The sequence below is a fragment of the Thermomonospora sp. CIF 1 genome (genome assembly GCF_001896795.1).
GTDB classification, from domain to species: Bacteria; Actinomycetota; Actinomycetes; order Streptosporangiales; family Streptosporangiaceae; genus Thermomonospora; species Thermomonospora curvata.
This window is the reverse complement of sequence record NZ_MOYN02000015.1, coordinates 1-114092: the sequence shown is the minus strand read 5'-3', so window position 1 is coordinate 114092 and position 114092 is coordinate 1. Positions and strand designations below refer to the sequence as shown.

Sequence of the window (114092 nt, the reverse complement as noted above, 5' to 3'; positions counted from 1 at the left end):
AAGTTCCAGGAGGCCGGGCTGACCGCCAACATGCAGATCTTCACCCCGCCGTGGCAGACCGCGCTCAAGCGGGACACCTTCGCCACCGTGCCGTGCCCGGCCTGGATGCTGGGCGGCCTGGAGGAGTTCTCCGGTGACTACGGCAAGGGCAAGTGGGACGTGGCCGGGGTGCCCGGCGGCGGCGGTTACTGGGGCGGCTCCTGGCTGGCGGTGCCCAAGCAGACCAAGCACCCCAAGGAGGCCGCCGAGCTGGCCAAGTTCCTGACCAGCCCGGAGGGCCAGCTGGCCGCCTTCAAGGACAAGAACACCTTCCCGTCCTCGCCCAAGCTCTACAGCGACCCGGCCGTCACCGAGGCCAAGAGCGAGTACTTCAACAACGCCCCGATCGGCAAGATCTTCAGTGAGGCCGCCTCCCAGGTGCGGCCGGTCTACCTCGGCCCCAAGAACGAGGACGTCCGGCAGAACGTGGAGAACGTCCTGGTGGCCGTCGCCGAAGGCAAGATCAAGCCCGATGAGGCCTGGAGCAAGGCGGTGGAGGAGGCCCGCAAGGCCGCCCGGTAAGGGCGCCCTCCGGTCCGCGCGGCCCTCGACCAGGCCGGCCGCGCGGACCCGCCTGCTGTCCCGACCGCTCCCCCGCCCGGTCCCCACGAAGGGCCGGGCCGGGGAGCCGGGGCGGCGCCGGGCCGGCCCCCACCCCCGGGCCCGGCGCCGTCCCCCGCCACACCCTCGAAAGGACGACCCATGGGTCTGGACGTGCGCCCGACGCCCACCCGGCGCCGGGCGAAGGCCGAAACCAAGCCCTCGACGGATCCGCCGCCGCGGCGCGGCCTGCGCGCCCGGCTGTCGCGGCTGGACATCAAGGTCTCGCCCTACCTGCTCATCTCCCCCTTCTATGTGGTGTTCGCCGTCTTCGGCGTCTTCCCGCTGCTGTTCACGCTGTGGATGTCGCTGCGGGACCGGGAACTGGCCAGCGGCAAGGACGAGTACGTCGGGCTGCGCAACTACGCCGATCTGCTGGGCGATGCGGACTTTCTGAACGCGGTGGTCAACACCGTCGCCATGTTCTTCATCGCCACCGTGCCGCAGCTGCTGCTGGCGCTGCTGCTGGCCAACGCGCTCAACCGGCGGCTGCGGGCCAGCACGCTGTTCCGGGTCGGGGCGCTGGCCCCGCTCATCACCTCCACGGTCGCGGTCGCGGTGGTCTTCACCCAGCTGTTCGACACCGACTACGGGCTGGTCAACTGGCTGCTGGGGCTGGTGGGCATCGACCCGATCGCCTGGCAGTCGGACCGCTGGTGGTCGTGGGTGGCCATCTCCGCCATGGTCGACTGGCGGTGGACCGGCTACAACGCGCTGATCTACCTGGCGGCCATGCAGGCCATCCCCCGCGACCTGTATGAGGCCGCGGCCATCGACGGGGCCTCCCGGCGCCAGCAGTTCTGGCAGATCACCGTGCCGATGCTGCGGCCGACGATCCTGTTCACGGTGATCGTGTCCACCATCGGCGGGCTGCAGCTGTTCACCGAGCCGGTGCTGTTCGACAACGGGCGCATGGACGGCGGCTCCACCCACCAGTTCCAGACGGTGGCCATGTACATGTACGACTCGGCCTTCTACAGCGACGACTACGGCTACGGCGCCGCCGTGGCCTGGATGATCTTCCTGCTGATCATCGCCTTCTCGTTGCTGAACTTCATGTTCATCCGGCGCATGGGAGGCGTGAAATGACCCTGGTGGCAGGCCCGGACCTGGGCGGACGGCCGGGGGGCGCCACGCGGCGCGGCGGGCGGCTGCGCGGGCTGTGGGAGGCCAGCCCGCTGACCTACATCACGCTGATCGTGGCGCTGGTGCTGTCGGTCTTCCCGATCTACTGGATGATCATCGTGGCCACCCGGGGCAACGACATCGTCGGCGACGTGCCGCCGCCGATGCTGCCGGGCGGCGAGCTGGGCGACAACCTGCGGGACGTGTTCGCCGCCCAGGAGGCCAACTTCGCCAAGGGCCTGATCAACTCGGCCATCGTGGCCTCCTCGGTGACGTTCTCCACCGTCCTGTTCGCCTCCATGGCCGGCTTCGCCTTCGCCAAGCTGCGCTTTCGCGGCAAGAACGCGCTGCTGCTGACGGTGATCGCCACCATGATGATCCCGGTGCAGATGGGGATCATCCCCCTTTACATCATGATGGGCTGGTTCGGCTGGCAGGGGGAGATCCAGGCGGTCATCCTGCCGTTCCTGGTCACCGGGTTCGGCGTGTTCATGATGCGCCAGTACGCCCAGCAGGCGGTGCCCGACGAGCTGATCGAGGCCGCCCGGGTGGACGGCTGCTCCACCTTCCGCATCTACTGGAGCGTGGTGCTGCCGGCGCTGCGCCCGGCGGCCGGGGTGCTGGCGCTGCTGACGTTCATGCAGACCTGGAACGAGTTCATGTGGCCGCTGGCGGTGCTCAGCCCCGACAACCCCACCGTGCAGCTGTCGATCCGGCAGCTCAACGCCGCCTACTTCCAGGACTACACCCTGATCTTCACCGGGACCGCGGTGGCCACCGTCCCCCTGCTCATCGTTTTCGTCATCTTCAGCCGCCAGATCATCAGCGGAATCATGGAAGGCGCGGTCAAGGCGTGACAGCTTTCAGTGCAGACCAGCAGACCCACCAGCAGGCCGCCGACCATACGGCAGAGCCGTTCCCGCAGGACTTCCGGTGGGGCGTGGCGACCTCCGCCTACCAGATCGAAGGCGCCACCGCCGAGGACGGCCGCGGCCGCTCCATCTGGGACACCTTCTGCGACACCCCCGGCGCGGTGCTCGGCGGGGACACCGCGGCCGAGGCCGTCGACCACTACCACCGCTACCGCGAGGACGTGGCGCTGATGGCGGAGCTGGGCGTCAACGCCTACCGGTTCTCGCTGTCGTGGCCGCGCATCCAGCCCACCGGGACCGGCCCGGCCGAACAGCGCGGGCTGGACTTCTACCGGCGGCTGGTCGATGCGCTGCTGGAGGCCGGGATCGAACCGTGGGTCACCCTCTACCACTGGGACCTGCCCCAGGCCCTGGAGGACCGGGGCGGCTGGCCCGAGCGCGACACCGCGCTGCGGTTCGCCGAGTTCGCCGCGCTGGCGCACCAGGCGCTCGGCGACCGGGTGAAGAACTGGCTGACGATCAACGAGCCGTGGTGCGCGGCCTATCTGGGGTACGCCTCCGGCGAGCACGCCCCTGGCCGCCGGGAGCCCGCCGCCGCCCTGGAGGCCGCGCACCACCTGCTGCTCGGGCACGGCCTGGCCCTGGAGGCGATGCGGGGACAGCGCGGCGACACCCGCATCGGCCCGGCGGTCAACCTGTATGCGGTCTCCCCGGCCGGCGACGCCCCCGAGGACATCGACGCCGCACGCCGCATCGACGGCCTGCAGAACCGCTTCTTCCTGGACGCGCTGCTGCTGGGCCGCTACCCGGAGGACCTGCTGGCCGACCTGGCGCCCTTCGACTTCGAACGCTGCGTGCACGACGGCGACCTGAAGACCATCGCCGGGCGCAACGACCTGCTGGGGATCAACTACTACACCCGGCACACGGTGTCGGGCCGTCCCGGCGAGGCGTCCCAGGCGGCCTCCTCCCCGTTCTCGTCGGTGTCGCCGTGGGTGGGCTCAGAGCACGTGCGCTTCCTGGGCCGGGGCCGGCCGGTGACCGGCATGGGCTGGGAGATCGACCCCGAAGGGCTGCGCGAGGTGCTCGACCAGGTGCACCGCGGCTACCCGCCGGTGCCGATCTACATCACCGAGAACGGCGCCGGCTATGAGGACGCGCCCGGGCCGGATGGCACGGTACAAGACACCGAGCGGATCGCCTACCTGGAGGCCCACCTGCGGGTCTGCCGGCAGGCCATCGCCGACGGGATTCCGCTGAAGGGTTACTTCACCTGGTCCCTGATGGACAATTTCGAATGGGCGTGGGGGTACTCTCGGCGCTTCGGGCTGGTCTACGTCGACTACGCCACGCAACGCCGCCTGCCCAAGGCGAGCGCCGCCTGGTACTCCCGGGTGATCCGGCGCGGCGGACTGCCGGATCGGCACTGACCGTCGTCACATGGTGAAGGGGCCGAAAGACGGTGATGGGTCGATGGGAGTGAGGCGCCCCTCGGCGAAGGGGCGCCCCACCCTGGAGGAAGTGGCCGCGCTGGCCGGGGTCGGCCGCGGCACGGTGTCCCGGGTCATCAACGGCTCGCCCAAGGTCAGCCCGCAGGCCCGGCAGGCGGTGCTGGCCGCGATCGAGCAGCTGGGGTACGTGCCCAACCGGGCCGCCCGGACGCTGGTGACCCGGCGCACCGACACCGTGGCGCTGGTGCTGTCGGAAGGCGAACAGCGATTGTTCGAAGAGCCGTACTTCGCCGACATCATCCGCGGCATCAGCTCCGCGCTGAACGAGACCGGCCTGCAGCTGATGTTCACCCTGGCGCAGACGCCCCGCGACCACCAGCGGCTGGAGCAGTACCTGACCGGCCACCACGTGGACGGGGTCATGCTGATCTCGCTGCACGGGGAGGACCCGCTGCCGGGCAAGCTGGAACGCCACGGCGTCCCCACGGTGCTGGGCGGCCGCCCGGTGGGCACCGGCGCCGGCCGGATCAGCTATGTGGACGCCGACAACGAGGGCGGGGCCCGCCGGGCGGTGGAGTACCTGGTCGGGCGGGGCCGCCGGCGGATCGCCACCATCGCCGGCCCCCAGGACATGGGGGTGGGCATCGACCGGCTCAACGGGTACCGGGCCGCGCTGGGCGGGCTGCCGGAGCTGGTCGCCGTCGCCGACTTCAGCGAGGCCGCCGGCCGGACGGCCATGCGCGAGCTGCTGGAACGCGACCCGCAGCTGGATGCGGTGTTCGTGGCCTCCGACAACATGGCGATCGGGGCGCTGCGCACGCTGCGGGAGGCCGGGCGGCGGGTTCCCGACGACGTGGCGGTGATCGGGTTCGAGGACTCGGTGGTGGCCCGGCGCGCCGACCCGCCGCTGACCTCCGTGCACCAGCCCACCGAGCGGATGGGCCGGGAGATGGTGCGGCTGCTGGTCGCCCAGATCAAAGGCGAGCGGCCCGAGCCCGCCGCCGTGGTCGTGGACACTCACCTGGTGGTCCGCGACTCGGCGTGAGCCCGGGCCGCCCGGCCCGCCGGGGCCGCCGTCAGCAGCGGCGGCCCCGGTTGATGCAGTTGACCGCAAAGCGCATCAGCCTGGCGGGCATCACGTTGGCGAAGTCGGCGTGGTCGGTGATCGGGGCGTGCAGCTGCTCGGGGAAGCTGTCGAGCGCGAACACCTTGCCGCGCCGGATCTGGGCGCGCCGCACGTTGCCGAAGTTGTAAGTCAACGTGATCCGCAGCTGGGGCACCGCCCGCGTGCCGGCCGGGCAGGCGCCCGAGGCGTCGGGGAAGACGATGTGGGTGCGGTGATTGGCGCTGTCGGTGTTGCGCCCGTCCCAGCAGCTGGGGAAGTCCAAGATCCGCACCAGGCGGCTGCCGCGCGGGCACAAGGGGTATTTGTCGGTCACGATCCGGTCGGTGAAACCGGTGCAGGTCCACTGGGCCCGGGCGTTGGCGGTGCCGTTGGTGGCGGCCTTGGCGTCCCCGGTGATGACGCGCAAGAACCTTGGCATCGCGGTGACCTTGCTGCGCGGGTTGCCGCGGAACTGCAGCGACACCGAAGAGGGCACCACGATCCGGCCGATGTTGCCATCGGCGGCGCTCTGGTCGTTCTGGTTGCGGTCGGCGTCGCTGCGCAGCCGCATCACCGGCCAAAAGTAGGTGGACTTGTCGCCGCGGGCGCAGGTGGTGCCGGCGGCCGCCAGGCTCTCATTGGTGGAGAACCCGTCGGTGGACAGGTTGCCCACATAGTCGTGGGTGTGGTGGGCGCCGTTGACCACCCCGGGCGCGACGATGAAATTGTCGGAGTTGTAGTGGCCGTTGCGGTTGCGTCCGCACCGGGAGGTGAACGTGCCGCGCGAGCCGCCGCGCCTGAAGCGCACCTTGCGGACGTTGCGCGGCACCTTGCGGATGTCGACGAAATCGGACTCCACCGGCCGCAGTTCGGGCCCGCCGGGTCCGGTCTGCGGAGGTGAGGTGCTCGCCTGCGGCGCGGGGGCGGTGGCCTGCGGGGAGGCGGTGCCGGCAAGGGTGCACTCGGCCAGGGCCTCCAGGCCGGCCGGGCGCTGGGCCACCCGGCCGATGGCGATGGCGATCCGCTCGATGGCGGCGGTCCGCTTGGCCTTCAGCGGGCCCAGGATGGCGTTCTGCACGAAGTTCGGGCCGCCCTGACCCTGCGAGGAGGCCAGCCGGGCGTTGGCCTCCCGGATCTGCTTGTCGAGCTGGGCGAGGTTCTGCTCGACCTCGGCCCGCGCCCGCGCGGGGATCTCCGGGAGCCGGTCCGCCACGGAGGGACAGACGATGGTCGGCGCGGCGGCGGCCGCCGCGCTTCCCGGTGGCACCGCCAGGGCCGCCACGAGCAGGCCGGTGCCCGCCACAACGCCGGCGCGCCGGATCCGGTGCATCCGCCGGGGATCTCGCATGCGATGCTCCTCTGTGGTTTTCCGCGGTCGTGAGGAACACCCGGCTCTCTCCCGCAGTACGCGGCGCCGGCGCGGCGGGGTTCAACGGCGCCGCGGAACCGGCCCGGTTTATCTGTCGCTCAGCAGAAGTTCAACGCCGTCTTAAGAGGACCTCCCCGGCCCTTTCCCCGGTCTTACCGTGGGCCGTGGTTGTGACAGGGAGCGCGGCCGGTCCGTGCGGGATACACCCGGCTCTCACTCTTGCCGTACGGACCGGCCCGCCCTCCCGTTCAACCCCGCCCCGGTCCGGACGCCGGCAACCGGTGCGACTTGCCGGACATGCACCGCGTGGCCTGTTACGCTCACGCCAGCAGGTGTAGATCGGTGGCGAAGGCGGTGGCGGTATTGCCGCAGCGAGGCGGAGAGCGCTCGTCTTGACCCCACAGGGTTCCCGGGACGAGACCGCCCGAGTGGAGTTCCATCACTTCTTCCAGCAGCACCACCGTGAGCTCGCCCGGCTGGCCTACCTGCTGCTCGGCGACCCGGACGCCGCCGACGACCTGGCCGCCGACGCGCTGGTGGCCGCCTGGCGCAGATGGGATCAGGTCCGTGACGCCGACCATCCGCTGGCCTATGTGCGACGGATCGTGGTGAACATGTGCAACAGCCGGCTGCGCGACCTGATCCGCGAGCGCGGCAGGCTGTCGGCGCTGGGCTCGGTCTCCTTCGACCGCGGCACCGAGGGGCCGGACGTCCCGGCGGTGCTGGACGTGCGGGACGCGCTGCGGCGGCTGCCCGCCCGCAAACGCGCCTGCCTGGTACTGCGGTACGCCTTCGACCTGTCGGAGCAGGAGACCGCGCGGGTGCTGGGGGTGTCGGTCGGCACGGTCAAAAGCCAGACCTCCAAGGCGGCGGCGGAGCTGGAGCGGCTGCTGCGGCGGGGGTCGGGGTCGGCGGCCAATGTCCTGTCCGGTTACCGTGCCGGTGTCATGCGAGCCCAGGACCGGCCCGGGAGGGGGGCGTGATGCTCGGGCGGCGTGAGCGGCGCACCGAGGAGTCCCTGGCCCGGCTGCGCCGGCGGCTGCGCGCCGAGGCGGAGCGGCACCAGCCCGACACCGAGCGCATCTGGGCCAAGGTGCAGGCCGCCATGGAACAGCCCGCCGACCCGGCCGCAGCGGAGCCGAGGACCGCCGATCCCCACCGGCGTCCCCTCCGGCCGCGCGGCCGCACCGCCCTGCGGGTGGCGGCCGCGGCGCTGTCCACGATCGCGGTGGTGGGGGCCGTCTCGCTGGCGGTCCTGGTGTTCCCCGGCCGAAGCGGCGGCCCGGCGGTGACGACCGGTGATCACCACAGCGGCGATTCCGCCGCTCCCACGCGCCCGCCGGCGTCGCCGAAGCCCGCCCCGGCCTCCCCCGCCCTGCCGCGGACCGGGGAAACGGTGGGCGGTGCGGTCTCCGCCGTCCCGGCCTCCCCGCGCCGGCCCTCCCGCACCCCCGGCAAAAGGCAAGGCGGCGGCGCACCGGTGACCGTGTCCGCCGCCCCCGCCCGCGGCAGCGGCCGGCACTGGGCGCGCAACGAACTGCGGCTGACGGTGCACCGCCCGCTCAGCGCCCTGGCCGTCACCATCCGCATCACCCGAGGCCGGCACACCTTCCCGGGGGACGCTTGGACCTCGCTGCCGGGCTCGGACGTGCACAAGGACATCGACTTCACCCGCGAGGCCCTGGTGTACCGCTTCGTCCTGCGGCCGGGACGGACGGTGGCGCCGGGCGGCTACCTCATCGCGGCCGACTACCGGCCCGGCGGCCGCCACGCCCCGGGCGGGGACGCCTTCACGGTGCAGGCCACGGCGGCGGGCGGCGGCCCGGCCGTCACCATCGACGGGCGTTTCTGACTTCTTCAGGATTTTTTCGGATCGGCGGCAACCTTTCGCGGCCCGGGAGCGACCAGAGGGCATGGGGTGAAAGCCGCACCGGGCAGACTCCGCCACCTTCCCGGTGTCCCCCCGGCCTGTCCGTCCGCGGCCCCTGGGCGGACAGGCCTTCTCCTCCCCCCTTGCCCGCCCCGCCCCCCGGGGGCGGGCAAGGCCCCTTTTCTCTCCGCCGGGGCCGGCAGGCCAGGGCGTTCGCCCGGGATCGAACCGAGGACCTCCAGAGCCACAATCTGGCGTGCAGACCACCACACCACGAACGCCGCGTCTTCGGCAGGATTCGAACCTGCGATCTCCTGGTCCGCACCCAGGCGTGTTATCCCCTACACCACGAAGACTCGTCCATTCGGCCGCCGAAGTGACGGGTGCAGGAATCGAACCTGCCCCAGCGGCTCATGAGACCGCGCGGCACACCAGTGCCCACCCGTCTGAAAGTCCGGAACACCCGTCTGGAAGTCCGGAAAATGCGCGGAGGGTGTGAGGATCGAACTCACGCAGGGGTATCCCTGACGACGGCTTAGCAAGCCGCTGCCTTACCACTCGGCCAACCCTCCAAAGCAGCGACCGCCCTGCCGGACCTGGTCCGCGGGCGGCTCACCTGGGAGGATGCGCGTCACCTCCGGCGGTGGCCCCCTCGGCCGGGCATGCTGCGGACGCTGTGCATTCGATGCCGATGAACGCGCATCATCGCACTTCTCCTTCCGTCCGCGCGCCGGTTCTTCACCGCCGACAACGCCCACTGTGCCGGATCCATTCCCCGGGAGGCAACGCATTTACCGCAAGAGCGGGGCATAGACTCCCCCGCATGGACGCCGCGCAGTTGTTGCTGTTCGCCGGGATCGTGCAGCTGGGGGTGATGTCCCCCGGGCCCGACTTTGCGATCACCGTCCGTAACACGGTGATATCCGGACGGCGGATGGGCATGGTGACCGCGCTGGGCATCGCGACCGGGATCGTGGTGTGGTCGCTGGGCGCGGCGCTGGGGGTGGCGGCGCTGCTGGCCGCCTCGGCGCGGGCCTACCTGGTGGTCAAGCTGATCGGCGCGGCCTACCTGCTGTTCCTGGGAGTGAAGGCGGTGCGGTCGGCGCTGCGCGGGGAGTACACCGCGGCTGTGGGCGGCGGCGGTGAGCGCACCGCGCCGAGGCTGGGGACCGGTTTCCGGCAGGGCCTGTTGTGCAATGTGCTCAACCCCAAGGTGGCGGCCTTCTACATGGCGTTGATCCCGCAGTTCCTGCCGCCCGCGCCGCAAGTGGTCGACGTCCTGGCATTGTCGGCGATCTCGGTGACGCTGACCGGGGTGTGGTTCGTGCTGGTGGCCGCCGTGGTGGGCGCGTTGCGACGGGTGCTGGAGCGCCCGGCGGTCCGCCGGCGCATCGACGCCGTCACCGGATTCGTGCTGATGGGGCTGGGGTTCAAACTGGCGTCCAGCTGAAAATGGGCGCGCCCGCGTCCCAGACCCGCAGCAGTCATCCGTCCGGGGCCGGAACGCCGTTATGGGTGAAGATTGCTCTATCGCCGCAGACGGTCGCAAACAGTGCCGCCGAGTGCTTGAATCTGCGACCATGTGGGATGCGTCACCATCTTCCCGGCCATGGCTGCGGGAGTACCCCTCCGGAATGCCGGCGGAGGTCGACGTTCCCCCCGTGCCCGTCCCCCATCTGCTCGATGAGACGGCGGCGCGGCTGCCCCGGCGCACCGCCTACATCTTCTACGGCCGGCGGCTCGCCTACCGGCAGGTCCGGAACCTGGTCGACCGGTTCGCCGCCGGGCTGCAGACGCTGGGGGTGCGGCCGGGCGACCGGGTGTCTTTGGTGCTGCCCAACTGCCCGCAGATGGCCATCGTGTTCTTTGCGGTGCTGCGGCTGGGGGCGGTGGCGGTGCCGCACAACCCGCTGTACACCGCCGAGGAGATGGGTCGTCAGCTCGCCGACTGCGGCTCCCGGGTGGCCGTGGTCCTGGACCGCTCCTACGCCACGGTGCGTTCGGTCCGCCACAGCGTGCCGCTGGAGCACGTGGTCGTCACCTCCCTGACGGAGTACCTGCCGTGGCCGCAGCGGCTGGCGCTGCGGCTGCCCCTGGCGAGCATGCGGCGCAAACGGGCCGCCCTCACCGCCGAGGTCCCGCCCGACCCGGGCGTGATCGGGTTCGGGGAGCTGTTGCGCCGCAGCCGGCAGCCGGCCCGGCAGACGTGGCTGGTCCCCGACCGGCACCCGGCCGCCATCCAGTACACCGGCGGCACCGAGGGCCGTCCCAAGGGAGTGACGCTCACCCACCGCAACCTGGTCGCCAACGCCTACCAGAAGCAGACCTGGGACTTGGAGAGCCGGGACGGGCGGGAGGTGACGCTGGCGGTCCTGCCGCTGTTCCACTCGTTCGGGATGACCGCCTGCCTGATCGCGCCGGTGGTGCGGGCCGAGACGGTGGTGCTGCTGCCGCGCTACGACGCCGGCCAGGTGATCCGGGCGCTGCGCCGGTACCGGCCGACGATCTTCCCCGGGGTGCCCACGCTGTATGAACAGGTGCTCGACACCCCGGGGGTGGAGCGGCGGGATCTGGCGTCGGTGCGGCTGTGGCTGTCGGGGGCCAGTTCGCTGACCGCCCGGACCATCGAACGTTTCCACCGGATGGGATTGAGAGGGCTGGTCCAGGCCTACGGGCTGACCGAGGCGTCCCCGGCGGTCTCCTCCAACCCCGGTGACGGGCGGGCCCGCAACGAGACGGTGGGGCTGCCGCTGCCGAGCACCGACGTGGTGATCGTGGACGTCGACGACCCCACCCGGGTGCTGCCGCCGGGGCGCCCCGGGGAGGTGGTGGTGCGCGGCCCGCAGGTGTTCGCCGGGTACTGGAACCGGCCGGAGGAGACCGCCCGGGTGCTGTCGAACGGCTGGCTGCGCACCGGCGACATCGGAGTGATGAGCCCCGATGGGTTCCTGACGATCCTGGACCGCAAACAGGACCTGATCAAGGTCAGCGGGTTCAGCGTGTACCCCTCGGAAGTGGAGGAGGTGCTGTACCGGCACCCGGCGGTGATCGAGTGCGCGGTGGTCGGGGTGCCCGATGAGCGGCGCGGCGAGAAGGTGGTGGCCTGCGTGGTGGAGCACCCGGCCTACCCGTTCTCGGCCGACGAGCTGCGGCGGCACTGCGAGAAGTACCTGTCGCACTACAAGGTGCCGGAGGAGTTCCTGCCGCGGTCCGCGCTGCCCCGGTCGGGCATCGGCAAGGTGATGCGCCGGGTGCTGCGCGAAGAATGCCTGCTGGAGGTCACGCATTAGCCGGCCGGCCGCGGCGCGTATGCTTCCGCGCGTGCTGGACTCCGCAACCCCCCTGCTGGCCGAGCTGGTCGCGATCGGCCGGGCCGCGCCCGGCGGCTCGGCGGACGCCGAGCCGGTGACGCTGTATGACCGGCACGGCGTGCTGGTGGTCCGGGTGGGCGATGCGGTGGTCAAGGCCCACCAGGCCGACCGGGACGGCGGGCCGCGCCTGGCCGCGCGGATGGCCGCGGCCGAGCGCCTGCCCCACCTGCTGCTGCCGCCGGCCGGCCCGCCGCGCCGGGTGCACGGACGGGTGGTGACCGTGTGGCCGTACGGGGAGCCGGTGAGCCCGGACGACCCGCCCTGGGAGGAGAGCGGCCGGCTGCTGGCCCGGCTGCACCTGACGGAGCCGCCCGCCACCACCCCGCCGCTGCCGCGCTGGGAGCGGCCGGCCCGCCTGGCCCGGGCGGTGACCGGCCTGGACGGCGGCGGCGCCGCGGAGCGGGTGATCTTGCGGGCCCATGCGAGCCTGCCGGGCTGGGCGCGCGGCGAGGAGACGCCCCCGCCCCCGGAGCGAAGCGCGCTGATCCACGGCGACTGGCATCTGGGGCAGCTGGTGCGGGCCGCCGACGGGCGGTGGCGGCTGATCGACGTGGAGGATCTGAGCATCGGCGACCCGGTCTGGGACCTGGCGCGGCCGGCGGCGCTGGTGTCCGCCGGGGTGCTGCCGGGCGCGGACTGGGCGCGCCTGCTGGCCGGTTACACCGGCGCCGGAGGGCCGGCGATGCCCCCTGATGGGGACCTGTGGCGCGTGCTGGACGTTCCGGCGCGAATTTTGGCGATCCAAATCGCCGCCACCTGCGTCAAATCCGCGCGGGCCGAAGGACGCCCGCTCGACGGGTTCGAAACCGCGCTCGTCGACACCTGTAGCAGGATCTTCGCCACGGGGAGGTCCCCGGGACGGTGATTTGGCCCTATCGTGGTCGCGTTCCGGGCTTCCGGCGAGGGAAGGATGTAAGGCCATGCAGTGCCCCAAGTGCCGCGGCACGATGCGGACGTACGACCGCAACGGAGTGCAGATCGAGCAGTGTGACATGTGCCGGGGGATCTTCCTCGACTACGGCGAGCTGGAGGCTCTGATCCGCATGCAGCAGACCTACATGCAGGCTCCGCCGCCTCCGCCGGCCGCCGCTCCCGCCCCCGGCTGGGGCCAGCCGCAGGTGCATCACCACCACCACGGGACGCCGCACTACCGGCACCGCAGCCTCTTCCACATGCTGTTCTCCACCTGAGCAGGCAGGTGACAGGCGGCGCCCGGCGCGAGGGAACGCGCCGGGCGCCGCCCGCATTCGGGGCGTCCTCAGCCCGCCAGGGTGCGGTTCACCAGCTCGCGGGCCTCGTCCTGAACCAGGGCCAGGTGGTCGGGGCCGCGGAAGGACTCGGCGTAGATCTTGTAGACGTCCTCGGTGCCGGACGGCCGGGCGGCGAACCAGGCGTGCTCGGTGCAGACCTTGACGCCGCCGATCGGGGCGCCGTTGCCGGGCGCCTCGGTCAGCACGGCGGTGATCGGGTCCCCGGCCAGCGTGTCGGCGGTGATCTGCGCCGCCGACAGCTTCTTGAGCACCTCCTTCTGCTCGCGGGTGGCGGGCGCGTCCAGGCGGGCGTAGGCGGGGTCGCCGTGCCGTTCGGTCAGCGCCGCATAGCGGCGGCTGGGCGACTGCCCGGTGACGGCGATGATCTCGGCGGCCAGCAGCGCCAGGATGATGCCGTCCTTGTCGGTGGTCCACACCGTCCCGTCGCGGCGCAGGAAGGAGGCCCCCGCGCTCTCCTCGCCGCCGAAGCCCAGGCTGCCCTCCAGCAGGCCCGGCACGAACCATTTGAAGCCGACCGGCACCTCCAGCAGCGGCCGGCCCAGCGCCGCCGCCACCCGGTCGATCATGCCGCTGCTGACCAGCGTCTTGCCCACCCCGGCCGCCTCCGGCCAGTCCCGCCGGTGGGTGAACAGGTGCTCGATGGCCACGGCCAGGAAGTGGTTGGGGTTCATCAGCCCGCCGTCGGGGGTGACGATGCCGTGCCGGTCGGCGTCGGCGTCGTTGCCGGTGGCCACATCGAAGGCGGTGCGGTTCTCGATCAGCGAGGCCATCGCGTGCGGGGAGGAGCAGTCCATGCGGATCTTGCCGTCCCAGTCCAGCGTCATGAACCGCCAGGTGGGGTCGGTGTGGGGGTTGACGACGGTCAGCTCCAGCCCGTACCGGTCGGCGATCTCCCCCCAGTAGGCGACGGACGCGCCGCCCAGCGGGTCGGCGCCGATGCGCACCCCGGCCGCGCGGATCGCCTCCAGCTCGATGACGTGCGGCAGTTCTTCCACATAGCGGCCCAGGAAGTCGTAGCGGCCGGTGGTCTCGGCCGCCAGCGCCCGCTCATACGGGATGCGCCGGACCTCCTTGAGCCCGCCGGCGATGATCGCGTTGGCCCGGTCCTGGATCCAGGAGGTGGCCTCGGTGCCGGCCGGGCCGCCGCTGGGCGGGTTGTACTTGAAGCCGCCGTCGGAGGGCGGGTTGTGGGAGGGGGTGACCACCACCCCGTCGGCCAGGCCGCTGCGGCGGCCGCGGTTGTGCGCCAAGATGGCGCGTGAGATCGCCGGGGTGGGGGTGTAGCCGCCGCGTTCGTCGATGAGCACCCGCACCCCGTTGGCGGCGAAGACCTCCAGCGCGGTGGCCTGGGCGGGCTGGGAGAGGGCGTGGGTGTCGGCGCCCAGGAACAGCGGCCCGTCCACGCCCTGGGCGGCGCGGTACTCGCAGATGGCCTGGCTGGTGGCCAGGATGTGGTCCTCGTTGAAGGAGGAGTTCAGCGCCGACCCGCGGTGCCCGGAGGTCCCGAAGGACACCCGCTGGGCGGGCTCGCCGGGGTCGGGGTGCAGCGTGTAGTAGGCGGTCACCAGGCGCGCCACGTCCACCAGGTCCTCCGGCCGGGCCGGTCGCCCCGCGCGCTCGTGCACCATGACGATCTCCCTCCCGCGGGACGGCCGATGCCGCCGGCCGGCCCGCAATGTTCCTCACCCCATTCGGGCCCGGCTCCAGGCTAGAGGCGAGGGTCCACCGGCTCTGATTCCAGGGCCAGCACCGCGAAAACCGCCTGGTGGACGCGCCACAGCGGCTCGCCGTCCACCAGGCGCCGCAGGGCCTCTGCGCCGAGGGCGTATTCCCGCATGGCCAGTGACCGCTTGCGGCCCAGGCGGCGGTCGCGCAGCCGTTCCAGATTTTCTTCCGCGGTGTAGTCGGGGCCGTAGATGATCCGCAGGTACTCCCGGCCCCGGCATTTGAGGCCGGGTTGCACCTTGCGGTCGCCGTCCGGTGCGCCGAGCGGCTTGACGACCATGCCCTCGCCGCCGGATTCGGTCAGTTCCCGCCACCAGGCGGTGGCCGCGGCGACCGACTCCGGCGAGTCCAGTTCGACGGTGCGGTGGGCGGTGGCGGTCAGCAGGCCGGTGGGGTCGGCGGCGGCCAGGCGCTCGGCGATCGCCAGGTGCCACAGGTGGTCGCGGGCGGTGGCGTGGACGGCGCCCTCCCCCGCCAGCACCTGGAAGGGCGCCAGTGTCACGCCGTTCAGCCCGTCCACCGGGCGGCAGTAGCGGGCGTAGGCGTCGCGGAACAACTCGGCGGCCTCGGCGCGGCGGCGGGTGCGTTCCCGCAGCCCGGCCACCTCCAGGCCGCGGGCGGCGGCCCGGTCGAGCACGGACAGCGCGGCCGGGAGCGCGGCGCGGGCGGCCGCCCCGGCGGCCGCGTACTGGGTGCGGATCAGTTCTGTGGCCTTGACCGACCAGGGCATCAGCTCGCAGTCCAGCACCAGCCAGGAGGTGTCCAGTTCCCGCCACAGGCCCGCCGCGCCGACCGCCTCGCGCAGCCGGGCCAGCAGTTCCTCGGTGCGGGCGGTCCGGCGGAAGAAGGCCCGGCCGGTGCGGGTGTAGACGGCGCCGCTGGTGCCGTCGGCGACGCCGAAGCGGGCGGCGGCCGTCTCGGCGTCCCGGCAGAGCACGACCACGGCCCGCGAGCCCATGTGCTTTTCTTCGCACACCACCCGTTCCAGTCCGGCCTTGCGGTACTCGGCGAACGCCTCCGCGGGGTGCTCCAGGTGATCCGGCAGCGCCGAGGTCGCCACCGGCGCCATGGTCGGCGGCAGGTACACCAGCCAGCGCGGGTCGATGGCGAACCGGCTCATCACCTCCAGGGCGGCCAGCGCGTTCTCCTCACGCACCGTCACCCGGCCCAGCAGGCGGGTCTGCACCCCGGACAGGTCGCACACGTCCTCGATCTTCAGCACGTCGCTTTCGCGGCGGGCGCCGGCCCGCGGCGCGGCGTCCCCGCCTTCCAGCGGGCGGGCCGGCTCGTACCAGACCCGCCGGGCGGGCGTGGACACCAGCTCCCGCTCCGGGTAGCGCAGCGCGGTGAGCCTGCCGCCGAACACGCAGCCGGTGTCCAGGCAGATGGTGTTGTTGATCCACTCCGGCTCCGGGACGGGGGTGTGGCCGTAGACGACCATGGCCTTGCCGCGGTAGTCGTTCGCCCACGGGTAGCGCACCGGCAGGCCGTACTCGTCGGTCTCGCCGGTGGTCTCCCCGTACAGCGCGAACGCGCGGACCCGGCCGGAGGCGCGGCCGTGGTAGGCCTCCTTGAGCCCGGCGTGGGCGACCACCAGCCGTCCGCCGTCCAGGACGTAGTGGCTGATCAGGCCGTCCATGAACGCCAGCGCCCGGTCGCGGAAGTCCTCCGGTTCGGCCTGCAGCTGCCGCAGGGATTCGGCCAGCCCGTGAGCGACCTTGACGCGGCGGCCCTTGAGCGCCCGCACCAGCTTGTCCTCGTGGTTGCCGGCCACGCACAGCGCGGTGCCGGCGGCGACCATGCCCATCACCAGCCGCAGCACCCCGGGGGTGTCGGGGCCGCGGTCGACCAGGTCGCCGACGAACACGGCGGTGCGCCCGGCCGGGTGGCGGGCGCCGCAGGCGCGGCCGGATGCATCCCGCTGGATCTCATATCCCAGCTCGGTGAGCAGGTCCTCCAGTTCGGCGCGGCAGCCGTGGACGTCGCCGACGATGTCGAAGGGGCCGGTCAGCTCGCGTTTGTCGCTCCAGGCCTTCTCGTAGGCGATGGTGACCGCGTCGATCTCCGCCACGCCCTTGAGCACATGGCAGTGGCGGAACTCCCGGCGCAGGCCGCCCATGCCTTCTTTGAGCTCCCGCATCTGGCGGGCCACCACGCGGTCGGGCAGGTCGCGGTCGGTGCGGGCGGCGTTGCGTTCCCGCGCCACCCGCTCGGGCACGTCCAGCACGATCGCCACCGGCAGCACGTCGTGCTCCTTGGCGATCTGGACGAGCCGCCGGCGGGCGTGCGGCTGGACGTTGGTGGCGTCCACCACGGTCAGCAGGCCCCGCCGCAGCCGTTTGTGCACGATGTAGTGCAGCAGGTCGAAGGCGTCGGCGGTGGCCGACTGGTCGTTTTCATCGTCACTGACCACCGCGCGGCAGTGGTCGGAGGAGACGATCTGGGTGGGTTTGAAGTGCCTGCGGGCGAAGTGCGACTTGCCCGAGCCGGACACCCCGACCAGCACCACCAGGGCCATCTCCGGGATCGTGATCCGGCGGGTCAACGGGTGAACACCCCCATCTGGGTCGGCGGGCCGAGCTCGAGGTCGTCCTCGCCCACCGGCAGGAAGCGGACGCGGTAGCCGTAGGCGTCGGCGACCCGGTGCGCCCAGGCGCGGAACTCCTTGCGGGTCCATTCGAAGCGGTGGTCCGGGTGGCGCATGGCGCCCGGCGCCAGGCCCTCGTAGCGGACGTTGTATTCGGCGTTGGGGGTGGTCACCACGATCAGCCGGGGCGCGGCGTCACCGAAGACCACCCGTTCCACGGCGGGCAGCCGGGGCGGGTCGATGTGCTCGATGACCTCCATCAGCACGGCCGCGTCGTGGCCGCCGAACCGCCCGTCGGCGTAGGTGAGGGCGCCTTGGAAGACCTCCCAGCGGCGCTCGCGGCCCACCGCCGCCCGCTCGGCGTTGCGGCGGGCCATGGCGAGTGCGCGGTGGGAGACGTCGACGCCGGTCACGCGGGTGAAGAACGGGTCGGCCAGCAGGCGGGTCAGCAGCCTGCCCGCCCCGCAGCCCAGGTCGATGACACGGGGCGCGTCGTGGTCGCGCAGCACCTGCAGCACGGCGCGGATGCGCTGTTCGGCCAGCGGCGCCGCGGCGGGGAGGCCGCCGTCCTCTTCGCAGGCGGCCGGCGGGGCCTGCGGTTCCTCGTCGATGGGGTCGCGGTCGAGGGCGTCTTCCGGGGCGTCATCGGCCTGGGCCAGCCGGCCCAGGGCGCTGCGCACCAGGCCGCGCCGGTTGGCCAGGTAGCGGCGGACGATGAGGGCCCGCTCCGGGTGGGAGGCCAGCCAGCCCTCCCCCGCCCGGATCAGTTTGTCCACCTCCTCGGGCGCCACCCAGTAGTGCTTGGCCTGGTCGAGCACCGGCAGCAGCACATACAGCTGGTTGAGGGCGTCGGCCAGGCGCAGTGTGCCGCGCAGGGTCAGCGTCAGGTACGGGGAGTCGCCCCATTCGGGGAAGGCCGGGTCCAGCGGCACCGGGGTCGCCTCGACCCGCCAGCCCAGCGGTTCGAGCAGCCGCCCGGCCAGGCCGGGGCCGCCGCGGCAGGGCAGCGCGGGCAGGGTGATCTCCAGCGGGATCGCCGTGGCGGCCAGCTGGGGGCGGGCGTCGCAGCGGCCGCGCAGCGCGGTGCGGAAGACCGCGGCCATGGCCGTGGCCAGCAGGGAGGAGGCCGCATACGGGCGGTCGTTGACGTACTGGCCGAGGGAGAAGTCGGGGGCGTCCTTGCCCTTGGTGCGTGCCAGCCTGATCGGATCGACCTCCAGCAGCAGCGCGGCGGTGCAGCGTTCGCAGGTCGCCTCGGGGTAGAACACGTGGGCCGTGCCGAACGCCTGGTCGAAGGTCTGCACCTTGTCGGGATGCTTGTGCAGCAGGAATCCCAGATCGGTCGCCGGGGTGGCCGTGGTGGTGATCGTCAGCAGCACGGGTTTCAGTCTTCCGGACCGAAACCGCCCGCGACAGCCATTTTCACGGCCCCGTTCCGGCGGGTCCCGGCGGTGTCCGGAACCGGCCGGGGGCCTCGTGACAGCCTGGCCGCCCCGGAGGCGGGCGGCGCCGTAAATTCCGGTGGCCTGCGGGTAGCGGCGGCGATCACAATCGGTCCCGACATGAACAGACATTCACGCCGGGCGATCGCCGCCGAGACCGTCGAGATCCTCGAACGCGGCCGCTACACCGCCCCCTCCGGGCGGGTCGTGCCGATCGCCGATCACGTGGCGCAGACCGTCCGGGGCACCCGGCTGTACCGGCCGGAGGAGCTGGCGGTGCTGCTGGAGGGGCTCGGCGCCGCTTCCGACGGCGCGCCGACCCGTATCGAGGTGACCGAGGAGACCACGCTCGCCGCCGCGCGCCGGCTGACCGGAGCGGCCGGCGACCAGGTGGCCTGCCTGAACTTCGCCTCGGCCGAGCACCCCGGCGGCGGTTTCCTCAGCGGCGCGCACGCCCAGGAGGAAGGGCTGGCCAGGTCGTCGGGCCTGTACGCCTCGCTGCGCGCCGTGCCGCAGTTCTACGCCTTCCACCACAGGCAGCGCGACCCGCTCTACAGCGACCACCTGATCTACTCGCCGGGGGTTCCGGTCTTCCGCGACGACGCCGGGCGTCTGCTGGAGGAGCCGTACCGGGTGGCGTTCCTCACCTCGCCCGCGCCCAACCGCCGCGCGATCGGCGACCTGCGGACGGTGGAGGAGATCGGGCGGGTGCTGCGCGGGCGGGCCGCCAAGGTGCTGGCCGCGGCCCGCCACCACGGCCACCGGCGGCTGGTGCTGGGCGCCTGGGGCTGCGGGGTGTTCGGCAACGACCCGGCCCAGGTCGCCGAGACGTTCGCCGGCCTGCTGCTGGACGGCGGCCCGTTCGCCGGCCGCTTCGCGCACGTGGTCTTCGCGGTCTGGGACACCGCCCCGGGCGCGCCCCGCCACGCGGCCTTCGCCCGCAGGTTCGGCTCCCTTTAGGGGAGTGGGCCGCAGGCCGTCGCTTCGCCCGCCGCGGGGACGGCCCCGGGACCGTCCCCGCGGCGCACCGCCGACCGTGCGGCTTACAGCTTGGCGAGCACCTCGCCGGCCAGCAGCTCCAGGTGGTCCAGGTCGGACAGGTCCAGCACCTGCAGGTAGACGCACTCGGTGCCGAACTCGGCGAAGCGGCCGAGCTTGTCGAGCACCTCGCCGGGGGTGCCGGCCAGGCCGTTCTCGCGCAGCTCATCGACCTCGCGGCCGATGGCCTGGGCGCGCCGGGCGACCTCGGCCTCGTTCCGGCCGCAGCAGATCACCTGGGCCGCCGAGTACACCATCGGCTCGGTGCGGCCGGCCTGCTCGCAGGCCGCGCGGACCCGCTCGAAGGCCTGCCGGGTCTCCTCCGGCCGGTTGAACGGCACGTTGTACTCGTGGGCGAAGCGCGCCGCCAGGCGGGGGGTGCGCTTGGCGCCGACCCCGCCGATGAGCACCGGCGGGCCGCCGGGCTGGACGGGCTTGGGCAGCGCCGGAGAGTCCACCAGCCGGTAGTGGGCGCCCTCGAAGGAGTAGGTCTGCCCAGGCGGGGTGCGCCACAGCCCGGTGATGATCTCCAGCTGCTCCTCCAGCCGTTCGAACCGCTCGCGCAGGCTGGGGAAGGGGATGCCGTAGGCGGTGTGCTCGGCGGTGTACCAGCCGGTGCCGATGCCGAACTCGACCCGGCCGCCGCTCATCTGGTCCACCTGCGCCACCGAGATCGCCAGCGGCCCGGGGTGGCGGAAGGTGGCGGCGGTCATCAGCGTGCCGAGCCGGATGCGGCTGGTTTCGCGGGCCAACGCGGCCAGGGTGATCCAGGCGTCGGTGGGTCCGGGCTCTCCGGACACATCGCCCATCTTCAGGTAGTGGTCGGAGCGGAAGAAGGCGTCGAAGCCCAGATCCTCGGCCGCCTTGGCGACCCGCAGCAGCGTGTCGTAGCTGGCCCCCTGCTGGGGCTCGGTGAAGATCCGCAGTCGCATCCGTCCATATTGCTGCGAAAGAGCGGCTGCTGAAAAACGCACCGGCGGACGCCGGTACGCCCTTCCCTTTACCGTGCCCAGACGGGCGCCGAGACCGGGCGGCGGGCGGGTTCCCGGGAGGCGGCGGGGCGGCGGGACGGTCCGTGGCCGCCGGCGCCGAGACCAAAGTTATTTACATGTGGTAGCCATTTGATTACCTAATGCGGTGCGAGGTGGGAGTGGGCCGGTCTTCACTTTGGCCTATGACGACTCGCAACCGCGCCCGCCTGTCCTACAAGCTCCGCTACGCCGCTTCCAACCCCCGGCTGGTCCTCCCCTATGCGCGCCGCCTGGCCCGTGACACGTGGCTGCGCCTGCGCACCAGGGATCATGTGAGCTACTACCGGGCGGTGATGCGTTCCGACACCGCCCGCAACCCCGACGGCGCGGTCGGCACCCCCACCCATGAGCGGTGGCTGGCGCTGGGGCAGATGCAGTTCGACTACCTGGCCGACCACGGGCTGCGCCCGCAGGATCGGATGCTGGAGATCGGCTGCGGCAATCTGCGGGCCGGCTGGCGCTTCATTCAGTACCTGGAGACCGGCAACTACTACGGGGTCGACATCTCCCCCGACATCCTGTTCTCCGCCCAGGACACCATCATCCGCTACGAGCTGCAGCACAAGCTTCCGCACCTGACCCCGGTGCAGGACCTGCGGCTGGACTTCCTGCCGTCGGGTCACTTCACGGTGATCCACGCCCACAGCGTGTTCTCCCACAGCCCGATCGAGGTGATCGACGAGTGCCTGGCCCATGTCGGCCGGCTGCTGGCGCCCGGCGGTTTCTTCGACTTCACCTACAACGAGACCGAGGGCGAAGAGCACCACGTGCTGCGGGAGGACTTCTACTACCGCAGGCAGACGCTGATCGACCTCGCCGAGTCCTACGGGCTGGTGGCCCGGCCGATGGACGACTGGCGCAAGACCGGCCACAAGCAGTCCAAGATCCGCATCACGCTTCCCGCGGGCGGCGAGGCCGAGCCGCGGGGGTAGGCGGCCGTCAGTCGGCTCCCGGCCGCTCCTCGGTCAGCCCGCCCGCCAGCCGGGCGGCGCGGTGCAGCAGCCTGGCCTGCGTCTCCAGCTGGTCGATGATCCGGCGCTGCTGGTCGCGGATGTCGTGCAGCACCAGCGCGACGCCCACCGCGAACGAAACGAGCGCGCCGGCCAGCGCGGCCGCCAGCGCGATGGGGACGGCATCGGCCCCGCCCGCCGCCGCGGCCGCCCCGCCCGCAACCGCGGCGACCAGGGAAACTCCCGCCAGGTGACGGCGCCGCGGCAACGATCCGGTGGAGCGCATGCGGGCACCTCCTTTGCGGACGAGGGCGTTGACGAGCGGCGATACTGAAAGTCCTCCTCCTTGTCAAAGACTGTAACTATCAGTCAGATCCGGCAACGTTCCGTTGTGCAAACTCTGACCTGCGGGTTAGCCGCGCATGACCCGGAGTGACGGCGGATCGTCAAGGCGGTCACTCGGAACGGCCCGGGGGAGGGTCGGAGGGGGGCCTGCCGGCCTCCCCGTAGAGAGCGCGCAGAAAGGCCAGCGCCATCCGGCGGCGCTCGCCGGAGTCGGCCCGCAGGTCGGCGAAGTAGGCCTCCAGCTCCCGCAACTCGCGCACGACGGTGTCCAGATCGGGCTCGGCCGCCTCCTCCGGGATCACCGAGGGCTCCTGTCCCTCGCCGATCCGCACCAGGTCGCCGGGACGCCAGCGCAGCGCGGCCTCGATCGCCCCCCGGGTGCGCGCCTGCGGCCAGCGGCCACCGGACTCCAGGTTGTAGATCGTCTTCACGGTCACTCCGGCGCGCTCGGCGAGCTGCTCTTGCGTCAGTCCGAGCGAGCCGCGCCGGGCGACCACGTACTTGGCGACGCGTTCCCGATCAACCTGCCCAGCCATGTGATCAGCATGCCGGAACAAGTCAGGAACATCTAGTAAATGAGCTTGAAAGCTTTTCTTCCCCTCCGGTGCGTTCCCACCGGTCTCCCCGTCCTCATCAACCCCAGAGGGATCGACGAAGATTTCTGGTTATTTCTGGTTAAGTTGGCAATACTTACCGGTAACCGACGGTCAAGCCCTCCTTCCCGGGACCGTCGGCATGCGGGACGACAGGGGGTCACCATGAACGGACAAGCCGTCGAACTGGCGATATCCGAACTGCGCCGCGGCCTCGAAGTGGGCATGGCCAACGTCGAGGGGCAGCTCGCACTGCTGCAGCACCTGCACGACCACCAGGCCCGCCGGGTGGACGAGCACGCCAGGCTGCTGAATGAGCTCAACGAACGGCTCAGCGCGGCCGAACGCGACCAGGTCACCCGAGCCCAGCTGGACGCCCGGTTCCGCCATACGATCGCCCTGCTGAGCCTGCTGGTGACCGCCGCCTCGGTGGTGGTGACCGCCGCCATGGCCCTGGTGGACTGACCGGGCCTTCGGATCAACCGGGAACCAAGGTCGCCAACAGCTCCACGTGGTGGGTCATGGGGAAGGCGTCGAAGGCGCGCAGCGACTGCAGCCGCCACCCGCGCTCCCCGAAGTAGGCCAGGTCGCGGGCCAGCGTGGCGGTGTCGCAGGAGACATAGGCGATCTTGCGTCCGGCCAGTTCGGCGATGCGCTCCACCACCCGGCGGCCGGCCCCGATGCGCGGCGGGTCCAGCACCACCACATCGGCCCGCACCCCCTCCTCGCGGGCGCCGCCGGGGCGGGAGCGGCCGAACTCCAGCTCGGCGATGACCTCCTCGACCCGGCCCCGCTCGATCGAGACATGCGGCAAATCCCGCAGGTTGAACCGGGCGTCCCGGACCGCCTGGGGGTCGGCCTCGACCCCGACCACCAGGCCCTCGGGCCCCACCCGCTCGCCCAGCACCCCGGCGAACAGCCCCACCCCGCAGTACAGATCCAGCGCGATCTCGCCCGGCCGGGGTTCCAGCGCGGCCAGCACCGCGTCGGCCAGCGTCTGGGCCGCCCCCGGGTGGACCTGCCAGAACCCGCTGCCGCTGACCTGCCACAGCCTTCCCGCCGCCACCTCCCGCACATACGGGACGCGGCCGCCCGGCGTCTGGCGGCCGCGCAGCAGCCGCACCGGGACGTCCAGCCGGGGCACCTTCGCCGAGTGCCGGCCGCCGCGGGAGCGGGCCGCCCGCTCGCGCAGCGCCACCACCCGGTCGCCGGTGCCGGCCGACACGACGCCCTCCACGCCCGCCGCGCCCGGCCAGCGTTTGCGCTCGATGCCGATCGCCTCCACCCCGGGGTGGGCGATCAGGCACTCGTCGATCGGCTCGATCTGGTGGGAGCGGTGCCGGCGCAGCCCCACCACCCCGTCGTCGCGGACGGCGAACTGCACGCGCGTCCGCCAGCCCAGGCCGTCTCCGCGCCCGGCCGCGCCGTCCCGGCCTGTGTGCGGGTCGGGGACCTCTTCGACCACCACGGCGCGCTCGATCCCGGCCAGGCGGGCCAGCTGCTCGGAGATCACCTCGGCCTTGAGCCGGCGCTGGGCGGGCAGCGCCACGTGCTGCCAGTCGCAGCCGCCGCAGCGGCCGGGACCGGCGAACGGGCAGGGCGGGTCCACCCGGTCCGGGGAGGCCCGCAGGATCTCCACCGCATCGGCGCGCAGGAACTTGCGGGTGCGCTCGGTCACCTTGGCCTTGACCCGCTCCCCGGGCAGGGTGTGCCGGACGAACACCACCCGTCCCTCGTGGCGGGCCACGCACCAGCCGCCGTTGGCCACCGCCTCGATGTCGAGTTCGAGAACGTCCGGGACCGCAGAGTCGAGGCGGAGATCAGTCACGTCCCGACACGATACCGCCACCGGCGCGGGTGCGATCCGCCTCCGGGGTTCCCGCGTACGGGCGGCGCACCCCGCCGGAGGCGGCCCGCTCGCGGCGTTTGCGCAGCCGGTCGGAGGAGGCCAGCTGCCAGGGCACGCTGGTGACCATCACCCCGGGCACGAACAGCAGCCGGGTCTTCATGCGCAGCGCGCTCTGGTTGTGCAGCAGGTTCTCCCACCAGTGGCCGACCACGTACTCGGGCACGAACACCGTCACCACATCGCGGGGACTGCGCCGCCGCACCTTGCGCACGTAATCCAGCACCGGCCGGGTGACCTCCCGGTAGGGGGAGTCCAGGATCTTCAGCGGCACCGGCAGGTCCAGCGCCTCCCACTCCTCGCGCAGCCTGGCGACCTCGGCCGGATCGACCGCCACGGTGACCGCCTCCAGGGTGGAGGGGCGGGTGGCCCGCGCATAGGCCAGCGCCCGCAGCGTCGGCTTGTGCAGCTTGGACACCAGCACGATGGCGTGGTTGCGGGCCGGCAGCGCCACGTCCTCCCCGGTGGGCGCCAGCTCCCGGGCCACCGTGTCGTAGTGCCGCCGGATGCCCTTCATCAGCGCGAACAGCGCCGGTATGGCGATGCACACGATCCAGGCGCCGTGGGTGAACTTGGTGATCAGCACGATCACCAGCACGACGCCGGTGACCGTGCCGCCCACGGCGTTGATCATCCGGCTGCGGTGCATGCGGGCGCGCTCGCGCAGGTCGGTCTCGGTGCGCAGCAGCCGGTTCCAGTGCCGGACCATGCCGATCTGGCCGAGGGTGAAGGAGACGAACACCCCGACGATGTAAAGCTGGATCAGCTTGGTCACCTCGGCCCGGAAGGCGTAGACCAGCAGCGCGGCCATCGCGGCCAGGGTGAGGATGCCGTTGCTGAAGGCCAGCCGGTCGCCGCGGGTGTGCAGCTGGCGGGGCATGTAGCCGTCGCGGGCCAGGATCGACCCCAGCACGGGGAAGCCGTTGTAGGCGGTGTTGGCCGCCAGGAACAGGATCAGCGCGGTGACGACGGCGATGTACAGGAACGGCACCGAGCCGTGGCCGAACACCGCCGCGGCGACCTGAGCGAGGACCGGCTCCTGGACGTAGTCCTCCCCCACCGGGCGGCCGTCGCGCAGCAGGTCCTCGGCGGGATGCTCGGCCACCCGCACCTGCGAGGCCAGCGCCAGCGCGATCACCCCGCCGAACATGGTGATCGCGATCAGCCCCATCATCAGCAGCGTGGTGGCGGCGTTGCGGCTCTTGGGCTTGCGGAAGGCCGGCACGCCGTTGCTGATGGCCTCCACCCCGGTCAGTGCCGCACAGCCGGAGGAGAAGGCCCGCAGCAGCAAAAACAGCATCGCAAGGCCGGCCAGCTCGGTCTGCTCGGCCCTGATCTCCAGATCGGCGGTGGGGGCGCGCAGCTCGTCCCCGGCGACCTGCAGCCGGAACAGCCCGACGGCGATCATCCCCAGCACGCCAGCCACGAAGGCGTAGGTGGGCAGGGCGAACAGGGTGCCGGCCTCGCGGACCCCGCGCAGGTTCATCACGGTGAGCAGGGCGATGATGATCAGCGCCGCGGCGACCTTGTGCTCGGTGATGAAGGGGAAGGCCGAGCCGACGTTCTCCACCCCGGAGGAGACCGACACCGCCACCGTCAGCACGTAGTCCACCAGCAGCGCGCTGGCCACCGTCAGCCCCGCGGTGGAGCCCAGATTGGTCTTGGCGACCTCATAGTCGCCGCCGCCGCTGGGATAGGCGCGCACGTTCTGCCGGTAGGAGGCGACGACCACGGCCATCAGCGCCGCGATGGCCAGCGCGACCCAGGGGCCGTAGGCGTAAAAGGACGCGCCCGCCAGCGCCAGCATCATCAGCAGTTCCTGCGGCGCGTAGGCCACCGAGGACAGCGGGTCGCTGGCGAAGATCGGCAACGCGATGCGTTTGGGGAGCAGTTCCTCGCGCAGCTGCGCACTGCGCAGCGCCCGTCCCACCAGGACCCGCTTGACCAGGTCCGGAACCTTCGACACGAGTGCAGAGTCTAGTCCCTGGCGAGCGCCGCCCGGTCGGCCCGCCGGCGCGGCGCCGTTGGCTGCCGGGCGGCGGGGCGGGGTATGACTGTGTGCGCCTGATGTGTAGGTTTCAACCCGTCGGGATCGGCGAAGAAGTGTGATCTTGACGGTGCCGGGAGAGGACGGCCGTGCATATCGTGATCATGGGGTGCGGGCGGGTCGGCTCGACGCTCGCTCACATCCTGGAGGACAAGGGCCATTCGGTGGCGATCATCGACCAGAGCCCGGAGGCGTTCCGCCGGCTGCGCGGCGGGTTCCGGGGCCGCCGGGTGACCGGGGTCGGGTTCGACCGGGACGTCCTGCAGGAGGCCGGCATCGAGCACGCCTCCGCGTTCGTGGCCGTCAGCAGCGGCGACAACTCCAACATCATCTCCGCGCGGGTGGCCCGGGAGACCTTCGGCGTGGAGAACGTGGTGGCGCGCATCTACGACCCCCGGCGGGCCGAGGTCTACCAGCGGCTGGGCATCCCCACGGTGGCGACCGTGCGGTGGACCGCCGACCAGATCCTGCGGCGGCTGCTGCCGGACGGGGCGATGCCGCTGTGGCGCGACCCCAACGGCGAGGTCATCTTGGCCGAGCTGGGCATCGACCCCTCCTGGGTGGGCACCAAGGTGACCACTTTCGAGGAGGCGGTGCGCACCCGGGTGGCCTTCCTGTCCCGCATGGGGGAGTCGATCGTGCCGGACGCCGAGACGGTGATCCAGGACGGCGACATCGTGCACGTGATGGCACGGTCCGATGACCTCGAACGGCTCAGCAAGGCGGCGGCACGGCGTCCGGAAGGAGACTTCAGATGAGGGTGGCGATCGCCGGAGCGGGGGCGGTGGGCCGCTCGATCGCCCAGGAGCTGCTGGCCAACGGCCACGAGGTGCTGCTGATCGACAAGGACCCCAAGGCCATCAAGGTGGAGATGGTGCCGCGCGCCGAGTGGCTGCTGGCCGACGCCTGCGAGATCGCCTCGCTGGACGACGCGGCGCTGGAGCGCTGCCAGGTGGTGGTGGCCTCCTCCGGGGACGACAAGGTCAATCTGGTGGTGTCGCTGCTGGCCAAGACCGAGTACGGGGTGCCCCGGGTGGTGGCCCGCATCAACCACCCCAAGAACGAGTGGCTGTTCAACGAGTCGTGGGGGGTGGATGTGGCGGTGTCCACCCCGCGGCTGCTGTCGGCCCTGGTGGAGGAGGCGGTCAGCGTCGGGGACCTGGTCCGCCTGATGACCTTCCGGCAGGGGGAGGCCAACTTGGTGGAGCTGACGCTGCCGGAGGACGCCCCGCTGGGCGGCCGCCGGGTCGGCTCGGTGACCTGGCCGCGCGACACCGCGCTGGTGGCGATCCTGCGGGAGGGCCGGGTGCTGGTGCCGGCGCCCGACGACACCCTGGAGCCGGGCGATGAACTGCTGTTCGTGGCCGGGCAGGACGTGGAGGACGAGCTGGCCGAGCTGCTGTCGTCCCGCTGAGGGCCCCGGCCGCCGCAGGCGGGCGGCCGGGGCCGGCTCACACCAGTTCTGAAAAGCGCTCCACCTTGGCGATGGGCCCGGCGACGATGATCACATCGCCGTACTGCAGCACGGTGTCGGGCGTGGCGTAGGTGAACTCCTCCCCTTCGCTCTTGACCGACACCACGGTCACCCCGTACTTGCGGCGCAGCCCGGTCTCCCCCAGCGGCCGGCCCACCAGCTCCCGGGGCGGGCGGGTCTTGACCAGCGCGAAGTTCTCGTCCACCGCCACATAGTCGAGCATCCGGCCGCTGACCATGTGGGCCACGCGCTCGCCCATGTCGTGCTCGGGCAGCACCACATGGGTGGCGCCGATGCGCTCCAGGATCCGGCCGTGCTGGCGGCTGATGGCCTTGGCCCAGATGTCCTCGACCTCCAGCTCCACCAGCAGCGAGGTGGTCAGGATGCTGGCCTCGATGTCGCTGCCGATGGCCACCACGGCCCGGTAGAACTCCGGCACCCCCAGCTGCCGCAGCGCCTCGATGTCGGTGGAGTCGGCGGTGGCGATCTGGGTGATCTGCCCGGCCAGCGCCTGCACCACCTTGGGCCGGTTGTCGATGGCCAGCACCTCGGTGCCCAGCCGGACCAGTTCCAGCGCCAGCGAGCTGCCGAACCGGCCCAGCCCGATCACCACCACGGGATCGTTTCCTCTGTCAGCCAACGATGGGTCGCTCCTCTGGAAGTTCATAGCGCCGGGTGCGTTCGCGCAGCGCCAGCGCCGAGAAGACGGTCAGCGGGCCGACCCGGCCCACGAACATCAGCGCCACCAGCAGCAGCTGCCCGCCCGGCGGCAGGTGGGGGGTGATGCCGGTGCTCAGGCCCACCGTGCCGAACGCCGAGACCACCTCCAGCAGCACCCGGTCCAGCGCATAGGGCACCAGGGACAGCAGGACGAAGGTGCCCAGTGCGACCAGTCCCACGCTCAGCAGCGCGATGGTCAGCGCCTGCCGCTGCACCGGGCCGGCCAGCCGGCGGTGCCCGACGTTGACCCGGTCCTCCCCGCGCAGCTCGGCCCACATCACAAAGGCCAGCAGCCCGAAGGTGGTGACCTTGATGCCGCCGCCGGTGCCGGCGCTGCCGGCGCCGATGAACATCAGGATGTCGGTGGCCAGCCAGCTCTCCGGGCGCATCTGGGAGATGTCGATGGCGTTCAGCCCGCCGGAGCGGGGCATCACGGCGGTGAAGAAGCCCGCCAGGAACTTGGTCTGGTCGGGCAGCGGCCCCAGGGTGCGGGGGTTGTGCCATTCGACGATCGTGAACAGCAGCGTGCCGCCGGCCAGCAGCGCCGCGCTCACCCCGAGGGTGATGCGGGTCAGCACCGTCCAGGTCTTGGGCCGCCGCCAGGCGCGGACCAGCTCGAACACCACCGGAAAACCCAGCCCGCCCAGCACCACCGCCAGCGCCACCGGCAGCAGCACCCAAGGGTCGGCGACGAAGCGCATCATGCTGTCCGGCCACAGCGCCAGCCCGCCGTTGTTGAACGCCGAGACGGCGTGGAAGATCCCGAGATAGGCGGCCCGGGCGGCCGGCTCGTCGTAGGCGAGGGCCAGCCGCAGCCCCAGCACCGCGGCCACCACGGCCTCCGAGCACAGGCTGAACAGCACGATGTTGCGCACCACCCGGCGCAGGCCGGTGCCCTGCAGGGCCTTGGTCTCCGCCTGCGCCAGCATCCGGGCGCGCAGTCCCAGCCGCCCGGAGACCAGCAGGGCGAACAACGTCGCCAGCGTCATGATGCCCAGCCCGCCGGCCTGCATCAGCACCAAGATCACCACCTGGCCGAACGGCGACCAGTGGGAGGCGGTGTCCACGGTGGCCAGCCCGGTGATGCACACCGCCGTGGTGGCGGTGAACAGGGCGGTCAGCGCGCCGGTGGACTCCCCCGGCGCGGTGGCCACCGGCAGGGCCAGCAGCGTGGTGCCCACCGCGATGGCGGCGGCGAAGGCCACCGCGACGATCTGCGCGGGGTGCTGGAAGCGGGCCAGCAGCCTGGCGGCAGGCGACATGCGTCGCCACGGGTGCGGTTTCATGGGTTGTGCGGGTCGGGGGCGGGCCGAGGGGTCAGGTGGCGGGAGAGCCCTGCAGGGGGGTGCGGCCCCGCGCCAGCACCCAGACCATGGCGGCCAGCGCGGCGACCTGCAGCGGCCAGCCCATGAAGATCTTGGTGGCGCCCAGCCAGCCGACCTGCCCGGCCAGGTACAGCGGGTACTGCACCGCCACCCGCACCAGGCACGGCACGACCAGGATCCAGGTCAGCCGCGAGCACAGTTTCACGATGCCCGGGTCGGACCGCCAGGCGGTGGGGTCCCCGGTGACCGAGCCGATGATGAAGCCCACCACCGGCCAGCGCACCAGCACCGAGAAGATCATGCCGACCGCGTAGGCGGCGTTGTAGAGGATGCCGGGCAGGAAGGCGTCCTCGGCCCGGCCCGAACGCAGCGCGAAGAACGCCGCGATGCCGATGCCCACCAGGCTGTTGAGCACGAACTGGGGCGTGGAGCGCTGTGCCAGCCGCACCAGCAGCAGCAGCACCGCCGAGGCCACCCCGGCGATGACGGCGGTCCGCACCTGGTGGGTGAGCACGTAGGTGACGGTGAAGGCGATGGTGGGGACGGCGGCCTCGAGCATGCCCCGCACGCCGCCCAGCGCCTTGGCCAGCTGGGCGCGCACCGCGGCCTCGACCGTGTCGTAGGTGACCGGGCGCTCTCCGCCCGGCCCGGCGGGTTTGGCCTCGGTCTCGCTCACGCGTCCCCCCGCAGCTCATAGCGAGGGTTGAACATGGTCTTGCGGCCGTCCTGGGTGCTGACCAGTCCCTCGGCCCGCAGCCGGCGGCCGGGCTCGATTCCGGCGATCTTACGGCGGCCCAGCCAGACCAGGCTGATCACGTCGGTTCCGTCATACAGCTCGGCCTCCAGTGCCGGGGCTCCGCCTCGCGGTCGCAAAGTCACGGTCCGTAGCGTACCGGCCACACGGACCCGGGTGCGCTCGGCGCATTCGGCGATGGGGGTGGCGCCTTCCTGGCCGGTGCCGGCCCGCAGCTCCTCGGCCTCCAGTTCGTCCCGGTCCGCGGTCAGGCGGCGCAGGAACCTGCGCAGTCCCCGCCCCCGGGAAGGGGGTGGTGCACCGTCCGTTCCCACGGCCGTCCCTGCCTGCACCTTGTCCATGGATCACAGGCTAGAGCACCACAAGAGCGGGCGAACCGGTGCATCTGAGGGAATCCGAGGTGAGCCGGCGGCGGATCGGAGGTAGGTCAGGAATGAGCCGCCTGCGACCCGTCCGCCGGCCTCAAACGGCCGGGACGGATCGGGTCGCCGCATCGTCACGGCCCGAGCACAGGAAGTAGCGTCGAGGAATGCTCGCACGTGAACTGGCCAGACCCTATCCCCACATCGATCCCGACAGCGAGGCCCTGAGCGTGGCCCGGCTGGTGATCGAACAGCGGCTGCCGGGGCTGATCGTCCTGGACGACCTGCAGCACCCGCTGGCGATCCTGCCCACCTCCCAGATCCTGTGGTTCGCGATCCCGCCTTACGTCCGGGAGGACCCGGCGCTGGCACGGGTGTACTCCGAGCGGCAGGCCGACCGGATGTGCGAGCGGATGCGCGGCCGCAGCCTGCGGGACCTGCTGCCGCCGGAGCCGCGGCGGCCGCCGATGGTGACCGGCGACGCCAACGTCCTGGAGGTCGCGACGCTGATGGCCCAGGCGCACAGCCCGCTGGTGGCCGTGGTGGAGTCCAAGAACGGCCCCAGGCCGCCGATGATCGGCGTGATCTCGGTGGCCGACCTGCTGGGGCGGCTGCTGCCGGCGTGCTGAGCCCGCCCGGCCCCGCAAGGCGCCGCCTCCCCGCCATGGCCGGGGCCACGACGGGGACGCGGGCCTTTCAGCGGACCTCGGTGATCTCCGGGCCGCGCTCGAAGGGGTTGAAGGTGTCGTCGGCCTGCTCGGGCTGCTGGGACTGCTCGGCCGCGGCCTGGGCGGCCTCGGTGAACTCCTTGGGCAGCGTCAGCGGCAGCAGCTCGCGCGGCGGCATCGGCTGCTCGCCCCGGATCACCACGATGTTGCGGAAGACGTCCTCGAGGACCTGCCACTGCTCCTCGTCCTCGATGGCGGCGCCCTGCACCACGCCCCGCAGGAACCAGCGCGGGCCGTCCACCCCGATGAAGCGGATCGGCTGCCAGGCGTAGCCCTGCTCGATCACTTCCTGGGGGATCTGCTCGCGCACCTCCGGCGGCATCTCGTTGAGCATCTCCTCGGTGAGCTGGGCGGGGACCATCGCCCACAGCTCGGTGCCGAAGGGACCGTCGCGTTCCTCCACCTGCCCGCCGGCCTGCTCGGTGATCTCCGTGGCGGTCTCCCGGCGCAGGTCGTCCCAGATGCCGCTGCGCTTGGGCGCGGCGAACGCCTGAACCTGCAGGATGCTCTCGGCGTGCTGCACCAGCACCGACACCGGCCGCCCGTTGACGGGGTTGCCCTCGGCGTCCACCTCGGTGGCCTCGAAGTTCACCTGGAAGCCCAGGCCGGGGCCGACCGGGACCAGCAGGGAGCCGAAGTCCAGCCGCTCCAGCTCCGGGTAGGAGTCGCCGGCGTCCCAGGGGCCGGTGGCTTCGTCCGCCCCACCGGCGGGGGCGTCGCCCGTCTCGACGGCGTCCGCCTGCTCGCCGGCCGATCCGAGGTTCCTGTCGGGTGCCTCGTTGCGGCGACGACGTCGAATAGGCACGACTCACGCTCCTTCTTCACTGTGCTCGATCTGACCGCTGCGTAGCGCGCTCAGCCTAGTTGTGCCCCGCCTCCGGTGACGCCGCCGGCAGTCCACCGGTGGAGCCGAAGCCGTTGTCGCCGCGTACCGATCCGGGGAGCGCGGAGACCTCGTGGAAGACCGCTCGCTCGACCCGTTGGACGACCAGCTGGGCGATCCGGTCACCGCGCCGCAGCCGGACCGGACGGCGGAGGTCGGTGTTCAGCAATGTCACCTTGATCTCGCCGCGGTATCCGGCATCGACCGTACCGGGCGCATTGACGATCGTGACCCCAAACTTAGCGCCCAAACCGGATCGCGGGTGAACAAAGGCGGCGTATCCGTCCGGCAGTGCGATGGCGATCCCGGTGGGCACCACCGCCCGCTCCCCGGGGGCCAGTTCCACATCGATCGCGGCGTACAGATCGGCCCCCGCATCGCCCGGGTGGGCGTAGGAGGGCAGCGGCAGCCCGTCGTCGAGCCGCCGGATCAGCACGGGGACGTCCCCGGGTCGGTGTTGGACTCTGTGGTCGGTCAAGGGCTCATCCATGGTCACGGGTCAGGGCGCCGCCCGGGACACATGGCCGCGGCGCGGCCACATGACCATACCGAGCACCGCGTCCGCCGGGGGTGCAAGCACACCGCGGAAGCGGCGGCGGGGCGACACGCTTCATAGAGGGCAACCCTATCCGGATGGGCAGGCCCACGGCCCCGTATGAAAACCGGTGTGAAAGAAGGCGGCGAGTGGGAACTCGCACACACCGCCGTGCGTCCATCCCGGCGGACCCCCTGGGAGCGGGGTTGCGGGGAGAGGGCATGTCCGTGATCGCCGTGCTGCTGCAGCTGCCGGCGCTGCTCGAGCCGTCCGCCGGGCAGGCGCCGCTGCTGGCGCTGGCCGCGCTGACGGTCGCCGCCCTGCTGGCCGTGGCGGTCACCGCCGGTGCCGGGCGCTTCGGCCCGCCGCCGGCCGCCCGGGCGCACACCGCGCTGCGCGCCCGCAGCGCCCGCACCGCCTTCCTGAGGCTGCGCGATCCGGCCGCGCCCGGCCGTCCCCTGCCCAGAGCACCGTCGGCGTGACCTTGAAAGACCGAGGTCCCGACGTCCCCGTTGCTCTGGAAGGTTTTCGATGCCGATTTTCGATGCGGTTCTCTCTCATGCCCACGACCTGGTCTGGACGCTGACGCAGGCGCTGGCGCCGCTGGTGCCCGGCGGTGCCGCCGCGGCGGCGATCGTGGTGTTCACCATGGCGGTGCGGCTGTCGCTGCTGCCGCTGAGCATCCGGGCGGCGCGCGGTGCGCGTGCCAGGGCCCGGCTGGCGCCGCAGATCGCCGGGCTTCGGCGGCGGTATGCCCACGATCCGGTGCGGTTGCAGCGGGAGCTGGCGGCGCTGCACCGGGCCGAGGGGGTCTCCCCGGCCGCCGGCTGCCTGCCGTCGCTGGCGCAGGCGCCGTTCTTCTTCCTGATGTACCGGCTGTTCACCGCGGCGGCCGTGGGCGGGCGGGAGAACCTGTTGCTGGCCCAGAGCCTGCTGGGCGCGCCGCTCGGCCAGAACTTCGCCGGCGTGGTGGTGAGCGCGCCCTTCAGCGGGCCGGCGCTGGCCTTCTACGCCCTGCTGGCGCTGCTGGCACTGGTCGCCTGGGTGTCGTCCCGCCGGCTGGCCGCCGCGCTGCCGAAGGGGCAACCCGGCGGCGGCCTGCTGCGGCTGCTGCCCTTCGGCTCCGTGGCGGCGGCGCTGTTCCTCCCCCTGGCGGCCGGGATCTATCTGCTGGCGACGACGGCGTGGTCGGCCGCCGAGCGGGCCGTGCTGCACCGGCCGCTTCCGGCCGCCTCCTGAGGCGCCGGACGACGATCGCTCGGCGCCCTTGATGGGCCGTGGACGCTTTGGACCCGATGAAACCGAACTAGATTCGGTCATCGTGTCCGGCGCCGGAGCCCCCCCGCCCTGCACCGACGCCCCCCGGGGGGAGAACCCGCGACGGGCATCGACGAGTACGGACGCCGGGCGCCTGCCTGGCTGGAAGAGGCCACCCTGCCCGAACACCCGGGCTGGAGGACCCCACGGCGTTCACGGCCCGGCTCCACGACGCCGCTCACTCCGGCACCACCCGGCCCAAGGAGTACGGCGGACAGGGCCTATCGGCCGCCGAGGAACGGGACTCCCAGCAGGCCGCCAAGGACGGCCTGCCGCTGCACGGCGGCATCGGTTTCACCTGCGAGCACGACGCGTACCTGTGCTGCAAGCGGGCCAAGACCGACGGGCTGCCGCTGGGCTCGCCCCGGCACCACCGTGCCCGCCTGGCCGAACGCCTGGGCCTGCCGGTCTGCGAAGCCTTCGGCCCCGGCCTGAGCAGGCCGGGGCCGAAGGCCTATCGCGCATGCCGCAGCAGTCCGCTACGAGACCGCGGCGGCCAGCGTGACCGCCACGGTGAGCTCCTCGGCGGCGGCCGTCTCGTCCAGCTCCAGCTCCGCGACGTTGCCGGCGGCGCGCAGGTCCTCGGCGGCGGCGCGCACCGTCGCGGTGCCCGGCCCGCGCACCACGGCCCGCGCCACCTCGGCCCGCATGGAGACCTTGGCCTGCGACTTGGCCTTGCGGACCTGCCGCAGCGCCTCGGCCGTCACCTCCAGCAGCGCCGGGTCGCCGCCCGCGGGCAGCTCGGCGGCCTCGGGCCAGGACGCCAGGTGCACCGACCCGTCCCGCCACCAGGACCAGACCTCCTCGGTCACGAACGGCAGGATCGGCGCGAACAGCCGCAGCAGCACCGACAGCGCGGTGCGCAGCGCCGCCCGGGCCGAGTCGGCCCCGGCGCCCTCCCCGTAGGCGCGCTGCTTGACCAGCTCCAGGTAGTCGTCGCAGAAGTACCAGAAGAACCGCTCGGTGCGCTCCAGCGCCCGGGCGTGGTCATAGCCGTCGAACGCCTCGGTGGCCTCGGCGACCACCTCCCGCAGGGCGGCCAGCATGGACAGGTCCACCGGCTCGGTGATCGCCGCGTCCGGCGCCACCTCGCCCAGCCCGAGCACGAACCGGGAGGCGTTGAGGATCTTGGTGGCCAGCCGGCGGCCCACCTTGATCTGCTTGACCTCGAAAGCGGTGTCGGTGCCGGGCCGGGCGCTGGCCGCCCAGTAGCGGACCGCGTCGCTGCCGTGCTCGACCAGCAGCCCCATCGGGGTGATCACGTTCCCCTTGGACTTGGACATCTTCTTGCGGTCGGGGTCGAGGATCCACCCCGACAGCGCGGCGTTGCGCCACGGCAGCGAGTCGTGCTCCAGGTGGGAGCGCAGCACCGTGGAGAACAGCCAGGTGCGGATGATGTCGTGCCCCTGGGGCCGCAGGTCGTAGGGGAAGACCCGGGCGAACAGGTCCGGGTCGCTCTCCCAGCCGCCGGCGACCTGCGGCGTCAGCGAGGAGGTGGCCCAGGTGTCCATGACGTCCGGGTCGCCGATGAAGCCGTCGGGCTTGCCGCGCTGGTCCTCGCTGTAGCCGGGCGGCACATCGGAGGAGGGGTCGATGGGCAGCATCTCCTCCGGCGGCACGATCGGCCGGTCGTAGCGCGGCTCGCCGTCGGAGTCCAGCGGGTACCACACCGGGAAGGGCACGCCGAAGAACCGCTGGCGGGAGATCAGCCAGTCGCCGTTCAGGCCCTCCACCCAGTTCTCGTAGCGGGCCCGCATGTAGGGCGGGTGCCAGGACAGCTCGCGCCCGCGCGCCAGCAACTGCTCGCGCAGCGCCGCGTCCCGGCCGCCGTTGCGGATGTACCACTGGCGGGTGGTGACGATCTCCAGGGGCTTGGAGCCCTTCTCGTAGTACTTGACCGGGCGGACGATGGGGCGCGGCTCGCCGTCCAGGTCACCGGACTCGCGCAGCAACTGCACCATCCGTTCGCGGGCCGAGTGCACGGTCTTGCCGGCCAGCTCGGCGTACGGCCCGGCGGGCACCCCGGGCGGCGCCTCGGCGACCAGCCGGCCGTCCCGGCCGATGACCGCCCGGGTGGGCAGGTTCAGCTCCCGCCACCAGGTCACGTCGGTGACGTCACCGAAGGTGCAGATCATCGCGATGCCGGTGCCCTTGTCCGGCTCGGCCAGCCGGTGGGCGAGCACGGGGACCTCCACCCCGAACACCGGGGTGCGCACGGTGCGCCCGAACAGGTCCCGGTACCGCTCGTCGTCGGGGTGGGCCACCAGCGCCACGCACGCCGGCAGCAGTTCCGGGCGGGTGGTGTCGATGAGCACCACGCGGTCGTCGGCGTGGAAGCGCAGCCGGTGGAAGGCGCCGGGGGTGTCGCGGTCCTCCAGCTCGGCCTGGGCCACGGCGGTGTGGAAGGTGACGTCCCACAGCGTGGGCGCCTCGGCCAGGTAGGCCTCCCCGCGCGCCAGATTGCGCAGGAACGCCCGCTGCGCGACCGCCCGCGCCCGGTCGCCGATCGTGGTGTACAGCAGGTTCCAGTCGACCGACAGGCCGATCCGGCGCCACAGATCCTCGAAGGCTTTCTCGTCGATGGCGGTCAGCCGCTCGCACAGCTCGATGAAGTTGCGGCGGCTGATGGGGACCTGCTTTTTGGGGTCGGGCTCGGCGGGCGGTTCGAAGTCGGGGTCGTACGGCAGCGACGGGTCGCAGCGGACGCCGAAGTAGTTCTGCACCCGCCGCTCGGTGGGCAGGCCGTTGTCGTCCCAGCCCATCGGGTAGAACACCGCGCGGCCCCGCATCCGCTGGTAGCGGGCGATGGTGTCGGTGTGGGTGTAGGAGAACACGTGGCCGACGTGCAGGGAGCCGCTGACCGTGGGCGGCGGGGTGTCGATCGCGAAGATCTCCTCCCGTGGCCGGGTGCGGTCAAAGCGGTAGGTGCCGTCGTCCTCCCAGCGACGTACCCACTTGTCCTCCAAGCCGTCCAGAGTGGGCTTTTCGGGGACTGTCGGGGTACGTGGCTGTCGGTTCATGGGCCCAATGCTATTGGGGTGCCACGCCGTCCCGTGCCGAATTCAGGGGGCCGTGCTCGGATAGCCTCACTGCGTTCGGCCGCAGAGCGGAGGAGATGACGACGATGGCAGACAAGGGCGACCTCGGCTGGCGGGCCGTGGCCGGTGCCGCGGCCTTCGTGGGCGGGTTCGTGGCCCGCAAGGCGCTCACGTACGCCTGGAAGAAGGCCACCGGCAAGGAGCCGCCGACCAACCCCGAATCCCCTCAGGTGGCCCTGTCGGAGGCGCTGGGGTGGGCCGTGGTCACGGGCGTCGGCATGGAGGTGACCCGGCTGCTGGTCACCCGGGCGGCGGCGCGCCAGTACGCCAAGGCCAACGGCCGCCTGCCGGCGTCCTTCGGCATGAACGACGCCTGACGCGGTCCGCGCCGCAAGGCGCGGCGGGCCTAATTGGATGGACTGTCCAGCACTGCCGGTATCGTGGTCGGTCCCGCGATCAGGAAGGGACCGGCCACGATGCGTTTCGCCCTCGTCGACGAACTGCGCGCCGAGCGCTTCCGGTTCATCGAGACGTTGGAGGGGCTGTCGGACGAGGAGTTCGACTCCGGCACCACCTTGTGCGCCGGATGGGCGCCGCGGGACGTGCTCGGCCACGTCATCGGCTTCGACTACCTGCTGGGCTCGTACCTGCCGTACGGCACGCGCATCCACGCCGCCAACCAGGCGCAGGCCGAGCGAGCGCGGATGATGTCGCGCCGCCGGCTGATGGAGTGGGCGCGGCACTGGGCCGCCAACCCGAGCCTGACCGCCCGGCTCGCCCTGCCGCTGGCCCTGGGCGATCTGGGGGTCCACCACCAGGACGTGCTGCGCGGGCTGGGGCTGCGCAGGCAGGTGCCGGACGCGGTCGCCACCGCGATCTTCCGGGAGGGGATGCAGCTGAGTCTGTGGATGAACCGCCGGGTGCTCACCCACCGGCTGGTGCCCACCGACGGTCACCGCCCGGTGGGGCGGGGACGGCAGGTGCGGGGTACCCGGGAGGCCATAGGAATGTGGCTCGCCGGCCGGGACAGTGTGGCCAAGGAGCTGGAGTTCAGTTCATAGCCGCACGGCGAGAGGGACGCCCGTCTGCCGGCGCAGGTCCGCGCGGATCGTCTCGGCCAGGCGTTTGGTGGCGGCCCGGTTGAGCGCGGCGCCCGCGGCGGCGCCGGCCAGCAGCGGCCCCATGGTGGTCATGGTCCGGCCGAAGGTGCGCACCAGCCGTTTGCGCAGCGCGGCCTTGGCGGCCGTGCCGAGCGCGTCGGCCAGTGACCCGCCCTTCAGCGGGTCGATCCCGCGCCGCCGGGCCCAGGAGGTCAGGTAGGCGCCGGCCCGGGCGGTGGGCGATCCGTGCAGCTGCACCCCGTAGACGGCGTGCAGCTCGGCGATCAGCTTGACCTCGATCGCCGCGATCACCAGCGTCTCGGCGGCCAGCTGGACGGGCGCGGTCAGCAGCAGCGGCGGCGCGGTGAACTGCACGGCCGCCAGCGCCCCGCCGGCGGCCCCCACCGCGGTGGTGGCGGCCATCGCCGTCCGCACCAGGCTGTCGGCCAGGGGTTCGCCGGTGAGGTGGCCGTGGTGGGCGCTGAGCGTGGCGGCGTCGCGCACCGGCAGGTGCGGGGCGATCTCCGTCAGCAGCTCGGCCAGCCAGCGCCCGCCGCGCAGCCCGGCCGCCCCGGTGCGGCGGGCCCGTTCGGCCAGCAGTCCCACCAGCCGGGCCAGCAGCGAGCGACGGGACTCGGCGTCGAGATCGTCGGCGCCGGTCAGCCTGCCGACCAGTGCGGCGATCTCGGTGTCCCGCCCGCCGTCCTGCGACGCCGGGACACCGAGATCACCCCGGCGGTCCTGTGCTCGGTCGTCGACGCCGTCACCGGACACCGCGGCCCCCGATCAGGCCGCGCACTCGCGGCAGACCGGCTGGCCCTTGCGTTCCTCGGCGAGCTGGCTGCGGTGGTGCACCAGGAAGCAGCGCGAGCAGGTGAACTCGTCGGCCTGGCGCGGCACCACCCGGAAGGTCAGCTCCTCGTTGGACAGGTCGGCGCCGGGCAGCTCGGCCACCTCACCGGCGTCCAGGTCCTCGTCGATGATGCTGGCGGCCTTGTCGGCCCGCCGGGCCTGCAGCTCCTGCAGGCTGTCCTCGCCGAGGTCGTCGTCGGTCTTGCGTGGGCTGTCGTAGTCGGTTGCCATCTTCTATCTCCATCCCCCTCGGTCATTCTTTGCGCCCCGTCGCGCGGGTCTAACGCTCGGGAGGCCGCAGTTGTGCCCGATCCGGGCGGGAAATTCTGTCACGGGTGGTGACCTCCGGCACGCAAGGCGCGACGATCACCATTGGTGACACCGGTCACCGCCATCGCCCCACCCAGATGTGCCGTATGCCACATTCCGGCGCTCCCCGCGAGGCCGGGCCGTCCGGCGGAGCCGTCGTGGGAACGCCGGCGCCAGGCCCACCCGGACGGTTTCACCGAAGGACGCCACACCCGTGCGAGCCGCCGCCGGCGCCCTGCGGCGGCGGGATCATATCGGTACGGCGGGCGCCGTGCGTGCCAGCCCCGCCGGTTGCGGTGCGGGTCACCGGACCGCCCGGGTCGTTCCCCTCGTCACCGATGTCGAACCGGACGGTTCGGTGAAACGTCTGACCTAACGCGATATCGTGCCCGCCTGACGTGGGCTTGAACGGGGTCACTGGAGGGTCATATGCCGCAGGCCGCTCCCCTGGAGGCGGGGGATCCCCGCAGGCTGGGGAACTATGAAGTGATCGGGCGGCTCGGTGCCGGCGGCCAGGGGGCCGTCTATCTCGGCAAAGGACCCGACGGGGAGAAGGTCGCCATCAAGCTGCTGCACGCCCAGATGGCGGCCGACCCCTCCGCCCGCGCCCGCTTCGCCCGCGAGGTGGCGGCCGCGCAGAAGGTCGCGCCGTTCTGCACCGCCCGGGTGCTGCAGGCCGATGTGTCCGGCGACCAGCCGTTCATCGTCAGCGAGTTCATCGACGGCCCGTCGCTGCACGACGTGGTGGCCCACAACGGCCCGCTGGAGCCGGTGGAGCTGGAGCGGCTGGCGATCGGCACGGTCACCGCGCTGGCGGCCATCCACGAGGCCGGCATCGTCCACCGGGACTTCAAGCCCAACAACGTGCTGCTGGCCTCCGACGGCCCGCGCGTGGTCGACTTCGGCATCGCCCGCACCGTCAACTCCCAGGAAAGCGCGGTCACCGCCACCGGCATGGTGGTCGGCACCCCCGGCTATCTGGCCCCCGAGCAGCTGACCGGGGCGCCGCTGCAGCCGGCGGTGGACATCTTCGCCTGGGGCGCCACGATGGTGTTCGCCGCCACCGGGCAGTCGCCGTTCGAGGCCGAGACCCTGCCGGTGATCATCAACCGGATCCTCAACGAGGAGCCGGACCTGTCGGCGCTGGCCGAGCCGCTGCGCGGCCTGGTGGGCCGGTGCCTGTCGAAGGACCCGGCCGCCCGTCCGGCGGCCGCGCAGCTGCTGCTGCAGCTGCTGGGCCATGTGGGGGCGGCGCCGGCCACTCCCGCCCCGGCCAGCGAGGAGCTGCTGGACCAGGGCACCCGGATCGCCGCCCGGATGGCGCCGCCGCCCGAGGTGCCGCCGGCCCCGGTGCACACCCCGCCGCCGATGACACCGCCGGCGCCGCTGCAGCAGGGCCCCTTCCCGCAGAGCCCGACCACGCCCCCGCCGCAGCCGATCACCCCGCCGCCGATGCCGCTGCAGCAGGGGCCGGTCACGCCCCCGCCGCAGATCCCGGTGCACCAGGGCGGCTTCGGGCAGATCCCGATGACCCCGCCGCCGCAGCCGATGACGCCGGCGCCCATGCAGCAGCCGGTGGTCGCCGCCCCGCCGCCGGCCGCCCCGGTCTACCGGCCCCGGCAGTCCTCCTCCAACGGGCCGGTGATCGCCGGTGTCGGGTGCGCGGTGGTGCTGGTGCTGGCCCTGCTGATCTTCGCGATCGTGGTGGCGGCCAGTGAGGACGACGCAGACGGCGACCCGCCGGCCTACCCGACCGCCGCGCCGACCTTCTCCCGCTCCCCGTCCCCGACGACCGGCACCCGGCTGCCGCTGGCCTTCAACGGGGTGTGGGAGGGCAAGGGCTTCCAGCCGTCGGCCCCCGCGCAGGACCGGACCTGGAACGTGCGCTTCACCCTGCTGGGCGGCGGCACCACCGGGCTGGTCTACTACGAGTCGGCCACCTACACCTGCCGGGGGACGCTGACCCTGCAGCCGGGCGTCACCGAGCGGAGGGCGACCTACAAGATCAACATCTACACCGGTGAGTGCGTGTCCGGCTACGTCACCTTCATCTACCTCAACAGCAGCACTCTCCGTTTCGAGGAGCGGGAGAACATCACCGACGCGACCTATCTGGCCAGCGGCACGGTGACCAAGTAGCGCACGCAAGTCAGGACGCCAAGGGCATCCGGGCGGTCACCACCAGGCCCCCGCCGGGACGGGGGGTGGCGTAGACGTGGCCGCGGTGCGCCCGCACCACCGAGCGGACGATGGACAGGCCCAGCCCGGAGCCCTTGGCCGACTCCACCCGGTCCTGCTGCAGCCGCCGGAACGGTTCGAACAACTGGTCCACCTCGTAGGCGGGCACCACCGGGCCGGTGTTCTCGACCTGGACGGCGGCGCTGCCGTCCAGCACCCCGGCCCGCACCCACACCTGGCCGCCCTCGCCGGTGTTGTGCTTGATGGCGTTGTCGACCAGGTTGGAGACCAGGTGCTCCAGCAGCACCGGGTCGCCCAACGTGGTCCCGGAGGCCAGCTCGGTGTGCACGGTGATGCCCGCCTCCTCGGCGGCGTCGCCCAAGGTCTTCAGCACGGTCGTGACGACCTCGGCCAAATCCACCGGGACGCGGGTGGTCAGTTCGCGTTCGCTGCGGGCCAGCAGCAGCAGGCCCTCGATCAGCCGTTCGTGGCGGGCGTTGTTGGCCAGCAGGGTGCGGCCCACCGCCTTCAGGTCCGGCGAGGCCTCCGGGTCGCCCAGCGCGACCTCCAGCAGGGTGCGGTTGATGGCCAGCGGGGTGCGCAGCTCGTGGGAGGCGTTGGCGACGAACCGGCGCTGGGCGTCGAAGGCGTTGCCCAGCCGCTCCAGCATCGCGTCGAAGGTGTCGGCCAGCTCCTTGATCTCATCGGCCGGGCCCTCCAGCGCGATCCGCTCATGCAGGGTGCTCTCCGACAGCCGCCGGGCGGTGGCGGTGACCTTCTGCAGCGGCGACAGCGCCCGGTCGGCCACGAAGTAGCCCAGCACCAGGGCCATCACCCCGACCCCGGCCAGCACCAGCATGGAGCGGCCGAACAGCTCCTTCATGGCGCGGGACTTGAGCACCTCGGTCTCGATGATCAGCCCGCCGGGGGTGTGGACCTGCAGGCCCGGCGGGAACACCGAGTCCAGCACCTGCGCCAGCAGCACGTGCGTGATGAACAGCAGCAGCAACCCGGCCAGCAGGAACAGCACCCCGTACAGCAGGGTCAGCCGGAGCCGGACGCTGACCCGCCCGGGCAGCGCCCGCAGGTCGGCCATGAACGCGCCGCCCCGGCCCTCCGGCCGCGGCGCGGTCATCGGCTGGGTCGTCGATCCGGTGATGAACCCGGGCCGGCGGGCCTCCCCCTTGGCATCGCCCTTGCCGATGTCGCTCAAAGCCGGTACCCCACCCCTGGGACGGTCTCGATCACCTGCGGTTCACCGAGCTTCTTGCGCAGCGTCATCATCGTCACCCGCACCACGTTGGTGAACGGGTCGATGTGCTCGTCCCACGCCTTCTCCAAAAGCCGCTCGGAGCTGACCACGGCGCCCTCGGCCCGCATGAGCACCTCCAGCACCGCGAATTCCTTGCGGGTCAGCTCGATCGGGCGGCCGTCGCGGTGCACCTCCCGCCGGGCGGGGTCGAGGGTGATCCCGGCGCGTTCCAGGACGGGCGGCAGCGGCGGGGCGGCCCGCCGGCCCAGCGCCTGCACCCGGGCCACCAGCTCGGCGAAGGCGAACGGCTTGGCCAGGTAGTCGTCGGCGCCCAGGTTCAGCCCCGCCACCCGGTCCTCCAGGTCGCCGGCGGCGGTCAGCATGAGGATCCGGGCCGGGTAGCGCCGGCCGGCCAGGTCGCGGCAGACGTCGTCGCCGTGGACCTTGGGCAGGTCGCGGTCCAAGACCACCACGTCGTACTCGTTGACGCTGGTCCGCTCCAGCGCACCGGCACCGTCGTAGGCGACGTCCACGGCGTGGGCCTGGCGGCGCAGTCCCGTGGCGATCGCGTCGGCGAGCACGCGCTCGTCCTCGACGACGAGAACACGCATCCGTCCCCCTTCAGATCCGGATCTCACATGCCGGTGCGCCGGACCGGCGTTCCCAGATATGCCATAGCGCCTGTAAGCCCCCTGTAAGCATGCCCCCTGTTCCGGGGTGGGCGGAGCGTCCTCTACGGTGCGTATCACCATTCAAACGAAAGGTTTACGGCGGAAGCCGGTTTGGGTAAGGAACAGCCGCTGTAGAGAGGAAAATCCCCATGGGTGAGTTGTCACGCACGATCCAGCAGCGGCTTTCCGACGCGTACGCGTCGCTGCGCAGGGCGCAGGCCGAGGGTGACACCTACCTGGCCGACATCCGGCAGGCCGAGATCGAAGAGCTCCGCCGGATAGCGGCCAACCACGACATCGGCATTCCCCCCGCCCCCGAAATGGAGTGAGTTTCGCAACACCCGCCGCTGCGCGCTCGGCGGCCGGCCCTCCGGAGTCCGGGCGGCCGCGTTCCCCGAGGGGGCGGACCGGTCAGTCCCGGGCGGGGTCGAGCGGCGCCAGCAGGTCGTGCAGCGCCTCGAACGTTCCCGGGCCCGCCGCCAGGACGAACTCCGGTCCCGGAGCCGCCCCGTGCAGCCCGCCGACCCGCCCGCCGGCCTCCTCCACGATGAGCGTCCCGGCGGCGATGTCCCACAGCTGGACGCCGCGCTCGTAGTAGCCGTCCACCCGTCCGGCCGCCAGCGTGCACAGGTCCACCGAGCAGGCCCCGCCGCGGCGGATGTCGCGCACGTGCGGCAGCACCCCGGTCAGCACCCGGGCCTGGTGGGCGCGGCGCCGTGACTCATAGCCGAACCCGGTGGCCACCAGCGCCCGGTTCAGCGGGACGTCGGCGGTGCAGCGCAGCGGGCGTTCCCCGGCGGCGTCGCGCAGCCGGGCGCCGCCGCCCCGGACCGCCAGGTAGGTCTCCCCGCGGCGGGGGACCTCCACCACGCCGACGGCGGTCCGCCCGTCGATCTCGGCGGCGATGCTGACGCTCCAGTCGGGCAGGTCGTACAGGTAGTTGACGGTGCCGTCGATGGGGTCGACCACCCAGCGGACTGCGCTGCCGCCGGCGCTGGCGCCGCTTTCCTCACCGAGGATCGCATCGGCGGGCCGGGCGGCGCGGATGCGTTCGACGATCAGCTGCTCGGCGGCCCGGTCCATCTGGGTGACCACGTCGGTGGGGCTGGACTTGGTCTGCACCACGGCCGGTCCCTCCACCGGCCGCTTGCCGACCAGCATCCGGCCGGTCTCGCCGGCGATCTCCAGCGCCAGCTCCAGCAGCTCCTCGTGCAGGCTCATGGGTCCTTTCCAGGGGTCGGCACCGCCCCGCCGGGGTTCAGCGGCGGGCGCGGCAGCACTCTTCCGGGCAGTCGTCGGGGCGCGCGCCCAGCGCGCCCAGCGCGGGCCGTTCCGCGCCGGGGCCGGCCATGCGTTCGGTCAGCAGCTGGCGGACCATCGCCACATAGGCGGGGTGGGTGCCGGGCGTGGCGGCGCGCTCGAAGGCCAGGCCCAGCTCGGCGGCCACGGCGGCGGCCTCCACGTCGAGGTCGTATTTGACCTCCATGTGGTCGCTGACGAACCCGATCGGCACGACCACCACCGCTTCGGTTCCGGCGGCGTGCAGCTTGCGCAGGTGGTCGCAGATGTCGGGCTCCAGCCACGGCTGGGTGGGCGGGCCGCTGCGGCTCTGGTAGACCAGCGCCCGCTCGTGCCCGGGGGCGGCCCGTTCGGCGACGACCTCGGTGATGTCGGCCAGCTCGGCGGCGTAGCGTTCGCGCCCGGGCTGGGCCAGCGGGACGCTGTGGGCGGTGAACGCCAGGTGCGCCGCCTGGCGCAGGCCGGCCGGCAGGCGGTCCAGCGCGGCGCGGGTGGCCTCGACGAACGGCTCCACGAAGCCGGGGTGGTTGTAGTAGACCCGCAGCTTGTCGATCTCCGGGGCGCCGGGGACCTGCTCGCGGGCCCGGGCGATGTCGTCCCGGTACTGCCCGCAGCTGGAGTAGCCGCTGTAGGCGGAGGTGACGAACGCCGCGGCCCGTCGCACGCCGTCGGCGGCCATCTGGCGGACCGTGTCGGTCAGGTAGGGCGTCCAGTTCCGGTTGCCCCAGTAGACCGGCAGGTCCAGGCCGTGGGCGGCGAAGTCGGCCTCGATGGCGGCCTTCAGGCGCCGGCAGTGGTCGTTGATCGGGCTCACTCCGCCGAAGTGGTGGTAGTGCTCGGCCACCTCTTCCAGCCGCCGCCGGGGGACGTTGCGGCCGCGCGTGACGTTCTCCAGGAACGGCATAACGTCCTGCGGCCCCTCCGGTCCGCCGAAGGATACGAGCAGCAGCGCGTCGTAGGACGTCATGCCCTCCATCCAACCAGCCGCCGGGAGTGCTTCAGATCACCGCCTTCACCGAACCCTTTTCAACACGCCGTCTCCGCAGGTCGAGACGGGGGCCTTGCGGTCAGGGGCGCAGCCATGACCGCAAGGCCGCGGCACCGGAGAGCATCGGGGCTCCCGTCCTCGGTGCTTTGGGCCGCGTGTGGAAAAGGGTTCACCGGTAGCGGGCGGCGTAGGCCTTGGCCAGGGCGAGGACTTTCTGCACGTACCAGTGGGCGTGGTTGTAGGCGTAGATCGCCTGGTACAGCGACCGGCCGCCGCGCCCGGCGCCGTGGGCGCACAGGTACTTGGCGGCGGCGGGAATGGCGTCGTAGGGGTTCATGATGTCGGCCTTGCCGTCCCCGTCGCCGTCCACCCCGTAGGCCTTCCAGGTGGACGGCAGGAACTGCATGGGGCCCAGAGCGCCGGCGCTGGAGGGGCCGTTGTTGCGGCCGTGGTTGCTTTCGACCTGGCCGATGGCGGCCAGCACCGTCCACGACAGCCCCGGGCAGGTGGTCGCGGCCCGCCGGTACAGCTCCAGGTAGCTGACGGCCTGCCGGTACTGGGGCTCGTTGAGGTTGACCACCTTGGCGCCGCCCCGGAAGATCCTGTCCATCGCCCGGGTGAGCGCGGCCGGGTCGGCGCCGGGGGCGTTGACCAGCAGCGCCAGGTTGGGGATGAGGCCCAGCTGCTCCCCCATCTTGCGGCTGACCAGCATGTCGATGCCGGGCAGCCCGAAATCCCCCGAGCCGCCCATCGTCATGGTGGGGATCGTCTTGGCCACGACCGGGTACCGCAGCCCCTGGTGAAGCCTCAGCTCGCGGACCGCCTTGTCGGAGGCGACGAACTTGTCGGCGGCCAGCGCCTCCCACAGCTCGGTCTTGCGGGCGGTGGCCGGCGGGGTCCAGGAGCGGAACGTCGAGGGGTCGACCGCGAAGGTGTTGACCAGGCGGTTTTGCAGCTGCACCGCGCCGCCGGCCACCAGCGCCACGTCCTGCACGCCGCGCAGCCGCGACACCTTGCGGACCTCGGCGGCGGTCAGCGAGGAGGCGCCCACCACCAGCACGTCGGGGGGCACCACCCGTTTGAGCGGGGCGAGCTGGGTGGTGTCGACGACGTTGGTGACGGTGCCGGAGCGCTGGGCGGGCGCGGTGGGATCGGCGGTGGCCCGGCCCGTGTCCCGGTCCCGGTCGAGGCCGAGCGCGGCGAGCACCCCGGCGGTGAGGGTCGCCGCGCTGGCCAGCGCCAGCAGCGCCACCACCGGGCGCCGCCGCTGCCGCCGGGGAGGGGCGGCCGGGCGGGGCCGCGTCACCGTCCGGGCCTTCTTTTCGGGCCGGGGGCGCCTTCTGCGCGGGGACTCGCCGGCGCCGTGCGCGGTGCCCGGTGCCGGGGACGGTTCGTCCGGACGCCAGGAGGCCGCCGGGCCGGCGGTCCGGGCCCCGAGGTCAGGCGGTGGAGAGGAGGCAGCCACAACCAATCCCAACGAGATCGCTGCCGCCGGGGTCACCGGCGGATCGGTAGTTTCGGACAGGGCGCGCTCGCCGCGCCGCGCATCGCCGGGCGGGCCGGGGTGGCCGCCGCGACGCAGGTCAGGGAGGACTGGAGGGGTCGTCGGTGTCCAATCCGTACCTGGCCCTGCTGAAGGTTCCCGGGGCGCGGGTGTTCGTCGCGGCGGGTTTCGTCGGCCGGATGTCGATGTCCATGGTGGGGATCGGCATTGTCCTTCTTGTCTCCGCGGTTACCGGATCGTACGGTATCGCCGGTTCGGTGTCGGCGGTCTTCGCCCTGGCGTTCGCCGTGGCCTCGCCCCTGGTGGGGCGGCTGGCGGACCGCCATGGGCAGCGCCGGGTGCTGCTGCCGCTGGGCCCGGCCAACGGGGTGGCCATGACGCTGCTGGTGGCGTGCGCCCTGCTGGACCTTCCCACCTGGACGCTCTTTCCCGCCGCGGTGCTGGGCGGCGTCACCTCGCCGGGGCTGGGCGCGATGGTGCGCGCCCGCTGGATCAACGTCCTGCACCGAAACGGCGACGGGCGGCTGCACACCGCGTTCTCGCTGGAGTCGGTGCTGGATGAGGTCATCTTCATCACCGGTCCGATGCTGGTGACGCTGCTGGCCACCGGGGTGCATCCGGCGGGCGGGGTGCTGGCCGCCGGGGCGCTGACGATGGGCGGCAGCCTGGCCATGGCGGCGCAGCGGGGCACCGAGCCGCCGCCGCGCACCGCCGGCGGCGGCGGTCTGGCCGGGGTTTTGGCGCTGCCCGGCGTGCTGCTGCTGGTGCTGGTCTTCCTGCTGGTGGGGACGGTGTTCGGCGGGGTGGAGGTGAGCGTGATCGCCTTCGCCGAGGCGGGCGGGCACCGGGGGCTGGCGGGCGTGCTGCTGGCCTCCTATGCGCTGGGCAGCTGCGCGGCGGGGCTGTGGTACGGGGCGCGCCCGTGGCGGTCGCCGCTGCATCGCCGTTTCCTGGCCGGGCTGGCGCTGCTGGTGGCCGGGCTGGTGCCGCTGCCGCCGCTGGGCGCCCATCCGGCGCTGTGGCCGGTGATGCTGGTGGTGATCTTCGTTTCCGGGCTGGCCATCTCCCCGACGCTCATCCCCGGCTACGGGCTGGTCGAGCGGCTGGTGCCGGCCCGGCGGCTGACCGAGGGGCTGGCGCTGGTGGGCACGGCGATCGGGGTGGGCGTGGCGGTGGGCGCCTCGGTGACGGGCCGGCTGGTGGACGCCCGCGGCCCGGGTGCGGCGCTGCTGCTGCCGGTGGGCGCGGGCGTGGTGGCGGTGGCGGCGGGCCTGGCGGGCAGGTCACGATTGCGTGAACCCCGGGAAACGTGAATTTCCTTCGCATTAATCGGGTCGATAGAGTCGGCCCATGTCCCCCGCACGCACTTTCGGCACCCAGGACCACATCTGGCGCAACTGGGCGGGCAACCAGCGCGCGGTGCCCGCCCGCACGCTCGCCCCGCGCAGCACCGAAGAGGTCGCCGAGGCCGTCCGCACCGCCGCCGCCGAGGGGCTGACCGTGCGGATGACCGGCACCGGCCACTCCTTCACCGCCGCCGCGGTCACCGACGGGCTGCTGCTGCGGCCCGACCGGCTGCGGGCGGTGCGCTCGGTCGACACCGCCACCGGCCTGGTCACCGTGGAGGCCGGCCTGCCGCTGCACGAGCTGAACCGGGTACTGGACGAGCACGGGCTGGCGCTGGCCAACATGGGCGACATCCAGCAGCAGACCGTGGCCGGGGCGCTGCAGACCGGCACCCACGGCACCGGCCGCGACCACGCCGGGCTGGCCTCCCAGGTGGCCGCGCTGGAACTGGTGCTGGCCGACGGCAGCATCGTCACCTGCTCGCGCACCGAGCGCCCGGAGCTGTTCGACGCCGCCCGGGTGTCGCTGGGCGCGCTCGGCGTGGTCACCGCCATCACCTGGCAGACCGTCCCGGCCTTCCGGCTGCACGCCCGGGAGGAGCCGATGCGCTGGGGCGAGGTGCTCGAGCGCCTCGATGAGCTGACCGAGGCCAACGAGCACTTCGAGTTCTACTGGTTCCCGCACACCGAAGGCTGCCTGACCAAGCGCAACAACCGCACCGACCGGCCCGCCGCCCCGCTGTCGCCGCTGCGCTACTGGCTGGACGACGAACTGCTGTCCAACACGGTGTTCGGCGGGCTGCAGCGCCTGACCCGCCGCGTGCCGGCCGCGATCGGCCCGGTCAACGCCGTCTCGGCCAAGGCGCTGGGCGCCCGGACCTACATCGACACCTCCTACAAGGTGTTCACCAGCCCGCGCCGGGTGCGCTTCAAGGAGCAGGAGTACGCCATCCCCCGCGAGCACCTGGCCGACACGCTGCGCGAGCTGAAGGCCCTGTTCGACCGGCGGGACTGGCGGATCAGCTTCCCCATCGAGGTGCGGGTGCTGCCGCCGGAGGACGCCTGGCTGTCGATGGCCTACGACCGGCCCAGCGCCTTCATCGCCGTCCACGTCTACCACCGCAACCCCCACGAGGACTACTTCGCCGGGGTCGAGGAGCTGATGACCGCGGTGGGCGGGCGGCCGCACTGGGGCAAGCTGCACACCCGCGACGCGGCCTACCTGGAGCAGGTCTATCCCAAGTTCGCCGACTTCCGGGCGTTGCGGGAGGAGCTGGATCCCGACCGCCGCTTTGCCAACCGCTACCTTTCCCGGGTCTTCGGCCCCTGAGAGGCCTTGCGGAGGCATCCGGCGGGCAAAGGAAAGACAAGGATCATGGCGGCCCGTCCCCATCCGGCCCCCGGAAACGGCAAGCTGGAGCGGACGGCGATCAGGGACGGGCGGCACCGGGCCGCGCTCGCTTCGCCGTCCGTTCCCGGGCCCGGGAGATGGGATCTTCGGCGCGCTGGGAGCGACGATGTGCGGACATGCCGGGTACGGTGCTAGCAGCAGGCGTGTCCGACCAGAGAAACTCGAGAACCGGGGGAAGGGCACGCATGCGCCCTTGGATGGGCGTCGTACCATACCGGCGCCCCGTGAAAGCGCCGGTGACGGCGTCCACGGTGGCACCGGGTCGTTCGGCGTCCTTCCAACGCCGTCGCCGGACTGGCAGGAAGGACACGCATGCAGGAACTGCGCCTCGTCGCGGTCAGCGAGGACGGTACCTACCTCGTGCTGGCCACCGCGGGCCGAGGCACCCGGTTCACCCTGCCCGTCGACGACCGGCTGCGCGCCGCGGTCCGTGGGCACTTCTCCCGACTCGGCCAGTTCGAGATCGAAGTGGAGAGTCCCTTGCGCCCCAAGGAGATCCAGGCACGCATCCGGGCCGGTGAGACGGCGGAGGAGATAGCCGAGTCCGCGGGCATCCCGGTCGAGCGCGTCCGCTGGTTCGAGGGCCCCGTCCTGCAAGAGCGCGAGTACATGGCCCAGCAGGCCCAGCGCGTGCCGGTGCGCCGGCCGGGCGAGTCGGCCCCCGGCCCGCCGCTGGGCGAGCTGGTCGAAGAGCGGCTCAACCGCGGCGGCGTCGACATCGAGGACGTGGAGTGGGACTCCTGGAAGTGCGAAAGCAGCAGCTGGCGGGTGCGGCTGTCGTTCTTTGAGGAGGGCCGCCCGCGGGCCGCCGAGTGGCTGTTCGACCCCCGTCGCCGCCACCTGTCCCCGATGGACGAGCTGGCCGCCCGGCTCAGCGACATGGAGTGGGAGGGCGACGGCGAGGACTCCTCCGACACGGTGACGCCGCTGGTGCCGCGCCGCCCCACCATGAAGGTCGTCTCCGACCCGCGGGAGGTCTCCCCCGCCCAGCCGCTGCGGCCCGGGCCCGCCCCCGTGCCGGATCCCGCCCGGCGGCCCGCCCCGCTGGCCCCGGCGCCGCCCGCACCGCCGGCTCTCGGCCGGCCTCCGGCGCCGCCGCCGCACGTCGCCGAGCCGCCGTCCAGGCCGCCCGCGCCCGCGCCCGAGGGTGAGGAGCCGCGGGAGACGGCTTCGGCGTCCCAGACGGCGCAGAGCGAGCCTGAGGCCCCCAAGGCGGCGCCCGCCGGCTCGGCGGAGACCGCTCCGGAGGCGACGCCCGCCGCCGAACCGGCCTCCGCCAAGCCCGATCCCGCGCCCAAGGCGGCGCCCGCCGCCGCGGCGACCGAGGCCGAGCGGCCCGTCGCAGCGGCGGCGGTCAAGCCCGCCCCGCCCCGGGAGCGGTCCCGGCAGAAGCCGCCCGTGCCGCCCGCCGCGGCGGCCGAGACGCCGCCCGCGCAGCCGGCCGTGGCCGCCCGCGACGTTCCCGCGGTGCCCGCCGCCCAGCAGCGGCAGTCCGCCCCGCGGCGCCGCAGGCCCAAGGGCAAGCGCGCCTCGGTGCCGTCGTGGGACGAGATCATGTTCGGCGCTCGCCGTCCCGACTGACCGGTCCCGTCCCGCCGCGGGCCGCTTCGGCCGGGTCGCGCTCCAGGAACGGGGCCACCCAGTCGGGGGTGACGGCGTGGGCGAACGCGACGGCGTCGTGTTCGCCCATGTCGGCCGACGGGTAGCCGCCCTCTCCCGCGCCCACGCCCACCACCAGGGTGGCCAGGCCCGCCCGGCGCTGGAAAAGCGTCTGCCGCAGCCGCCAGGCCACCACGGCCCGGTGCTCGATGACCGCCTGGCGGCGGCGCAGCGATCCCGACCGCAGGGTCAGGCGCCGGCCGTCCGTGGCATGCCCCAGCTGCCGGTAGCGGTCCAGGCCGAGCGGCACCGCGGCCACCGCCAGCAGCAGCGCCACGCCCAGCTCCCAGGACCGCCCGGTGAGCAGGGCCAGTGCGGCCAGCGCCAGCGGCGCCGCCAGGGCCCTCGCCAGACGGCGCCGCAGGGCCGCCGGCGGATGCCCGCGCAGCGGCCCGGGCAGCGCGCCGCCCAGCACCCGGCGGGCCGTCCGCAGGGCCACCGGGCGCGGCGCGACCGGCAGCAGCGTCCCCCGGTGCGCGGCATCGTCCAGCCCGGTGACCAGCGCGCCGAGCCGGACGGCCCCGGCGGCGCGCTCCAGGGGGTTGTCGGTCAGCGTCACCCCCCGGATGCGGCGGCGCTCCAGCGTCACGCTGCGCCGGCTGATCAGCCCCCGTTCGGCGATCAGCGCCGCGCCGTCGCGGCCGCCGCCCGGCCCGCCCTCACCGGCCCGCAGCGTGAAGTCCCAGTTGAGCAGGGCGAAGGCGATCACGGAGCCGAGGGGCATCAGCAGCACCCCGCACACCGCCAGGGCGATGATCGCCGCCGGGGGCAGCCCGGCCACGCCGCCCCCGAGCCGGGCCGGCAGCCGCTCATCGATCAGGCCCAGGTCGTCCCCGAGGTTGTACAGCGCCCCCAGCAGGCTGCCCGCCAGGGCGAACGGGGTGAGCAGGTAGGCGCCGCTGAGCGGGGCGAGCAGGTACCAGCGGGGCCGGGCACGGGCCACCACCGCCGTCTCCTCCCGCGCCCCGCCGGGGGCGGCCGCGTTGCGCGCGGCGGGCTCGTCCCCGCGCATCAGCGCGGCGCGCAGCCGTTCGGCCTCCGCCTTGGAGACGGCCCGCAGCTCCCCCTCGCCGCCTTCGGAGCCGGCGTCGATGCGGACGATCGCCATGCCCAGCAGCCGGTGCGCCGGCGGGGCGCTGATGTCCACGCCCCGGATCCGCTCGCGCGGTATGGCCTTGACCGACCGTCTGACCAGCGCCCGCCGCAGCTCGATGCGGTCCTCATGGAGGGTGTAGGTGAAGGTCGCCCACTTGATCAGGTGGTATCCCAGGCCGAACACCAGGCCGGAGAGCGCGAAGTAGAAGGCCGTCGACAGCCCGCCGACCGCCAGCCCGGCGGCCCCGGCCATCACCAGCGCCGCCATCTCGCGGACCGCCCCCACCACGAAGGTCAGCGGATGCAGCCGCCTGGCCGCCGGGCCGGCCTGCGCCGGCGGCGGCACGGGGCGGGTTCCGGTCCCGCCGCCTCCCCCTTGCGCCCCGCCGGGGATCATGTGGCGTCGTCGCGCAGGTCGTGGGCCCGGCGGGCCAGCTCCCCGGCCAGGTGCGTGGCCACCTCCACCGGCAGGCCGGCCACCTCCGAGGAGCCGGCGTGCGAGGCCGTGTTGATCTTGATGGTGGCCAGGCCGAGCAGCCGTTCAACGGGTCCCTGGGCGGTGTCGACGGTCTGGATCCGGCTGACCGGCACCAGCAGCCACTGGCGGGAGAACCAGCCGGTGCGGGTGTAGACGACGTCGGCGCTGACCTCCCAGCGGTGCACCCGGTAGCGCCAGGCGGGCGCCACCGTCGCCGTCAGCAGCCCGGCGGCCCCCACCGCCAGGGGCGCCCACCAGATCCGCTCGGCCGCCCAGGCGGGCAGTTGCGCGGGACGGGCCGAGTCCGCCCAGGCGGCGGCCCCCAGCGCGATCGCGAACGCCAGCCCCCAGCCCAGCAGGTAGTCGATCGCCCAGTGCGCGATGGCGCGAGGCGAGACCCGGTGCGCGGGCGGACGCAGCCGCGGCGGCGCACCGCCGGCCGGCCCCGCTTCGGAGAAGTCACTGACCGCCGTCACAACTGGAGTCTAGGTCGGCGGCGGTACCGCTCCCGGGTCATCATCGCCTCACCCGTGTCCCCCACCTGGGGCAAGGCGCGGCTTTCCGGTTCCGTCAGAGCCGCGTGCGAGGCTGGTGGACGCGGCGAAAAACCTGATGCGCCCCCACACGAATCCCGTATAGCTTGACATGCCGCTGCGTCAAGGTCGTGCAATGTCCCGCATCGTCCCGCCCACCCGCTTTCAGGGAGTTTTTCGAACATGACTTTCGCCATCGAAGCCGAGGGCCTGGAGAAACGCTTCGGGGAGACCCGGGCGCTGGCCGGGGTCGACCTGACCGCCCGGGCCGGCAGCGTGCTGGGGGTGCTGGGGCCCAACGGCGCCGGCAAGACCACCACCGTGCGGGTGCTGGCCACCTTGCTGCGGCCGGACGCCGGGCGCGCCCGGGTCTGCGGGCACGACGTGGTCACCGACCCGCACCGGGTGCGCCGGCTGATCGGGCTGACCGGGCAGTACGCCGCGGTCGACGAGATGCTCACCGGCACCGAGAACCTGATCATGATCGGCCGGCTGCTGGGGCTGCGGCGCGGTGCGGCCCGCCGCCGCGCCGCCGAGCTGCTGGAGCGCTTTGCGCTGACCGAGGCCGCCGACCGGGCCGCCAAGACCTACTCCGGCGGCATGCGCCGCCGTCTGGACCTGGCCGCCAGCCTGGTCGGCCACCCGCAGGTGCTGTTCCTGGACGAGCCCACCACCGGGCTGGACCCGCGCAGCCGCAGCGGGCTGTGGGACATCGTGCGCCGGCTCACCGACGACGGGGTGACCGTGCTGCTGACCACGCAGTACCTGGAGGAGGCCGACCAGCTCGCCGACGACATCGCGGTCATCGACCACGGCCGGGTGATCGCCCGGGGCACGCCCGATGAGCTCAAGACCCGCATCGGCGGCCAGGTGCTGGAGGTCCGCCCGCTCACCGAGCCGGACCAGGTGACGGTCCGCCGGATCGTGGCCGAGCTGACCGGGGCCCGGCCCACGGTCGAAGGCGGCCTGGTCCGCGCGCCGCTGGCCGACCCGGCGGTGATGCCCGTGATCGTCCGCAGGCTGGATGAGGCCGGGGTGGCGGTGGCCGAGCTGTCGCTGCGCAAGTCCAGCCTCGATGAGGTGTTCCTCGCCCTCACCGGCCACCCCGCCGGCTCCGCGGAGGCCGGCCCGGACGCACCGGCCGGAACGCTCACCACCGCCGTATGACCCAGCCCCCGCACTGAAACGGAGCAGACCCCATGACCACCGCGGCCTCTTCCCTCCCGATGACCTCGGGCAGGCGGGTCTCCCCCGGCACCGCGGTCCGCAACGTGCTGACCCTGGCGTGGCGGAACCTGGTGCAGATCAAGCACAACCCGATGGAGCTGCTCGACCTGAGCATCCAGCCGATCATGTTCGTGCTGCTGTTCGCCTACGTCTTCGGGCCGTCCATCGGCGGCACCGTGGCGGACTACCTGCCGATCGTGATCCCCGGCATCATCGCCCAGAACGCGCTGTTCGCCACGATGACCACCGGGTTCGGGCTGAACGTGGACGTCACCAAGGGGGTGTTCGACCGGCTGCGCAGCCTGCCGATCTCCCGGCTGGCCCCGCTGGCGGGCCGGATGCTGGCCGACACCGTCAAGCAGGTGTGGTCGCTGGCGGTGCTGCTGACGGTCGGCATGGCGATCGGTTTCCGGATCGAGACCGGCGTGCCGCACCTGCTGGGGGCGCTGGCGCTGCTGCTGGCGTTCACCTCGCTGTTCGCCTGGGCGTCGGTCTACATCGGCCTGTCGGTCAACGAGCCGGAGAAGGTGCAGATCTTCGGGTTCACCATCATCTTCCCGGTCACCTTCCTCAGCTCGGCGTTCGTGCCGATCTCCCCCGGCGCCCCGCAGGCGCTGCAGTTCGTGATGCGCAACAACCCGATGACCCACCTGGTGGAGGCGGTGCGCGGGCTGCTGGTCGGCTCCCAAAGCGGCGGCACGGTGGCCGAGCACGCGGCCATCGCGCTGGGCTGGGGCGTGCTGATGGCGGCCATCTTCGTCCCGCTGTCGCTGCGGGCCTTCCGCCGGCGCGGCTGAGGGCAGCCGTCCGTCGAAGCGTCCCGGGGCGGGGCATGCCTCCGCCTCGCCCCGGGGGCGGACGGGGCGAGGCGGAGGCATGCCGGCGGGAAAACGGCATCCCCGGAGCGCATCCGGCGGTGGGCCGACGGGCGGCCCGGCGACGGAGGGCGGGCAAAGATCGGTCCCCCGGGAACGTTCCCGGGGGACCGATCGCGGAAATCAGGCCGGTCAGGCCGCGTGCGAACGGGGCTTGACCTCGTCCCGGCTGGCCAGCTCGAACTCGGCGCGGGGCTGCTCGATGCTGCCCAGCGACACGGTCTCGCGCTTGAAGATCAGCGCCAGCGTCCAGTCGGCCAGCACCCGGACCTTGCGGTTGAAGGTCGGCACCCGCGAGACGTGGTAGGTGCGGTGCAGGAACCAGGCGGGGAAGCCCTTGAGCTTGATCCCGTAGACGTGGGCGACGCCCTTGTACAGGCCGAGCCCGGCGACCGAGCCGACCGAGTCGTGCACGTACGGCTTGAGGGTCTTGCCGCGCAGCGACCGGACGATGTTGTCGGCCAGCACCTTGGCCTGGCGGACGGCGTGCTGGGCGTTGGGGGCGCAGGGGCGGCCCTCGTTGGTCAGGTCGGGCACCGCGGCGTTGTCGCCGGCGGCATAGGCCCGCACCAGGCCCTCGATGGTGAGGAACTCGGTGGCCTTGATGCGGCCGCGCTCATCCAGCGGCAGGTCCGAGTGGCGCACCACCGGGGCGGCCTTGACGCCGGCGGTCCACACCAGGGTGCCGGCGGGGAAGCGGCTGCCGTCCGACAGCTCGACCACGCCGTCGACGGCCGACTGCAGGAAGGTCTTCATCTTCACGTCGATGCCGCGCCCGCGCAGCTGCTCGGCGGTCCACTTGCCCATGTCGGGGCCGACCTCGGGGAGGATCCGGTCGGAGGCCTCCACCAGCACCCACCGCATGTCCTCGACGCTGACGTTGCGGTAGTACTTGACCGCGGTGCGGGCCATGTCCTCCAGCTCGGCCAGCGCCTCCACCCCGGCGAACCCGCCGCCGACGAACACGAAGGTCAGCGCCTTGCGGCGGATCTCCTCATCGCGGGTGGACTCGGCGATGTCGAGCTGGGCGAGCACGTGGTTGCGCAGGTGGATGGCCTCGCCGATGGTCTTGAAGCCGATGCCGTGCTCGGCCAGGCCCGGGATCGGCAGCGTCCGGGAGACCGAGCCGGCGGCCATCACCAGGTAGTCGTAGGAGATCCGCTCGGGCGGGCCGGCCACCGGCTGGACGATGGCCCACCGCTCGGCGTGGTTGATCTCGGTGACCCGGGCGCCCAGCACGGTGCAGTGGGGCAGCACCCGGCGCAGCGGGGTCACCACGTGCCGGGGGGAGAGGTTGCCGGCGGCGGCCTCGGGGAGGAAGGGCTGGTAGGTCATGTAGGACTGCGGGTCCACGACGGTGATCTTGACCTCGCCGCGTCTGAGCTCGCGCCGCAGCTTCTTTTCCAGGCGCAACGCGGTGTACATGCCCACGTAGCCGCCGCCCACGATGAGGATGTGGGGGGCGTCGGGGGCCTGGGGTCGCCTGGCCATCGGTCACGGCCTCCTGGGATGACGGTGGATGGATAGCTTGTGAAGGCGTTCACAAGCTATCGGAACAACACTCCCCGACACCAATCCATTCCCCGTTAAGAACGACACATTTTCTCATCAGGGCAAAGTGGACCGCGCCTTAACGAGTGAACTATGCCACTCCTTCACACAGATCCCGCCACAAAGGCGCATACCGGTCATGGCCGATGTCACAGTGCCGCAGGCGCGGCGATCCGGACACTCCGGACATCGATCCGGCCCCGGCGGCGGCCGGAGGGACCCCACCTGCCGATTCCACGCGGATACACCCGCCCGGAGGCTCTAGGGTGGACCCGCGAGGAAGGCACCCGCCCCGCATCCACGCCACGGGGCGGAACCCGCGATGATCGCCCGGGAGCATTGAAGGAATGAAGAGCACGAGCCGGCGTCCGCATGTGGCCGCCGCGGCAGCGGTCGCGCTGGCGGGCGCGGTGACCGGTTGCGGCCTCACCGGCCACGCCACCGGCACCGGCGTTGACATCGCCGAGTTCACCGTCACCAGCCCCGCCTTCCACGACGGTAAAGACCTGCCCGCGAGATTCGCCTGTCCGGCGTACCCTGGTGGCCAGGGCAGGACGCCACCGCTGCGGTGGTCGGGGGCGCCGAGCCAGACGACCAAGGCGTTCGCGATCGTGGTGGACAACCCCGACGGTTCGGACGGGGCCTTCGTCAACTGGGTCCTGGTGAACATCGACGGGACGACCAACGAGCTCGTCGAGGGGGCGCGTCCGGAAAAGGCGGTGGAGGCACTGAACACCAGCAAGAAGACCGCGTACGTGCCGCCGTGCCCGCCCAAGGGCGAGCGGCACCGGTACCGCTTCACGCTGTATGCGTTGGACGAGCGGCTGCCCCTGCAGCAGGGCGCGCCGCTCAAGGAGGCGCTGCGCACCATCGCCGAGCACACGGTGGGCCGGGGACGGATCACCGGGAACTTCGGCACCCGGTGACGGCGTTCGACAAGGGTCCGCGAGCCTGGGGGTGCAGATGTCGACGAACGGTGTGACAGGCGTCATGGCGGTCGGCGAGAATCAGCACAGGCCCCTTTGCGCCCAAGCGCTAGCGGCAGTCAGCAAGGGCTTTCAGAGCCCGTCCCGACAGGCCACGCCGGCGATCCTCGCTGGGCCATGGCATTGGATGGTTACGCAATGATGATGTACATCGTCGTCCCCGGCCTCATCGTGGTCGTCATCCTCGTGGTGGTCCTGGTGGTCTTGGGCATGCGGGCCAACCGGACCGATTCCGACGACTGGATGGCCGACGATCAGGCGCCCCCCTCCCGAGGACGCCGGGCCGTCCCCCCACCCGGACAGGAAGGCGTCGAGGACGGCTACGACGACCACGGCACCGGCTATGACCGCCGGGTCGCCGGTGGCCCGCAGGCATCGCCCGCCGGCCCGCCGCCCCCGCGCCGCCGCCGGTCCCGGGCGGCCGACGACGACCTGCCCGAGGCCGGCGACGAGATGCCCGACGACGACTACTGGGCGACCATCACCTTCGACAAGCCCAAGTTCCCCTGGCAGCACGACCGCGACGACAAGCGCTCAGAGGCCGAGCTGGCCGCCGACCCGCTCGGCGCCCCGGTGAACGAGCACAAGGAGGAGGCCGGGGAGCCGCAGGAGCAGCCGCACGCCCCCGCCGATCCCGCGGCCGCGACCCAGACGGTCGCGCTGGGCGGCTCCGACTCCGCCGGCTATGACAACGACGGCTACGGCGCCGACGGCGGGCAGTACGGCGGTGAGCCGGCCCCCTATGGCAACGAGCCCGGTTACGGCGGCGAATCCGGCTATGCCAATGAGCCCGGCTATGGCGGCGAGCCCGGTTACGGCGCCGAGCAGCCGGCCTACGGGGCAGAGCCCGGCCGTTACTCCGAGCCCGCGGCGGCGGGCTCCTATGGGACGACCGGGCCGCAGTCGATGCCCTCGCCCTCCTTCTCCGGCACGCCCGACTCCCACGACGTGCCGGTCGCCTCGCACTTCCGCGGCGACGGCGACCCGATGAGCCCTCCCGCGGCGAGCACTCCCCCCGCGGGCACCCCTTCGCCCGCCTCCCCGGCGGCGGGCGACCCGGCCGGGCCGATCCTGCGGGAGCCCTTCGACCTGCCGATGTCGCCGCCCCCGTCCGCCGACCCGCTCGGGCTGCCGGTCAACCGCTCCGACGACTACGGCAGCCCGCTGGAGACCCCCTCCTACGGCGGCGGCTCCACCGAGACCCCCTCCTACGGGAGCAAGCCGGCCGACAGCCCCTACGGCAGCACCCCCACCGAGACCCCTTCCTACAGCGCCTCCGCCGAGAAGCCCTCCTACAGCGGCGGGGAGAGCGCCCCCTCCTACGGGACGGATCTGCCGCCGGTCGGCTCGAACCCGCTGCACAGCGGGTTCGGCGAGCACAGCCGTCCCCGCACCGACCCCGGCGGCTTCCCCCACCTGGGCGCCACCCCGTCCGCGCCCGCTACCCCCGCTACCCCCGGCGCCTCCGCCGGCGCCTCGAGCGGGACCTCCAGGCGGCAGGGCGAATCCGGTGGGCACCGCCTGCCCACCGTCGATGAGCTGCTGCAGCGCATCCAGTCCGACCGGCAGCGCTCGGCGGCCGGCGGCGCCAAACCGGCCGCCACGGGGCCGCTGACCGACCCGCTGAACGACCCGCTCAGCACCACCCACGACCCCTCCTACGGGGCGAGCGGACCGTGGTCGCCTCCGGCGACGTCCGCGCCGGCCTCCTCCGGCGGCTACGACCAGCCCGGGCGCGGCCACACCGACGAGCTGGCCGGCGGGCAGCTGTCGGGCAGCTCGCTGCCGGGCGGCTTTTCGGGGCTGGGCGGCTCGTCCGGGTACGGCTCCACCACCTCCGGCGGGTCCGCCTCCTCGAGCTACTCCGGCGACTCCTACCCGACCGCTCCGGCCTACGACACCCCGCGCTACGACGACCCGCTGAGCGCTCCCCCGTCGGCGGGCCGCGACTCCTACGGGACGTTCGGCACGGGTGCCAGCGAGTCGTCCACCCTGTCGGGGCCCGCGGGTTCCGGCACCGCCGAGCCCGGCCGCTACGGCGACTTCAGCGGCAGCAGCTACACCGCCGCAGGCGGCGACCCGAACGCCACCCAGGCGCTGGGCGGCGGCTACCTGAGCGGCACGCAGCCGGGCGGCTACGGACCGCTCGGCGGCTCCGGCGAGAGCGGGGCGCCGCGCAGCGAGCCCGGCTCCCCCTACGGGCATCAGGACCCGCAGCGCACCATCGACGACTGGGAGAGTCACCGCGATCACCGCAGGTGAGTCATGGCCCGCACGGCATTCGCCCTAATCCGGGGTGAGGCCGCGCGGGCCGTGATTCCATACGTTAGGTGACCCTGAAACCACTCACTGCAACAGTCGTCCGGCGGGATCTGCCCGCCTCGTTCGTCGTCTTCCTGGTCGCGGTCCCGCTGTCGCTGGGGATCGCCGTCGCCTCCGGCGCCCCCGTCGCCGCCGGGCTGATCGCCGCCATCGTCGGCGGGATCGCAGCAGGCGCGCTCGGCGGCTCGCCGCTGCAGGTCAGCGGCCCCGCCGCGGGACTGACACTGCTGGTGGCCTCGCTGGTGCAGACCTATGGGTGGCGGGCCACCTGCACCATCACCCTCCTGGCCGGGCTGGTGCAGCTGCTGCTGGGGGCCGGGCGGGTCGCCCGGGCGGCCCTGGCGGTCTCCCCGGCCGTGGTGTACGGCATGCTGGCCGGGATCGGAGTGGTGCTGATCCTGGCCCAGATCCACGTGGTGCTGGGCGGCAGCCCGCAGCACTCGGCCCTGCACAACGTGCTGGAACTGCCCGGCCAGCTGGTCGGCCACCACTCCCACGCGGTGCTGGTCGGGCTGTTGACCATCGCCGTGCTGGTGAGCTGGGGGCGGCTGCCGCTGCCGTGGCGGGGCACGGCCGGTGCGGTGGCGCGCTGGGTGCCCGCCCCGCTGCCCGCCGTCGTCGCGGCCACCGTCACCGCCTGGGCGCTGGGCTGGGACGTGCCCCGTGTGGAGCTGCCCGACGGTCTGTTCGACGACTGGCAGGCCCCGGCCATGCCGTCGGGATCACCGCTGGCGATCACCGGGGCGGTGGTGGCGGTGGCCGTGGTCGCCGGAGTGGAGACGCTGCTGTGCAGCCTGGGCGTGGACCGGATGCGCCCGCCGGGGACGCCGCGCAGCGACCTGGACCGGGAGCTGGCCGGGCAGGGCGCGGCCAATGTGCTCTCCGGCCTGCTGGGCGGGCTGCCGGTGGCGGGCGTGGCGGTGCGCAGCACGGCCAACATCAACGCCGGGGCGCGCACCCGGGCCGCCACCGTCATGCACGGGGCGTGGGTGCTGCTGCTGGCGCTGCTGTGCGGGCCGGTGATCGAGCTGGTTCCGCTGTCGGCGCTGGCCGCGCTGCTGGTGGCGATGGGTTACAAGCTGATCGACATCGCCCGCGTCCGGGACCTGCGCAACCACCGCGAGGCGCCGGTGTACTTCGTCACGCTGGGCGGGGTGGTGCTGCTGGGCCTGGGCGAGGGCGTGCTGCTGGGGATCGTGCTGACGGCCTGGATGGCGCTGCGGCGGCTGACCCGGCTGTCGGTGAGCGTGGAGGAGGCGGCCGGGCGCTGGCATGTGGCGGTGACCGGCTCGCTGACCTTCCTGGGGGTGCCCCAGCTGATGGGCGTGCTGCGCCAGGTCCCGGCCGGCGCGTCGGTCGATCTGGACCTGAACGTGGACTTCATGGACCACGCCGCCTTCGAGGCCGTGCACGACTGGCGGCTGTCGCACGAGCGGCAGGGTGGCGAAGTAGACATAGATGAAATCCACGAATGTTGGTACGAAAGGGCTGTGACCGGAGAAACGTCCCCAGCGCGTAAATCACCCCCACCCGGGCGCTGGTGGGCGCCTTGGGCGAATCGGTGGCGGCGGAACAACAGGAGCAGCCCCGACGCTTCGGAGATGTCTCCGCGTTCGCTGCTGCTGGCGGGGGTGCGCGAGTACCACGGCCAGATGGCGCCGCTGGTCCGTCCGATCCTGGCCGAGCTGGCCTTCCAGCAAACGCCCGAGCACCTGTTCATCACCTGCGTGGACTCCCGGGTGGTGCCCAACATCATCACCGCCAGCGGGCCGGGAGACCTGTTCATCCTCCGCAACGTGGGCAACCTGGTGCCCCGTCACGGCTCCCGGCTGGCCGACGACTCGGTGATGGCGGCGGTGGAATACGCCACCAATGTGCTGCGCATCAAAACGATCACGGTGTGCGGGCACTCCAACTGCGGCGCCATGGCCGGTGTGCTGGCCGGCGGTACCGAAGTGGAGCATCTGCCCGGCCTGTCGCGGTGGCTCAAGCACGCCAACCACAGCCTGGCCCGCTTCGTGGAGGCCGAGCCCAACGACGGGCAGTCCCCGCTCAGCCGGCTGTGCCAGATCAACGTCCAGCAGCAGCTGGACAACCTGCTGACCTACCCGTGGCTGCGCCGGCTGGTGGAGGCCGGCGAGCTGGAGCTGGTCGGTCTCTATCTGGATCTGGAGACGGCCAAGGTGCACATCCTCGACCGGCAGGCATCGAAGTTCGTCCCGATTCCCGACGATGCCTCCGGTGACGTCGAGAACCTGTCCACCGCCACCTGAGCGGGACCTCGCGGAGCCGAGGGCAAGGCGACGGCGTGTCCTCAGAGGCGTCCGGCCCGTCGGTGGTTCTTCTCAAGCCGATGGGCCGCCCCTCCCGGGACGGCCCGTGCGGTGTCCGGGCCGGGGCCGCCCCGTGCAGATCCCCGGCGTTGCGTTCGCTCGGCCCCGAGCCCTGCGGTGAGCCCTTGCGGCGCAGGGCTTCACGGCTTGGGGGACGGACGCCTCGGCGGCGCCCGTCCCCGCGGCGTCCCGGCTCATCGCGTCGCCCTTGACGCGTGCCCCTCGCCCGATCCGCCGGGACGGCGCCTGGAGAAGCTCAGCGGTGCAGCAGTTCCCGCTGCTCCGGCTCGTGGGCGCTGGGCGCGTACGTGCGGACGTACATCCCGGTGACCCAGCGCGCCCGGCGGACGGCGGCGCGGTCCGCCGGGGAGAACAGCGCGTCGTACCGGCTGACCCGTGCGAATTCGACCAGGTAAACGAGCGACAAAACGAACGCGATAAGCGCGACCGCTGCGATGATCATGAACAACATGGCCGCTTCCTCCCTTGCGGGCCCCGCGCTGCCCGCCCTGCCACCGGCCCCCCTTTCGACCGGCTCATGTCATGACCATAAGAGCCCCGTTTCTGACTGTTTGTGTCGCCTGACGTGAATCCCAGAAATTGTTCGGCCGGATTTTCAGTCCGGCCGCTCATGGGAGGAAGAGGCGGCCGAGGCCCGCAGTTCGGCCTCGACCGCGGCCACCGCCTCGGCAAGGGCGGCCAGCCGGGCGCCCTCGCGGCGGTAGACCTCCAGCAACGCCTCGATGCCGTGCGGGGGGACGTCGCCGCCCAGGTCGGCGCGGGCGGTGCGAAAGCCCTGGCGCGCCGCCGCGACGCACGCCTCGATGTGCTGGCGGGCCAGCCGGGCCAGGGCGAGGGGATGGCGGCGCAGTACTCCGTAGCGGCGGTATTCGGGGGGCACCAATTCCAGCAGCCAGGCCATCGCGGTCTCCTCGAACCGCTCGGTGCCCGGCGGGTGCACCTGGACAGGCCATCCCGGGGGCGGGTGAGCGCTCACAGGTCCACGATATCCAGCGCTCGAATGCCCGTTCGAGAACAAGTGGTTTCCAATGGAAGGTTTATGGCCTGTTTCACCCGGAGGGCAGGGCTCACCGGGCCTTTCAGCGTCCGTTCAGGACAAGCGGACGAACGCACTTGGCCATGTCTTGAGCGACCCCCGGCAGGCCGTCTGCGGCAATGCGGCGGGATGGGCGGCGGAAAACCTACTTCGCCGAATCGCCGCCCGTATCGTCGTCGGCGGAGCCGTCCTCGGCCGGCTGCGGCGCGGCGGGCGTGATGCGGCGGATGCGGATCTTGCCGGAGTCCAGATTGTCGCGGAGACTGCCCTTGCCCTCCAGGTGGTGGTCGTCCCCCCGGCGCAGCTTCTGCGCCTCCTGCTCCTGAAGCTGGATCTTCTTGGCCCCGGAGAAGGCGGCGTGCAGCTCCTCGAACATGCCGGCGCCGAACCCCGCACCGGTCTCCCCGTCACCGCGGATCGCGGCCATCATCGAGGTGCGTCCGGTGCCCTCCGACGGCCAGTCCACGACCTCCGGCTGCTGCGGGGGCTTCGGCTTGACCGCACGGCCCTTGGGCCGCTTGCGGCGGCGGCGAAAAGGTGACTTCACGCAGACTCCAACGTTCCGGAACGCCGTTTTGCTCCCGGCCCGGCCCAGCGGGCCGTCCGCCCAGGCGATCTTGCCCGGGATCGGGCCGAGGGACACCTCACGATAGCCCGAGCGGCGCCAAGCCACGATCCGCCGGGTGTCATCGGATCGCCTGCCCGGCGCCGGGGCGCCCGCGTCCCCTCGGCGGAGCGGTAACCTGCCGACTGTGCGTCTGTCCCAAGTGATCGCCGTCCTGGAAGAGCTCTACCCGCCCGCATGGGCCGAATCATGGGACGCCGTGGGTTTGGTGTGCGGCGATCCGGACGCCGAGATCGGCCGGGTGCTGCTGGCGGTGGACCCGGTGGCCGCCGTCGCCGACGAGGCCGCCGCATGGGGCGCCGACCTGATCATCACCCACCATCCGCTGCTGCTGCGCCCGGTGCACAGCGTCGCCGCCACCACCTTCAAGGGCCGGATGGTGCACCGGCTGATCTCCTCGGGCATCGCGCTGTACACCGCGCACACCAACGCCGATGTGGCCCGGCCCGGGGTCTCCGACGCCCTGGCCCGGGCGGTGGGGCTGACCGGCCCGCTGGTCCCGCTGGCGCCCGCCGCCGACGATCCGGAGCGCGGGCTGGGCCGGATCGGTGAGCTGGAGCGGCCGATGCCGCTGAAGGAGTTCGCCGCCCGCGCCGCCGCCGGGCTGCCGGCCACCGCCTGGGGACTGCGGGTGGCCGGCGACCCCGACCGCCCGGTGCGCCGGGTGGCGGTCTGCGGCGGCGCCGGCGACTCGCTGCTGGAGACCGCCCGCCGCGCCGGGGTGGACGTCTACCTGACCGCCGACCTGCGTCACCACCCGGCCTCGGAGTCGTGCGAGGCGGGCGGGCCGGCGCTGATCGACGCCGCGCACTGGGCCACCGAGTGGCCCTGGCTGGAGGACGCCCGGCGGCTGCTGAGCCACCTGGACCTGACCACCCGGGTCTCCACGCTCGTCACCGACGCCTGGACGCTGCACTTCGAAGGAGCCAAGTGAAAGCAGCACCGCAAGCCCAGCAGAGACTGCTCAAGTTGCAGGAGCTGGACACCGCGCTGGACCGGCTGGCGCACCGCCGCCGCACGCTGCCGGAGAAGGCGGAGATCGAACGCCTGCAGGCCCGGCTGGCCGAACTGCGCGATGCGATCGTGGCCGCCGAGACCGAGGTCGGCGATCTGGACCGGGAGCAGAAGAAGGCCGAGCAGGACGTCGAGCAGGTCCGCACCCGGGCCCGGCGCGACCAGGAGCGGCTGGACTCGGGAATGATCACCTCCGCCAAGGAGCTGTCCAGCCTGCAGGCGGAGATCGCCTCGCTGCAGCGCCGCCAGTCCGACCTGGAGGAGGTGGTGCTGGAGATCATGGAGCGCCGCGAGGAGGCCGAGGCCAAGGCCGCCGGCCTGCGGGCCGAGCGCGAGGCCGCCGAGCGGGAGCTGGCCGAGGTCACCAAGCGCCGCGACGAGGCCTGGCGGCAGATCGACGAAGAGAGCGGAACCACCAGCGCCGCCCGCACCGAGGTGGCCAAGGAGATCCCCGAGGACCTGCTGGCCCTGTATGAGAAGCTGCGCGGCCAGTTCGGCGGGGTGGGCGCCGCGGCGCTGCACCGCGGCCGCTGCCAGGGCTGCCACCTGGCGCTCAACACCGTGGACCTCAACCGGATCCGGGCCGCCGCCGAAGACGAGGTGGTGCGCTGCGAGGAGTGCCGCCGCATCCTCATCCGCACCCCCGAGTCGGGCCTGTGACCCGCCCGGAAAGCCCGCCGCAGCCCTGGCCATGCCGAGCCGCCCGGTCCGCAAGGCCGCGGCCGCAGGGGCCGCCGTGCCCGTCCCTGCGGCCCGCCCGCCGCGCCGCCGCCGGAGGCGAGGCGTGAGAGCCGCCGCCGGCAGCCCGTTCCGCAGACCCCGACCGAAGGAATCCGCCGTGACGTGCCGTCACCGTCCCGCCGGGGGCGCCGCGTGAGCGCCGCGCCCGCACGCCCGCCCCGCAAGCTGATCGTCGAGGCCGACGGGGGGTCACGGGGCAACCCGGGGCCCGCCGGGTACGGGGCGCTGGTCCGCGACGCCCTCACCGGCGAGGTGCTGGCCGAGGTCGCCGAGGCCATCGGGCACGCCACCAACAACGTCGCCGAGTACCGGGGGCTGATCGCCGGGCTGCGCGCCGCCGCCGAGGTGGACCCCGCCGCCCGGGTCGAGGTCCGCATGGACTCCAAGCTGGTGGTCGAGCAGATGTCCGGGCGCTGGAAGATCCGGCACCCGGACCTGATGCCGCTGGCCCTGCAGGCCAGGGACGCGGCGGCCGCGCTGGGCGCGGTCTCCTACACGTGGGTGCCGCGCGACCGCAACGCCCACGCCGACCGGCTGGCCAACGAGGCGATGGACGCCGCCGCCCGCGGCGAGCCGTGGACCCGCAAGGTCACCGGGAACGACTCCCCCAAGCCGGCCGCCTCCACCGCACCGGCCTGGTCGAAGGCCGCCTCCGCCCCCACCACGACGCTGCTGCTGCGGCACGGCCAGACCCCGCTGTCGATCGAGCGGCGCTTCGCCGGGACCGGGGACGTGCCGCTCACCGAGGTCGGCCGGGAGCAGGCCCGCGCCGCCGCGCGGGCCCTCAAGGACCGCGGCCTGGACGTCATCGTCACCTCGCCGCTGACGCGCTGCCGCGACACCGCCGCCGAGGTCGCCGCCGCCACCGGCGCCCCCGTCCGGATCGAGGAGGGCTTCCGGGAGACCGACTTCGGCGCCTGGGAGGGCCTGACCTTCGGCGAGGTCCGCGAGCGCTGGCCGCGGGAGATGGAGGCCTGGCTGGCCGATCCGGCGGCGGCGCCTCCGGGCGGGGAGAGCTTCGAGCAGGTGGCCCGCCGGGTCCGCACCGCCCTGGACAAGCTCACCGTCCGCCACCGCCACCAGAAGGTGCTGGTGGTCTCCCACGTCACCCCCATCAAGCTGCTGGTCCGCGAGGCCCTGCAGGCCCCCATGGACGCGCTGTACCGCATGCACCTGGACGTGTCGTCGCTGACGCAGATCGACTGGTACGCCGACGGCCCGGCGGTGCTGCGCGCCTTCAACGACACCCACCACCTGCCCGCGCGCTGACGACGGCCCGGGCGGCCGGGACGCCTCGCCCGCTCCCGATTCCGCACCGCGTCCGGGCAGGCCCGGCCGCGTCGTCCCACCGCCGAAGAAGCCCCGCTCATCGGGAAAGGAGGGCTCAGGCCACATCCGGCCGGGCGGCGGCCCGACGCGCGGTATCGGTGCGCCCGGCCGCACTGCAGGTTCTGTGGCCGCATCCGGTCCGCCGATCGCGGTGAACGCCCCGCATCCGCCCCTTCACCGTGATAGTCAGGAATCAGGCGAACACAGAGCGTGTCCAATCGGTCCGGGGAACGGGAAAGAGGGACCGATGGCCGAGCGGGTGCGCCCATGGTGGGCGGTCCGGTTGCGGAACGAACGCCGGGCCCGCGGCTGGACCCAGCGGGACCTGGCCGACAGGCTCGCCCAGCAGGTGACCGAGCAGTGTCCCGAGCTCGACTGCTTGATCACCTACATCAAGCGCTGGGAGTCGGGCAAGAGCACAGTCAGCAAGCGTTACCGGCTCGCCCTGGCCGCTGCGTTCGAGGTGCGGCATGACGAACTGTTCGCTCCCCCGGCGCCCGTCCGGGACGAGACCATGCGGCAGATTCCGGCCACGCCATGGGACGGCCCGGCGCGTAGCGTGGAGAACGCGGACTCCTCCAGCGATTGGGACGAGATGAAGCGTCGTCTGCTGCTGCAACTGGCCGCGGTGGGGGGCGCCGGCGCGCTCGCCGCCACCGGCGAACCAGTCCGGCTGCTCCTTGAGCAGATCCTGGCCCGTGCTCCCCGGTCGGTCGGCGACTGGGAGATCGCCTGCGCCGACCACCTGCATGCGATCCGCACCCGCCCCCCGGCCCAGATCCGCGACGATCTGCCGGCCGACCTGCTGGTCCTGCAGCGGCAGATCGCCGACCCCGGCGACCAGGACGTCACCGAACTGCAGCGGATAGCCGCCGCGCTGTCCACCCTGTACGCCAACGTGCTGACCCGCCTGGGCGAGCACGGCGCGGCCCTGCGCTGGTGGCGCACCGCCCGCGACGCCGCCGACGCCTCCGGGGATCTGGAGCTGCGGGTGCAGGTCCGTTCCGAAGAGGCCGGGTTCGGTCTTTACGGTCAGCGGGATCCGGTGACCGTGCTGCGCCTCACCGAGGAGGCACGGCGGCTCGCCGCAGGTCGGCCGTTCGCCGGAGTCGCCTCCCTGGCCGGCACCCGGGCGAAGGCGTTCAGTCTGCTCGGCAGGCACGCGGAGGCGAAACGAGAGCTGCTGGTCCTCGCCGGCAGCACACCGCACACCTCCTCGTCCGGCCCGATCCCCAACCTGTGGCGGGAAGATCAGGTGCACTTCGCCGAAAGCTGGGTCCACGCCGCCGCCGGGAACGAGGCCGAGGCGGACGAGGCCCGGGAGCGGGTGCTGGCGTTCAAGGGCGACTACCAGTACGACGTCAACGTCCGGCTGCACGAGGCGCTGTGCACGGTCGCCCAGGGCGGCTTCGAGGCGGGCGCACGGCACGCGGCGACGATCTTCGACACCATGCCCGCCGCCCGCCACAGCCGAATGATCACCGAGACGGGCCGGATGATCCTGCGCGCCGTCCCGGCCGAGCACCGCGACCACCCGGCGGTCGCCGACTTCCGCGCCCTCCTGGCCGCCGCCTGACCCACTCCGGCTCACATCCCGACAGACCCGAAGAACCACCGGCGACGGCACGCCGGCACCAACCCCGTCGGGCACCGCGACCGTCCGGTGGTCGCCGGATTTCGCGCTCTCCCGGGTTGCCGCCCGACCCGCTTCGGTCTGTGTCCAAAGGCCCTGGAGAGTCGTCGGTGACGGTGCGCGACCTGGGCATTAAGGTGCGTTCGGACGCATGTCACGACGTTATGGAGGGCCCGTGGCCGACGAAACGGGGTCGACCAAGATCCTGCTGGACGAGTCGCGCATCCCGCGCCGGTGGTACAACGTGGTCGCCGACCTGCCGGCGCCGCCGCCCCCGCCGCTGCACCCGGGGACGCGGGAGCCGGTGGGGCCGGAGGACCTGGCGCCGCTGTTCCCCATCGACCTCATCGAGCAGGAGGTCAGCCTGGAGCGCTACCTGGACATCCCCGAGGAGGTCCGGGAGGTCTACCGGCTGTGGCGGCCGACCCCGCTGTACCGGGCCCGGCGGCTGGAGAAGGCGCTGGGCACCCCGGCGCGGATCTACTACAAGTACGAGGGCGTCTCCCCGTCCGGCTCGCACAAGCCCAACACCGCCGTCCCGCAGGCGTTCTACAACGCCAAGCACGGCATCCGGCGGCTGACCACCGAGACCGGGGCCGGGCAGTGGGGCAGCTCGCTGGCGTTCGCCTGCTCGATGTACGGGCTGGAGTGCGAGGTGTGGATGGTCCGCGCCTCCTATGACCAAAAGCCCTACCGGCGGCTGATGATGGAGACCTACGGCGCCCGGGTGCACGCCAGTCCCTCGCCGCTGACCACGGCGGGCGCCAAGATCCTGGCCGAGGACGCCGACTCCCCCGGCTCGCTGGGCATCGCCATCAGCGAGGCCGTGGAGGTCGCCGCCGGCGCCGACGACACCCGCTACGCCCTGGGCAGCGTGCTCAACCACGTGCTGCTGCACCAGACGGTGATCGGCGAGGAGGCGCTGGAGCAGCTGGCCTCGGTCGGCGAGACCCCGGATGTGATCGTCGGCTGCACCGGCGGCGGCTCCAACTTCGCCGGGCTGATCTTCCCGTTCCTGCGCGAGAAGCTGGCCGGGCGGATCGACCCGGTGCTGCGCGCGGTGGAGCCGGCGGCCTGCCCGTCGCTGACCCGGGGCCGCTATGAGTACGACTTCGGCGACACCGCCGGGCTCACCCCGCTGATGAAGATGCACACCCTCGGGCACGACTTCGTCCCCGACCCCATCCACGCCGGCGGGCTGCGCTACCACGGCATGGCGCCGCTGCTGTCGCACATCTACGAGCTGGGCCTGTTCGAGGCCGTGGCCAAGCGGCAGCGCGAGTGCTTCGAGGCGGGCATCCTGTTCGCCCGCGCAGAAGGCATCGTCCCGGCCCCCGAGGGCACCCACGCCCTGGCCGGGGCCATCGAGGAGGCCCGCCGCTGCGCCGAGACCGGCGAGGAGAAGGTCATCTTGACCGCCCTGTCCGGCCACGGCCACTTCGACATGAGCTCGTACGAGCGCTACCTGTCCGGCGAGATGGAGGACTTCGACCTGCCGCAGGAGCGCATCGAGCAGTCCCTGGCCCGCCTGCCGTGACACCTGACCGTCCGGGAAGGGGCCGCCGGTCCCTTCCCGGACGGGCGGGCCGGATGTCACCCGGGCCGACTAGTGTGCGCGGGCGTGAACAACCGCCCTCTGCCCGATGAGCACACCTTCGAGATCCCGGCGTCCTGGCGCTCCCAGTTGCATCCCAGGCGCGACGGCACGCCGGCGCCCCCCATTCACCCCGATCCGCAGGCGGCCGGCACCGTGCGTGCGCTCATCGAGGAGCACGCCGAACTGATCGACCTGCTGGTGACGGGGGGCGACTGCGATCCTGAGCTCGTCGCGGCCGTCGGGCGGCATCTGGACGGCGATCCCGACCCGCTGGGCGCGGCGGCGATCGCGGCCGTCATCACGCAGCGGTCCGTGATGCGGAAGATGGAGGAGAGCCAGGCCTTCTTCGACTCCTGGGTCGTCACGCACGGGCTCGGTTTCGCCGCCTGCGCGGTGGTGGAGCTGAGCGGGCTCTACGCCGTCCACTGGAGAGGCGGCTGGGATGAAAGCCGCATGTCCTGGTCGAGCCGAAGGGGGACATCTACCAGCACTGTCCCGTCACCCTGCGCCGCGCCCGCAGCCTGCTGGCATCCGCCGCGGACGGCGTCTACCCGGAGGCCGAAGCGGCCCTGGCCGGCCACCGGCGCTCCGCGACGCAGCGAGGGCTGGTGTCCTACCTGGTGCCCACCCGGCAGGACTGGGTGGAGGAGTGCTGCGCCGACCGGTCCATGGGGCCGAACGTCTCCCACTTGCTGTATTACTCGCTGCGCACCAGGAAGCAATATCTCACCCTCCACAACAGGGTGGGTTTCGACGCCGGGCGCGTCTCCATTTACAGCGTGCTCCCCACGCTGCTCGAAGGCATGGGCCCGGCCGCCCTTCCCCTGCTCTTGGACGTGCTCGACCGGGGCGATCTGGGCGAAGAAAAGCGCCAGTACGTCCTCGGCCTGATCGCCGAGCTGCCCACGGACGAGGCGTTCAAGGGGCTGCTGGGCCGGCTCGACCGCCGGGGCGTCCGGCCGGTGCTGCAGGCGATGGCGCGGCGCTTCCCCGTCCGGGCGCTGCGGTTGCTGGCCGAGGCCGCCCCGGTCTCCTTCGACGCCGCCCTGCTGCTGGCCGATCACCTGTCGGCCGACGCCGAACTGGCCGCGGCCGCGCTCCGCAGGCTCCCGCCCGGGACGCGCACGGCGGCGGAGTCGGCGATGGCGTCCCTCGCCCGGGTCCCGGAGGCGCCGGCGGAGGCGGTGCCCGCGGTCCTGGCCGGGCCCGCCGGCCCGCGGTCCCGGCCCGTCCTGGAAGAGCTGCAGGCGCCCGCGCCGCGCGTCGCGTGGGGTGCGGGCGAGCGGCGGCAGTGGCTGGAGGACGTTCCGGGCCTGCTCCCCGTGCCGCCGGATGCGGACTGGAAGGCGCTCATCGGGGAGTTCCGGTCCGGCACCCCGTCGATCAGCATCGCCCAGCTCGTGGTGTACGGGCCCGAGGAACTGGCCTGGCCGCCGGACGAAGAGCGGGACCGCCGGGCGCGGGAGGAGGTCCCCTGGCTCAAACCGCTCGTCGCCCGCCACGGGCTGCGGGCGCTGCCGGTGGCGGTGGAGATGGCCGAGGCGGATCCCGCGCACTGCGGGACGGCGCTGCTGCCCTTCTGGCACGCCGATGTGGCGCTCATGGCCGCCGGCTGGCTGACCCGCGGCGGCGACCGCGCCGACACGGCCCGCCGGTGGCTGGACCGGCACGGCCCGGCGGCGGCGCCGCTGCTGGCTCCCGCGGCGCTCGGCAAAACCGCCGAACGGCGTCCGGCCGAATGGGCGCTGCGGTACCTGCTGCTCCGGCACGACCTGGAGGAGATCGTCCGGGCCGCGCAGGCGGTTCACGGCCGGCGGGCCGCCGACGCGCTGGAGGCGTTGCTGAGCGCGCACCCGGTGGAGACCGGCCTGTGCCCGACGCCGAAGATTGGCGACTGGCTGGACCCGGCGTCCCTCCCCCAGGTGCTGCTGCGCGACCGGCGGCTGGCCCTGCCCGCAGCAGCGGCCGAGCGGCTGGTCGCCCTGCTGGCGCTGCCGTTCCCCCACGGGGTGCGGGAGATCAGGCGGGCCTGTGACCCGCGGTCGCTGGCGAGGTTCGGCTGGGCGCTGCTGCGGCAGTGGCGGGAAGGCGGCGCACCGGCCCAAGACGACTGGGCCCTGACGCAGCTGGCCTGGACCGGCAACGAGGAGACCGTGGAGCAGCTGGCGGCGCTCATCCCGCTGTGGGCCGAGGAGGGCAGGCACAAGGACGCGGCCAAAGCGCTGGGCGTGCTCGCCGACATCGGCTCCGATGCGGCCCTGAAGCACCTGCACGACGTTCCCCGCAAGGCCACGTCCAAGAAACTGCGGCAGGAGGCGCAAAGGGGAATGCGCCGGATCGCCGGCCGCAGGGGGCTGTCCGCCGAGCAGCTGGCCGACCGGACCGTCCCCGACCTGGGGTTGGCGGTCGATGGCGGTCTGGTGCTGGACTATGGGCCGCGACGCTTCACGGTCGATCTCGACGAGCGTTTCAAGCCGGTCGTGACCGACCAGAAGGGAAGGACGCGCAAGACCCCTCCCAGCCCCGGCGCCAAGGACGACCTGCTGCTGGCGCCCGCCGCCCACCAGAGGTTCACCGCCTTCCGGAAAGAGGCGCGCGCGGCCGTCGCCGACCAGATCCGGCGGCTGGAGACGGCCATGGCGTCCGGGCGGCGGTGGACGGCCGGCGAGTTCGGCGACTTCATCCTCGGTCATCCGCTGATGTGCCGGCTCGCCCGGAGCCTGGTGTGGGTGAGCGAGGACGGCGACGCGGTGACCGCGTTCCGCATCACCGAGGACCGCACGCTCGCCGACGTCGAGGGCGAGAAGTTCACCCTGTCCCCCTCGGCCCGCGTCGGCGTCGCCTCTCCGGAGCTGCTGGGGGACGCCGTGGCCGCCTGGTCGCAGACGTTCGCCGCCCACGGGATCCACCAGCCGTTCCCCCAGCTCGCCCGGCCGCTGCCCGCACCGGGCGAGCCGAAGGCGGCACTCGGCGGCTGAAGCGCCGCACGCCCTCGTCCGGCGCGACGTGGCTGCGGCCGCGCCGTCTCAAAGATCCCGGACGCCGGCGTGACGCTCGCCGAAGCAGCCGCTCAAGGCGCGTCCGACTTGGGACACGGGCCGATGCCGGTGGAGGCGCGACCGGCTCCGTGCATCGATCTTCCGATATGCGGAGCCGGCCCCGCACGGCGTAACCTGGAGAGTACGGCGGACGAGCCGGCCGGGCGGTCGCGTCGGGGGCCTGCAGGTCCCCGCCGAGGAAGGTCCGGGCTCCACAGGGCAGGGTGGTCGGTAACACCGACCCGGGGTGACCCGCGGGAAAGTGCCACAGAAAACAGACCGCCATCGCCGCGCGCGGTGGTAAGGGTGAAACGGTGAGGTAAGAGCTCACCAGCGCCCAGGGTGACCTGGGCGGCTAGGTAAACCCCACCCGGAGCAAGGTCAAGAAGGGAAGCCCCGGCTTCCCGCGCAGGCGCCTGAGGGCGGCCCGTCCGAGCCTGCGGGTAGACCGCTAGAGGCTGTCGGCAACGGCAGTCCGAGATGGATGACCGCCGCCCGCCGACTCCGGCGGGTACAGAACCCGGCCTACAGGCCGACTCGTCCGCCGCCCCGCCTGTGACCTGGGGATCTTCCGCTTCGCCTATCCCGAGTTCCGCCCCAGTTCCGCCGCGGCGGTCCAGGTGACGACGTGCCCGTCCACCAGGCGGGACTGCACGGTCAGCACGGTGTCGCCGCAGGTCACCTGCAGCCGGTCGCCGTCGGCTGCGGTGACGGTCACCTCGTCCGGGCCGGTGCCGAGGGCCTTGACGGCGGCCTGCTTGGCGGTCCACAGCCGGGTCGCGGCGGCGAGCCGGTCGGCCTGGCGCTCCAGCAGCGTCCGCTCGGAGGCGGTCAGCACCGTCGACTCCAGCGCCCCGGCCTCGGCGGTGAGCGCCTCCAGGTCGATCCCGGACGGCTGCGGGGCGGGGCGGACCAAGGCGACGCCCAGCTCGGCGGTGTGGGCGATCGACACCGACAGCGGCGCCTCGAAGGGGCCGGTGACCTGCGGGCGGCCGGTGGCGTCGTTGCGGACGGTCAGCTCGGCCGGGAACAGCGGGCCGTGCCCCTGCTCCCACAGCCAGTGCCGGACGGCGTCCTTGACGGCGATCCGGCCCAGCAGCCACGAGTCCCGGGCGCGTTCGGGGAGCCGCTCATAGTCGGCGCGTTCGGCGGCGCCCAGGTACTGCCGCATCAGCAGATCCCGCGAGGGCCGGGAGTCCCAGTGCCGGCGGGCCAGGCACCAGCCGCCGGGCTGCGGCTCGCCGACACCCGACAGCTCAGGGGTGAACCTCATCCGCCAGACCTGCTCGTCGGTGTAGAACCGGTGGGCCGTCCAGCCCGCGATGCGGGCCCACACCGTGCCGTCGGCGCGGACCAGCTCGGCGTCGCAGCGGACGGCGCTGTCGGTGACCGATCTCCTCCAGACGGTGACCTTCAGCTGCTCCCCTTCGGGCGGGTGCGGGCCGTACCAGGTGATCTGGTCGAACCCGATGGGGAACACCGTCTGGTCCTTGTCCCCGTACACCTGGAACCAGTGGCCGCACAGCTGCCCGGCCGAGTCCAGCAGCGCCCCCGGGGCGGGCAGCGCGATCACCTGGCCGCGCAGCCCTTCGGCCGACAGCCCGCCGATCTCCCGGACGCCCTGGTAGCGGGGACCGTGGAAGGTCCACCGCTCGGCGTAGAACCGCTCGGCCGGCACCGGAGGCGGCCCCTGCACCTGCGGTGGGGCGCGGTCCGGCTCGGGCGCCGGCGGGTAGCCGTCGGACAGCAGAACGGTCCCCTCGGCATGCCCGTTGATGCGGACCTCGACCCGCCCCGGGGCGCTGTGCCGGGCGTGGACGAGCGCGGTGGTCGGCGGGGCGGCGACCACCCAGCGCGACACCCGCACACCGGTGACCCCGACGACGACCCGCCCGGGCAGCAGCCGGCGGGCGGCCTCGGCCATCACCTCCACCAAGGTGGCCGTCGGGACGACGGGGAACCGGTCGGCGGGCTCGGGCCAGTCGGCGCGCTGCGGGATCAGGCAGTGGTCGGCCAGATACGGCATCGTCTCCAGCGAGAAGACCAGCGACCGGCTCATCTCGGCCGCCGGTTCCCCGGCCGCGCTCCCGCGCTTCCCGGGCCGCCCCTCCGCGGCCGCACGGGCTCCGGCCGGCCCGTCCTCGCCGTCCATCACCTCGACCCGCCGGCCCTCCGCCTTCCCGGCCGCAGCCGTCTCCCGGACGGCGGGCTCTGCGCCTTCCCCTTGCCGGGGCACGGCCACCGGCCGCCGCTCACCGGCGACCGCTTCAGCGTCCCGGGCGGAGGCGGACAAGGGCCCCTCCTCCGCTCCCCGGGCGGCAGACTCTGAGTCCCCGCCCTCTCCAGGCACGGCCACCGGCCGCCGACCACCGACATCCTCGCCGACAACCGTTCCAGACTCTCGGATGGAGGCAGACAAGGACCGCTCCCCCACCCCCTGGGCGGCAGACTCTGAGTCCTCGTCCCCTCCGGGCACGGCCACCGGCCGCCGACCACCGACATCTCCACCGACGACCGTTCCAGGCTCTTGGACGGAGGCGGACAAGGACTCCTCCTCCGCTCCCCGGGCGGCAGACTCTGAGTCCCCGCCCTCTCCAGGCACGGCCACCGGCCGCCGACCACCGACATCCTCGCCGACAACCGTTCCAGACTCTCGGATGGAGGCGGACAAAGACCGCTCCCCCACCCCCTGGACGACGGACTCTGACCTCTCGTCCCCTCCAGGCACGGTCACCGGCCGCTCATCGGCGGCCGCTTCAGCGTCCGAGACGTCGCCGGAGAAGGGTTGCTCCCCTGTCTCCTGGAGGGCGGGTTCGTGCTCCGCTCCCTGCCGAGATGCGGATCGCGGCGTCTCGGTCGTCACCGATCGCCGATCGGCACCACCCTCGGCAACGGGCATTCCCGCTTCCTGGGGCACGGGTCTTCCCCCGCCGGGCTCTTGGACGGCGGACTCGGTTCCCTCATCCCGTTGAATCGCCAAAGGGGCGGTGGCGGGGGCCTGGGAGGCCGGTTCCGCGGCCGGGTTCTCCTGGACGGCGTGTGCACCGGTCGCGGCGTCGCGTGTCGGTGCGTCGTGTCCGGCCGTCACCGGGATGCCGGCGGATGGCCGGGAGGCCGCGACGACCAGCGGGGGCACCGTGTCCTTCAGGCGGATCAGCGGGGTGCCCAGGTCCAGCCGCACACCCTGCGAGCCGGCGGGTCTGACCGGTTCGGTGAAGGCGGCGGCGGGACGGTCGGCGCCGTGGCCCTCCACCCACAGGGCGGCGGCCACGCAGCGCAGCTGGGTCAGGCCGTCCCGGGAGGGGACGTCGGCGGCGATGGCCAGGTGCTCGCGCGCCCCCAGCGCATCGCCGACGAAAGCGGGCAGCCCGCCCGGACCCACCTGCACGAACACCCGGACCCCGGCCTCGGTGTAGAGGCGTTCGACCAGGTCCTTGAAGCGCACCGGTTCCAGCAGGTGCCGCACGAGCAGCCCGCGCACCTCATGGGGGCGGTGCGGGAACGGCGCCAACGTGGTGGCCGACCACAGCGGCACGGTGGGCCGCTCGACGGGCAGGGCGTCGAAGGATTCGCGGGCCGCCTCCACGCAGCCGGCCGCCATGGGCGTGTGGAAGCCGGGGCGCAGCGGCAGTTCCTGGCCGAGCACGCCTTCGGCGCCGAGTCTTCGCAGCACCTGCCGGACGGCGCCGGGAGGGCCGCAGATGACCGACTGGTGAGGGCAGTTGTCGTGGGTGACGGTCACGCCCTCCAGGTCGGCGATGGCCTCGGCGGCCCGGACCGCCCCGCAGCCCAGCGCCCCGTAGATCATGTCGGGGGCGTTCGAGGCCCGCTCCTGCAGGGCGGCGGCGAGGTCCTGGATCGGCTGCTGCGGGCACATCCCGGTGGCGACCAGGGCGGCCCACTCGCCGAGGCCGTGCCCGGCCGCCAGGTCCGGTTCGATCCCCAGCGCGTTCAGCGCCTCGGCCAGCAGCCGGCCGCAGGCGATCACGTCGGCGGCGCGGCCGGGCAGGTCCTCACGGCCGGTCAGGGCCGGTGCCGGCAGCCCGAAGTGCTCGGCGACGCCGTCAAGGCGCGGGTGGAAGACCGGTTCGAAGCCCGGGAACAGGAAGGCCAGGCGGCCGCCGGAGGCCAGCAGCGGCCGGGGCGAAAACCAGATGTCGTTGCGTCCCCGCCAGGGCTCCCCCCGGCCCACCACGGCGCGGGCCAGCGACAGGCGCCGCGGCGTGGGGTCGGCGATCGCCAGCCGGCAGGGTCCTTCTCCGATGACTTCGCCCGCCGGCGCCCGGTCCAGGCCGGCCAGCAGCGCGGCCAGTTCCTCGGGCGAGGCGGCGGCCAGCCGCAGCAGGCGGCCGCCGTCGCCGTCTTCGCCGCTGCGGGCCCGGGAGGGTCTGCGGCCCCGGGCACGCACCGAACCGGGTGCCTCCTCCAGCACGACGTGGGCGTTGAAACCGCCGAAACCGAAGGCGTTGACGGCGGCGCGGCGGGGCAGCTCCGATTCGGCCTCCCAGTCGGCGGCCTGGCCCGGGAGGCGGAAGCGGGTGCCCTCCAGCGCCGGGTGCGGGTCGGTGACGTGCAGGGTGGGCGGCAGCACCCCCTCGTGCAGCGCGAACGCCGCCTTGATCAATCCGGCGATGCCGGCGGCGGGCATGGCGTGACCGATCATCGACTTGACCGAGCCCAGGGCGATCGGCGGGCCGTCGGTGCCGAAGACGCGGCGCAGGGTCTGCACCTCGGCGCCGTCCGCCAGCGGGGTGCCGGCGCCGTGCGCCTCCACCAGGCCCAGGGCCGCCGGTTCGCGCGGGTCCAGCCCGGCGTCCCGCCAGGCCCGCCGCACCGCCAGTTCCCGGCCGTCGACCGGCGGGTTCAGCAGCGTGGCGGCCTGCCCGTCGCCGGCGCTGCCCACCCCGCAGATCACCGCGTAGATGCGGTCCCCGGCGCGCTGGGCGTCCTCCAGCCGTTTGAGCAGCACCATGCCGGTGCCCTCGGCCAGCAGGGTGCCGTCGGCCGACCGGTCGAAGGGGCGCACCCGTTCGCTGGGGCTCAGCGCCCGCAGCCGGCTGAACAGGTTCCAGACGGTGATGTGGTGGGCGTGGTGGACGGCGCCGGCCAGCACCGCGTCGCACTGCCCGCAGCGCAGCGCCCGCACCGCGTGCTCGACGGCCAGCAGGGCCGAAGCGCAGGCGGCGTCCACGGTGTAGGCGGGGCCGCGCAGATCGAAGTGGGCGGCGATGCCGGTGGCGACGGCGAAGCCGGGCAGCAGCCCGGTGGGGACGTCCGGCGGCTCCGGTCCCAGCTGCCGGCAGAACGCCCGCCGGATCTCCTCCAGCCGTTCCTCCCCCAGGTCGGGCACCAGGTCCGCCAGGACGGCCACCAGCTGGTGGGAGGTGTGCACCCGCTGGTCGAGGCGGGCCGTTCCGGTGGTGAGGTAGCCGCCGCGGCCGAGGATGACGCCCACCCTGGAGCGGTCGGGCAGCCTTTCGGGTCCGCCGGCGTCGGCGATGGCCTCGGCGGCGGTGCGCAGCGCCAGCAGCTGGTCGGGTTCGATGCCGTCCACGGCGGCGGGTGTGATCCCGAACCGGGTGGGGTCGAAGGCGGTCAGGTCGTCGACGAATCCGCCGCGGCGGCAGTAGACCCGGTCGCCGCACGAGGGCCGCCCGTAGCAGGCGGGGTCGTAGTAGATCCGCGGGTCCCACCGCTGCGGGGGGACCTCGGTGACGGCGTCCACGCCCGCCCGGATGTTGTCCCAGAACTGGCGGGCCGTGGCCGCTTTGGGGAACACCGCCCCCATTCCCACGATCGCGATCGGTGTCATGGCGCGGCTCCGGTGAAGACGACCTGCGAGTCGGCGCCGACGGCGATCTCGCGGAGCAGGGCGCCCACGGCGGCGTCGGGGTCGAGCGGCGCGCCGCGCCGCCGGGCCTGGTCGCGGGCCGCCTCGCCGGAGGCGGGGTCGTCGCAGGCCCACGGCCCCCAGCAGGCCGCCAGCACCCGGCCGCGCAGCCGTGTCCCCCACAGCGGGGCCAGGGTCTGGCAGGCGTCGCCGGCGGCGGCGTGGGCGGCCTGTCCCTCCTCGCCCAGCATTCCCGAGGCGCTGCCGAGGACGACGAAGAATCCCAGGTCCTCGCGGACGGCCTCGGCCAGGGTCGCGGCGGCGCCGGCGGTGGTCTGCCACAGCCGGGCGAACGAGCCGGCCTCGCGAGGCGGCCGGTGCTGCTGCGGCGTGCCGGTGCCGTGGATCACCCCGTCCAGCCGGCCGTACCGGGCGTAGACGTCGGCGACGGCGGCGCGCACGGCCTGCGGGTCGCCGAGGTCGAGCGCCTGGTAGCGGACGGAGGCGGCCGAGCCCTCCAGCCTGGCCAAGACGGCCCGCAGCCGCCGCCCGGCCGGGGCGGTGGCCGGGTCGGGTTCGTCGTCCTCGTCCGGCGGGGTGCGGCCGATGATCTCGATGTGGCAGCCGGCGGCGCCGGCGAGCGCCCGGGCCAGGCGGGCGGTGACGCCCCGGGCCTCCCCGGTGAGCAGGACGACCCCGTCCCGGTCCAGCGGCAGCGGGGCCTCGCCGGTCAGTTCCTGCGGGACGAGTTCGAGGGTGCGGCGGGTCCAGCCGTCGTGGCCGACCACGACGGGGGCGCCGGGCTCGCTCATCAGCTCGACGACCAGCTGCTCGGCGAGGGCGCGGGGGCCGCAGGCGGTGTTGACGTCCACGGCCCGCACCAGGGCGGCCGGGTGCTCCAGGGCGAGCGTGCGGGCCAGCCCGCGCAGCCCGGCCCCGGTGACGACGTCCGGACGCCCGTCCCGGCCGAACATGCCGCCGGTGCCGGTCACCAGCAGCAGCCGGCTCGTGCCGCCGTGCAGCGCGTTGCGGATCTTCTCATAGGACCTGGGCAGCACGGGCGGGCCGCCCGGGCGCAGCGCCGCCAGGTGGATCACCGCGTCGGCCGGCTCGTCGGCGTCGGCGGCGATGCCGGCGTGCACGCCGTGCGATTCCAGCAGCGTCACCAGCTCGGGCGCCACGCCGAGCCCGTCGTTGACGATCAGGCACCGCCGTCCGCTCAGCGGCCCGGGCACCGGCACCGGTCCCGCCGCGGGCAGTTCCACCGGCCGCACCACGTGCCGGCTGGGCGGCACGGGCATCGGCGCGACCGGCGGCACCACGGGGAACGCCCGGGTGGCGTCCGCGTCCAGCGTCCACCATGCCCCGTCCCCGTCGTCGGGGGGCGTTTCCGCGTCGCCGGCGAGCGTCGCGGTGCGGGCGACGGGGCCTCTGGCGAGCAGCCCGGAGCGAGGGGCGGATGCACCGCCTCCAGATGCTTCGGCCGTGGAAGCGGATGCCTCATCTCCGGGAACGTCCGCGGAGCCCGGTGCGTCACCTCCGGGTTTGGGCGTCCCCTCGGCAAAGGCGAGGGGGTCATCGGCGGCGGCCTCGGCGTCCTGGGAGACGGACGTGCCGTCCTCGGACGCGTCATCGCCTGGCGGGGGCAGAGCGCCGGAAACGGATGCGTCCTCCCCGGATGCCTCCTCTCCCGGAGAGGATGTACCGCCATGGGAGGCGGGCACGTCACCGTCGGGGGCGGTGGTCTCCCCGGCGGGTCCGGGCACCGCGCTTTCCAGGGCGGATACGCCGTCTTCCGAAACGGACACGTTCCCGTCGAACACGAAGACGGCCTTATGCGGGGAGGGCTCCTCCGCAAGAGCGGGCGCCTCACCATCGGAAACGGGAAGGCCACCACTGGGAAGGGGCACAGTGCTTTCAGCGGACGTCGCGTCCCCTCCGGGAATGGCGGCGGCCACCGGGGAGAAGAACACCTCTTCGCTGAGAGCCGATGTCTCGCTCAGGCCGTTGCCGGGAGCGGCCGTCCCACCGTCTGAGTCCGGCTTCTCTTCCTTCAGGTCAAAGGGGCCGTCCTCACCGACAGACGCGTTCTCACCGGTCTCCGGCGCAGCTTCCCCGACGTGGAACACGTCCTCTGCAACGGCAGTCCTCTGGTCGCCGGAAGCGGGCCGGCCGTCGCCGGGAGCCGATGCCTCACCGCCCGGGCCCGACGCCCCGTCCTCCGGGGCGGGCGTGCCGTCCCTCCAGGCGGGCACGTCCCCGGCAGGAGCGGACTCGGTCTCCCGGGAGGCGCGCATGTCCTCCTCGAGGGCAGGCGCCTCGCCGTCGCCAGCGGGCAGGCCGTCATCGGGGACGGCCGCCTCGCCGCCGGTGCCGGACGCCGTCTCTTCCACAGCGGACGCGCCGCCTGCCGGAACGGCCGTCTCCTCTTCAACGGCGGACACGGCCTCCGGGGGAAGGAACACGCCTTCGAAGACGGACACCCCGCCACCGGCGGCAGGCTGATCCTCGCTGAGCGCAGACGCCTCACCGGCAGGGCCGGGCGGCGTCGTCTCAAGAACGGCCACGCCGCCCGCCGTCTCCTCGGCGGCGGAGACGGCGTCCCGGGGAAGGAACACGTCCTCAAGGGCGGACGTCCCGCCACCGGAGACGCCTTGGGGAGCGGGCGCCTCACCGCCGGAAACGGTCAGGTCCTCGCCGGCAGGAGGCGCCTGGCCGCTAGAGGCGGATGCGGCGTCGGCGGAGACCGACGCATCGCTCTCCGGCGCCGCCGTGCCGTCCTCACCGCCGGGCGGGGCGTCTTCGAGGGCGGGTTCGAAAGCGGATACATCGTCCGCGACGCCGGGAGCGGACGGGGTTTCGGCGGAAACGGCCGCCACCTCATCGGGGGCGGACACGACATCTTCCGCGGCCGACACGCCGCCTGCGGAAAGCAGCGCCGCCTCCTTGAGGGCGGGCGCGTCGTCCTCCGAAGCCGGCGTGTCCTCGCCGGGTGAGGCCACCGCGCCCCGGGAAAAGTGCACATCCTCCTCCGGGGCGGATGTCTCACCGCCGGGCGCGGGTGCCTCTTGACCGGGAACGGGACGGGGCGCGGGCACATGGGGCGCGGCAGAAGCGGCCGGTGCCCGGTCCTCGCGCGGCTGCGGGAGGGAGATCCCCAGGTAGCCGAGCAGCACGTCGCGTTGGGCGGCCAGCAGCTCCCGGCCGGTCCGCAGGTACTCCAGGACGGCGGCGTCGCGGTCGGCCCGGTCCGGCGCAGCGGCCGGGTGCGTTCCGGACGGCCGCGGCGCGTCCGCCGGGCGGGCGGGGCGGCCGATGGTCCAGGCGGGCCGGGCGGGCGGGGCGGACAGCACGACGGCGTCGCGGCCGGTGAACAGCGGCAGCGGGTCCACCTCCACCCCGAGGGCGGCCAGTTCGGCCAGGGCCGTCAGCAGGGCGTGCAGGCCGGGCAGGCCCCGCCCGGCGGGACGGTCGCAGGTGACCACCGTGTGCGGCAGGCCCTCCAGGATCCGGCCGACCAGGCGAGTCAGCGACCGTCCGGGGCCGGTCTCGACGAACACCCGGGCCCCGGCCTCGTACATGGCCTCGATCTGCTCGGCGAAGCGCACCGGCGCGGCGACCTGCTCGGCCAAGGTGGCGGCCAGCAGCTCCGGAGAATGCCGGTAGGGGGCGGCGGTGAGGTTGGACCACACCGGGAAGGCGGGCGGGCTCAGCCGCCGGCCGGCCAGTTCCACGCTCAGCCCCGTCGCCGCGCCGGCGGCCAGCGGGCTGTGCAGGGCGCAGGAGCCCGGGATCGGCTCGGCCGCCAGCCCGCAGGCGTTCAGCGCCCGCATCGCGTCGCAGACGGCGGCGGCGGGGCCGGAGATCACCACCTGCCGGGGCGCCTCGTGGGCGGCCAGGACCACCCGGGGCACCGTCTCCAGCACCGCCTGCACCTCCTGCGGGGTTCCGGTGACGACGGCCATGGCGCCCGGGTCGCCGCTCTCGCCGCTTTCGACGGCGCGCAGGATCGCCTCGGCGCGGGCGGCGGCCAGCTCCAGCAGGTCGGTCTCGCCGAAGACCCCGGCGGCGCACAGGGCGGTCAGCTCGCCGCACCCGTGCCCGGCCGCCATGTCGGGGCGCACGCCCAGCTCGGTGAGCAGCCGGTGGACGGCGATGCCGGCGATGGCCAGGGCGGGCTGGGCGATGCGGATGTCGCCGAGGGCCTGCCGCTGCCGTGCCTCCTCCTCGGCGGTGAAGGCGGCGGGCGGGAACATCGCCTCGGCGTACCGGCCGCCGGACAGCCGCAGCAGCCGCTGCAGCCGGGGGAAGGCCACGAACAGGTCGGCGAGCATCCCGGGCCGCAGGCCGCCGTGGCCGGGGAACAGAAACGCCACCCGGCCGGGCCGCTCCCCGACGGCCGGGTACACGCCCGGCGCCGCCTCGAAGCGGCGGGCCGGCTCCAGCTTGGCGGCCAGGTCCTCAGGGCTGGTGGCCACCAGGGCCACCTGGACGGGTCCGCTGTGCTGTTCGGCGGCGGTGCGGGCCAGGTCCCGCAGCCTGGCGCCGGTGCCCAGGGCGGCGATCCGGTCCATGCGCTCGCGCGCCTCGGCGCGGTCGGCGCCCCGGAACAGGAACAGCTCGGCGGGCCATGCGGCGGTCCCCGACACCGGTTCGGGGGCGCCGCCGTATCCGGCCAGCACCGCGTGGAAGGCGGTGCCGCCCAGGCCGGAGGCGCTGAGGCCGGCGCAGCGTTCGCCGGGTTCGGCGGGCCAGGGCCGCGGGGTGTGGGAGAAGACGAACGGGCTGGTCTCCGGGTCCCAGGCGGCAGTGGGCTCGTTCAGGTGCAGGGTGCCGGGGCGGACGCCGGCGTGCAGGGCGCGGGCGGTTTTGATCAGCCCGGCCAGCCCGGCCGCCCGCCCGGTGTGGCCGATCTGCGAGGCGACCGAGCCGAGCGTGACGCCGCCCGGCGTGGTTCCGGTGAACGCCCGGGTCAGCGCGGTCAGCTCGGCGCGGTCGCCGGCGGCGCCGGTGCCGCGGGCCTCCACCAGCCCGATCCGGGACGGGGGGATGCCGGCGTCGCGGTGGGCCCGCTGCAGCGCCCGCCGCCGTCCCTCGGCGCGGGAGGCCGACCGCCCGTCGCCGGCCGCGGCGACCGCCTTGATGACGGCGTAGATGCGGTCGCCGTCGCGTTCGGCGTCGGCCAGCCGTTTGAGCGCCACGCACGCCGCGCCCTCCCCCGGCGCCACGCCGTCGTCCCCGGCGTCGAACGGGGCGCACCGTCCCGACGGCGGGCCGCCGGGGGCCTCGTCCCGCAGCTCGACGCCGCCGCACAGCACCAGGTCGGCGCCGCCGCAGACCAGTTCCTTGCAGGCGGCGTCCAACGCGGCCGGGGAGGCGTCGGCGATGGTGCACTCGGCGCCGCCCAGATCCAGCCGCTCGGCGATCCACCCGGTGATCGTGGCGGGGGATGCGCCGTCGGCCGCCTGCGGCGACGGCGCATCCCCCGTCCCGGCGGCGAAGATCACCGCGGCGCGGGAGCGGTCGAAGGGCCGGTCGGCATACCCGGCGTCGTCCAAGGCGCGCGCGGCGACTTCCAGCGCCAGCAGGTGCGCCGGTGCGATGTCGCCGAGCGAGCCGGGCGGGATGCCGCGGGCCTCGGCGTCGAAGGGGATGGCGGGCAGGAAGCCGCCCTGTGCGGCGGGGGTGTCCTCCGCTTCGCCGCCGTCGCGGCGGCCGCCGGGGACCTCGGTGACCGCATCGGCGCCGCAGAGGACGTTGGCCCAGTACTCCTCGGCGTCGCGCGCCCCGGGGAAGGCGCAGCCGATCCCCACGATCGCGATGTCCAGCGGACGCGGTGCGGGCTCCTCCTCGGGGGCCGACCGCAGCCGCCGCGCCCGTTCGGCCAGGAAGGCCCCGGCTCCGGCGCTGACCTGCTCGTGCAGGTCGGCGATGGTGGTGACGGCCGAGCGCAGCACCGCCGCCTGGCCCATCATGAACATGCCCTCGCGGTACTGCTCGGTGCCTTCGATCTGCCGCAGTTCCTCCCCCTCGCGCCGCAGCCCGCGGGAGGCCAGGCGCAGCCGGCCCAGGTTGTGGCGCTCCAGCTTGGCCCACACCTCCTGGCGGGGCACCCCGGAGGCGGCCAGGTCCCGCCGGGCCCGCTGGAAGGCGTCGGCGTAGGGGGTGTGGGCGCAGCGGACGGCGTTGCCGGGGGCGGTCTCCAGCAGCACGGTGCGCTCGCACTCCACGGCGACCTGCTGGAAGCCCGGCACGATCGCCCCGGTCGCCACCGCCTCCTCGGTGAACAGGTAGGCGGTGCCCATCAGCACGCGGATCTGCACGCCGCGCTCGGCCAGCGGCCCGGCCAGCGCGGCGACCATCGCCGCCGAACGGGCGTCGTGCACGCCGCCGGCGAAGGCCACCGATGTGCGCGCGGCCTCCTGCGGGTGCTCGGCCAGGAACGCCAGCAGCACGTCCACCTGCGCCTCCCACAGCGGGAAGGCGGCGCGCGGGCCGATGTGGCCGCCGCATTCCATGCCTTCGAAGACGAAGCGGCGGGCGCCTTCGGCCAGGAAGCGTTCCAGCAGGGCCGGGGAGGGGACGTGCAGGTAGGTGGCGATCCCGGCCTCCTCCAGCGGCGCGGCCTGGGCGGGGCGTCCCCCGGCGATCAGCGCGTAGGGGGGCCGGGCCAGGCGGATGGCCTCCAGCTGGGCGGCGCGGATCTCGCGGGGGGCGAATCCCAGCACACCCGCCCCCCAGGGGCGGCCGCCCAGCCGCCGGGCGGTCTCGGCCAGCAGCCGCCCGGCCTCCTCCCCGGTCATCAGCGCCAGCGCCACAAACGGCACCCCGCCGGCGGCGGCGACGGCGGCGGCGAACTCGGGCCGGTCGCTGACCCTGGTCATCGGCCCCTGCAGCACGGGATAGGCGGCCCCGTCCGCTGCGGCGGCCGCGGCCAGCGGCTCGGCGCGGACGGCGGCGGCCAGGTGCTCGTCGATGTGCGCGGCGACGGCCTGCACGACGCCCCCGGCGGTCTTGTACCGCTCGGCCAGCGGGCGGGCGAGCGCCCCGTCCTGGCCGACCGGCAGCAGCTGCTCGTGCAGGTCGCCGACGCCCAGGCGGGCGGCCAGGTCGGAGGGGGCCGTGCCGTCGGGGACCGGCAGGTCCGGGTGGGCGTAGATGCGGTGCCCGGCGACCAGGCGGGTCTCGCCGCCGTCCATCGTCTCGATCGCCCGGGCGACCTCCGCGGGCAGGTCCAGTTCCCGCACCAATGCCAGCTGGGCGTCCAGCACCACTCCCGCGGCCCCGCCCGCGATGGCCGCCGCGGCGGTGTGCGGGCCGATGCCCCCGGCCGCCCACACCGGGCGGTCCAGCTCGGCGTCGCCGAGCAGGTGCTGCAGCAGCACGAACGTGGTCAGCTCGCCGACCCGGCCGCCGGCCTCGCAGCCGCGGGCGATCAGCCCGTCGGCGCCCAGCCGCGCCGCCGCGCGCGCCTCGCCGGGGTCGACGACCTCCACCAGCAGCCGGCGGCCCGGCAGGTAGGGCTGGGCCTCCTGCAGGGCGGGCAGGTCCACCAGCACGGTGTGGACGGTCTTGGGCACCTCTTCGGGCCGCACCGGGCAGGCACCGCCGATGCGGATCGCAAACGGCCCGCCCCACCAGCGTTCCACCAGCTCCAGCGCGGTCAGCGCCGCGTCCCGGTCGCGTCCCAGGTCCAGCGTCCCCAGACCGCCGGCCCGGGCCACGGCGACCGCCAGGCGGGCCTCGGCCAGCCCGAACGGCGTCACCCCGATGATCCGGTCAGCGCGCGTCCAGGCCAGGTCACCGGACTTGTCAGCCGTCATCTGCGTCCCCCGACGTCCCGTTGCAGCGTCAACGCCGCGGGCACGGCCCGCGACGCTGCGCAACATTACTGTCGGTCAATATTCACTCACTCAGGCGACACGCCTGGTGGCGGGGGGTGGTGGGGAGATGGCCATGGCCTTACCGAAAAACGACGCTTCACCGGCCCGCTCCTGGTCCCTGCGGGCTTGGACGCCGACGGCACGAAAACGGGCGCCCGCCCGGCGCGTGCCGGTGGGCGCCCGTGGTGAGCCGCATGGAGCCGGCCCGGCCCCGGCGGCCGGGTCACATGGCGGCGGCCTCCTCCTGGTGGTGGGGGCGCAGGCCGTGCCGCAGAATGCCCTCATCCAGCCAGCGGTCCAGGTACGTCCAGGTGGTGGTGCGCGCCTGGCCGCCGGTCAGCACCCCCAGATGGTCGCCGGAGGCGATCTCAAAGCGCACCCGCGGCGAGGAGACCATCGACAAAGTCAGATCGCGGACCGCCCTGGGCGGCGCGATCCGGTCGCCGTCACCGGCGATGGCCAGCACCGGGACGCCGATCCGCGCCAGGCTCACCTCGCGGCCGCCGATCGACAGCTCCTCCTCCCCGGCCAGCGCCGCGCCGAGGTAGGCCGCGTACGATTCGGTGAGCCCGCGGCCGGGGTGGGCGCGCAGTGCGGCGGCGAAGCGGTCGAGCGCCTCGCGCTGGGCCAGGTGGTCGCGGTCGTCGATGCGCGCCAGGACGTGGTAGGCGCGCAGCAGCCCATGGCCCGCCGCGATGATCTGGTCCACCGTGCCCGGCAGCCCGGCGCCGGTGGCGGGGGCGATCGCGGCGACCGAGGCGATCGGCAGCGAGGGGTCGGCGGCGGCGGTCAGCAGCGCCAGTGTGCCGCCCAGACTCCAGCCGACCAGCTGCACCGGCTGCCCGCCCGCATCGCTGCTCACCCGGCGGATCACCGACGGCAGGATCTCCCCGGCCCACTGGGCCGCTCCGGCCCGCGGGTCCGCCGGCCCGGCCGGCCCCTCCAGCAGGTAGGTCAGCCGCCCGGCGTCGACGACATGCTCGACCAGGCTGCCGCCTCGGCGCAGGTCATAGCAGCGTGCGGGGACGCCCGGCGACGGCACCAGCAGCACCGGCGGCCCGGCCGGGACCAGCCACTCGGGAAACCGGTAGCGCAGCACCGCGCGCCCGCTCCCCTCTCCGAGCCGGTCCGCCGGCATCGGGCTCAGATCGGCGAGCTGGCCGTTGAGCAGCATGGAAGCGACGTTCACCGCAGCCGAGCGCAGGCTTCTGGGCGAAAGGATCATTTCGCGATGATCAACTCCATTCGTGTGACATAACGGAATGTTTCCCCCAGTTATAGATACATGTATACGAGAGGTCACATATCACGCCCCAATGAAGGGCGTGTAAAACAGACCGAGTCGCCGTCAATGCTCGCGCCGGAAAGCGCCCGTCACACATAATGACCGCTACAGGCGGTAGCAACCGCGCTACCTGAAAGGGCACCGGATGGCGCGATGACGTCGCTGAATCCGCAGGAAGCCAAGCTCACCCCGCACGGCGGGCACCGCAGGCGCCTCCTTGCGCCCAAAGACCGCGCCGGCCGGCGCGCCGCGGTGCGGGCCGCCCTGGCGCCGCTGCTGCAGGCGCGCCGCCCCGCGTTCACCGACGAGGACGTCCGCCTCCTGGAGTGGGCCTACGACGTGGCCGAGCGCATGCACCGGGGCCAGCTGCGCAAGTCGGGCGCCCCCTACATCACCCACCCGCTGGCCGTGGCGATGATCCTGGCCGGAATGGGGCTGGACACCACCACCCTGGTGGCCGCCCTGCTGCACGACACCGTCGAGGACACCCCCTACACGCTGGGCGAGCTGCGCGCCGACTTCGGCGAGGAGGTCGCCGTGCTGGTCGATGGGGTGACCAAGCTGGACGGCGAGCGCTGGGGCGACCGGCGGGAGGCCGAGACCTTCCGCAAGATCGTGCTGGCCGCGGCGGCGGACCTGCGGGTGCTGGTGATCAAGCTGGCCGACCGCCTGCACAACCTGCGCACGCTGGGCTTCCAGCCGCCGCACAAACGGGCCCGCTACGCCACCGCGTCCCTGGAACTGCTGGTCCCCTTCGCCGAGCGGCTGGGCATCCACGTCCTCAAACGGGAGATGGACGACCTGGCCTTCGCCCACCGCGACCCGGATGCGCACGCCGCCACCGCCGCCGCGATGGCCCGGGCGCTGGCCGGGGCCGAGCAGGTGTTCGGCCCGGCGACGGAGCGGCTGCGCCGCTCCCTGGCCGGGCACGGGCTGTCGGCGCGGGTGTCGGTGCGCCCGCGGCACCTGTACGCGGTCCACCAGGACTTCGGCGAACGGGTGGTGGGGCTGCGGCCGTGCGAGGCGGCCCGGGTGCTGGTCGTGGTGGACGGCGACGAGCAGGACTGCTACATCGCGCTGGGGGCGGTGCACGCCGCGCTGCGCCCGTGCCCGGGCCGGGTCAGGGACTACATCGCGCTGCCGAAGTTCAACATGTACCAGGCCCTGCACACCCGGGTGATCGGCCCGGAGGGGGACCCGCTGGAGGTGATCATCCAGAGCCGGGCCATGCACCCGGTCGCCGAGTACGGGATCGTGGCGCACATCCGCGACGCCGGGACGGCCACCGCCGACGCCGTCTCCGGCCGCCGCGACCTGGTGTGGCTGAGCCGGCTGCTGGCCTGGCAGTCCGACGCCCTCTCGGCGGACTTCCTGGACGGGCTGCGCACCGACCTGGCCGGCGACTCCATGCCGGTCTTCACCCCGCGCGGGGAGATCGTGCTGCTGCCGGCCTCGGCCACCGCGCTGGACTTCGCCTACGCGCTGGGCTCGGAGACCGGCAACCACAGCATCGGCGCCCTGATCAACGGGCGGCTGGCGCCGCTGTCGGCCGAGCTGCGCAGCGGCTATGTGGTGGAGATCCTCACCGACCCGGAAGGCTGCCCGTCGGCCGACTGGCTCCAGATCGCCGCCACCGCGCCCGCCCGCGTCCACATCCAGCGCTGGCTGGCCCACCGGCAGGCCGAGGAGGTCTCCGCCCAGGGCCGCCGCCGCCTGGTGCAGGCCCTGGCCGACCGGCAGGTCGACCTGCTGGCGGCCGAGGCCCACGGCGAGTCGCTGGCCATCGCCCGCGACCTTGGGTATGCGGAGGTCGACCAGATGTACGCCGCCCTGGCCTCCGGTTCGCTCTCCCTGGAGGAGCTGGTCACCCGCTTCGCCGGCGCCTGAGGCGCGCGGCGCCCCGCGGTCACCGGCCCGGGTCGAGCCCCGGCGGCCCCGGCCAGCGGGCCGCCAGGGACGCGGTGACGGCCAGCACCGCGATCACCACGATCCCCGCCGTCAGGTGGATGGCCGCGGTGGCGAGCCTGGCCTGCGGGTCGGCCCGCACGACCAGCGGCAGCAGCGCGGCGACCCCGGTCCCCGCCCCGCAGATCCACACCAGGGCGCGCACCGGCCGGGCCGAGACCGTCATCAGCACCTGCAGCAGCCCGGTGGCCTGCAAGGTCAGCGCCACCGCGCACAGGGCGTAGACGAGCCCCACCACCGCACCATCGGCCTGCGGGCTCACGGGGGCGGGCACGGCCACCTCCAGCAGGCCCCGCGCCACCAGCCCGCCGAGCACCGTCACCATGGCCGCGCATACGGCGGCGACCGCGCCTCCCGCCCACAGCCGCCCGAGCCTGATCTCCGGGCCGGCCGCCAGCGCGCTGTGCAGCGCGGCGAACCCCCGGTAGCGTTCGGCGACCGGCTCCGGACGCGGCCGGGCCACCGTCGCCGGGCAGCGGTAGGAGCCGATCAGCGGCGGACGCGACCGCCCAAGGGGGTGGGCGCGCGGTCCCGGACCGCCGCCTGGATGCGACCCGAAAGGCACCTTGGGCATGCCGTCCCCCAAACAGCCACGTGATGCACCAAACGGCACATTCCGTCCCTGCACTCGTTGCCGCCGCGAAGACCCTCAAGACCAAGGACGGCCCAGGCGTAGGCAATGAACCTTTTTCAACACGTGGTCCCGGGCATCGAAGACGGGAGCCGGGGCGGCATCCGAGGCCATGGCATTGCAGGTCACGGCATCGCCCCCGGCCCCGCCTGCGGGAAGGTCGTGTTGAAAAGGTTCAACGAGCGAGCTGCCCGAACCTGCTTTCCCTGCCCGTTCCGCGTGTGCGGCGGCGCAGCCGCGATCCCGCTGCGCGAGCCGGCCGGTCAAAGGCCGGGAAGGGGGTCGGCCGGTGAGGACGCCCGGCGTGGCAGGCTCTTGGGTGACCGGCGGCGAAGGGGCGGGGAAGTGAAGCTTGCACCGGGCGACCTGGTCGCGATCGTGGCGCCGAGCGGCCCCGTGGGGGCGGCGGCGCTGCGCCGCGGGGTGGCGATCCTCAAAGGCTGGGGACTGCGCGTGCGGGTGGCCCCGCACGTGGCGGCGGTCTCGGGGTATCTGGCCGGTCCGGACGCCGCGCGCGCCGCGGACTTCACCGAGGCGTGGACCGACCCGCGGGTGCGGGGCGTCCTGTGCGCCCGCGGCGGCTACGGCACCCAGCGCATGCTCGACCTGATCGACTGGGAGCGCCTGCGGCAGGCGGGCCCGAAGGTCTTCGTGGGCTCCAGCGACATCACCGCCCTGCACGCGGCCCTGGCGCACCACCTGGGGCAGGTGACCTACTTCGGCCCGATGCCGGCCGGGACGGCCCTCAGCCGGGACCGGCTGACCGCCGACACCCTGCACCGGGCGCTCTTCACCGGGCTGGACGCGCTGCGCGCGCCGGCGGGCGAGGCCCTGGTCCCCGGCACCGCGCGCGGCGTGCTGCACGGCGGGACGATCACGCTGCTGGCCACCAGCCTGGGCGCGCCGGAGGGCGCTCCCCCCGCCGGGGACCGCATCGTCTTCCTGGAGGACGTCACCGAGGCCCCCTACCGGCTCGACCGCTCCCTCACCCAGCTGCTGCGCGCCGGCTGGTTCGAGGGCGTGACCGGCATCGTGCTGGGCTCGTTCGTCGACTGCGGCCCCGAAGAGGAGCTGCGCGCGATGCTGACAGACCGCCTCGGCCCGCTGGGCGTGCCGATCCTGTGGGGCTTTCCCGCAGGCCACGGCCCCACCCAGCTGACGCTGCCGTTCGGCGTGCGAGCCGAGCTGTCCACCGCCACGGCGACTTTGCGCTTCTTCGGCTGAAGCCCAGGTCGCCGGCGCGCCTTCCCCCGGCCCGCTCCCGCCAGGGGCCGCGCGGATTCGAGACCGGGACCGTGCAGATCACGGTTCTCCTGTTGTGTAACTCCGCCGATCGTTCAACAAGAAGCTCATTTCGGCAGTGCCAGAACCTGTCCGGCTTCGATGGCCTCCCTGAGGCTTTCGGTGAACTGCTTGGAGACGCCATCGGCGTGCGCGGCGAGTTCGGCGACGGATTCTTCGTCACTGGTCGCCGCCAGCAGGTCCATGTACTTGTGGTTGTCCCCCAGCATCTTCTGCGCGGTGTAGACGGATTCGACCTCAGCGACGCGTGCGGCATAGCCCTCAAGCTCCTCGACCTGCTTGAGGACTGCGGCCTCCGATTGTCTCAACGCTTCCCGCTGCGGCGCGGTGACCGCCTCCAGCTCCGCCGACCGCGCCTGTTTCCAGGCCGCCTCCTGCTCTGCGCGAAGCAGCGTCTGCCGGTGCAGGAGCCGGGCGATTTCCCAGAGCCGTTGGGGAAGCACCACGTCATTGCCGATCCGGTCAAGCAGCCCGTCGCGATGCACCGCCGAGCCGAGCACCCGGTCCACGGCGGCGGCCGCCCGTGTCAGCAGCTCGCATGCGGGCCCGTCCAGGTCGTCCGCGGTCAGATACCTGCCGTGGTATTTCTGCTGCGCCCTCTCTTTGCCGACGCCCCGCCAGGGTGTGACGGCCCCCCACAATGCCCCCGCCACCCCGGCGACGACGAACACCCATTGAAACCGATCCGCCCACTCGTCGACGACTTCGAAAACATCTTCGGAGGGCGTGCTTACGAGAGCCCCGCCCACGGCCATGCACACATAGACCAGTACGGGGGCGGCGAGCGCCCCGGCCAGACCTCTGAGGAGGGATCCCAGCAAAGGGACGACCCAATACACCTTTTTCGGAGGGGGATCTGATGCGAGGATCAGGGATCCTTCTTGCGAGCATTCACGCAAGGCCCGGCGAGCCCACTGCGGAACCGACGGCGCGAACAGCACACCTGATTCGAACTGCTTAGTGGCCATGCTGCTGACGCTCCTCATCTCCTATGGCACGCCCAGGCATATAAAACTCCGCCGCTGACTGTCACCACCACCGAAATGACTTCACGCGCGATCCCGCGCGACGGTCAGAGCCTCGTCGTATTCGGCGACCCACTGGGCGGCCCGCTGCTCCGGGGACATGCCGGCCAGGCCGGTGGCGATCATGTCGGCGGCCTGGCGGTACTGGCGGGCCTCCAGGTGGGCCAGGCCGATCTGCACGTGGAAGAACGGCTCGTTGTACCAGTAGACCGACGGCGGGGGCTCCGCGGTGCGGGCCGCCAGCTCGGCGGCCCGGTCGAGGTGGCGGCGCATCTGCTCCAGGTCGCCGAGCGCGGCGTGGCCCTGGGCGAGCTGGATGCAGTCGTAGGCGCGCTGAGCGGGGTGGGAGCCGGGAGTCTCCAGGGCGGCGGCGGTCCAGCGGACCACGGCGCGGGGCCGGCCGCGGAGGCGCTCCAGGTAGCCGCGGAAGCTGACGGCGGTGGCGGCCAGGGTGCCGTCGGAGCCCTCGTCGGCCAGTTCCTCGGCGCGCCGGAACAGGAGCTTGGCCGTCTCGTCCCGTCCCGTGGCCAGGTGCAGCCAGCCGGCGAAAGTGGCCCATTCGGAGACCACCTCGGCCAGGGCGGCGCGGTGCGCCGAGGGGGCCTCCCGCAGCATCTGCGCGAGCAGGGGGAGCTGTGCGGTGGCCGGGGCGACCAGTGCCGCCGGGCCGATGCGGTCCTCCAGGCGGCGCTGGCCGGCCAGCATGGTGGACAAGGCCGCGATGGCGTGGGCGTCGAGGCGGGCCGGCCGCCGGGCGGCATGGGCGAGCCGCTCCCCCGCCTCCGGGTCGGCGCCGGGGACGAAGGGGCGGGCCGCGTCCGGTGCCGTCCGGTCGCCGGGCGCGGCCGCGAAGACGCCGAGCGAGTCCACAAGGCCGGAGGCGGGTTCGGCGGCGGAGGGGGCGTCCTGCGGCGCGGGCGGCTCGGTGGCAGGAGCGTGGGCCCGCGGGGCCAGCCCGAGGGCGAGCCGGGCGGAGTCGGGCATGCCCAGCCCGTCGGCGATGCGTTCGAACACCTCCAGGGTGTGGATCCGGCGCCCGCCGGCCTTCATGGTCTCGCTGACCCGCCCCTGGGTCATGCCGCAGGCGATGGCGATCTGGGTCTGGCTGGCCCCGGCGTACTGGCGCAGCAGGTGGAACAGGCGGCCCATGTCCCGTTCCCGCAGCGCCCGGATGGTCTCCGGGTGTTCCCACAGGGCGTCGGGGACCACCAGTGGATCTTGGGCGCGTCCCGGCATGGCCCCTCCGGCGCTTCACCCGGCGGTCTTCGGCCGTCCCCGGAGGTCGGATATCCCACGGCGAGATATCACCATGTAATTGACTGAAGCCGCCCTCTTAGCTGATCTTGGTCAATATGGCACGGAGTCGGGCGAATAGGAACCCCTTTTCAATGACAAAACAGGCCGAACCAGGCGGCCGGACCCGTGGCCCGTCCGGTTTCCCCGGCCGGCCACGGCCTGCCGCAAAGCTCACCGGCGGCCTGATGAGCTGCGGGAACGGCCCGGGCCCGCTCGGCCGGCCACCTGCGCAGGCCCGCCTCCGCGTCCGGTTGCGGACGATGTGATGAGCGACGCCCACGAGGCCGAGGCACGCGCGATGCGGGTGCTGTCGGCATTGCTCCGGGAGGCCGTCCGCGTCGCATGGCCCGAGGTGCGGCCCGCCCTGCGGGACGCGATCCCGCGCCTGGAGGTGGCCGGGCCCGGCGGCTCCGTGGTGGACGTACGAGTGGACGAGGACGGGGAGCGGCTGGTGTTCCGGCCGTCATTGCGGCGGCACTCCGCCGACGACATACCAGGGGCCGTGGCGGTGCTGCTGGCGCTGGCCCGCCAGCGCGGGAACGCGGCCGCTCCCCCGTCCGGACACGGAGATGGAACCGGTGGGCAAGGCGCCGGCGTCCCGCTGTGAGGCGGCGCTGTGCCGGCAGTTCCCGGGCCGGCGGATCCGTGAGGTGACCGGGCAGTGGGTCACCGCCCGCCAAGGCGCGCCGGTGGCGGTGCGGTCCACGGTGTTCGAACCGCGCGAAGCGATCCGGCCGGCCGGCCCGGCGGCCCCGCCGGATGCGGCGCGGCGGGACGGCCGGTGAGCGGCGGCGGGCCGCGCAGACCCCTCTTGGGACCGTCCCGGGCCCCGGCGACCCCGGGGAAGAGCAGGGCCGCCTCGGTCTCGTTTACTGCCATGGCCGGTTGAGGTTGTATGGTCTCTTGCAGCCGAGGGGCTGTGGCGCAGTTGGCAGCGCGGCGAGCTTACACCTCGTAGGTCGTCGGTTCGAATCCGGCCAGCCCCACCCTTCCCCGCCCTCCTCGGGTCGCCCGCCGGGCACGGCCCGAGGAGGGCGGGCCGTGAGCGGCCGGGCTTTCGCGCGGCGTGGGAATGTCACCCCCGGCTGTTACCGTCATCTCCCTGCAGGCCCCTCCCAGCCCTTTCGTCCGTGATGCGCGCCGTACTCATGCGCGTCATTTTTGGCCTATATCGGCCGTCCGGATCGGCTGGGAAACCGCCTGTTGCGACCGCACCGGCGAACAGAGACCAGGCACACTACTCCACGTCGCTCAGACAGAAGCGGACGAAATCCATAAAAACCATCCTCACCAGGGACGGAGACGCAATGGGCCCGGCCACGAGAACGGACGCGCACATCGCCGACACCCACGACCTGATCCGCGTGCAGGGCGCGCGTGAGAACAACCTCAAGAACATCAGCGTGGAGATCCCCAAACGCCGGCTGACGGTCTTCACCGGAGTCTCCGGGTCGGGCAAGAGCTCGCTGGTGTTCGGCACCATCGCGGCGGAGTCGCAGCGGCTGATCAACGAGACCTACAGCGCGTTCGTGCAGGGCTTCATGCCGTCGCTGTCCCGGCCGGACGTGGACGTGCTGGAGGGGCTGACCACGGCGATCGTGATCGACCAGGAGCGGCTGGGGGCCAATCCCCGCTCCACGGTCGGCACCGTCACCGACGCCCATGCGATGCTGCGCATCCTGTTCAGCCGCCTGGGAGAGCCGCACATCGGGCCGCCCCAGGCGTTCTCGTTCAACGTCGCCTCGGTCCAGGCGTCCGGCGCGATCACCGTCGAACGCGGCGCCAAGGCGCAGAAGGCCGAGAAGGTGTCCTTCACCCGCACCGGCGGCATGTGCCCGCGCTGCGAGGGGATGGGCCAGATCAACGACTTCGACCTGTCCCAGCTGTATGACGACAGCAAATCCCTGCGCGAGGGCGCGATCACGGTCCCCGGCTACAGCATGTCGGGCTGGTACGGCCGTATCTTCCTGGGCTGCGGTTTCTTCGACCCCGACAAGCCGATCCGCAAGTTCACCGACCGGGAACTGCACGATCTGCTCTACAAGGAACCGACCAAGATCAAGATCGACGGCATCAACGTCACCTACGAGGGCCTGATCCCCAAAATCCGCAAATCGATGCTGTCGAAGGACCGGGAGGCGATGCAGCCGCACATCCGGGCCTTCGTGGACCGGGCCATCACCTTCATCACCTGCCCCGACTGCGACGGCACCCGGCTGAACGAGACCGCCCGGTCCTCCAAGATCAGGGGGATCAACATCGCCGACGCCTGCGCGATGGAGGTGCGGGACCTGGCCCGGTGGCTGCGCGAGCTGGACGAGCCGTCGGTGGCGCCGCTGCTGGCCAAGCTCACCCACACCCTGGACTCGTTCGTGGAGATCGGGCTGGGGTACCTGTCGCTGGACCGTCCCTCCGGCACGCTGTCGGGGGGCGAGGCCCAGCGGGTGAAGATGATCCGGCACCTGGGCTCCCCGCTGACCGATGTCACCTACGTCTTCGACGAGCCCACCATCGGGTTGCACCCCCATGACATCCAGCGGATGAACAAGCTGCTGCTGCAGCTGCGCGACAAGGGCAACACGGTGCTGGTCATCGAGCACAAGCCGGAGACGATCGCCATCGCCGACCACGTGGTCGACCTGGGCCCGGGCGCCGGCCACGACGGCGGCACCGTCTGCTTCGAAGGCAGCGTGGCGGAACTGCGGGCCAGCGGCACCCTCACCGGCCGCCACCTGGACGACCGGGCCTCGCTCAAGGACAAGGTCCGGGAGCCGAAGGGGGTCCTGGAGGTCCGCGGCGCCTCCACCCACAACCTCCAGAACGTGGACGTGGACATCCCGCTGGGGGTGCTGGTGGCCGTCACCGGGGTGGCCGGCTCGGGCAAAAGCTCCCTCATCCACGGCTCGGTGGCCTCCAGGGACGGGGTGGTGGTCGTGGACCAGTCCCCCATCAAGGGCTCGCGGCGCAGCAACCCGGCCACCTACACCGGGCTGCTGGACCCGATCCGCAAGGCCTTCGCCAAGGCCAACGGCGTCAAACCCGCCCTGTTCAGCGCCAACTCCGAGGGCGCCTGCCCGGCCTGCAACGGCGCCGGCGTCATCTACACCGACCTGGCGATGATGGCCGGCGTGGCCACCACCTGCGAAGAGTGCGAGGGCAAGCGTTTTCAGCCCGCGGTGCTGGACTACAAGCTGGGCGGCCGGGACATCAGCCAGGTGCTGGCGATGTCGGCGAGCGAGGCCGCGGAGTTCTTCGCCGGCGGGCCGGCCCGCACCCCCGCCGCCCACGCCATCCTCACTCGGCTCATCGACGTCGGGCTGGGCTACCTCACCCTCGGGCAGCCTTTGACCACCCTGTCGGGCGGGGAGCGGCAGCGTCTGAAGCTGGCCACCCACATGGGCACCGACGGCGGCATCTACGTGCTGGACGAGCCCACCACCGGCCTGCACCCGGCCGACGTGGCGTACCTGCTGGGCCTGCTGGACAAGCTGGTGGACACCGGCCGCTCCGTCATCGTCATCGAGCATCACCAGGCCGTCATGGCCCACGCCGACTGGATCATCGACCTGGGCCCCGGCGCCGGCCACGACGGCGGCCGGGTCGTCTTCCAGGGCACCCCCGCCGAGCTGGTCGCCGCCCGCAGCACCCTCACCGGCGAGCACCTGGCGGCCTACGTGGGCGCCTGAAACGCGCCTCCGCCCGGGCGCCGTGACCGGTGCCCGGGCGGAGGCGTCCGCTGGGAAAAGCGCGTGCGCGAGCGTGGAATCTCACCGCCGAACCTTTTTCACCACGCCGTCTCCGCAGGTGCCTTGCAGGGCCTCGCTGCCTGAGGCGAGGCCGTGACCTGCAAGTCGCGGCACCGGGGACCATCGGGGCTCCCTTCCCCGGCGCCTTGGACCGCGTGTTGCCCAAGGTTCACTAGGTGTCGGAGCCGTCGGCGCGGCGCTGCTGGGCCAGGAAACGCTCGAACTGGGCGCCCAGCTCCTCGGCGGTGGGCATCTCGGCTTCCTCGGCCAGCAGGCTCTGGCGCCCGGTGGCGCCGGTGAAGGCGTCGTACTGCTGCTCCAGGGCGCGGACGACCTTTTCGACCTCGTCGTTGCCGGCGACCTGTTCGGCGATCTCGGTCTCGGTGCGGACGGACGCCTCCCGCAGCGCGTCCGAGGGCAGCACCAGGCCGGTGCAGCCGATGACGGCGTCCAGTGCGGCCACGGCGGCGGTCGGGTAGGCGGCCTGGGCCAGGTAGTGGGGGACGTGCACGGCGTAGCCGATGACGTCGTGGCCGGCCTGCCCCAGGCGGTACTCCAGCAGGGCCGCGGCGCTGCCGGGAACCTGGACGCGGTCGAAGAAGGACACGCGGTTGACCAGCTCCGGACGTGTGGCGTGCATGGTCAGGCCCACCGGGCGGGTGTGCGGGACGCCCATCGGGATGCCGTGGAAGGTGACCGAGAGCCTGACGCCCAGGCGTTCCACCAGGGAGCGGACGGCGGCGGCGAAGGCCTCCCACTGCCGGTCCGGCTCGGGGCCGGTCAGGAACAGAAACGGGGTGCCGGCCTCGTCGCGGAGCAGGTGAACGACCAGCTCGGGGGCCTGGTAGTCCAGCCAGCGGTCGCGGTCGAAGGTCATCGGCGGGCGGCGGGCCCGGTAGTCGATCAGGGAGTCGGCGTCGAACCGGGCGATCACCCGGTGTTCCAGCGAGTTCAGCAGGTGCTCGCGCACGAGCTGACCGACCGATCCGGCGTCCACGAAGCCGTCCAGGCAGTACAGCATGACGGGACCGGTCATTTCCGGCAGGTCTCCGGAAAGCTCGTACAGGTCCTCAGGGTTGCGCACCATCTTCCCCAACTCGTCCGTTATCACTGGTCCCCAACATAGGACATCGCGACTTCGACCTTTGCTCAAAGGCGGCGCGCCGCGGTCGAGGCGGCTCGCCGCCCTTGTGCGCCATGCCTTTTCGGTCCGCCGTTTCCGCAGGTGACGCATAGGGCGCGGAAGGGTGAAAGCGGCGTTGTCTCCCAAGGCGGCATGACGGGCGCGCGCTGGGGGCCGCAAGGTTCAGAAAACCCGCCATCGCCGCGGCGGCCCACTGCTCAAGACGCAGCCGCCGATCCGGCGCGCCTCGCGCAGCGGGCCGCCGCGGGAGCGGCTCACCGGGCCGGCCGCAAGAGCCGCGGCCCGGCCGGCCGTGGGGAAGAGCATGCGCCGCGTCGCCGGACACCGGGGCGGGCGGCCGCCGGGGTTCCCGGAAACCGCCCGCCCTCGGCGCCGGTGAGCCGCTGCGGCTATCCCGCCTGGGCGGCGGGCTCGGCGAAGACCCGGCTGGCCAGGAAGTCGTCGGGGTGCAGCGTCATCAGCTCCTGCCGCCCGACCAGCCCGCCCCGGGCGACCAGCCGGCCGGCGTGCCGCAGCCGGGCCCGTTCGATGGCGTTGCGCACCGAACGGGCGTTGGCGAAACGCGGCTGGGTCCGGCGCCGCCTCAGGTATTCGCGGAAGACCGGTTCGGCCTCGGGTGCCAGCGCGTATCCCTGGCGTTCCAGCATCAGGCGCCCGATGGCCTCCAGTTCTTCGGCGGTGTAGTCGGGGAAGTGGATGTGGTGGGCGATGCGGGAGCTCATCCCGGGGTTGGAGGAGAAGAAGGAGTCCATGCGGTCCTTGTAACCGGCCAGCACCACCACCAGGTCGTCGCGCCGGTTCTCCATCACCTGCAGCAGGATCTCGATGGCCTCCTGCCCGTAGTCGCGCTCGTTCTCGGCCCGGTACAGGTAGTAGGCCTCGTCGATGAACAGCACCCCGCCCATCGCCCGTTTGAGGACCTCCTTGGTCTTGGGCGCGGTGTGCCCGACGTACTGGCCGACCAGGTCGTCGCGGGTGACCGACACCAGGTGGCCCTTGCGGACGTAGCCGAGGCGGTGCAGCAGCTCGGCCATCCGCATCGCCACGGTGGTCTTGCCGGTGCCGGGGCCGCCGGTGAAGCACATGTGCAGGTTGGGCCGTCCGGAGTCGATGCCGAAGCGGGCGCGGGCCCGGTCCACCAGCAGCAGCGCGGCGATCTCCCGGATGCGGGTCTTGACCGGGGCCAGCCCCACCAGATCGCTGTCCAGGGCGTCCAGGATCTCGTTCACCTGCGCGCCGTCCTCGGCCAGGTCGATGCGCGCATCCGGCGGCAGCGGCTCGAAGGCCGGCTCGGCGGGCTGCGGCGGCTCGGCGGGGCCGCCGGCCGGTGGCCGCATCCCGAACTCCATGCGCTCTGTCATGCCCCCTCGTTCCTCGGTGCCCGTGGACGGTCTTCCGCCCGCCGCAACCGGTGCGCGGCGGGCGGAAGACCGCGGCCGTTCCCTCAGGAGTCGCCGTAGCGCTCGCCTTCGGGACGGTCGGTGGCGTAGGGATGCAGCGAGACCCGGACGCGGCGGTCGCTGGTCTCCTGCCGGTCGATGCGGAAGCCCGGCTCGGACGGCGGGCGGTGGACGATGAACGACAGCGCGATGGTCTGCCGCCCGTAGCTGGCGTCGTAGGCGTTGAGCCGGATGTAGTGGTTGGGGTAGGCCTTGCGGCACTCGTTGATCTCCTGGAGCACCCCCGCCGGGTCCTTGAGGTCGAACATCGGCAGGCCCCACATCTCCCAGTAGGAGTTGCGCGGGTGGGGGTCGTCGGTGAACTCCACCGAGCACGGCCAGCCCCGCTCCAGGGCGTAGGAGATCTGCGCGGCGATCTCCTCGTCGGTCAGGTCGGGCAGGTAGGAGAAGGTGCCTTGGGTGATCCGCATCAGACGCTCACGGGGGTCTCGACGACGTCGGGGGTGTCGGTGGATTCGTAGGTGAAGGTGACATCGCCCCAGGTGGACAGGGCGACGTCCAGCTCGCGGCTGTGCTTGGCGGCGGCGCGCAGGATGTCGGGGCCTTCCTTGAGGAAGTCGCGGCCCTCGTTGCGCGCCTTGATCATCGCCTCCAGGGCGACCCGGTTGGCGGTGGCGCCGGCCGCGATGCCCATGGGGTGGCCGATGGTGCCGCCGCCGAACTGCAAGATCACGTCCTCGCCCAGGTAGTGCAGCAGCTGGTGCATCTGGCCGGCGTGGATGCCGCCGGAGGCCACCGGCATGACGCCGGGCAGGGAGGCCCAGTCCTGGTCGAAGTACAGGCCCTTGACCGGGTCGGCGGGGACCTTGCCCAGCCGCAGGGTGTCGTAGTAGCCGGCCACGGAGTTGGGGTCGCCCTCCAGCTTGCCGACCACGGTGCCGGCGTGGATGTGGTCGACGCCGGCCAGGCGCATCCACTTGGCGATGACGCGGAAGCTGACCCCGTGGGTCTTTTGCCGGGTGTAGGTGGAGTGCCCGGCGCGGTGCAGGTGCAGCAGCACGCCGTTGCGGCGCGCCCACTTGGCCATCGACTGGATGGCGGTGTAGCCGATGGTCAGGTCGATCATGACGATGACGCTGCCGAGCTCCTTGGCGAACTCGGCGCGCTCGTACATGTCCTCCATGGTGGCGGCGGTGACGTTGAGGTAGTGGCCCTTGATCTCGCCGGTGGCGGCCTGGGCCTTGTTGACCGCCTCCATGCAGAACAGGAAGCGGTCGCGCCAGCGCATGAAGGGCTGGGAGTTGATGTTCTCGTCGTCCTTGGTGAAGTCCAGCCCGCCGCGCAGCGCCTCATAGACCACCCGGCCGTAGTTGCGGGCCGACAGGCCCAGCTTGGGCTTGACGGTGGCGCCCAGCAGGGGACGGCCGTATTTGCCCAGGTACTCGCGCTCCATGACGATGCCGTGCGGCGGGCCCTGGAAGGTCTTGACGTAGTGCGGGGGGATGCGCATGTCCTCCAGCCGCAGCGCCTTGAGGGCCTTGAAGCCGAAGACGTTGCCGATGATGGAGGAGGTGAGGTTGGCGATCGAGCCTTCTTCAAAAAGGTCCAGGTCGTAGGCGATGTAGGCGATGAACTGCCCTTCCTGGCCCGGCACCGGTTCGACCCGGTAGCACTTGGCCTGGTAGTTCTCGTAGCTGGTGAGCCGGTCGGTCCACACCACGGTCCAGGTGGCGGTGGAGGACTCCCCCGCCACGGCGGCGCCGGCCTCCTCCGGCGGCACCCCCGGCTGGGGCGTGATCCGGAACGCCGCCAGGATGTCGCTGTCCTTGGGCTGGTAGTCCGGTCGCCAATAGCCCATTTCCGCGTACGGGATCACCCCCGCCGACCAGCGGCCGCCCGTACCTGCGTTGCCTGACATCACGTGCTCCCGTGCCGTACCGAATGCGGACGGCACCAAGAGTGCGGCAATGATAGTTTGCCTGTCCATCAAGTGTTCTGCGATCACTATTAAGTGAACGCTCAACTATTGAAAGGACGGGATGACCGAGTCACGTCTGCGGACCTTCGTGGCGCTGGCCGACACCGGCTCGGTGCGCGCCGCCGCCGAACGCCTGTACGTGACCGAGTCGGCGGTCTCGGCGGCGGTCTCCGCGCTGGCCCGGGACCTGGGGGTGGCGGTGGTCGAGCGGCAGGGCCGGGGGGTGCGGCTCACCCCGGCCGGCGAGGTGTACGCCTCGTATGCCCGCAAGGTGCTGGGGCTGCTGGAGCAGGGCCGGGCGGCGGCGCGCGGCGAGGCCGACCCCGGCCGCGGCTCGCTGCGGCTGGCGGCCGTGACCACCGCCGCCGACCAGATCCTGCCGCGCCTGCTGGCGGGCTTCCGCAAGCGCTGGCCGCAGGTGGAGCTGACCTTGGAGGTGGGGCCCAGCCGGGTGGTGTGGCAGCGCCTGGCCGACCACGAGGCCGACCTGGTGCTGGGCGGGCGGCCGCCGGCCGGCGTCCCCGCCACCGTGCTGGCCACCCGCCCCAACGAGCTGGTGGTGGTGACCGCGCCGGGGGTGCCCTTCGACCTGCACACCACCCCGTGGGTGATGCGGGAGCCGGGCTCGGGCACCCGCGCCACCGCCGAGGCCTACCTGGCCGAGCGGGAGGCCGACCCGCCGCAGCTGGTGCTGGGCTCCAACGGCGCGGTGATCGCCGGGGCGGCGGCCGGGCTGGGCGCGGCGCTGGTGTCGCGCGATGCGGTCGGCGCCGAGCTGAAGGCCGGACGGCTGGTGGTGATCGACGCCCCCGGCACTCCGCTGCACCGGCCCTGGCACGCGGTCTGCGGGGCGACGCCCACCGCCACCACCCGGCTGTTCATCGAGCACCTGCTGGAGGACCCGGCCTGGAGCCCGGCGCCGGGACGGCCCGCTGCGCGCACCGCCTGACGGCGGGCACGGGCCGGACTCCGCCGACGGTATTGGATGTGTTATCAATAGCTTTCGTGGATCGCCGTCTCAGGGACTCCACCGGGAACGAAAGAACCGGATTCGGCGCGGCGAGCCCGCTGCGGCGCCGCCGCCGGGGTGGGACGGCGCCGAGGACTCACAGCGGTGCAGGGCCGGGTCCTCGCGGGCGGGGCCGCACCCCCCGCCGGATGAAAGCCGCCCAAGACGTCTGCAGGAGGACCCATGGCCGATGACCGCGCCTACGACATCGTCCTGTTCGGTGCCACCGGGTACACCGGCGGGCTGACCGCCGAGTACCTGGCCGAGCACGCCCCGCCGCACACCCGGTGGGCGCTGGCCGGGCGCAATCGGGCCAAGCTGGAGGCCGTCCGCGACCGCCTGGCGGCGATCTCCCCCGCCTGCGGCCAGCTGCCGCTGCTGCACGCCGACGCCGCCGACCCCGCCTCGCTGCGCAAGGTCGCCGAGTCCGCCCGCGTGGTCATCACCACCGTCGGCCCCTACCTGCGCTACGGCGAGCCGCTGGTGGCCGCCTGCGCCCGGGCCGGCACCGACTATGTGGACCTCACCGGCGAGCCGACGTTCGTGGACCTGATGTACGTCCGCCACCACGAGGAGGCGGTGCGCAGCGGGGCGCGGATCGTGCACGCCTGCGGGTTCGACTCCGTCCCCCACGACCTGGGCGTCTACTACACCGTCAAGCAGCTTCCCGAGGGCGCGCCGCTGCAGGTGGAGGGGTTCCTGCGGCTCGAGGCCGACTTCTCCGGCGGCACGCTGCACTCGTTCGTGGAGGTGCTGGCCGACCTGCCCGGCATGATGCGCGCCGAGCAGGCCCGCCGCCGCGTCGAGCCGCGCCCGGCGGGACGGCGGATCCGCATCTCCCGCCGTCCCGTCCCGCACACCCCCATCAAGGGCTGGGCGCTGCCGCTGCCGACGATCGACCCGCAGATCGTGGCCCGCTCGGCCGCCGCGCTGGACCGCTACGGCCCCGACTTCAGCTACGGCCACTACCTGGCGGTGCGGCGGGCGGCCACGGCGGCCGCGCTCACCGCGGGCGTGGGCGCGGCCACCGCGCTGGCCCAGCTGCCGCCCACCCGGTCGCTGCTGCTGCGGCTGCGCGGCTCCGGGGAGGGCCCCACGGCCGAGCAGATGGCCCGGCACTGGTTCCGCGTCACCTTCGCCGGACGGGTCACCGGCGGGGCGCACGCGGGGCGGGAGGTCGTCACCGAGGTCTCCGGCGGCGACCCCGGCTACGGGGAGACCGCCAAGATGCTGGCGGAGTCGGCGCTGTGCCTGGCGCACGACGACCTGCCGCCGACGCGCGGGCAGGTGACCACCGCCGTGGCCATGGGCGACGCCCTCATCGACCGGCTGACCAGGGCGGGGATCTCCTTCCGCGTGGTGCGCTCAAGCGCGGCGTAGCGGCACCAGGGCCTCCACGGTGGTGCCGCCGCCCGGACGGCTGGAGATGTGCACCCGCCCGCCCAGCAGCTCGGCGCGCTCGGACATGCCCCGCAGGCCGTAGGAGTCGGGGCGGCGGCCGGCGGCGAACACGTCCTGGATGGAAAAGCCGACGCCGTCGTCGGACACCCGCAGCCGCACCCGGTCGTCGTCGTGTTCCAGCAGCACGTGGACGACCGAGGCCTTGGCGTGCCGCAGGCAGTTGCCCACCGCCTCCTGGGCGATGCGGTACAGCGCCGTTTGGATGTGGTCGGGCAGCGCGTCCTCCAGCTCCCCGGAGACGGTGACGGTGACGTCCAGCGACGGCTGCCGGGAGCCGGCCTCGCGGGCCAGCGTGGCCAGCGCCGCCGTCAGCCCCAGGTCGTCCAGCACCGGGGGGCGCAGCCCGCCGATGGCCGCCCGGGTCTCGGCCGCCGCCAGGTCGCACAGCTCCCGCGCCAGCCCCAGCTGGGCCTGCGCCTCGGCGGTCGCGCCCTGGGCCAGCGCCTGCTCGCAGGCCGACAGGTGGAAGCCCAAGCTGGCCAGGCGCTGGGCGATGCCGTCGTGGATGTCGCGCACCAGGCGGGCCCGTTCGGCCTCCTGCACCTCCACGGCCCGTTCGGCGAACCGCTCGGCCGAGTGCTCGCGCTCTTGGGCGTTGCGCAGCCGGCGGCAGGAGTGCAGCACCGGGGCGAACAATGCGGCCAGCGCGGTGACCAGGTCCAGGTCCTCCTGCCGGCAGGGCCCGGCCGAGCGGACGTCGATCACCGCGATGGTGGCGCGCCGGTCGGCCAGCACCGGCAGCGCCGCGCCCCGCCCGTCGGCGTGCCGGCGCGGCCTGCCGTGCGCGGCGACCCAGCCGACGTCGCCCTCCCCGAGCGGGACGGGCTCGCGCCCGGGGCACTCCAGCGCCCGCTCCTCCTCGTCCAGCACGTACACGTCGCAAAAAGGCAGGTCGGCCGCTGAGCGCACCACCAGCCCGGCCAGCTCGACGGCCATGTCCGGCAGCACCCGGCCGGAGCAGGCCACGGTGACGATCCGCACCAGCAGGTCGCTGCCGCGCCCGGCCAGCAGCTCCAGCGGCGTCACCGCGGCCCCCTCCACCGGGCGCCCGCCGAGGGCCGTCCGGCCGCGCCGCCGCCCCGCCGGTGCACGGGTACGGCGGGCACCGCACGCAGGCGGGTGCCGCCCGGCCGCCGGGCAGGCGGCGTCTCAGGCGCCTTCGGGCCGGGCGCGCTCATCGGAACAGCCCTTCCCGCAGTGCCACGGCGATGGCTCCCGAGCGGTCGGTGACCTCCAGCTTGCGGTACAGCGCCCGCAGGTGGCTTTTGATCGTCTCCTCGCTGACCACCAACCGGGCCGCCATCGCCTTGTTGGACAGCCCGGCCACCAGCAGCGACAGCACCTCGCTCTCGCGCTGGGTGAGACCGCGGTGGGCGCCGGGCCAGAACTCGCCGCGGTTGAGCCGGGCCGCGCTGGCGGCCATCCGGCCCGCCAGCGTGGGGTCGACCACGGTCTCGCCCTGGGCGACCTCCTCCAGCCGCCGGACCAGTTCCAGCCCGTCGACCCGTTTGAGCAGGTAGCCGCGGGCGCCCGCCCGCAGCGCCTCGAAGACGTACTGCTCATCGTCGTAGACCGACAAGAACACCACGCGGGTGTCCGGTGAGCGGCCGGTCAGGTCGCGGCACAGATCCAGGCCGCTTTCCGCGCCGAGCCGCACATCCAGCAGCACCACGTCCGGCTGCAGCGCGGTGACCAGTCGGACGGCCTCCCGCGAGGTGCTCGCCTGGCCGATGACGCGCACCCGCCCGGAGAACCCGGCCAGCATCGCCTGCAGACCGGCGAGGATCATCTCGTGGTCGTCGACAAGGACTACTCGCACAGGGGGGACCATTCGAGCAACATAACAATTATGAATTACCGGTCAGTAGGCCCCCGCCCCGTTACGGGGAGACCGCATTCGAACGCCCGCCTCCCCCACCGCACCCCCCACGGTTTCACCCCCCGATTCCCCTAGATGGGTGAGGACCGCCAGAAAACGGACGCCCTACCGTCATGCCCCGGCAGGCAAACGGCTCGGACGGAGGACTTCAGGTGCCCCATCGGATCGTCCACATGCTCAGGGCGCGCGGCCGGCGCCGCCCCGTCATGCTCGCCATCGCCGGGGACAGCGCGGCGGGCAAGACGACGCTGACCAGGGGGCTCGTCGAGTGCCTGGGGGCCGACCGGATGACCGCGGTGTGCGTGGACGACTACCACCGCTACGACCGCGTCGAACGCCGGGACAAGCCGTTCACGGCGCTGCATCCGGACTGCAACTACATCGAGATCATGGAGCAGCACCTGCAGCTGCTGTCGATGGGCGAGCCGATCCTCAAGCCGGTCTATGACCACTCCACCGGGCAGCTGGTGCGTCCGGAGCTGGTCGAGCCGCGGGACTTCGTGATCGTGGAGGGGCTGCTGCCGCTGCACACCCGTCTGGCGCGCGCCTGCTTCGACATCACCGTCTACCTGGACCCTCCGGAGACGCTGCGCCACCGGTGGAAGATCGAGCGGGACTGCGCCAAGCGCGGCTACACCCCCGACCAGGTGCGCGCCGAGCTGGAGCGCCGCGAGCCGGAGAGCGCCGCCTTCATCCGCCCGCAGCGCCGCTGGGCCGACATCGTGGTGCGCTTCGCCCCGGTCGCCGGCCGCACCGACCCGCCGGGCACGCCGCTGTCGGCCGAGCTGCTGCTGCGGCCCACCATCGACCATCCCGAGCTGCGCGGGGTGCTCGACGACGCCGAGCACCGGGCGATGCACCTGAAGCTGCACCGCGATACCGACGGCCGTCCCGTGGACGCCCTGCACATCCACGGTTACGTCTCTTCGGAAGAATGTCAGGTGGTCAAGAAGGCGATCTGGGAACGCCTGGGCACCGGGACCGAGATCCCCGAGGCCCTCGGCAAGCTCTCCGACGGCACCGACAGCGGTCCGCTGGCCATCACCCAGTTGCTGCTGCTGTACCACCTGCTGGAGGCCAACCGACGTCAGGCCGCCTAATCCCCCTGGGATGACGCCCCTCTGGGCGGCCTGCCGCCGTGGCCGACGCGGGGAGGCCCGGAGCGGTGTGCTCCGGCCGCGCGGCCGCGGCCCCGGGAGGGCGCCGACGATTTCGCTGGACCGTCGTCGGCGCCCTCCTGAACCCTTTCCGGCGCCCTCGCAGCGGGTTTTCCGCCGGCTCGGGTACGCGCGACCCGGCGGCGCTGCACGATCTCCTCGACTCCGACCGCATTCCGCCGAATATCGGGCCGGAGGATTCACCGGCGCCTACGAATTCTGAAAGACCGTCCCGACCGAAAAGACCTTTCGTCGGCCGCTGAAGACCACGGCGTTCGCCAAACGCGGGCGGAGCCGTTGCCGATTTCCCCGCCTCGACCGCCGCCGTTCCACACCAAGAGAGCACGCTCGCCCCTCTTCGGAGGGAACGAAGGCCATGACGAGGAAAGAATGCTTTCACAAGCCCTCGGAGTCCCCGCTGTGCAGCGGGGAAATCCGCGCTGGATTCTCTTCGCGGCGACCTATCCCACCGACCGTCTTCGAACCGGCCGGACGCCGCCCCGCCGGGCCGGAAGTCAGCCGATCGGGCCGCGTTTGAGGACGCGGCTGAGCGCGGCGGCGACCTCCTCCGACAGGCCGGGAGCCCCGGAGGTCACCAGATCGCCGGGGCGCTCTTGCGGCCTGGCCTCGCGCACATACCCGCAGGAGCGGCACTCCACTTCGCCCAGCCGGCAGATCAGCGCGGTCGAGCCGCACTCGGCGCACCGGTCCAGCTCCGCGGTCCAGTTCGGGGAGCTTTGGCAACCGGGACAGATCAGCACCTGCCGGTCCGCCCGCACCCCGCGTTTCCACGGGCTGGCGCCGCGGACGGGGTCGCTTTGCCGGGCCCCGCAACGGAAGCAGGGCATCACGCCTCCCACAGCCTCGGCCGGGGCGCGCCCCGGCCACCCATGATCACAGCGCGGCGAGCGCCTTGCGGTACTCGTCGATGTCGCGCGCCTCGGGCAACGGGTGCACGACCTTCCAGCGCACCACGCCCTCGCGGTCGATGATGAAGGTGCCGCGCAGGGCCACCCCGAGCTCGGCGTCGAAGACGCCGTACGTCCGGGCCACCTCGCCGTGCGGCCAGAAATCCGACAGCAGCGGGAAGGTGTACCCCTCCTTGTCGGCCCATGCCCGCAGGGCGAACTTGGAGTCCACCGACACCGCCAGCACCCGCGTGTCCCGCCCCAGGGACTCCAGCTCATCGCGGATGGCGCCCAGCTCGCCGGTGCACACCCCGCTGAAGGCCAGCGGGAAGAACACCACGACGACGTTGTGGCGGCCGCGATGCTCCGACAGCCGCACCGGCGTGCCGTGCTGGTCCGTCAGCTCGAAGTCCGGGGCGACATCGCCCACTTCTACCGCCATGGCGCTCCTGCCGATCGACCCCGCCGGACGGGACCCGCCCGCCGGCTCCCCGCGGCCGGGGGAAGGACGGGCGCGCCGGCCGTCACGGGCCGGCCCGCCACCGGCCCGGGGACGGGCCGGCCCGTCCAGTCTGCCACCGAGGCGGCGCGGTGCGGCGCACACCCCCGGCCGTCGTGCGCGCCCGGGTCTACTTGCGGACCTTGGGAGCCACCAGCCGGGTGCCCGACCAGTCCCGGGCCGCGCTCATGCTGCTGGTCTGCGCCAGACCCGCGGTCGGGGCGGCCTCCCCGATGTCGCTGGGCTCCACGTGACCGGCCCGGCCCGCCTTGGGCGTCAGCAGCCAGATGTGGCCGCCGTCGGCCAGCGGGGTGCGCGCGTCGACCAGCCCGTCGACCAGGTCGCCGTCGTCCTCGCGCCACCACAGCACCACGACGTCGACGGCGTCCTCGTAATCCTCGTCGACCAGCTCGCTGCCGATGACCGCCTCGATGGAGGCACGCAGCTCCTCGTCGCAATCATCGTCGTAGCCGATCTCCTGCACCACCTGGCCTGGCTTGAAGCCGAGCCGTTCGGCCAGGCTGCGCTCAGACTGCGCCTGACCCGCGGTCGCGCTCACGAACGTCCTCCCAATGTCGATAGGCCACTCGGTGTGGCGTTGCGGGACAGTTCACACAAGTGACGGCCCCAACGCAAGTGCCTTGGGCGCTTTGGCGGCTTCGTCTGCCTGATCGGAGCGTTTCATGTGGCAAGGTCCACACCGAGCGTAACAAACCGGTCCGATTCAGCCCGCCAGGAAAGACAGCCGGACCTGCCGTTCGGGGTTGTCCACGTTCAGGTCCACGATCGCCACGGATTGCCAGGTCCCCAACGCCATCCGGCCGTCGATCACCGGAATCGTGGCGTACGGCGGGATCAGCGCCGGCATCACATGGGAGCGGCCGTGGCCGGGCGAGCCGTGCCGGTGCCGCCAGCGGTCGTCGGCCGGCAGCAGCTCCCGCAGCGCCGCCAGCAGGTCGGCGTCGCTGCCGGCGCCCAGCTCGATCAGCGCCACCCCCGCGGTCGCGTGCGGCACGAACACGTGCAGCAACCCGTCGCCGCCGGCCTCGGCGGCGAACGCCGCGCACTCGGCGGTGATGTCGTGCACCGTCTCGCGCCCGCCGGTGGCGACCCGGATCACCGTGCTCTTCATGAAGATCTGTCTACCCGGACGGCGGCGCCGGAGCAAAGATCCCGTCCCACTATGGTCAGGGCCGCGTTCAGCGCCGGTGGGACCGGTTCTCGGCGGCCGGGCGAGCCGGGAGAGCCCACCGGCCCGCGCCCCGCCGGGCGGCCCGCCGGCCGTCCGGCGGGGGCTGCTCGGCCGGGCCGGGCGGCCGGCGGTCAGCTCCGCTGCGGCACCCGCCCGGTCTTGCGGGAGGCCTTGCGGGGCGACTCGACCACGGCGTCCGGGCCGGGGAAGACCAGGCCGGTGTGTCCGTCGTCGAACCGCACCACATAAGGCGGGCCGCCCTCGCCGCCGCGCACTTCGATGATCTCGCCGCTGCGGTCCGGCTGCCCCACGGCGTTGCCGCGCACGTGCAGCCGGTCGCCCACTGATGCCTGCATCGCACACCTTCCCGCAATCGGTCACTGAGCCTTGATGCGTTCCTCGCGGCCGCAGGGCCGCCTGCAGGAAGCCTTCCCCGCCGAGCGGGTTCGTCACCGGGCTGACCGGCGCAAATGGTTACCGGGCAGTAGAGATGCGTTAGCCGTCATAACAGACGACCATGGGGGTTGGGGCGGTGCACCAACCGACGACCGTCGAACGCCGCCCGACCCGAAACGGTGAGCACAGAGGGGACCCCGTGGCTTCCGGACGCCAACGCTTTTCGATCATCAGCGACGGGCTGCCGAGCCAGCTCCCGGACGTCAACCCTGACGAGACCCGGGAGTGGCTGGAATCGCTCGACACGGTCATCAAGACCGAGGGCCGCACTCGCGCGCGCTACCTGATGCTCCGCCTGCTGGAGCGGGCCCGCGAGCAGCAGGTGGGCGTGCCAGGGCTGCGCAGCACCGACTACATCAACACCATCCCGCCGGAGCGGGAGCCGTGGTTCCCCGGTGATGAGCACATTGAGCGCCGCATCCGCGCCTACATCCGCTGGAACGCGGCCGTCATGGTCTCCCGGGCCAACCGGCCCGAACTGAGCGTCGGCGGGCACATCGCCACCTACGCCTCGGCCGCCTCGCTGTATGAGGTCGGCTTCAACCACTTCTTCCGTGGCAAGGACCACGGCGAATCCGGCGACCAGGTGTTCATCCAGGGGCATGCCGCGCCGGGCATCTACGCCCGCGCCTTCCTGGAGGGACGGCTGACCGAGCAGCAGCTGGACGGGTTCCGCCAGGAGATCTCCCATCCCGGCGGGGGGCTCAGCTCCTACCCGCACCCGCGGCTGATGCCCGACTTTTGGGAGTTCCCCACCGTCTCCATGGGGCTGGCTCCCATCAACGCCATCTACCAGGCCCGTTTCAACCGCTACCTGTACAACCGCAAGATCAAGGACACCTCGCGCTCGCACGTGTGGGCGTTCCTGGGCGACGGCGAGATGGGCGAGCCGGAGTCGCTGGGCGCCATCGGGCTGGCCGCGCGCGAGGAGCTGGACAACCTCACCTTCGTCATCAACTGCAACCTGCAGCAGCTCGACGGCCCGGTCCGCGGCAACGGCAAGATCATCCAGGAGCTGGAGGCGTTCTTCCGCGGCGCCGGCTGGAACGTCATCAAGGTCATCTGGGGCCGCGACTGGGACCCGCTGCTGGCCAAGGACGTCGACGGCGTGCTGGTCAACAAGATGAACACCACGCCGGACGGGCAGTTCCAGACCTACAGCGTGGAGTC

The 114092-nt window shown here is 73.0% G+C and carries 92 protein-coding genes, 5 tRNA genes, 1 other RNA gene and 1 pseudogene (1 of these 99 running past the window's edge); 49 read left to right on the top strand and 50 right to left on the bottom strand.

Going from position 1 to position 114092, the window contains the following annotated elements:
* The 5 genes from BUE48_RS08655 to BUE48_RS08635 all read left to right on the top strand — a co-directional run.
* On the top strand, positions 1–561 hold the 3' portion of the coding sequence (locus BUE48_RS08655) for an ABC transporter substrate-binding protein (protein WP_012852094.1). Its footprint begins 747 nt before the window's first position; only the last 561 of its 1308 coding nucleotides appear in the window; the start codon falls outside the window, past its left edge; its stop codon occupies positions 559–561.
* Positions 562–741: 180 nt separating this feature from the next.
* Positions 742–1728, top strand: a complete 987-nt coding sequence (locus BUE48_RS08650; protein WP_286989599.1) for a carbohydrate ABC transporter permease — start codon at positions 742–744, stop codon at positions 1726–1728.
* A complete protein-coding gene (locus BUE48_RS08645) occupies positions 1725–2621 on the top strand; it encodes a carbohydrate ABC transporter permease (protein WP_012852092.1) in 897 nt (298 codons plus the stop codon). The genes BUE48_RS08650 and BUE48_RS08645 overlap by 4 nt, the downstream gene beginning before the upstream one ends.
* Positions 2618–4066: a GH1 family beta-glucosidase gene (locus tag BUE48_RS08640; RefSeq protein ID WP_012852091.1), complete on the top strand. Its 1449-nt coding sequence runs from the start codon at positions 2618–2620 to the stop codon at positions 4064–4066. Before BUE48_RS08645 ends, BUE48_RS08640 begins: the two co-directional genes overlap by 4 nt.
* A gap of 43 nt (positions 4067–4109) precedes the next feature.
* Positions 4110–5132: a LacI family DNA-binding transcriptional regulator gene (locus BUE48_RS08635; protein ID WP_012852090.1), complete on the top strand. Its 1023-nt coding sequence runs from the start codon at positions 4110–4112 to the stop codon at positions 5130–5132.
* Between the two features lie 31 nt (positions 5133–5163).
* Here BUE48_RS08635 and BUE48_RS08630 read toward each other — a convergent pair whose 3' ends face one another.
* A complete protein-coding gene (locus tag BUE48_RS08630) occupies positions 5164–6540 on the bottom strand; it encodes a DUF1996 domain-containing protein (RefSeq protein ID WP_012852089.1) in 1377 nt (458 codons plus the stop codon).
* 413 nt (positions 6541–6953) lie between these two features.
* On the opposite strand from BUE48_RS08630, the gene BUE48_RS08625 reads away from it, so the two are divergent.
* Positions 6954–7544, top strand: coding sequence for a SigE family RNA polymerase sigma factor (locus BUE48_RS08625; protein WP_012852088.1), 591 nt, complete (start codon positions 6954–6956; stop codon positions 7542–7544).
* Positions 7544–8413, top strand: coding sequence for a hypothetical protein (locus BUE48_RS08620; RefSeq protein ID WP_286989598.1), 870 nt, complete (start codon positions 7544–7546; stop codon positions 8411–8413). The genes BUE48_RS08625 and BUE48_RS08620 overlap by 1 nt, the downstream gene beginning before the upstream one ends.
* Before the next feature lie 226 nt (positions 8414–8639).
* Here BUE48_RS08620 and BUE48_RS08615 read toward each other — a convergent pair.
* From BUE48_RS08615 to BUE48_RS08600, 4 genes are all read right to left on the bottom strand, one after another.
* Positions 8640–8712, bottom strand: a tRNA-His gene (locus BUE48_RS08615).
* Positions 8713–8714: 2 nt separating this feature from the next.
* A tRNA-Arg gene (locus BUE48_RS08610) sits at positions 8715–8787 on the bottom strand.
* A gap of 21 nt (positions 8788–8808) precedes the next feature.
* Positions 8809–8878: transfer RNA gene (locus BUE48_RS08605), tRNA-Met, on the bottom strand.
* Positions 8879–8918: 40 nt separating this feature from the next.
* Positions 8919–9003, bottom strand: a tRNA-Ser gene (locus BUE48_RS08600).
* A 251-nt stretch (positions 9004–9254) separates the two neighbouring features.
* On the opposite strand from BUE48_RS08600, the gene BUE48_RS08595 reads away from it, so the two are divergent.
* The 4 genes from BUE48_RS08595 to BUE48_RS08580 all read left to right on the top strand — a co-directional run bounded on the left by BUE48_RS08595 (position 9255) and on the right by BUE48_RS08580 (position 12992).
* The gene (locus BUE48_RS08595) at positions 9255–9881 is read left to right on the top strand and encodes a LysE family translocator (RefSeq protein WP_012852086.1); all 627 of its coding nucleotides are present in this window, start codon (positions 9255–9257) and stop codon (positions 9879–9881) included.
* 211 nt (positions 9882–10092) lie between these two features.
* The gene (locus BUE48_RS08590; protein ID WP_245537012.1) at positions 10093–11721 is read left to right on the top strand and encodes an AMP-binding protein; all 1629 of its coding nucleotides are present in this window, start codon (positions 10093–10095) and stop codon (positions 11719–11721) included.
* Between the two features lie 31 nt (positions 11722–11752).
* Entirely contained in the window at positions 11753–12667 is a 915-nt protein-coding gene (locus BUE48_RS08585) for a phosphotransferase family protein (RefSeq protein ID WP_286989597.1), read from the top strand.
* A 55-nt stretch (positions 12668–12722) separates the two neighbouring features.
* A complete protein-coding gene (locus BUE48_RS08580) occupies positions 12723–12992 on the top strand; it encodes a TFIIB-type zinc ribbon-containing protein (protein WP_012852083.1) in 270 nt (89 codons plus the stop codon).
* Positions 12993–13060: 68 nt separating this feature from the next.
* Here the strand turns inward: BUE48_RS08580 and pgm are convergent, their stop codons facing one another.
* From pgm to BUE48_RS08565, 3 genes are all read right to left on the bottom strand, one after another.
* Positions 13061–14701 carry a phosphoglucomutase (alpha-D-glucose-1,6-bisphosphate-dependent) gene (gene pgm / locus BUE48_RS08575; RefSeq protein WP_012852082.1) on the bottom strand — a complete coding sequence of 547 codons (1641 nt, stop codon included), beginning with the start codon at positions 14699–14701 and terminating at the stop codon, positions 13061–13063.
* Between the two features lie 80 nt (positions 14702–14781).
* On the bottom strand, positions 14782–17343 hold the full coding sequence (locus BUE48_RS08570) for a polynucleotide kinase-phosphatase (RefSeq protein WP_012852081.1): 2562 nt from the start codon (positions 17341–17343) through the stop codon (positions 14782–14784).
* Complete coding sequence (locus tag BUE48_RS08565) at positions 17340–18764, bottom strand: 3' terminal RNA ribose 2'-O-methyltransferase Hen1 (RefSeq protein ID WP_286989596.1); 1425 nt, start codon at positions 18762–18764, stop codon at positions 17340–17342. The genes BUE48_RS08570 and BUE48_RS08565 overlap by 4 nt, the downstream gene beginning before the upstream one ends.
* Before the next feature lie 183 nt (positions 18765–18947).
* Here BUE48_RS08565 and BUE48_RS08560 point away from each other — a divergent pair, with 183 nt between their 5' ends.
* Entirely contained in the window at positions 18948–19787 is an 840-nt protein-coding gene (locus tag BUE48_RS08560) for a TIGR02452 family protein (RefSeq protein ID WP_286989595.1), read from the top strand.
* An 83-nt stretch (positions 19788–19870) separates the two neighbouring features.
* Here BUE48_RS08560 and BUE48_RS08555 read toward each other — a convergent pair whose 3' ends face one another.
* Positions 19871–20797, bottom strand: a complete 927-nt coding sequence (locus BUE48_RS08555) for an LLM class F420-dependent oxidoreductase (RefSeq protein ID WP_012852078.1) — start codon at positions 20795–20797, stop codon at positions 19871–19873.
* Positions 20798–21039: 242 nt separating this feature from the next.
* On the opposite strand from BUE48_RS08555, the gene BUE48_RS08550 reads away from it, so the two are divergent.
* Positions 21040–21828 carry a class I SAM-dependent methyltransferase gene (locus tag BUE48_RS08550; protein WP_012852077.1) on the top strand — a complete coding sequence of 263 codons (789 nt, stop codon included), beginning with the start codon at positions 21040–21042 and terminating at the stop codon, positions 21826–21828.
* 7 nt (positions 21829–21835) lie between these two features.
* Here BUE48_RS08550 and BUE48_RS08545 read toward each other — a convergent pair whose 3' ends face one another.
* Together BUE48_RS08545 and BUE48_RS08540 are read right to left on the bottom strand one after the other, a co-directional pair.
* Positions 21836–22132, bottom strand: coding sequence for a hypothetical protein (locus BUE48_RS08545; RefSeq protein ID WP_012852076.1), 297 nt, complete (start codon positions 22130–22132; stop codon positions 21836–21838).
* 169 nt (positions 22133–22301) lie between these two features.
* Positions 22302–22727: a helix-turn-helix domain-containing protein gene (locus tag BUE48_RS08540; protein WP_012852075.1), complete on the bottom strand. Its 426-nt coding sequence runs from the start codon at positions 22725–22727 to the stop codon at positions 22302–22304.
* Positions 22728–22949: 222 nt separating this feature from the next.
* Here BUE48_RS08540 and BUE48_RS08535 point away from each other — a divergent pair, with 222 nt between their 5' ends.
* Positions 22950–23249 (top strand): hypothetical protein, encoded by a 300-nt coding sequence (locus tag BUE48_RS08535; RefSeq protein WP_286989594.1) that lies wholly within the window; start codon positions 22950–22952, stop codon positions 23247–23249.
* Positions 23250–23262: 13 nt separating this feature from the next.
* Here the strand turns inward: BUE48_RS08535 and BUE48_RS08530 are convergent, their stop codons facing one another.
* A complete protein-coding gene (locus BUE48_RS08530) occupies positions 23263–24612 on the bottom strand; it encodes a class I SAM-dependent RNA methyltransferase (RefSeq protein WP_286989593.1) in 1350 nt (449 codons plus the stop codon).
* Positions 24605–26656, bottom strand: coding sequence for an APC family permease (locus BUE48_RS08525; protein ID WP_286989592.1), 2052 nt, complete (start codon positions 26654–26656; stop codon positions 24605–24607). The genes BUE48_RS08530 and BUE48_RS08525 overlap by 8 nt, the downstream gene beginning before the upstream one ends.
* 170 nt (positions 26657–26826) lie before the next feature.
* Here BUE48_RS08525 and BUE48_RS08520 point away from each other — a divergent pair, with 170 nt between their 5' ends.
* Both BUE48_RS08520 and BUE48_RS08515 read left to right on the top strand, forming a co-directional pair.
* Positions 26827–27495, top strand: coding sequence for a potassium channel family protein (locus BUE48_RS08520; RefSeq protein WP_012852071.1), 669 nt, complete (start codon positions 26827–26829; stop codon positions 27493–27495).
* The gene (locus BUE48_RS08515; protein ID WP_012852070.1) at positions 27492–28151 is read left to right on the top strand and encodes a potassium channel family protein; all 660 of its coding nucleotides are present in this window, start codon (positions 27492–27494) and stop codon (positions 28149–28151) included. The genes BUE48_RS08520 and BUE48_RS08515 overlap by 4 nt, the downstream gene beginning before the upstream one ends.
* 37 nt (positions 28152–28188) lie before the next feature.
* Here BUE48_RS08515 and BUE48_RS08510 read toward each other — a convergent pair whose 3' ends face one another.
* From BUE48_RS08510 to BUE48_RS08495, 4 genes are read right to left on the bottom strand one after another with little or no spacing between them, the layout of a single operon-like run.
* Positions 28189–28878 (bottom strand): potassium channel family protein, encoded by a 690-nt coding sequence (locus BUE48_RS08510; RefSeq protein WP_217265460.1) that lies wholly within the window; start codon positions 28876–28878, stop codon positions 28189–28191.
* Positions 28844–30193: a TrkH family potassium uptake protein gene (locus tag BUE48_RS08505; RefSeq protein WP_012852068.1), complete on the bottom strand. Its 1350-nt coding sequence runs from the start codon at positions 30191–30193 to the stop codon at positions 28844–28846. Before BUE48_RS08505 ends, BUE48_RS08510 begins: the two co-directional genes overlap by 35 nt.
* Positions 30194–30248: 55 nt before the next feature.
* The gene (locus tag BUE48_RS08500; protein ID WP_012852067.1) at positions 30249–30932 is read right to left on the bottom strand and encodes a DUF3159 domain-containing protein; all 684 of its coding nucleotides are present in this window, start codon (positions 30930–30932) and stop codon (positions 30249–30251) included.
* Positions 30929–31351, bottom strand: a complete 423-nt coding sequence (locus tag BUE48_RS08495) for an OB-fold nucleic acid binding domain-containing protein (RefSeq protein ID WP_012852066.1) — start codon at positions 31349–31351, stop codon at positions 30929–30931. The genes BUE48_RS08500 and BUE48_RS08495 overlap by 4 nt, the downstream gene beginning before the upstream one ends.
* Positions 31352–31539: 188 nt before the next feature.
* Between BUE48_RS08495 and BUE48_RS08490 the strand changes: the two genes are divergently transcribed.
* Positions 31540–32001 carry a CBS domain-containing protein gene (locus tag BUE48_RS08490; RefSeq protein WP_012852065.1) on the top strand — a complete coding sequence of 154 codons (462 nt, stop codon included), beginning with the start codon at positions 31540–31542 and terminating at the stop codon, positions 31999–32001.
* A gap of 67 nt (positions 32002–32068) precedes the next feature.
* Here the strand turns inward: BUE48_RS08490 and BUE48_RS08485 are convergent, their stop codons facing one another.
* The gene (locus BUE48_RS08485) at positions 32069–32905 is read right to left on the bottom strand and encodes a DUF3710 domain-containing protein (RefSeq protein WP_012852064.1); all 837 of its coding nucleotides are present in this window, start codon (positions 32903–32905) and stop codon (positions 32069–32071) included.
* A gap of 55 nt (positions 32906–32960) precedes the next feature.
* Positions 32961–33473 carry a dUTP diphosphatase gene (gene dut, locus BUE48_RS08480; RefSeq protein WP_012852063.1) on the bottom strand — a complete coding sequence of 171 codons (513 nt, stop codon included), beginning with the start codon at positions 33471–33473 and terminating at the stop codon, positions 32961–32963.
* A gap of 266 nt (positions 33474–33739) precedes the next feature.
* On the opposite strand from dut, the gene BUE48_RS08475 reads away from it, so the two are divergent.
* Together BUE48_RS08475 and yidC are read left to right on the top strand one after the other, a co-directional pair.
* Positions 33740–34000, top strand: a complete 261-nt coding sequence (locus tag BUE48_RS08475) for a DUF6412 domain-containing protein (protein WP_012852062.1) — start codon at positions 33740–33742, stop codon at positions 33998–34000.
* Positions 34001–34049: 49 nt separating this feature from the next.
* Positions 34050–34757 (top strand): membrane protein insertase YidC, encoded by a 708-nt coding sequence (gene yidC, locus BUE48_RS08470; RefSeq protein ID WP_286989591.1) that lies wholly within the window; start codon positions 34050–34052, stop codon positions 34755–34757.
* Between the two features lie 557 nt (positions 34758–35314).
* Here yidC and valS read toward each other — a convergent pair.
* A complete protein-coding gene (gene valS, locus BUE48_RS08465) occupies positions 35315–37855 on the bottom strand; it encodes a valine--tRNA ligase (protein ID WP_286989590.1) in 2541 nt (846 codons plus the stop codon).
* A gap of 104 nt (positions 37856–37959) precedes the next feature.
* Here valS and BUE48_RS08460 point away from each other — a divergent pair, with 104 nt between their 5' ends.
* On the top strand, positions 37960–38250 hold the full coding sequence (locus tag BUE48_RS08460) for a DUF4235 domain-containing protein (protein ID WP_012852059.1): 291 nt from the start codon (positions 37960–37962) through the stop codon (positions 38248–38250).
* A 99-nt stretch (positions 38251–38349) separates the two neighbouring features.
* Positions 38350–38934 (top strand): maleylpyruvate isomerase family mycothiol-dependent enzyme, encoded by a 585-nt coding sequence (locus tag BUE48_RS08455; RefSeq protein ID WP_012852058.1) that lies wholly within the window; start codon positions 38350–38352, stop codon positions 38932–38934.
* On the opposite strand, the gene BUE48_RS08450 is transcribed toward BUE48_RS08455, so the two are convergent.
* Both BUE48_RS08450 and BUE48_RS08445 read right to left on the bottom strand, forming a co-directional pair.
* The gene (locus BUE48_RS08450; RefSeq protein WP_012852057.1) at positions 38929–39747 is read right to left on the bottom strand and encodes a hypothetical protein; all 819 of its coding nucleotides are present in this window, start codon (positions 39745–39747) and stop codon (positions 38929–38931) included. The genes BUE48_RS08455 and BUE48_RS08450 overlap by 6 nt on opposite strands.
* Before the next feature lie 12 nt (positions 39748–39759).
* A complete protein-coding gene (locus tag BUE48_RS08445; protein WP_012852056.1) occupies positions 39760–40056 on the bottom strand; it encodes a DUF4193 domain-containing protein in 297 nt (98 codons plus the stop codon).
* 507 nt (positions 40057–40563) lie between these two features.
* Between BUE48_RS08445 and BUE48_RS08440 the strand changes: the two genes are divergently transcribed.
* Positions 40564–42273 (top strand): serine/threonine-protein kinase, encoded by a 1710-nt coding sequence (locus BUE48_RS08440; protein ID WP_012852055.1) that lies wholly within the window; start codon positions 40564–40566, stop codon positions 42271–42273.
* A gap of 10 nt (positions 42274–42283) precedes the next feature.
* Here BUE48_RS08440 and BUE48_RS08435 read toward each other — a convergent pair whose 3' ends face one another.
* Positions 42284–43525, bottom strand: coding sequence for a sensor histidine kinase (locus BUE48_RS08435; protein WP_012852054.1), 1242 nt, complete (start codon positions 43523–43525; stop codon positions 42284–42286).
* Positions 43522–44175 (bottom strand): response regulator transcription factor, encoded by a 654-nt coding sequence (locus BUE48_RS08430; protein WP_012852053.1) that lies wholly within the window; start codon positions 44173–44175, stop codon positions 43522–43524. Before BUE48_RS08430 ends, BUE48_RS08435 begins: the two co-directional genes overlap by 4 nt.
* Positions 44176–44384: 209 nt before the next feature.
* Here BUE48_RS08430 and BUE48_RS08425 point away from each other — a divergent pair, with 209 nt between their 5' ends.
* Positions 44385–44564 carry a hypothetical protein gene (locus BUE48_RS08425; RefSeq protein WP_012852052.1) on the top strand — a complete coding sequence of 60 codons (180 nt, stop codon included), beginning with the start codon at positions 44385–44387 and terminating at the stop codon, positions 44562–44564.
* Positions 44565–44646: 82 nt separating this feature from the next.
* On the opposite strand, the gene BUE48_RS08420 is transcribed toward BUE48_RS08425, so the two are convergent.
* From BUE48_RS08420 to BUE48_RS08410, 3 genes are all read right to left on the bottom strand, one after another.
* Positions 44647–45456, bottom strand: coding sequence for an inositol monophosphatase family protein (locus tag BUE48_RS08420; RefSeq protein WP_012852051.1), 810 nt, complete (start codon positions 45454–45456; stop codon positions 44647–44649).
* Between the two features lie 37 nt (positions 45457–45493).
* Entirely contained in the window at positions 45494–46501 is a 1008-nt protein-coding gene (locus BUE48_RS08415) for a ferrochelatase (protein WP_286989589.1), read from the bottom strand.
* A 190-nt stretch (positions 46502–46691) separates the two neighbouring features.
* The gene (locus BUE48_RS08410) at positions 46692–47828 is read right to left on the bottom strand and encodes a lytic transglycosylase domain-containing protein (protein ID WP_286989588.1); all 1137 of its coding nucleotides are present in this window, start codon (positions 47826–47828) and stop codon (positions 46692–46694) included.
* 302 nt (positions 47829–48130) lie between these two features.
* Between BUE48_RS08410 and BUE48_RS08405 the strand changes: the two genes are divergently transcribed.
* The 3 genes from BUE48_RS08405 (at position 48131) to sepH (ending at position 52364) form a co-directional block, all read left to right on the top strand.
* On the top strand, positions 48131–49339 hold the full coding sequence (locus tag BUE48_RS08405; RefSeq protein WP_012852048.1) for an MFS transporter: 1209 nt from the start codon (positions 48131–48133) through the stop codon (positions 49337–49339).
* A 37-nt stretch (positions 49340–49376) separates the two neighbouring features.
* Positions 49377–50702 carry a D-arabinono-1,4-lactone oxidase gene (locus tag BUE48_RS08400; RefSeq protein ID WP_012852047.1) on the top strand — a complete coding sequence of 442 codons (1326 nt, stop codon included), beginning with the start codon at positions 49377–49379 and terminating at the stop codon, positions 50700–50702.
* Positions 50703–51095: 393 nt separating this feature from the next.
* A complete protein-coding gene (sepH, locus tag BUE48_RS08395; protein ID WP_012852046.1) occupies positions 51096–52364 on the top strand; it encodes a septation protein SepH in 1269 nt (422 codons plus the stop codon).
* Here sepH and BUE48_RS08390 read toward each other — a convergent pair.
* On the bottom strand, positions 52336–53883 hold the full coding sequence (locus tag BUE48_RS08390) for a PH domain-containing protein (RefSeq protein WP_286989587.1): 1548 nt from the start codon (positions 53881–53883) through the stop codon (positions 52336–52338). The genes sepH and BUE48_RS08390 overlap by 29 nt on opposite strands.
* A gap of 47 nt (positions 53884–53930) precedes the next feature.
* Complete coding sequence (locus BUE48_RS08385) at positions 53931–54491, bottom strand: PH domain-containing protein (RefSeq protein WP_012852044.1); 561 nt, start codon at positions 54489–54491, stop codon at positions 53931–53933.
* A 240-nt stretch (positions 54492–54731) separates the two neighbouring features.
* Here BUE48_RS08385 and BUE48_RS08380 point away from each other — a divergent pair, with 240 nt between their 5' ends.
* Complete coding sequence (locus tag BUE48_RS08380) at positions 54732–55715, top strand: daunorubicin resistance protein DrrA family ABC transporter ATP-binding protein (RefSeq protein WP_012852043.1); 984 nt, start codon at positions 54732–54734, stop codon at positions 55713–55715.
* 32 nt (positions 55716–55747) lie between these two features.
* Positions 55748–56572, top strand: coding sequence for an ABC transporter permease (locus tag BUE48_RS08375; RefSeq protein WP_012852042.1), 825 nt, complete (start codon positions 55748–55750; stop codon positions 56570–56572).
* A 210-nt stretch (positions 56573–56782) separates the two neighbouring features.
* On the opposite strand, the gene BUE48_RS08370 is transcribed toward BUE48_RS08375, so the two are convergent.
* Positions 56783–58141, bottom strand: coding sequence for an NAD(P)/FAD-dependent oxidoreductase (locus tag BUE48_RS08370; protein ID WP_012852041.1), 1359 nt, complete (start codon positions 58139–58141; stop codon positions 56783–56785).
* A 407-nt stretch (positions 58142–58548) separates the two neighbouring features.
* Here BUE48_RS08370 and BUE48_RS08365 point away from each other — a divergent pair, with 407 nt between their 5' ends.
* The 3 genes from BUE48_RS08365 to BUE48_RS08355 all read left to right on the top strand — a co-directional run bounded on the left by BUE48_RS08365 (position 58549) and on the right by BUE48_RS08355 (position 63782).
* Positions 58549–59127, top strand: coding sequence for a YbhB/YbcL family Raf kinase inhibitor-like protein (locus BUE48_RS08365; protein WP_012852040.1), 579 nt, complete (start codon positions 58549–58551; stop codon positions 59125–59127).
* Positions 59128–59331: 204 nt separating this feature from the next.
* Positions 59332–61449 (top strand): hypothetical protein, encoded by a 2118-nt coding sequence (locus tag BUE48_RS08360; protein ID WP_286989586.1) that lies wholly within the window; start codon positions 59332–59334, stop codon positions 61447–61449.
* Positions 61450–61517: 68 nt separating this feature from the next.
* Positions 61518–63782 (top strand): SulP family inorganic anion transporter, encoded by a 2265-nt coding sequence (locus BUE48_RS08355; RefSeq protein WP_286989585.1) that lies wholly within the window; start codon positions 61518–61520, stop codon positions 63780–63782.
* Between the two features lie 316 nt (positions 63783–64098).
* On the opposite strand, the gene BUE48_RS08350 is transcribed toward BUE48_RS08355, so the two are convergent.
* The 3 genes from BUE48_RS08350 to BUE48_RS08340 all read right to left on the bottom strand — a co-directional run bounded on the left by BUE48_RS08350 (position 64099) and on the right by BUE48_RS08340 (position 65446).
* Positions 64099–64314 (bottom strand): hypothetical protein, encoded by a 216-nt coding sequence (locus BUE48_RS08350; protein ID WP_012852037.1) that lies wholly within the window; start codon positions 64312–64314, stop codon positions 64099–64101.
* 144 nt (positions 64315–64458) lie between these two features.
* The gene (locus BUE48_RS08345) at positions 64459–64839 is read right to left on the bottom strand and encodes a hypothetical protein (RefSeq protein WP_041439425.1); all 381 of its coding nucleotides are present in this window, start codon (positions 64837–64839) and stop codon (positions 64459–64461) included.
* Between the two features lie 205 nt (positions 64840–65044).
* Entirely contained in the window at positions 65045–65446 is a 402-nt protein-coding gene (locus BUE48_RS08340) for a DUF6191 domain-containing protein (RefSeq protein WP_286989584.1), read from the bottom strand.
* Positions 65447–65651: 205 nt separating this feature from the next.
* On the opposite strand from BUE48_RS08340, the gene BUE48_RS08335 reads away from it, so the two are divergent.
* The 8 genes and pseudogenes from BUE48_RS08335 to rnpB all read left to right on the top strand — a co-directional run bounded on the left by BUE48_RS08335 (position 65652) and on the right by rnpB (position 75420).
* Positions 65652–66458 carry a Nif3-like dinuclear metal center hexameric protein gene (locus tag BUE48_RS08335; protein ID WP_012852034.1) on the top strand — a complete coding sequence of 269 codons (807 nt, stop codon included), beginning with the start codon at positions 65652–65654 and terminating at the stop codon, positions 66456–66458.
* The gene (locus tag BUE48_RS08330; RefSeq protein WP_012852033.1) at positions 66455–67198 is read left to right on the top strand and encodes a zinc ribbon domain-containing protein; all 744 of its coding nucleotides are present in this window, start codon (positions 66455–66457) and stop codon (positions 67196–67198) included. The genes BUE48_RS08335 and BUE48_RS08330 overlap by 4 nt, the downstream gene beginning before the upstream one ends.
* A 213-nt stretch (positions 67199–67411) precedes the next feature.
* Positions 67412–68548, top strand: coding sequence for a bifunctional RNase H/acid phosphatase (locus tag BUE48_RS08325; protein ID WP_012852032.1), 1137 nt, complete (start codon positions 67412–67414; stop codon positions 68546–68548).
* A 307-nt stretch (positions 68549–68855) separates the two neighbouring features.
* Positions 68856–70184, top strand: a complete 1329-nt coding sequence (locus BUE48_RS08320) for a helix-turn-helix transcriptional regulator (RefSeq protein ID WP_286989583.1) — start codon at positions 68856–68858, stop codon at positions 70182–70184.
* 232 nt (positions 70185–70416) lie between these two features.
* On the top strand, positions 70417–71778 hold the full coding sequence (locus BUE48_RS08315; RefSeq protein WP_012852030.1) for a TrpB-like pyridoxal phosphate-dependent enzyme: 1362 nt from the start codon (positions 70417–70419) through the stop codon (positions 71776–71778).
* Between the two features lie 72 nt (positions 71779–71850).
* Positions 71851–72318, top strand: a pseudogene (locus tag BUE48_RS24600) (hypothetical protein); the annotation flags it as partial.
* Between the two features lie 128 nt (positions 72319–72446).
* Positions 72447–74816, top strand: coding sequence for a DUF4132 domain-containing protein (locus BUE48_RS08310; protein ID WP_286989582.1), 2370 nt, complete (start codon positions 72447–72449; stop codon positions 74814–74816).
* Positions 74817–75028: 212 nt separating this feature from the next.
* Positions 75029–75420, top strand: an RNA gene (gene rnpB, locus BUE48_RS08305) — RNase P RNA component class A.
* A gap of 36 nt (positions 75421–75456) precedes the next feature.
* Here rnpB and BUE48_RS08300 read toward each other — a convergent pair.
* The 3 genes from BUE48_RS08300 to BUE48_RS08290 form a co-directional block, all read right to left on the bottom strand.
* Positions 75457–80688 (bottom strand): type I polyketide synthase, encoded by a 5232-nt coding sequence (locus tag BUE48_RS08300; protein WP_286989581.1) that lies wholly within the window; start codon positions 80686–80688, stop codon positions 75457–75459.
* A complete protein-coding gene (locus BUE48_RS08295) occupies positions 80685–88529 on the bottom strand; it encodes a type I polyketide synthase (protein ID WP_286989580.1) in 7845 nt (2614 codons plus the stop codon). Before BUE48_RS08295 ends, BUE48_RS08300 begins: the two co-directional genes overlap by 4 nt.
* A 283-nt stretch (positions 88530–88812) precedes the next feature.
* Positions 88813–89778 (bottom strand): serine aminopeptidase domain-containing protein, encoded by a 966-nt coding sequence (locus tag BUE48_RS08290; RefSeq protein ID WP_245537009.1) that lies wholly within the window; start codon positions 89776–89778, stop codon positions 88813–88815.
* A gap of 249 nt (positions 89779–90027) precedes the next feature.
* Here BUE48_RS08290 and BUE48_RS08285 point away from each other — a divergent pair, with 249 nt between their 5' ends.
* Positions 90028–91761 carry a RelA/SpoT family protein gene (locus BUE48_RS08285; protein ID WP_012852026.1) on the top strand — a complete coding sequence of 578 codons (1734 nt, stop codon included), beginning with the start codon at positions 90028–90030 and terminating at the stop codon, positions 91759–91761.
* A gap of 19 nt (positions 91762–91780) precedes the next feature.
* Here BUE48_RS08285 and BUE48_RS08280 read toward each other — a convergent pair whose 3' ends face one another.
* The gene (locus BUE48_RS08280; protein ID WP_012852025.1) at positions 91781–92413 is read right to left on the bottom strand and encodes a DUF6069 family protein; all 633 of its coding nucleotides are present in this window, start codon (positions 92411–92413) and stop codon (positions 91781–91783) included.
* Positions 92414–92815: 402 nt separating this feature from the next.
* Here BUE48_RS08280 and BUE48_RS08275 point away from each other — a divergent pair, with 402 nt between their 5' ends.
* Positions 92816–93694 (top strand): S66 peptidase family protein, encoded by an 879-nt coding sequence (locus BUE48_RS08275; protein WP_286989579.1) that lies wholly within the window; start codon positions 92816–92818, stop codon positions 93692–93694.
* Positions 93695–93819: 125 nt separating this feature from the next.
* Here BUE48_RS08275 and BUE48_RS08270 read toward each other — a convergent pair whose 3' ends face one another.
* Both BUE48_RS08270 and BUE48_RS08265 read right to left on the bottom strand, forming a co-directional pair.
* Positions 93820–94740: a hypothetical protein gene (locus tag BUE48_RS08270; protein ID WP_012852023.1), complete on the bottom strand. Its 921-nt coding sequence runs from the start codon at positions 94738–94740 to the stop codon at positions 93820–93822.
* A gap of 81 nt (positions 94741–94821) precedes the next feature.
* Entirely contained in the window at positions 94822–96033 is a 1212-nt protein-coding gene (locus BUE48_RS08265; RefSeq protein ID WP_012852022.1) for an NsdA family TPR-like regulatory protein, read from the bottom strand.
* Positions 96034–96358: 325 nt separating this feature from the next.
* On the opposite strand from BUE48_RS08265, the gene BUE48_RS08260 reads away from it, so the two are divergent.
* The 4 genes from BUE48_RS08260 (at position 96359) to BUE48_RS08245 (ending at position 99779) form a co-directional block, all read left to right on the top strand.
* Positions 96359–96700, top strand: coding sequence for a hypothetical protein (locus BUE48_RS08260; RefSeq protein ID WP_012852021.1), 342 nt, complete (start codon positions 96359–96361; stop codon positions 96698–96700).
* Positions 96672–96878, top strand: a complete 207-nt coding sequence (locus BUE48_RS08255; protein WP_041439421.1) for a hypothetical protein — start codon at positions 96672–96674, stop codon at positions 96876–96878. Before BUE48_RS08260 ends, BUE48_RS08255 begins: the two co-directional genes overlap by 29 nt.
* A gap of 128 nt (positions 96879–97006) precedes the next feature.
* A tRNA-Val gene (locus BUE48_RS08250) sits at positions 97007–97079 on the top strand.
* 321 nt (positions 97080–97400) lie between these two features.
* Positions 97401–99779 carry an ATP-binding cassette domain-containing protein gene (locus tag BUE48_RS08245; protein ID WP_286989578.1) on the top strand — a complete coding sequence of 793 codons (2379 nt, stop codon included), beginning with the start codon at positions 97401–97403 and terminating at the stop codon, positions 99777–99779.
* Positions 99780–100011: 232 nt separating this feature from the next.
* On the opposite strand, the gene BUE48_RS08240 is transcribed toward BUE48_RS08245, so the two are convergent.
* The 4 genes from BUE48_RS08240 to BUE48_RS08225 form a co-directional block, all read right to left on the bottom strand.
* On the bottom strand, positions 100012–100923 hold the full coding sequence (locus BUE48_RS08240; RefSeq protein ID WP_217265505.1) for a PAC2 family protein: 912 nt from the start codon (positions 100921–100923) through the stop codon (positions 100012–100014).
* A gap of 449 nt (positions 100924–101372) precedes the next feature.
* Positions 101373–102344 (bottom strand): CbbX protein, encoded by a 972-nt coding sequence (gene cbbX, locus BUE48_RS08235; protein WP_286989577.1) that lies wholly within the window; start codon positions 102342–102344, stop codon positions 101373–101375.
* A gap of 83 nt (positions 102345–102427) precedes the next feature.
* Positions 102428–102853, bottom strand: a complete 426-nt coding sequence (locus BUE48_RS08230; RefSeq protein WP_286989576.1) for a ribulose bisphosphate carboxylase small subunit — start codon at positions 102851–102853, stop codon at positions 102428–102430.
* Positions 102853–104301: a form I ribulose bisphosphate carboxylase large subunit gene (locus BUE48_RS08225; protein ID WP_286989575.1), complete on the bottom strand. Its 1449-nt coding sequence runs from the start codon at positions 104299–104301 to the stop codon at positions 102853–102855. Before BUE48_RS08225 ends, BUE48_RS08230 begins: the two co-directional genes overlap by 1 nt.
* Before the next feature lie 121 nt (positions 104302–104422).
* On the opposite strand from BUE48_RS08225, the gene BUE48_RS08220 reads away from it, so the two are divergent.
* Positions 104423–105310, top strand: coding sequence for a LysR substrate-binding domain-containing protein (locus BUE48_RS08220; protein WP_012852014.1), 888 nt, complete (start codon positions 104423–104425; stop codon positions 105308–105310).
* A 243-nt stretch (positions 105311–105553) separates the two neighbouring features.
* Positions 105554–106750, top strand: a complete 1197-nt coding sequence (locus tag BUE48_RS08215; protein ID WP_012852013.1) for a saccharopine dehydrogenase family protein — start codon at positions 105554–105556, stop codon at positions 106748–106750.
* Here the strand turns inward: BUE48_RS08215 and BUE48_RS08210 are convergent.
* Both BUE48_RS08210 and BUE48_RS08205 read right to left on the bottom strand, forming a co-directional pair.
* The gene (locus BUE48_RS08210) at positions 106736–107857 is read right to left on the bottom strand and encodes a GAF domain-containing sensor histidine kinase (protein ID WP_286989574.1); all 1122 of its coding nucleotides are present in this window, start codon (positions 107855–107857) and stop codon (positions 106736–106738) included. The two genes, BUE48_RS08215 and BUE48_RS08210, sit on opposite strands and share 15 nt — an antisense overlap.
* A gap of 148 nt (positions 107858–108005) precedes the next feature.
* Entirely contained in the window at positions 108006–108650 is a 645-nt protein-coding gene (locus BUE48_RS08205) for a response regulator (protein WP_041439420.1), read from the bottom strand.
* Between the two features lie 233 nt (positions 108651–108883).
* Here BUE48_RS08205 and BUE48_RS08200 point away from each other — a divergent pair, with 233 nt between their 5' ends.
* Complete coding sequence (locus tag BUE48_RS08200) at positions 108884–109810, top strand: phosphoribulokinase (RefSeq protein WP_083789809.1); 927 nt, start codon at positions 108884–108886, stop codon at positions 109808–109810.
* Positions 109811–110382: 572 nt separating this feature from the next.
* Here BUE48_RS08200 and BUE48_RS08195 read toward each other — a convergent pair.
* The 5 genes from BUE48_RS08195 to BUE48_RS08175 all read right to left on the bottom strand — a co-directional run bounded on the left by BUE48_RS08195 (position 110383) and on the right by BUE48_RS08175 (position 112822).
* Positions 110383–110715 carry a hypothetical protein gene (locus BUE48_RS08195; RefSeq protein ID WP_012852009.1) on the bottom strand — a complete coding sequence of 111 codons (333 nt, stop codon included), beginning with the start codon at positions 110713–110715 and terminating at the stop codon, positions 110383–110385.
* 46 nt (positions 110716–110761) lie between these two features.
* Positions 110762–111217: a peroxiredoxin gene (locus tag BUE48_RS08190; protein WP_012852008.1), complete on the bottom strand. Its 456-nt coding sequence runs from the start codon at positions 111215–111217 to the stop codon at positions 110762–110764.
* A 187-nt stretch (positions 111218–111404) separates the two neighbouring features.
* Positions 111405–111833, bottom strand: coding sequence for a DUF3052 domain-containing protein (locus tag BUE48_RS08185; RefSeq protein WP_012852007.1), 429 nt, complete (start codon positions 111831–111833; stop codon positions 111405–111407).
* Positions 111834–111998: 165 nt separating this feature from the next.
* Positions 111999–112406 (bottom strand): secondary thiamine-phosphate synthase enzyme YjbQ, encoded by a 408-nt coding sequence (locus BUE48_RS08180; protein WP_012852006.1) that lies wholly within the window; start codon positions 112404–112406, stop codon positions 111999–112001.
* A 191-nt stretch (positions 112407–112597) separates the two neighbouring features.
* A complete protein-coding gene (locus BUE48_RS08175; RefSeq protein ID WP_012852005.1) occupies positions 112598–112822 on the bottom strand; it encodes a DUF1918 domain-containing protein in 225 nt (74 codons plus the stop codon).
* A gap of 239 nt (positions 112823–113061) precedes the next feature.
* Here BUE48_RS08175 and BUE48_RS08170 point away from each other — a divergent pair.
* The coding region (locus BUE48_RS08170) for a pyruvate dehydrogenase E1 component-related protein (RefSeq protein WP_502694601.1) at positions 113062–114092 on the top strand (1031 nt) is incomplete at its 3' end.

Bases quoted from the DNA above. Each gene is read 5' to 3' on its own strand.
- BUE48_RS08580 (WP_012852083.1), top strand. From the start codon at position 12,723: ATGCAGTGCCCCAAGTGCCGCGGCACGATGCGGACGTACGACCGCAAC.
- BUE48_RS08515 (WP_012852070.1), top strand. From the start codon at position 27,492: ATGAGGGTGGCGATCGCCGGAGCGGGGGCGGTGGGCCGCTCGATCGCC.
- BUE48_RS08455 (WP_012852058.1), top strand. From the start codon at position 38,350: ATGCGTTTCGCCCTCGTCGACGAACTGCGCGCCGAGCGCTTCCGGTTC.
- cbbX (WP_286989577.1), bottom strand. From the start codon at position 102,344: ATGACAGAGCGCATGGAGTTCGGGATGCGGCCACCGGCCGGCGGCCCC.
- BUE48_RS08370 (WP_012852041.1), bottom strand. From the start codon at position 58,141: ATGGCCAGGCGACCCCAGGCCCCCGACGCCCCCCACATCCTCATCGTG.
- BUE48_RS08630 (WP_012852089.1), bottom strand. From the start codon at position 6,540: ATGCGAGATCCCCGGCGGATGCACCGGATCCGGCGCGCCGGCGTTGTG.
- BUE48_RS08245 (WP_286989578.1), top strand. From the start codon at position 97,401: ATGGGCCCGGCCACGAGAACGGACGCGCACATCGCCGACACCCACGAC.
- BUE48_RS08650 (WP_286989599.1), top strand. From the start codon at position 742: ATGGGTCTGGACGTGCGCCCGACGCCCACCCGGCGCCGGGCGAAGGCC.
- BUE48_RS08230 (WP_286989576.1), bottom strand. From the start codon at position 102,853: ATGCGGATCACCCAAGGCACCTTCTCCTACCTGCCCGACCTGACCGAC.
- BUE48_RS08460 (WP_012852059.1), top strand. From the start codon at position 37,960: ATGGCAGACAAGGGCGACCTCGGCTGGCGGGCCGTGGCCGGTGCCGCG.
- BUE48_RS08510 (WP_217265460.1), bottom strand. From the start codon at position 28,878: ATGAACTTCCAGAGGAGCGACCCATCGTTGGCTGACAGAGGAAACGAT.
- BUE48_RS08175 (WP_012852005.1), bottom strand. From the start codon at position 112,822: ATGCAGGCATCAGTGGGCGACCGGCTGCACGTGCGCGGCAACGCCGTG.
- BUE48_RS08380 (WP_012852043.1), top strand. From the start codon at position 54,732: ATGACTTTCGCCATCGAAGCCGAGGGCCTGGAGAAACGCTTCGGGGAG.
- BUE48_RS08645 (WP_012852092.1), top strand. From the start codon at position 1,725: ATGACCCTGGTGGCAGGCCCGGACCTGGGCGGACGGCCGGGGGGCGCC.
- BUE48_RS08225 (WP_286989575.1), bottom strand. From the start codon at position 104,301: ATGTCAGGCAACGCAGGTACGGGCGGCCGCTGGTCGGCGGGGGTGATC.
- BUE48_RS08595 (WP_012852086.1), top strand. From the start codon at position 9,255: ATGGACGCCGCGCAGTTGTTGCTGTTCGCCGGGATCGTGCAGCTGGGG.
- BUE48_RS08440 (WP_012852055.1), top strand. From the start codon at position 40,564: ATGCCGCAGGCCGCTCCCCTGGAGGCGGGGGATCCCCGCAGGCTGGGG.
- BUE48_RS08200 (WP_083789809.1), top strand. From the start codon at position 108,884: ATGCTCAGGGCGCGCGGCCGGCGCCGCCCCGTCATGCTCGCCATCGCC.
- BUE48_RS08400 (WP_012852047.1), top strand. From the start codon at position 49,377: ATGTCCCCCGCACGCACTTTCGGCACCCAGGACCACATCTGGCGCAAC.
- BUE48_RS08260 (WP_012852021.1), top strand. From the start codon at position 96,359: ATGAGCGACGCCCACGAGGCCGAGGCACGCGCGATGCGGGTGCTGTCG.
- BUE48_RS08280 (WP_012852025.1), bottom strand. From the start codon at position 92,413: ATGCCCAAGGTGCCTTTCGGGTCGCATCCAGGCGGCGGTCCGGGACCG.
- BUE48_RS08360 (WP_286989586.1), top strand. From the start codon at position 59,332: ATGTACATCGTCGTCCCCGGCCTCATCGTGGTCGTCATCCTCGTGGTG.
- sepH (WP_012852046.1), top strand. From the start codon at position 51,096: ATGCAGGAACTGCGCCTCGTCGCGGTCAGCGAGGACGGTACCTACCTC.
- BUE48_RS08350 (WP_012852037.1), bottom strand. From the start codon at position 64,314: ATGTTGTTCATGATCATCGCAGCGGTCGCGCTTATCGCGTTCGTTTTG.
- BUE48_RS08270 (WP_012852023.1), bottom strand. From the start codon at position 94,740: ATGGCCACTAAGCAGTTCGAATCAGGTGTGCTGTTCGCGCCGTCGGTT.
- BUE48_RS08490 (WP_012852065.1), top strand. From the start codon at position 31,540: ATGCTCGCACGTGAACTGGCCAGACCCTATCCCCACATCGATCCCGAC.
- BUE48_RS08425 (WP_012852052.1), top strand. From the start codon at position 44,385: ATGGGTGAGTTGTCACGCACGATCCAGCAGCGGCTTTCCGACGCGTAC.
- BUE48_RS08295 (WP_286989580.1), bottom strand. From the start codon at position 88,529: ATGACGGCTGACAAGTCCGGTGACCTGGCCTGGACGCGCGCTGACCGG.
- BUE48_RS08475 (WP_012852062.1), top strand. From the start codon at position 33,740: ATGTCCGTGATCGCCGTGCTGCTGCAGCTGCCGGCGCTGCTCGAGCCG.
- BUE48_RS08420 (WP_012852051.1), bottom strand. From the start codon at position 45,456: ATGAGCCTGCACGAGGAGCTGCTGGAGCTGGCGCTGGAGATCGCCGGC.
- BUE48_RS08430 (WP_012852053.1), bottom strand. From the start codon at position 44,175: ATGCGTGTTCTCGTCGTCGAGGACGAGCGCGTGCTCGCCGACGCGATC.
- BUE48_RS08545 (WP_012852076.1), bottom strand. From the start codon at position 22,132: ATGCGCTCCACCGGATCGTTGCCGCGGCGCCGTCACCTGGCGGGAGTT.
- BUE48_RS08365 (WP_012852040.1), top strand. From the start codon at position 58,549: ATGAAGAGCACGAGCCGGCGTCCGCATGTGGCCGCCGCGGCAGCGGTC.
- BUE48_RS08265 (WP_012852022.1), bottom strand. From the start codon at position 96,033: ATGCCGGGACGCGCCCAAGATCCACTGGTGGTCCCCGACGCCCTGTGG.
- BUE48_RS08415 (WP_286989589.1), bottom strand. From the start codon at position 46,501: ATGACGTCCTACGACGCGCTGCTGCTCGTATCCTTCGGCGGACCGGAG.
- BUE48_RS08550 (WP_012852077.1), top strand. From the start codon at position 21,040: ATGACGACTCGCAACCGCGCCCGCCTGTCCTACAAGCTCCGCTACGCC.
- yidC (WP_286989591.1), top strand. From the start codon at position 34,050: ATGCCGATTTTCGATGCGGTTCTCTCTCATGCCCACGACCTGGTCTGG.
- BUE48_RS08220 (WP_012852014.1), top strand. From the start codon at position 104,423: ATGACCGAGTCACGTCTGCGGACCTTCGTGGCGCTGGCCGACACCGGC.
- BUE48_RS08195 (WP_012852009.1), bottom strand. From the start codon at position 110,715: ATGCCCTGCTTCCGTTGCGGGGCCCGGCAAAGCGACCCCGTCCGCGGC.
- BUE48_RS08495 (WP_012852066.1), bottom strand. From the start codon at position 31,351: ATGGACAAGGTGCAGGCAGGGACGGCCGTGGGAACGGACGGTGCACCA.
- BUE48_RS08535 (WP_286989594.1), top strand. From the start codon at position 22,950: ATGAACGGACAAGCCGTCGAACTGGCGATATCCGAACTGCGCCGCGGC.
- valS (WP_286989590.1), bottom strand. From the start codon at position 37,855: ATGAACCGACAGCCACGTACCCCGACAGTCCCCGAAAAGCCCACTCTG.
- BUE48_RS08285 (WP_012852026.1), top strand. From the start codon at position 90,028: ATGACGTCGCTGAATCCGCAGGAAGCCAAGCTCACCCCGCACGGCGGG.
- BUE48_RS08635 (WP_012852090.1), top strand. From the start codon at position 4,110: ATGGGAGTGAGGCGCCCCTCGGCGAAGGGGCGCCCCACCCTGGAGGAA.
- BUE48_RS08215 (WP_012852013.1), top strand. From the start codon at position 105,554: ATGGCCGATGACCGCGCCTACGACATCGTCCTGTTCGGTGCCACCGGG.
- BUE48_RS08445 (WP_012852056.1), bottom strand. From the start codon at position 40,056: ATGGCAACCGACTACGACAGCCCACGCAAGACCGACGACGACCTCGGC.
- BUE48_RS08190 (WP_012852008.1), bottom strand. From the start codon at position 111,217: ATGGCGGTAGAAGTGGGCGATGTCGCCCCGGACTTCGAGCTGACGGAC.
- BUE48_RS08505 (WP_012852068.1), bottom strand. From the start codon at position 30,193: ATGTCGCCTGCCGCCAGGCTGCTGGCCCGCTTCCAGCACCCCGCGCAG.
- BUE48_RS08180 (WP_012852006.1), bottom strand. From the start codon at position 112,406: ATGAAGAGCACGGTGATCCGGGTCGCCACCGGCGGGCGCGAGACGGTG.
- BUE48_RS08320 (WP_286989583.1), top strand. From the start codon at position 68,856: ATGGCCGAGCGGGTGCGCCCATGGTGGGCGGTCCGGTTGCGGAACGAA.
- BUE48_RS08555 (WP_012852078.1), bottom strand. From the start codon at position 20,797: ATGCGACTGCGGATCTTCACCGAGCCCCAGCAGGGGGCCAGCTACGAC.
- BUE48_RS08300 (WP_286989581.1), bottom strand. From the start codon at position 80,688: ATGACACCGATCGCGATCGTGGGAATGGGGGCGGTGTTCCCCAAAGCG.
- dut (WP_012852063.1), bottom strand. From the start codon at position 33,473: ATGGATGAGCCCTTGACCGACCACAGAGTCCAACACCGACCCGGGGAC.
- BUE48_RS08560 (WP_286989595.1), top strand. From the start codon at position 18,948: ATGAACAGACATTCACGCCGGGCGATCGCCGCCGAGACCGTCGAGATC.
- pgm (WP_012852082.1), bottom strand. From the start codon at position 14,701: ATGGTGCACGAGCGCGCGGGGCGACCGGCCCGGCCGGAGGACCTGGTG.
- BUE48_RS08540 (WP_012852075.1), bottom strand. From the start codon at position 22,727: ATGGCTGGGCAGGTTGATCGGGAACGCGTCGCCAAGTACGTGGTCGCC.
- BUE48_RS08620 (WP_286989598.1), top strand. From the start codon at position 7,544: ATGCTCGGGCGGCGTGAGCGGCGCACCGAGGAGTCCCTGGCCCGGCTG.
- BUE48_RS08375 (WP_012852042.1), top strand. From the start codon at position 55,748: ATGACCACCGCGGCCTCTTCCCTCCCGATGACCTCGGGCAGGCGGGTC.